The following is a 110,905-nucleotide window of genomic DNA, read 5'->3' as shown; positions in this document are numbered from 1 at the left end:
AACGCGTAGCTCTGGAACACCATGGCGATGTCGCGATCCTTCGGCGCCACGTCGTTGACCACGCGATCGCCGATGGTCAGCGTGCCGCCGCTGATCTCTTCCAGGCCCGCCACCATCCGCAACAGGGTCGACTTGCCACAGCCGGACGGACCGACCAGCACCATCAGCTCGCCATCGGCGACCTCGAAGCTGGCGTCCTTCACCGCGACCTGGCCGTTGTCGTAGACCTTGCGCACACCCTGCAACTGCACTTTTGCCATATCACCTATCCGGTCCGCCCGAAGCCGGGCTGTCTTTTGGGACTGCCTCGGCCCTCCCGATGGCAGTGATGATTGCGCGCCTGCCGCATGACGGCGAGCACTGCAATCGAATACAGTTGCCCATTCTGCCATGTAAACGTTTTCACGTGGCACTATCCGATGATCGGTGCGCACCGATCTGCGTCGGCGGTTGAACGAAGGTTCCGCCGAGGTAGTGGTTTCGAATGGAACGGTCTTCCGCAACCTTGGAGATCGCCCCTGACGATCCTCGGACAGGCAGTTGCGCGGATGTCCCCCGAACCCAGCCATGAAGCGATTGACAACGATGTCACCCGGATCTGAAACTCGAGCGATGCACGACACCCTCTTCCTGTTCGGTGCCACAGGTGATCTGGCCCAGCGCTACCTGTTCCCTTCGCTGCTTCGCCTGCTCGGCGACGGCCTGCTGCCGGAGGACTTCCGCGTCCGCGCACTGGCCCTGTCCGGGCATGACACCGAAGCCTTCCATGACATCCTGCGGCCGCGCCTGCAGCAGGCCATGCCGATGGCCACGCAGGACGACATCGCTGCCCTGCTGCGCCGCATCGACTACCGTTCGGTGGACCTGCGCGACGTCGACTCGGTTGCCGCTGCGGTCTCCGATCTGGTGCACCGCAAGTGCGTCAGCTACCTCGCCATTCCGCCGGGCCTGTACATTTCCACCTGCGAAGGCCTGGCCAGGGGCGGCGCCCTCGCCGCGCCGGCACGCCTGATGCTGGAGAAGCCGATCGGCAGCGACAGCGAGAGCGCCGAGGAAATCATCAGCACCATCGGCCAGTGGATCGACGAGGACCGCGTGTTCCGCCTCGACCATTACCTGGGCAAGGCGGCAGTGCAGAACCTGATCGCGCTGCGCTTCGGCAATACGCTGCTGGAAGCGGTGTGGAACCGCAACTACATCGAATCGGTGCATATCCTGGTGGCCGAGAGCGAAGGCGTGGATGGCCGTGATGCCTACTACGCCCGCTCCGGCGCGCTGCGCGACATGGTGCAGAGCCACATCCTGCAGCTGCTGTGCATGGTGGCGATGGAGCCGCCGGCGTCGCTGGAAGCCGACCGCATCCGCGACGAGAAGGTCAAGGTGCTGCGCGCCCTTCGCCCGCTCGACGCGAAGCACGCCGCGCGCGACAGCATCCGCGGCCGCTACACCGCCGGCACCATCAACGGCCAGCCGGCGCAGGCCTACCAGCCGCCGGAAGGCAGCGACGTGGAAACCTTCGCCGGTGTCACCGCGCATATCGACAACTGGCGCTGGAGCGGCGTGCCGTTCCACCTGGTCACCGGCAAGCGCCTGCCCGAGCGCACCACCCGCGTGGTGGTCACGCTGAAGCCGGTCACCCACTGGCTGTTCGAGCGCCCGCAGCGCGCGCAGGCCGCACCGAACCGCCTGGTGTTCCAGCTGCAGCCGCAGGAGAACATCGAACTGGGCCTGATGAGCAGCCTGGCCGGCCCGGAATGGGGCGCGCTGGAACTGCATCCGCTGGAACTGGAACTGTCGGTGCCAACCGGCCTGCATCGCCGCATCGCTTACGAACGCCTGTTCCTGGACGCCTTCAATGGCAACCACACGCTGTTCGTGCGCGACGACGAAGTGCGCGCCGCGTGGGCCTGGATCGACAGCGTCGCCGACGCGTGGAAGGACGCCAAGCTCCCGCTGGAGCCCTACCCCGCCGGCCAATGGGGCCCGAGCAATGCCGGCGAGTTCCTGCCGCAGGGCGTGGACGCACCGGACAGCGGAGCGTCGGCATGAGTGCCAGCTCGCAGCCGGTGCTGGTGGCCGACATCGGTGGCACCAATGCCCGCTTCGCCCTGGCAGACACCTCGCAGGACGCACCTCTGCAGAAGGACAGCATCCGCGAGTACGCGGTGGCGGAGTTCCCTTCGCTGGGTGATGCCGCGCGCCACCATCTGGAACAGATCGGCGCCACCGCAAGCCGCGGCGTGTTCGCAGTGGCCGGTCGCGTTGATGGTGACGAAGCACGCATCACCAACCATCCGTGGGTGATCTCGCGCAGCCGCACCGCGGCGATGCTCGGTTTCGACGAGCTGCACCTGATCAACGACTTCGCCGCACAGGCGATGGCGATCTCGCTGCTGCAGCCCGAGGACGTGGTCCAGGTCGGCGGTGCCGCCTGGGTACCGGGCAAGCCGGGCCAGCCGCGCAACTACGCAGTGATCGGGCCGGGTACCGGCCTCGGCGTGGGCGGCCTGATCATGCGCCACGGCCGCTGCTACCCGCTGGAAACCGAAGGCGGCCATGTCAGCTTCCCGCCGGGAACCCCGGAAGAGATCCGCATCCTGGAGATCCTGTCCGAACAGTTCGGCCGTGTCTCCAACGAGCGCCTGATCTGTGGCCCCGGCCTGGTCAACATCCACCGCGCCGTGTGCGAGATGGCCGGTATCGACCCGGGCCAGCTGCAGCCGGTGGACGTGACCGCCCGTGCCCTGCACGGTGATCCGCAGGCAATGCGCACCGTGGACGTGTTCTGCGCCGTGTTCGGCGCCATCGCCGGTGACCTGGTGCTCACCCAGGGCGCCTGGGATGGCGTGTTCCTGACCGGTGGCCTGACCCCGAAGATGCTCGATTCGCTGCAGCACTCCGGTTTCCGCCAGCGCTTCGAACACAAGGGCCGCTTCTCCTCGATCATGGCGCGCGTACCCTCATTGGCGGTGATGCATCCCCACGCCGGATTGCTGGGCGCCGCCGCCTATGCCACCGACGCCGAACGTGACGCACCAGGAGTTGCCGCATGAACCCCAGCTTCCACGACGATCGCATCGAGTTCATCCAGCACGGCGACGCCGACGGCTGGATCGAAGCGGTGGCCGCTGAGATGGCACGCACCCTCAACCACGACATCAATGAAGTGGGCCGCGCCCGCATCCTGTTGTCCGGCGGCACCACGCCGGCTCCGGTCTACCAGGCACTGGCCGAGCTGGACGTGCACTGGGACCGGGTTGAAGTGAGCCTGGCCGACGAGCGCTGGCTGTCGCCGCAGGATCGCGACAGCAACGCCTGGCTGGTGCGCGAGCACCTGCTCAAGCGTACCGAGGGCGCCCACTTCGATCCGCTGGTACGGATCGGCAAGCCACTGCCCGAATGCGTGTATACCGCCAACCTGCAGGCGCAGCACAGCCAGCCGCCGAGCCTGGTAGCGCTGGGCATGGGCAACGACGGGCACACCGCCTCGCTGTTCCCTGGCTCGAAAGACCTCGCACGCGCACTGGAAAGCACCCTGCCCTATGCCGCGCTGGATGCCACCGGCTGCCCAGGCGCGAACCAGTGGCCGCTGCGCATCACGCTGACCCCGCACGGCCTGCGCCAGTGCCGCCAGCGCCTGTTGCTGCTGCGCGGCAAGCAGAAGCTGCAGGTACTGCGCCAGGCGCTGGACAGCAACGATGCCCAGCAGTATCCGATCCTCAATGCGATCAACCTGGAAGGCGCGCGCCTGCGCGTCCACTGGGCTGATTGATGTCGGCGGCGGCGCCGTGCCGCCGCTTGCCTCTCGCCACCACGAATGCCGGTAGCCAATGAGCCTCCATCCTCAACTGCAAGCCATCACTGAGCGCGTCATCCGCCGCAGCGCCGCCTCGCGCGCCGCCTATCTGGCCGCGATCGATGCCTCCCTGCGCGAGGGCCCGTTCCGCAGCCGCCTGAGTTGCGGCAACCTCGCCCACGGGTTCGCCGCCTGCGGCGGCACCGACAAGAGCCGCCTGCGCGGCGGCGTGACGCCGAACCTGGGCATCATCACCGCCTACAACGACATGCTCTCGGCGCACCAGCCGTTCGAGACCTATCCCGAACAGATCCGCGGCATCGCCCGCGAGCTGGGCGCCACCGCACAGGTCGCCGGCGGCGTCCCTGCGATGTGCGACGGTGTCACCCAGGGCCGTGGTGGCATGGAGCTGTCGCTGTTCTCGCGCGATGTCATTGCCCAGGCCACGGCCATCGGCCTCAGCCATGACATGTTCGATACCACCGTCTACCTCGGCGTGTGCGACAAGATCGTGCCGGGCCTGCTGATCGGTGCGCTGGCCTTCGGCCATCTGCCGGCGGTGTTCGTACCGGCCGGCCCGATGACCCCGGGCATCCCGAACAAGCAAAAGGCCGAAGTGCGCGAGCGCTACGCCGCCGGTGAGGCCACCCGCGAAGAGCTGCTGGAAGCCGAGTCCGCGTCGTACCACGGTGCGGGCACCTGCACCTTCTACGGCACGGCCAACTCCAACCAGGTGCTGCTGGAAGCCATGGGCGTGCAGTTGCCGGGCGCCTCGTTCGTCAATCCGGGCACGCCGCTGCGCGACGCCCTGACCCGCGAGGCAACCGAACGAGCGCTGGACATCACCGCACTGGGCGACGACTTCCGCCCGCTGGGCCGGATCATTGACGAGCGCGCGATCATCAACGCGGTCATCGCGCTGATGGCCACTGGCGGTTCGACCAACCACACCATCCACTGGATCGCGGTGGCGCGTGCGGCCGGCATCGTGCTGACCTGGGACGACTTCGACGAACTGTCGCAGCTGATTCCGCTGCTGGCCCGTGTCTATCCGAACGGCGAGGCCGACGTGAACCGTTTCGCGGCCGCTGGCGGCCCGGCCTTCGTGTTCGGCGAGCTGATCAAGGCAGGCCTGATGCACGGCGACCTGGTCAGCGTGGCGCGTGGCGGCATGGCCGACTATGCGCGCGAGCCGCAGCTGCGTGACGGCCGGCTGGTCTACCTGCCGGGCCTGGAACACAGTGCCGATGACGAAGTGGTGCGTGGCGTCGACAATCCGTTTGAGCACCAGGGTGGCCTGCGCCTGCTGCGCGGCAACCTCGGCAAGTCGCTGATCAAGCTGTCGGCGGTGAAACCGCAGTACCGAACGATCGAAGCACCGGCGGTGGTGGTCGATGCACCGCAGGTATTGAACAAGCTGCACGCCGGTGGCCTGCTGCCGCAGGACTTCGTGGCGGTGGTGCGTTACCAGGGCCCGCGTGCCAACGGCATGCCCGAACTGCATTCGCTGGCACCGCTGCTGGGCCTGCTGCAGAACCAGGGCCGGCGCGTGGCGCTGGTCACCGACGGCCGCCTGTCCGGTGCCTCGGGCAAGATCCCGGCGGCCATCCATGTGACCCCGGAAGCGGCGCGCGGTGGCCCGCTGGCCAAGGTCCGCGAGGGCGACATGATCCGACTCGACGGCGAGGCCGGCACGCTGGAAGTGCTGGTGGACGCGGCGGAATGGGCAGCACGTCCGCTGGCACCGAACACCGCGCCGGCCGCGCATGACCTGGGCCGCAACCTGTTCGCGATCAACCGTCGCGTGGTGGGCCCGGCCGACCAGGGCGCGATTTCGATTTCGTGCGGGCCGGCGGCGGCCGATGGCGGGCCGTGGGACTACGACGCGGAGTATGAGCTGGGGCACGATGCCGCAGCGGCGGCGGCGCCGCATGAGGCAAAAGACGCCTGAAGCGAAAAGCCGCGGCAGGCTTCCCGACCTGGGCAGTAGAGCGCCCTGGCCGGGACACGCCGTAAACCCCCTACGGGGCCGGCCCAACCGCTGGCGGTTGGGCGTTCGGGCGCTTGCACAGCGGTGCTTCGCAAGCGAAGCGCCCTCACCCATGGGGGCTCGGTCGCGGCATCCATGCCGCTCACGGTCCCGGCTGGGGCTGACCGCGCCCTTCTGACACTCTCCGGCGCATCAATGCCGCGAAGTGATCACTGAAAATCAAATTCGACAGCAAAGGCAGAAGCAGAGCTATGGGTATCGAACAACATCAGGTGAAGGCGGCGGAGCTGTTGCATGCGGCGGGCATCCTGCCGGTGGTGACGATTCATACGCTGGACCAGGCCCGCGCGGTGAGTGCGGCGCTGCTGGAAGGTGGTCTGCCGGCGATCGAGCTGACGCTGCGCACGCCGGTGGCGATGGAAGCGCTGGCAACGCTCAAGCGTGAGCTGCCGGACGTGGTGGTGGGTGCCGGTACGGTGCTGACCGTGGAGCAGATGCAGCAGTCGATCGATGCGGGCGCGGACTTCCTGGTGACCCCGGGTACGCCACCGGCGCTGGCCGATGCGCTGGCGGCGGCACCGCTGCCGGTAGTGCCGGGTGCGGCCACGCCGACCGAACTGCTGTCGCTGTATGCGCGCGGCTTCCGCGTATGCAAGCTGTTCCCGGCCACAGCCGTGGGCGGGCTGGCGATGATCAAGGGACTGGCCGGCCCGGTGGCGGACCTGAAGCTGTGCCCGACCGGCGGCATCACCGAAAACACCGCCGCCGAGTACCTCGAGCAGAAGAACGTGGTCTGCATCGGCGGTTCGTGGATGGTGCCGGGCAACTGGATCGCCAACGGCGAATGGGACAAGGTGCGCACCAGCGCCGCTGACGCGGCGAAGATCATCAAGCGCGTGCGCGGCCACTGAGCCCGACGCAGCTGCAGAGCCGAGCCCATGCTCGGCTCCGCGCCCGCAGGCCGGAAAGCAGCCGAGCATGGGCTCGGCTCTACATTTCCTCTATCGGCAGTGACGGCGCACGGAACCTGTCGATGGCCCTGCGGAAGGCTCAACCGTTGGCCAAAACCCTTACAACGGCCGCGCCGGATCCACCAGCCCGTACTGGCTGGCCATGCGCGCCAGCGCGATGTTGTCGTGGATCCCCATCTTCTCGAACAACCGCGCCTTGTGCGTGTTCACCGTCTTCGCACTCAGGCTCAGGCGCCGCGCGATGTCTTCTTGGCGCAGGCCCTGGGTCAGCAGCAATGCCACTTCCAGTTCTCGCGGCGACAGGCTGTCGAACGGCGAACCATTGCCCTCCACCGTCGACAAGGCCAGGTTCTGCGCGATGCTGGTGCCCAGGTAGCGACGGCCCATGGCCACATCGCGCACCGCGCGCAGCAGCTCCTGTGCATCGCAGCCCTTGCCGATGTAGCCCGCGGCCCCCGCCTCCAGCAAGCGCTTCGGCAGCGGCCCGTCTTCCAGCACCGACACGATCACCACGCGGGTGTTGCGGTGGCTGCGGACGATGCGCTCGGTCACTTCCATGCCACTCACACCGGGCAGGTGCAGGTCGCACAGCACCACGTCCGGCAGCAGCTGGCGGACGTCGCGCAGTGCGTCTTCACCCGTCTCGGCTTCGCCCACCACCTCGATGTCGGTCTCCCCCGACAGGATCATCTTCATCCCGGTGCGGACCAGCGCATGGTCATCCACCAGGTAGACTCGAATCGTCATTCACGTACCTCTTCGAATGCGGCCATTGCAGGTCAAGCTAGGCAGGGCGCCGATATCCCTGCAAGCGCGTTCGGGACGCGGTCCAGGCGTTCTGCCTTGCGCATCACAGTAACGCGCGTTGTGCTTGCCCCCTGTCTTGCAGAACCTGCTGCAACGAAACAACTGATCTATTACGTAGACGCCCCGGGAGGGTCATCCACGTCACCCCCCTGTGATGATGCTTCGCTGGCCGTCGCTGGCGGCGAATCCCGACGTCGCCAAGGATGCCGGCGACTGAACATGACCAGATAGCACCCTACCACCCAAACCAGCGCGGCACACCATCCGGCCAGGATATCCGAGGGATAATGCACGCCCAGATAGACCCGTGAGACGCTCACCAGCAGGCTGAACGGGGGCGCCAGCAGCAGTACCGGCCAGCGCCAGCGGGTATTCCAGGCCAGCAGCACCAGGGTCGCGGCAAGGGTCATCGAGCCCATGGCGTGCCCGCTGGGGAAGCTGAACGTCGATTCCGGCGCAATCGACTCCCACAGGCTGGGGCGCTGGCGCTGGAAGAAGTGCTTGCTGCCCATGTTCAGCAACGCCGATCCCACGAAACTGACCGCGACGAAGGTCGCCTCGCGCCAGCGCCGGTAGCCCAGCAGCGCACCGATGATCAGCACGTCAGCAGGGATCAGGAACCACTCGTAGCCCAGTTTCGAGATGAGCACGAAGAAGCGGTCCAGCCATGGCGAATGCAGGCCATGCATCTGCCACAGCAGCGGCGCATCGAAATGGAACGATTCAAATTCGTGCACTTCGTCAGCCAGGGCGACGAAGCCCGCCAACGGCAGCAGGACGCCACCGAACAGCAGGACCAGGCGCCAGGCGTTGCGCGCCATCCAGTGGCGGAAACCGGAGGCCGACTCCGGAGCGGCGAGGATCGCAGGCTTATCCGGCGCTTCGGACATATTTGTGTTCGACGTAATCGTCGATCAGGGCGACGAACTCCTGGGCGATGTTGTCGCCACGCAGGGTCACCTTCTTCTCGCCATCGACGAATACCGGTGCTGCCGGCGTCTCGCCTGTGCCCGGCAGGGAGATGCCGATGTTGGCATGGCGCGACTCACCCGGCCCGTTGACGATGCAGCCCATCACCGCCAGGGTCATGTTCTCCGCACCCGGGTGGTGGATTTTCCACAGCGGCATCTTCTCGCGCACGTGGTTCTGCACCACTTTGGCCAGTTCCTGGAAGAACTCGGAGGTGGTGCGGCCGCAGCCCGGGCAGGCCGTGACCAGCGGCGTGAAGGCGCGCTGGCCGGTGGTCTGCAGCAGTTCCTGGGCGACGATCACTTCCTGCGTGCGCGACTGGCCCGGTTCCGGGGTCAGCGAGATGCGGATGGTGTCACCGATGCCTTCCTGCAGCAGCACGCTCAGCGCTGCCGACGAGGCGACGATGCCCTTGCTACCGATACCGGCTTCGGTCAGGCCCAGGTGCAGGGCGAAGTCCGAGCGCTGGGCCAGGTCGCGGTACACCGCGATCAGTTCCTGCACGCCACTGACCTTGGCCGACAGCACGATGCGATCGCGCGGCAGGCCGAGTTCCACCGCCTGCTCGGCCGAATCCAGCGCCGAACGGATCAGCGCCTCGCGCAGCACGCGGCCGGCGTCCCAGGGCTGCTCGCGCAGGCTGTTCTCGTCCATCAGCCTGGCCGCCAGTGCCTGGTCCAGCGAGCCCCAGTTGGCACCGATGCGCACCGGCTTGTTGTAGCGGATCGCGAACTCGATCAACTGGGCGAACTGCAGGTCCTTCTTCTTGCCGAAGCCGACATTGCCCGGGTTGATGCGGTACTTGGCCAACGCTTCCGCACACGCCGGCTCGGCGGTGAGCAGCTGGTGGCCGTTGTAGTGGAAGTCACCGATCAGCGGTACATCGATACCCATCATCGCCAGCTTGTCGACGATGCGCGGAATGGCCGCAGCGGCTTCCACGGTGTTGACGGTCAACCGCACCATCTCCGAACCCGCACGCCACAACTCGGCCACCTGCTTCACGCTGGAGGCCACGTCGGACGTATCGGTGTTGGTCATCGACTGCACCACCACCGGCTTGCCTCCGCCTACGGTGACCCCACCGATCTGGACGGCATGGGTCTGGCGACGGGGCCAGGCGGTGGCATCGGAGGGGGGAGTCGGGCGGGTGACGGCGTCGTGCATGGGCGCATTCTACCGCCCACTCCCGCATTCGGGGTGACTCGCATTCAGCCTGCGTCACGGCTGCGGCCGATTGTCGCAGGCATGTACACGCATGAACGCATACGATGAGCGTGAATGACCGGTCCCGACGCCCCGTTTCTCCGTACCCTGTGCAGCCTGCGCTGGCTTGCCGTAGGCGGCCAGGCCGCCACCATCCTGGTCGCGACCTGGGTGCTGGGCCTGCCGTTGCCGCAGCTGCCGCTGTGGGCCGGCGTGGCGGTGCTGGCCCTGTTCAACGTCTATACCCAGCTGCGCCCGGAGGCGGCCGACACTGCGCCGCTGACCGCATTCGGCCACATCCTGGTGGACGTGATCATCCTGACCTGGATGGTGGGCTGGAGCGGCGGCATGGCCAACCCGTTCAGTTCACTGTTCCTGATCCTGATCGCGCTGGCCGCGTTCGCCCTGCCCCTGCGCTGGGCACTGGCGGTCGCGCTGGCCTGCCTGCTCGGCTACGCCGCCAGCGGCATCTTCGGGCAGGCGCTGCCGGACGGCTACTTCCGCGCACAGGACCTCAATCGCTGGGGCGTGGTCGCCAACTTCCTGATTTCCGCCACCGTGGTGCTGGCCTTCTCCACCCGCCTGGCGCTGGCCCTGCGGGAGCGCGAACTGGAACTGTCGGCGCTGCGTGAACGCTTCGCCCGCAACGAGGGCATCGTCGCCCTGGCCACCCATGCCGCCTCGGTGGCACATGAACTGAACACACCACTGGCGACCATGACCCTGCTCGCCGATGACGTCGCCGAGCGCAGCGAAGAGCCGGAAGTGCGCGAGGACATGGAAACCCTGCGCGAGCTGCTGGTGCAGTGCCGCGAGCGCGTGCTGGCACTGGCCGCCCCGGCTTCGGCCGATGCACCGGGTCGCAGCCACTCCAGCGCCCAGCAGGTTCTGGAGCAATGGCGCCTGGTGCGACCGACCATCGACCTGCATCGCAACGACGATGCGCCGCTGCGGCTGCCACTCGACCCGGGCGTAGGCCATCTGCTGATGGTCCTGCTCAACAATGCCGCCGATGCCGGCGAGAAGGCCGGCCGGCCGCGCGTGGACCTGGACCTGCGCATCGAGGGCGACGACCTGATCGGCGAAGTACGCGACTACGGCCATGGTTTCGACGCCCGTGCCGCCGTGCTGCCGGGCAAGCTGTTCGGCAGCAGCAAGAGCGAGGGCATGGGCGTCGGCCTGGCCCTGTCCCATGCCACCATCGAACGCCTCGACGGCGAGATGTGGATGCGCCCGGCCCAGGGGGCCGGCAGCCGCGTCGGCTTCCGCCTGCCGCTGGCCCCACGCGAGGAAACCCCATGAGCGCCTCAACCCTTGGTCTACTTGTCGACGACGACGAGCTGTACCTGCGCACCCTGCAGCGCAGCCTGGTCCGCAAGGGCCTGGAAACACAGACCGCACAGGATGCCGCCAGTGCCTTGGCACTGGCCCGCCAGCATCCGCCGGCGTTCGCGCTGATCGACCTGAAGCTGGGCAGCGATTCCGGCCTGGCGCTGATCCAGCCGCTGCGCGCACTGCGCGCGGACATGCGCATCCTGCTGGTGACCGGCTATGCCAGCATCGCCACCGCAGTGGAGGCGATCAAGCTGGGCGCGGATGATTACCTGCCGAAGCCGGCCACGGTGCCGATGATCCTGCGCGCCCTCGGTGAGGAGGACGACGGCCCGGCCGACGACGGCGAAATGGAAGTGCCGGACGCGATGACGCCGATCAGCCGCCTGCAGTGGGAACATATCCAGCAGGCGATGCACGAGACCGGCGGCAACGTGTCCGCGGCCGCACGCCTGCTCGGCATGCACCGGCGCTCGCTGCAGCGCAAGCTGGCCAAGCGGCCGAGCCCGGAACGCGACCCGAGCCGCTGACGCGGTAGTGCCGGCCGCTGGCCGGCAACCCATCCGCTGCGGTAGTGCCGGCCGCTGGCCGGCAACCTCATGAACGATTGAAGCATCACCTGGATGCCGGCCAGCGGCCGGCACTACCCGGGCATCAGCCCTTCAACTGCGCCAGGATCTCGCGGGTCATCGGATCGGCAACCGCCACATCCTCGCCCTGCAGCGCCGGCAGCAGGCCACTGGCCAGCTGCTTGCCGAGCTCGACACCGAACTGGTCGAAGGCGTTGATGTTCCAGATCACCGACTGCACGTACACGGCGTGCTCGTACATGGCGATCAGTGCACCCAGCGCCTGCGGGGTCAGCGCGTCGAGCAGGATCAGCGTACTCGGCCGGCCTCCCGGGTAGTCGCGGTGCGGATCTTCGCTGCCCTGGCCATTGGCCAGCGCTTCGGTCTGCGCCAGCAGGTTGGCCAGCAGGGCCTGGTGATTGATCGTGTACGGATCATCGTTATGCACGCAGCCGATGAAGTCGGCCGGAACGACGCTGGTGCCCTGGTGCAGCGCCTGGAAGAAGCTGTGCTGCACGTCGGTACCTGCCCCACCCCACCACACCGGTACGGTGTCGACGGTGACCGGCTGGCCGTCGCGCTGCACGCGCTTGCCCAGGCTTTCCATCACCAGCTGCTGCAGGTAAGCCGGCAGCAGCGCCAGGCGCTGGTCGTAGGTCATCACCGCGTGCGTGGCATGGCCGAGCAGGTTGCGGTTCCAGATGTCGGTGAGGCCGTGCAGCACCGGCAGGTTGCGCTCCAGCGGTGCATCCAGCGCATGCGCATCCATCTGCGCCGCGCCTTCCAGCAACTGTTCAAAACGCTCGAAGCCGATTGCCAGCGCGATCGGGAAACCAACCGCCGACCACAGCGAATAGCGGCCACCGACCCAGTCCCACATCGGCAGCACGCGATCGGCGGCGATCGCGAAGGCCTTGGCGGCGCGCTCCGGATTGGCGCTGACCGCATACAGGCGCTCGCTGCCGCCCAGCCAGTCGTGCAGGATCTGGCCGTTGAGCAGGGTTTCCTGGGTACCGAAGGTCTTGGAGATCAGGATGCCGGCGGTCTTCGCCGGATCCAGCGCGGCCAGCGTGCGCTGCATGGCGGCGCCGTCCACGTTCGACACGAAATGCACGCGCAGGCGCGCACCGGTGACCGGGCGCAGCGCATCGGCGACGAGGCGCGGGCCGAGGTCGGAACCCCCGATGCCGACACTGACCACATCGGTCACGCCGCTGTCTTCCAGCGCGCGCACCAGCACGCCCATGCGCTGGCGGATGCCGCGCGCGGTGGCATAGGCCTCGGCCGCCACCGGCGCATCGACCACGTCGCCACGCAGCGCGGTATGCAGCGCGGCGCGGCCTTCGGTCAGATTGACCTGCTCGCCGCGGAACAGGCGGGTGATGGCGCCGCCGACATCACGGTCGGCAGCCAGCGCCAGCAACGCCTGCAGCGCCGCGGCATCGTACTTCTGACGGGCGAAGTTGACGTACAACGGACCGACCCGCAGCGCCAGGTCCTGCACCCGGCCGGGTTCGGCGGCGAGCAGGCCGGGAATGCTTGCGCCCTTCAGGCGCTGGGCGTGGGAATGCAGCGAGTCGAATCCGTTGTTCGTTGTCATGCGGCCTGGGTCGGGATCGTGTCGTTGGTGTGGGTGATCTGGTTGTTGCCATCAACGTACACCAGCTTCGGCTTGAAGCTGTCAGCTTCCTGCTCGGTCATGCTGGCGAACGCGGCGATGATGATGATGTCACCGACCTGCACGTGGCGCGCGGCGCCACCGTTGAGCGAGACAACGCCGCTGCCGGCTTCGGCGCGGATGGCATAGGTCGAGAAGCGCGCACCGTTGGTCACGTCCCAGATATGCACCTGTTCGAACTCGCGGATGCCAGTGGCAGCCAGCAGGTTGTCATCGATGGCAATCGAGCCTTCGTAGTTCAGCTCGGAATGGGTGACGGTGGCGCGGTGGATCTTGGTCTTGAGCAGGGACAGGTGCATGGGGGCGCTGCAACGGCAAAGGAAAGAGCGGATTCTAGCACCCGCCCGGCCATCGTCAGGGGGCTGCGGCAGGACGCTGAAGGCCGCCCTCGCCCGCCTGCCCCGCCGGGGACCGCGCAGGGACGGCCTTCCAGTGACAGCCGGAACACCGCATGGAAGGCCAATCCGGCGACCACGCCGAAGCCGCCGGCGGCCAGCACCTGCAGGGCATGGCTGATCACATCGAACGTATCGACGTAGCGCAGGCGCCGCAGCAACGGGCCGCTGTCCTCGCCCGGCCACGCGCAGGTGGCCATGGCCAGGGCGCCAAGCCCGAAGCCGACCAGCACGAAACCGATCCGGCGCAGACGTTGCTGAGACTGCAGGATCAGTGCCATCGGCAGCAGCACGGCAATGGCATTGCAGACCGCCAGTACGAACATCAGGCCGCCACCGGTCAGGGCCGGCACCGGCGTACGCCCCAGGTCCACTGCGAACAGCAGGCCGCCGAACAGCTGCGCGGGCAGCATGCCTGCGGCCAGTACTGCCAGGATCGAGGCCTGGGCAATACCGCGGGAATCAGTGGTGGCGCCGTTCATTTCCGGTCTCCCGTCCACGGGAAGGTCGGAGGCGCCCGTTGCGGGCGCCCCGGAGCCACATGCGGCTCAGAACTCCAGGTTGTCGATCAGCCGGGTGGTACCGAGCCGTGCGGCGATCAGCGCCACCCGGCCGCCGCCGTCGAACGTCGGCTCGGCCAGCTCCGGAGTGCGCAGCACCGCGTAGTCGACCTGGAAACCGGCCGCCTGCAATGCAGCAGTGGCCTCGGCCTCGATGCGATCACGTGCCTGCCCGGCCACGTAGCCTTCGCGCATGCCCAGCAGGGTCCGGTGGATGGTGGTCGCGACCGGACGCTGTGCGGCGCTCAGGTACTGGTTGCGCGAGCTCTTGGCCAGGCCGTCCTCGTCGCGCACGATCTCGGCGCCGACGATCTGGACCGGGAACGACAGCTCGGCCACCATCTGCTTGATCACGGCCAGCTGCTGGTAGTCCTTGCGACCGAACACGGCCACGTCCGGCTGCACCTGCAGGAACAGGCGCGCCACCACCGTGCAGACGCCATCGAAGTGCCCCGGACGGCTGGCACCTTCCAGCACTTCACTCACGCCCGGCGCGTGCATGCGCGTGGTCTTGTCCACGCCCAGCGGGTACATCGCCTCAACGCTGGGCAGCCACACCGCATCGCAGCCTGCCTGCTCCAGCCCGGCCACGTCGGCCTCGGGCGTGCGCGGGTAGCGGCTGAAGTCCTCGTTCGGCCCGAACTGGGTCGGGTTGACGAAGATGCTCGCCACCACCCTGTCGGCGTACTGGCGGGCCAGGGCCACCAGCGAATGGTGGCCCCCATGCAGGTTGCCCATGGTCGGCACCAGCGCCACGCGCAGGCCCTCGCGCTTCCACTGGGCGATCTGCCCGCGCAGCGCGCCGAGCTCGTTGAAGGTCTGGATCATTGGGCGTAGGCGTGCTGTTCGTCGGGGAAGCTGCCGTCGCGCACGGCGTCGGCAAACGCGCGGGTGGCACCGGCCACCGAGCCGCCTTCGGCAAGGAAATCCTTGACGAACTTGGGACGGCGATGGCCACTGTCCAGGCCGAGGAAATCGTGCAGCACCAGCACCTGGCCATCGCACTGCGGGCCAGCACCGATACCGATGGTCGGCACATCCACCGCAGCGGTCACTTCGGCGGCGACGGGGGTCGGCACGCATTCGAGCACCATGATGCTGGCGCCTGCGGCGGCCACGGCCTTGGCATCCTCCACCAGCTGGCGCGCAGCATCGCCGCGGCCCTGGATCTTGAAGCCGCCCAGGCGCAGCACCGATTGCGGGGTCAGGCCCAGGTGCGCGCAGACCGGAATCTCGCGCTCGACCAGGTAGCGGATGATGTCGACCTTGAAGCCGGCACCTTCGATCTTGACCATCTCGGCACCGGCCTGCAGCAGCTGCAGCGAGGCATCCAGCGCGCGTTCCGGGGTGGCGTCGGCGCCGAACGGCAGGTCGGCCACCAGCAGCGCACGCTGCAACACGCGGGCCACGGCGCGGGTGTGGTAGACCATGTCGGCCACGGTCACAGGCAAGGTCGAATCATGGCCCTGCACGACCATGCCCAGCGAATCGCCGATCAGGATCAGGTCGACGCCATTGGCATCGAAGGTGCGGGCAAAGCCAGCGTCGTAGGCGGTCAACATGACCAGCTTCTGGCCATTGCGCTTGGCCTCGGCCAGGGCGGGAACGGTCCAGGGCTTGCTGTCTGCGTGGGTGCTCATGTGCTGATAACCGGGGGAGATAACCCGGTCATTATCACCCTATCGGCGCAATCCCGCAGGCATCCACCCGCACCACTGCATCCCGCACGCTGCCATGACCGGGAATGGCCAGATCAGGCGCGATTTCGGCCAGCGGCACCAACACGAAGGCGCGCTCGTGCAGGTAGGGATGGGGTACCTGCAGACCGGGCTGATCGAGTACCTGCGCGCCATACAGCAGCAGGTCCAGGTCCAGCGCGCGCGGCCCCCAGTGCACTGCCGGATCGCGCACGCGGCCAAAGCCCCGCTCCAGCGCCAGCATCGCCTGCAGCAACTCATCGGCCGGCAAGGTGGTTTCGACCGCAGCCACGGCATTGACGAACGGCGGCTGGTCTTCATTGCCCCAGGCCGGCGTTGCATAGAGCCGCGAGGCCTGTCGCAGGCGCGTTCCCGGCAGGCCGTCCAGCGCGGCAATCGCCGCGCCCACGGTCGCGGCCGCGTCGCCAAGGTTGGCGCCGAGGCCGATCCAGGCGAGGGTCATCGCTTACTCGCCCGCCGCAGCAGCACCGGGACGTCGACGGCGACGGCGGCGCTTGCGCGGTGCCCCGCTCTCGTCATCGCCGTCTTCACTGTGCATCGCATCCAGCGACGACTCCAGCTCGCGACCGGACTGCGCCTGTGCTTCGCGCCAGAACTCGACATCCACTGCATGCTCGGACGAAGCGACCTGGCGCAGGCTGAGGAAATCGAATGCGGCACGGAAGCGCGGGTGGGTCAGGGTACGGAACACGCGCTTGCGCTGGCGCGAGCTGAAGCGCGACTGCAGCAGCCAGATCTCCTGCATCGGCAGCGAGAAGCGGCGCGGCAGTGCGATGGTGCTCAGCTGCTGCACGGTGACCCGGTCGGCGGCGCGGCGCTGCGCCTCTTCCGGTGCCACCCCCTGCTTGAGCAGGGTTGCCTGTGCACGGCAGAAGGCGGGCCACAGCAGCAGCGCGAACAGGAACGCCGGCGAAACCGGTTCGTCGTTGGCCACGCGGGCATCGGTGTTGGCCAGGCCCTCGACCAGCATGCGGCGCAGCGCACCGGTGCGGTTGGACTTCAGCGCCTTGGCGCTCTCCGGGAACAGCACGTCCAGCAGGCCGTAACGCTCAAGGCCTTCGAAGCTGGCCACGCCGTGCCCGGACAGGAACAGCTTGAGCACTTCCTCGAACAGCCGCGCGGGCGCGGCTTCGTTGAGCAGGCCGGCCAGATGCGGGATCGGTGCGGCGGTGCCCTCTTCGATCTGGAAGCCGAGCTTGGCCGCCAGGCGCACCGCACGCAGCATGCGCACCGGGTCTTCCCGATAACGCTGCTCGGGATCGCCGATCAGCTTCATCAGGCGCGCCTGGACGTCTTCGAAGCCGCCGGTGTAGTCGCGCACCGAGAAGTCCTCGATGGCGTAATACAGGGCGTTGCAGGTGAAGTCACGGCGGACGGCGTCGTCTTCGATGGTGCCGTACACGTTGTCGCGCACGAGCATGCCGTTTTCCATCTCGCGGTCGCCGCTGCCGTCATCGCTGTTGGCGCGGAAGGTGGCGACTTCGATGATTTCGCGGCCGAACACAACGTGGGCGAGGCGGAACCGACGACCGATCAGGCGGCAGTTGCGGAACAGCTGCTTGACCTGTTCGGGCGTGGCATCGGTGGCCACGTCGAAATCCTTGGGTTGGCCATTGACCAGCAGATCGCGCACCGCGCCGCCGACAAGGTAGGCGCCGAAGCCGGCATCGCGCAGGCGATAAAGCACGCGCAGGGCGTTCGGGCTGATGTCCTTGCGGGAGATCGTGTGCTGGTCGCGCGGGATGACGCGCAGGCTGAACGGTGATGTAGCAGGGGAAATGATGTTGGCGCTTCCGGTTGAAGTTTCGGGATTGCCCAATGGCATCGAGGTGCATATACTAGCGCTCCTGCCTCGGCAGCGACACAGTTACGCTCCCTTCGTCTAGTGGTTAGGACGTGGCCCTCTCAAGGCTAAAACAGGGGTTCGAGTCCCCTAGGGAGCGCCAGTCGCCGCAGCAGGAACCGAAAAAGCCCGCCATGTGCGGGCTTTTCTGTTTTCCGGGGTTGCAGTGATTGCGGTCGGATTGGCCGCTTGTGCGCCTCCCTGTTCCTGCGCAGGAGGGGGCGGGCCACCCTTTTCTGGACACGCAAAAGCCCATCCATGGTGCTCGATGGCGCCATGGATGGGTTTACGGCGTGTCCTGGATCGGCGGACCTGCCGTCTCCCCGCAGAACAGGGAGGCGCTGAAACACAGGCCGGCCGTCAGCCTTCCATCTGCTCCAGCTCCTTGCCCTTGGTCTCGCGCACGTAGCGGACCACGAAGACGATCGAGAGGATCGCCGCGACGGCGTACATGCCATAGGCGCCGGCCAGGCCGATGCCGGCCAGCAGCATCGGGAACGTCACGGTGATCGCGAAGTTCGAGGTCCATTGCGCCGCACCCGCCACCGCCAGCGCCGGGCCACGGATCTGGTTGGGGAACATCTCGCCCAGCATCACCCACATCACCGGGCCCCAGGACATGTTGAAGAACACCACGTAGACGTTGGCTGCCACCAGCGCCAGCCGCCCCATGCCATCGGACAGCTGCAGGCGCCCGCCGGCCAGGCTGCCGCTGGCGAACGCCACCACCATCAGCACCAGCGCCACCGACATGCCGACCGAGCCGACCCACAGCAGCGGCCTGCGCCCGATGCGGTCGATCAGCAGCACCGTCAGCAGGCAGGCACCGATGCTCAGCGCGCCGGACAACACATTGATCAGCAGCGCGTCGCTTTCCGAGAAGCCCACCGCCTGCCACAGCACCGCGCCGTAGTAGAACACCACATTGATGCCGACCAGCTGCTGGAACATGGCCAGGCCGATACCCACCCAGAGGATCGGCCGCAGCTTGCCGGTGGCCTTGTTGCGCAGGTCGCCGAAGCGCGGCTTGTGCAGATCCTCGGTCAGGCTGGCCTCGATCTCGGCCTGCTTTGCGGTGGCCGCAGCCTCGCCGTACAGCCGCGTCAACACCGCCCTCGCCTGCCCCTGCCGCCCCTTCAACGCCAGGAAACGCGGACTTTCCGGGATCACCAGCAACAACAGCAGGAACAGCCCCGATGGCAGCACCTGCATCCAGAACATCCAGCGCCAGGCCTCATGGCCCAGCCACAGGGGCTCGGTCGAGGCGCCGGCGGCACGCGCCAGCAGGTAATTGCTGAGGAAGGCCGCAAACAAGCCGCAGATGATCGCCATCTGCTGCACCGTGGCCAGCCGGCCGCGGTAACGCGCCGAGGCGACTTCGGCGATGTAGGCCGGTGACATCACGCTGGCCGCGCCCACCGCGAAACCGCCCAGCACGCGGGCGGCGATGAACAGCCAGGACGCGTGGGCCGCGCCGGCACCGAGCGCCGAGACAAGGAACATCAGCGCGGACACGATCAGGACACCGCGGCGCCCCAGGCGATCACCCAGCCACCCGGCCAGGAAGGCGCCGATCGCGCAGCCCAGCAGCATCGAGGCGACTTCGAAACCGAGCGCCGCCTCACTGGAGTTGAAGGCCTGGCGGAGGCCATCGACCGTGCCATTGATGACACCACTGTCGAAACCGAACAGGAATCCACCAAGGGTGGCCACGCAGCTGATCAGGACGATGAATGCAGTGTTCTCACCGCCATGGGGCGAGGTGCTGGGCTGGGTTTGGGACATGGACGATCCTGCTGGGAAGGGAGTCCGGCCACGGTGGGCGACCGAGTGCCCCGCAGCGTCGCACAGGCCCCACCGTGCCGCCAATGACTCCCACGGTCGCGCCTGCCAGACGCCCGTTTTGCGCCCCGCGCCGACACCGGGGGCCAACCTGTTCTAGAATTGGCGGGTTCAGGAATCGATCCACCCCCAAGCCCATGCCCTTTGTCGTCACCGAAAACTGCATCAAGTGCAAACACACCGATTGCGTGGAAGTGTGCCCCGTGGATTGCTTCCACGAAGGCCCGAACTTCCTGGTGATCGACCCGGATGAGTGCATCGACTGCACCCTCTGCGAGCCGGAGTGCCCGGTCAATGCGATCTTCCCGGAGGACGATGTTCCTGCCGGACAGGAAGGCTTCGTTGCCCTCAACGCCGAGCTGGCGAAGGCGTGGCCGGTGCTGACCGTGCGCAAGGACCCGCCCGCCGACGCCGGCGAATGGGATGGCAAGCCGGACAAGCTGAAGCTGCTGGAGCGCTGAAAAGCGCCCACGGCGGTAACGAAAAGGGCGCCCATGGGCGCCCTTTTCTGTTCTTCGGCAGGTGCCAACCGCAGGATCCGGCATCTGCCAACCGCGCTATCCGGTAGGTGCCAACCCTGGTTGGCACAAAAGCGCCGACCAAGGCTGGCCGCTACCAGAGCGGGTGCGGACCAAGGCCCGCAGCCACCCGACCGGCACTTACTGGGCCAGCTTCGCCTTCAGCGCGGCGATCAGCTTCACCGGCGCTTCGGCGGTGGCCGGCAGGCCACGCGGGTCAACCGCGGAGATGTAGGCGCCGGCATCGACGGCGACCACGCGGACCAGGAAGTTGCTGCCTTCATAGGCCACGTCGTACGAACCCAGCAGCTGCGCGCGGCTGGCGATGGTCACGCCCTCCACGCCTTCCAGTGCGGTACCGACCTTGGCGAAGGCTTCATCCTTGCCACCGGCAATGGTGAAACCGGTGCTGCCCGCTGCCGGAGCTGCAGCGACCGGCGCCGCCGGCTTGGTGGCCGAGGCCAGCGTCGGCACCTTGTTGTCGGCGGTGGCATTGGGCAGGTTCAGGTCCGGCGGCACTTCCAGCGGACGCATTTCCGGGGCCAGGGCGTAGTCGCCCTTGGCGCCGCGCTTGAAGCAGCCGGTGGTGCCGGCAGCGACCGCCACAGCAAGCAGGGCATAGGACAGCACGCGGACGGTGGAAACGGATTGACGCATGTGAATCTCCTGGGTCAGACCAAGACGGAAGGTCAGTGGCTGGAAAGGGCTTCGAGGGCGGCGATGTCGCCGGCAAGATGGTCGGCAGCCGGATGATGCGCTGCCGACAACGGCAGCAGTGGCAGGCGCAGGTCGTGACCGATGCCGATGCGGCGCAGCAGCGCCTTGACCGGGATCGGGTTCGGTTCGACGCCGCAGAAATCATGGAAGGGATGCAGGCGCGCATCCCACGACGCGGTGGCTTCGTGGTCGTGTGCGGCGGCCAGCTCGCACATCCGGCGGTAGGCGCCGGGAAGCACGTTGGAACCCACTGAGATCAGGCCGTCGATACCGGCCTGGATCGAACGCGCGGCCGTACCGTCGTCACCGCTGAGCACGCAGAACTGTGGGCTGCGCAGAGCGAGCAGCGCCTGCACCCGGCCGGTGTCGCCCACCGCCTCCTTGATGCCGACGATGTTGGGGTGGCTGGCCAGCTCGGCCACGGTCTCAGGCTGCATGTCGCAACCGGTACGGCCGGGCACGTTGTACAGCACGACCGGCAGCCCGCCCTGGTCGGCCACCGCACGGTAGTGCGCGATCAGGCCTGCCTGGGTAGGCCGCACGTACGGCGGCGTGACCACCAGCGCGTGGCTGGCGCCGAGGGCGGCGGCACGACGGGTCTGTTCGATGGTCTTGGCAGTGCCCGAAAGGCCGGTACCGGCCATGACCGGAATGCGACCGCCGATGCGCTCGACCGCGCTGGCCAGCAGCAGGTCGTACTCGGCGTCGGTGAGGGTTGCCGCTTCGCCGGTAGAGCCGGCTACGACAACGCCATGGACGCCACCTTCCAGTTGCAGGTGCAGCAGGCGCTGCCAACCGTCGGGATCGAGGGCGCCGTCGGCCCGGAACGGGGTCGCCAGCGCGGTGATGAGGCCGGAAAGGGACAAGGACGTGCTGCTCTTGGCTGGGAAGGGAAAACGCCCGCCACGAAAGGCCGGGGGCGACTTGAATGTTACTTGCGGCGCGAAAGCACGGGCAAGTATGCTGGACACCGGTGGATCCCCGCCTCTGGCGGGCATTCAGACTAACGCATGCATTACCCGGAATCGCCTTGACCGACACCACCCCGCGCCCCGCGCCGAGCGAAAACCACCTCCTGATCAACGCCTATACGACGCATCCGGAGTCCCCCCTGCTGTCCGTCACCCGCCGCATCGCCGACAGCGGCTGCAATCTGGTGGATGCACGCCTGGCCACGGTCGGCCGCGATGTCTCGGTTACCGCCCTGGCCACCGGCTCGTGGGACTCGGTGGCCAAGCTCGAGGCGATGCTGACCCGGCTGGAGCGCGAGGAGGGCCTGAAGCTGGTCTGGTACCGCACCGCCGCCAAGCAGGCGCAGTCCAACCTGCTGCCGTACATCGTCGAAGTGATCGCCGCCGACAAGCCGGGCATCCTGTTCCAGCTGGCCGATTTCTTCGATCGCCAGGGCATCACCATCGAGAACCTGCAGAGCACCCGTTACCGCGCCATGCAGACCGGCGCGGAAATGTTCAGCGCACAGGTCACCATCGGCGTGCCGGCCAACATGCATATCGCCGCGCTGCGCGACGATTTCCTCGAGTTCTGCGACCACCTGAACCTGGACGCGATCATGGATCCGATGAAGTTCTGATTCTTCGCGCGTCTCTCACGGGCGCGTGGCGTTTCATGTAGCTGTAATGGCAAGAACCCAGGCTCGACAGAAGGACCTCATGAACAACGGCGACACCCTGGACAGCACCACCCTCTCCCTGCCGCTGGCACTGTCCGGCGGCGACCAGGCCACCCTCGGCGACTATGCCGGCCAATGGCTGGTGCTGTACTTCTATCCCAAGGACAGCACCCCGGGCTGCACCACCGAAGGCATCGACTTCAACGCCCTGCTGCCGAAGTTCAGGAAGGCAGGCGCGGTGGTACTGGGCGTCTCGCGCGACTCGGTGAAGTCGCACGACAACTTCTGTGCCAAGCAGGGCTTCAACTTCCCGCTGGTCAGCGATGGCGACGAAGCGCTGTGCAGCGCCTTCGACGTGATCAGGATGAAGAACATGTACGGCAAGCAGGTACGTGGCATCGAACGCAGCACCTTCCTGATTTCCCCCGACAGCCGCATCGTGCAGTCCTGGCGCAAGGTCAAGGTTGCCGGCCACGCCGATGCCGTTCTCGCCGAACTGAAGGCCTCCCAGTCCAAGTGAGTCCCACTGCCTACTGTGTCTGCCATCACCCTGCCCCGCAGCAGGCCGTGGTGGTTTTTCCCTGTCCGTAACCAGGAATCGACGATGACCCGAGGCAAGCGCATCTACGTGCTGGATACCAACGTGCTGATGCACGATCCGACCGCGCTGTTCAAATTCGAGGAGCACGACATCTACCTGCCCATGCAGGTGATCGAGGAGCTGGACAACGGCAAGAAGGGCACCTCCGAAGCGAGCCGCAACGCCCGCCAGGTGAGCCGCTTCCTCAACGAGCTGGTGCAGGAATCCGGCCTGGACAACCTGGCCGACGGCATTCCGCTTCAGCGCCCCAACGGCCTGCAGCTGCGCGGCAAGCAGAGCGCCGGCAAGCTGCGCTTCCAGACCAGTCATTTCGATGCTGGCAAGAGCTTCGGCAAGGTGATCCCGGACAACGCCATCCTCGGCGCGATCCTGGCCCTGAAGGAAGAAACCCCCGACCTGCCGGTGGTGTTCGTTTCCAAGGACATCAACCTGCGGATCAAGGCCGCGATCGCCGGCATCGTGTCCGAGGACTACGAGAACGACCGCGCGCTGGACGATTTCAGCCTGCTCTACACCGGCGCTACCGAGCTGCCGGAAGACTTCTGGAAACGCCACGGCGACGACCTGCGCAGCTGGAGCGACAAGGGCCGCTCGCATTACGAAATCCAGGCGCAGGACGGCGAGGAGTGGTATCCGAACCAGTACGTCTACCTGCCGGGCGAGGATGAAGTCGAGCTGCGCGTCAGCCGCGTGGTCGGCGATGGCAAGGTGGTGCTGTCGCTGGTCGATGATTTCCGCCACGGCAGCCACGCCGTGTGGGGCATCAGCGCACGCAACCGCGAGCAGAATTTCGCCCTCAACGCACTGATGGACCCGGAGATCGACTTCGTCACCCTGCTGGGCACCGCCGGCACCGGCAAGACCCTGCTGGCACTGGCTGCCGGCCTGGCGCAGACGATGGACCAGCAGCGCTACCGCGAGATCATCATGACCCGCGCCACGGTCAGCGTCGGCGAAGACATCGGCTTCCTGCCGGGCACCGAGGAAGAGAAGATGACGCCGTGGATGGGCGCGTTGACCGACAACCTGGAAGTGCTCACGCACAACCAGGAAGGCGGCACCTGGGGCCGCCAGGCCACCAACGACCTGCTGGCCAGCCGCATCAAGATCCGCTCGATGAACTTCATGCGCGGCCGCACCTTCCTGTCACGCTACCTGATCCTGGACGAAGCACAGAACCTCACCCCCAAGCAGATGAAGACGCTGATCACCCGCGCCGGCCCCGGCACCAAGATCGTCTGCCTGGGCAATGTCGAGCAGATCGACACCCCGTACCTGACCGAGACCACCTCGGGCCTGACCTACGCGGTGGACCGCTTCAAGAACTGGCCGCACAGCGCGCACATCACCCTGCGCCGTGGCGAGCGTTCGCGCCTGGCCGATTACGCTTCGGAGGTGTTGTGAACCGCTGCACCCGCCTGCTGCTGCCCACGGCGGCGATCGCCCTCGCCGCCGTCCTGGGCGCCTGCACCACCACGCGCGGCCCGGCCAGCGTGCCGACGGCCGAACGTACCGGACAGTCCTGGGTGGTCACCCGCCCGATCATCGCCGCACAGGTGCTCGACACCTGCTCGCGGCCCAGCCCCGGCCGCGAGGCCGGGCGGGTGTCGGGTTACTGGGCGCCCAGCCGGCAGCAGGTCGACCAGCTGGAGGCGAAGCTGTCGTCGCTGGAAGCGCAGGTCCCGAAGGTGCTGGACTTCGACCGCCAGTACGTCGGCATCGAAAGCGCCGGCAAGCGGCTGATCTACATCAACGCCTTCCACCTGCCCGATGACAGCGGCATCAATCCGGCACGGGAAGCGATCCGCGTCTGCGACGGCGGCACGCAGTTCTGGGGCGCTGTGTTCGACCCCGCCAGCAACACCTTCAGCGAGCTGCAGTTCAACGGCGGCTTCGGCGGGCCCTGAGGGGCCCCGCCGATGGGAATACGCCTGCCCACCTGGGTCTGGATCGGCGCGGTCGCGCTGTCGTGCGTGGCCGGCATGGTCAACGTGGTCGGCTTCCTCGGCTTCGAGCATCAGGCAGTCAGCCACATGACCGGCAGCACCAGCCAGCTCGGCATGGCGCTGGCGCAGGGTGACTGGCGCGCGGTCGGCCACCTGTGGGGGCTGCTGATCGCGTTCTCGCTGGGCGCGATGCTCAGCGGCCTGCTGATCCAGGACAGTACCCTGCAACTGGGCCGACGCTACGGCGTGGCGCTGGCCCTGGAGTCCGCGCTGCTGCTGGTGGCCATTCCGCTGTTCGAGCGCCACCAGATCTGGGGCGCACTGGCCGCCGCCATGGCCTGCGGCCTGCAGAACGCGATGGCCACCACCTTCAGCGGCGCGGTGGTACGCACCACCCATCTCAGCGGCATGTTCACCGACCTCGGCATCGGCCTGGGCCACCTGCTGCGCGGGTTGCCGTTGCAGGTGCGACGACTGACCCTCAGCGGCCTGATCATCAGTGGCTTCCTGGCCGGCGGCATCCTCGGCGCCTGGCTGTTCATGCGTTGGCAATATGACGCGCTGCTCGCCCCTGCCCTGCTGACCGGCCTGACCGGCCTGGGCTATGTGCTGTACCAGCAGTGGGCGCGCTGGCGGCATTGAGGGCCGCGCTCTGGGGGTCAGATCCCTTTTCCTGCGGAAAAGGGATCTGACCCCATCTACCGGCAGCGACGCTACCGCCTTTGCGGTGACCACGGCACAATCGCCTGATGAGCCCGACCACTCCCGTATCCGCCCTCACCATCGCCGGCTCCGACTCCGGCGGTGGCGCAGGCATCCAGGCCGACCTGAAGGCCTTTGCAGCACATCGCGTGCACGGACTCTCCGCGATCGCCGCACTGACCGCACAGAACACCCGTGGCGTCATCGCCGTGCATGTGCCGCCGATCGATTTCCTGCGTGCACAACTGGATGCCTGCTTCGATGACTTCGATATCCATGCGGTGAAGCTCGGCATGCTGGCCAACACCGAGGTGATCAATGCCGTCGCAGATGCGTTGGAGCGCCATCGTCCACCACACGTGGTGCTGGACCCAGTGATGGTCGCGACCAGCGGCGCGCGCCTGCTGGAAGACAACGCTCTGCAGGCAATGCGTGAGCGGCTGATCCCGCTGGCCACGCTGATCACCCCGAACACGCCGGAAGCGGAGCTGCTGGCCGGACGGAAGATCGGGAACGGCGATGACGCCGAACAGGTGGCCTCCGCCCTGCTCGACCTGGGTGCCGGTGCGGTGCTGCTGAAAGGTGGCCACCTGCAGGAAGGCAACCGCGTAATCGACCGCTACTTCGACGGCGTCAGCAGCGAAGAATTCATCCACGCCCGCCTGCCGCTGGATGCGCACGGCACTGGCTGCACGCTGGCCTCGGCCATCGCCGCGCAGCTGTGCAACGGCCTGAGCCTTGCCAACGCCTGCGAAGCCGGCATCGACTACGTTGCGCGCGGCCTGCAGCAGGGCTATGCCCCCGGCCGCAGCGAGGTGCTGGTGCTCGACCACTTCGGCGCGGCACCGCACGCATGAACCTGACGCCGGCCCTCCTTCCTGTGCAGTGCAACGACGGGCATCGCTACGAAGTGATTGCCTGCATGCCCGCGCAGCCCATCGCCCGCCTGTTGTGGCTGCCAGCGCTGGGTGTGGCCGCGCGCCACTACCTGCCGCTGGCACAGGCGCTGGCAGCGAAGGGTGTGGCGGTCTACCTGCATGAGTGGCGCGGCAACGGCAGCAGCTCACTACGCCCGTCGCGCGCGCAGGACTGGGGCTATCGCGAGGTACTCGAGCAGGATCTGCCGGGCAGCCAGGCGATCCTGGCCGCCGCCGATCACGAAGGCGGCGCCCTGCCATGGATCATCGGCGGCCACAGCCTCGGCGGTCAGCTGGCCTGCGTGCACGCCGGGCGCAATCCGAAGCACTTCAACCGGCTGTGGCTGGCGGCCAGCGGCTCGCCGTTCTGGCGCGGTTTTCCGCCACCACGCGGCTGGCTGCTGCCGCTGGTCTACCGCTTCCTGCCGTGGATCGCACAGCGCCAGGGCGTGCTGCACGGGCGCCGACTTGGCTTTGGTGGCACCGAAGCACGCGGACTGATCGCCGACTGGGCGCGCGTGGGCCTTAACAACCACTACGCCGCGGTCGGCATGGATGAGGATCTCGATGCGCAGATGGCGCGCGTGCACGGCAGCGCGCAGGCGGTGTTGATGGAACACGACTGGCTGGCGCCGACCGGATCGATGCAGGCGTTGCTGGCGAAGCTGCCGAACGTGGACGCACAGCTGTGCGTGCTGTCGGCGCAGGAGCTGGGCACGCGCGCCGATCATTTCGCCTGGCTGAAGGCCCCGGACGCTGTGGCTGACCGATTTTTCATTCAGTTGGATGAAAATTTTCACAAAACTGTTGACGGTCCGCGCCGACATCCGCATAATTCCGCTCCTGTCGCAGGGCGCCCGTAGCTCAGTTGGATAGAGTACCTGGCTACGAACCAGGCGGTCGGGAGTTCGAATCTCTCCGGGCGCACCACTCGACAGGTTTTCAGCATCCGCCGCTGGAAATGCTTTAAAATTTGATTGTGTACCGCGCGCCCGTAGCTCAGTTGGATAGAGTACCTGGCTACGAACCAGGCGGTCGGGAGTTCGAATCTCTCCGGGCGCACCATACACAGTCAACACAACAAGTTTATGTAATTGGCGCCCGTAGCTCAGTTGGATAGAGTACCTGGCTACGAACCAGGCGGTCGGGAGTTCGAATCTCTCCGGGCGCACCATTACACTGAAACAGCAGGCCTCGGCCTGCTGTTTTTTTATGTGTGTTTTTCGGCAGGGCTGCGCCCTGCACCTGCAGAGGCCACAGCCAGAGCCGGAGCAACAGCGCGCATTCCGTGGGATGGCGGGGCGGTGTCGGAGTGCGGGGACGCCGCAAGTACGTCCATGTAGCAACTGTGTTGATGGAGGGGCTTGGCCCCTCCAGGAGACGGGCACGGTAGTGCCGGCCGCTGGCCGGCAGCCTTTGGTCTGCGCCCTGGCTGGCCTTAGGCAGGGACCAGCCCGTTTTCAGCGTCGCGCACCCGGGCGTTGAGAATCACCAGCATTTTCCGCATCACCGCCACGATGGCTACTTTTCCTTCTTTGCCCCGGGCTCGCAGCGACTGGTAGAAATCGCGCAGTCGAGGTTCATGCCGCATGGCCGACATGCTGGCCATGTAAAGCACCTGGCGGATCTCGGCCCTGCCGCCATGGATGCTTCGTTTGCCGCGCATGGTTCCGCTGTCGTGGGACATGGGGGCCACACCGACCAGGCTGGCGATGGCCTTACCACTGATCCTCCCCAGTTCGGGAAGATAGCTTGCCAATACCGCCTGCAGGCCAGGGCCAACGCCCTTCATCGACTTCAGGACAGCCAGTTGAGGCTGCTGGGCAACCTGCTCGGCAATTTGCTTTCCCAGACGTTCAACCAGCGTCTGCAAGCGGGTGATGTTGGCCTGCAGTAGCCGGCGCAATTCACGATCACCGACCATTTCCTGCTGCTGCCGCGCGATGGTCAGCGCGTGCATCGCCTGTCGACGTGCCCGCACGAATTCCCGCATTTTCTGCTGCCAAGGCTCCAGCGGCTGGTAGGCGGGAAGTTTCACCAAGGCCGCCATCTGCGCCAATGCATAGGCATCCAACCGGTCGGTCTTGGCCATCTGGCCCATCCCCTGGGCCAGCCTGCGGGCCCGCAGGGCATTGGCGCGGACCACCGGATGGCCCGCTGCGTGCAGAAAATCCAGCACCGGCCGCTCGTAACCGCCGGTGGCTTCCAGCACGATCTGGCTGACCGGACGCTTCTTCAGCCAAACATCCAATTCAGAAAAGCCGGAGCGGTTGTTCCAGACCTGCAGGGTCTCTCCATCCGTCGTACCGACATCCAGTTGGCGCTTGCTGACATCAATCCCGATCCCGTTCATCACCGGACTCCGTATAGTCTGGAAGGGTCGAGAGCTCCCCCGCTTGCCCAGTCTTATCACTGCGAGTGTCAGCTCCAGCAACTGTTCGGGCGGATCAAGGGAGATTCCGGCGTGGGCGCCAAGCTACATGGCGATCGTCGAGATCCAGGCTTACACGGCGGCCCACGCCGGCTCTCGACACCTACGCTGCCAGATTCCGATCAGATAAGGCTTGGCAGCCGCATCCATGCGGCTGACACCCCGCACTCCGACACCGCCCCACCTCTGACAGATTTCCGCGATCTGATGGATCCACGCCATGCGTGGATGAATCTCCATCGAGTTCGAACATTTCGACAATTGATCGAAGAGCATCCACGCATGGCGTGGATCTACCGTGTCGACCAAGGTCGACACCCACCGACCGCACCAGCACCGACAGATCGCCGGAAACTGTCGAAGGCGGGGTGGGTCCGGTTGCGGGGGCGTGAGCCGCATGGATGCGGCGACCGAGACTCCATGGGCGGATTCACGGCGTCCCCCGCAACCGGACCCACCCCGCCATCCCTCAGGAAACCAGCTTCTGCTGTTGCTGTTGCTGTTGCTGTTGCTGTTGCTCTGGATCGTAGCGGGTGCAGGGCGCAGCCCTGCCAAACCCCTACCCCCTGGCCATCGCCTGCCACCACTCCGACAGCAGCTCCGGCCTGCGCAGGCGCTCCCGCCACCAGCGCAGGGCAGCGCCCTCCTCACCGGTGCGCCAGGCCAACCAGAACGTCTCCTCCGGCTTGTGTTCCTCCACCTCGCGGATCACCAGCTGGCCACGCGCCACCGCGGCGCGTGCACAGGGCTCGGGCAGGAAACCGAAGCCCACGCCTTCGCACTGCAGCTTCAACTTGCTGGCCATGTCCGGCACCGTCAGCATCTCCTGCCCCATCAACAGTCCAACGGTGCGCGGCAGCAACCTGCGCGCGGAATCGGAAACGGCGATCGCACAGTGCTCGGCCAGCTGTTCGCGACCGAGCACGCCGGGCACCGCGGCCAATGGATGCTCGGGTGCCACCGCGAACACGAACGCCACCGTGCCCAGCGGCTCCACCACGTAACCGCCGCCACTGGGTCCCTCGCCCGGCGCACCGACCAGCAGGTCGGCACGCCGGTCCAGCAGGGCCTCCCAAGTGCCGGACAGCGCCTCGCCGATCAGTCGCAACCGGGTCGGCGCCTCGGCCTCACGGAATGCGGCGATATCCGGCCCAAGCAGCCAGGTCGGGAACACCGAATCCACCGCCAGGGTCAGTTCGGTCTCCCAACCCGACGCCACCCGGCGCACCCGCAGCTCCAGCTCGCGGGCCGCGCGCAGCAGGTGCCGGCCTTCGTCCAGCAGCGCGCGGCCGGCCTCGGTCGGCTCGGCGCGCGGGCCAACGCGGTCGAACAGCTGGACGCCCAGATCCTCCTCCAGCTTGGCCACGGTATAGGAAATCGTCGAGGGCACCTTGTGCAGGGCCTTGCCGGCGCCGGCAAAGGAGCCACGGCGGTCGATGGCATCCAGGATCTGCAGGGCATCGAGGCTGAGCTTTAGCATTCGAATTTTTCGATGATGACTGTCAAAACTATCCGTTTTTCAAACCCCGGGCGCAAGCGGATACTTCTCTCCAACGGGGAAACACAGCGGTAACCGACCACCCCGCCCCATCGAAACCATCGAACAAGGAGATTCCATCATGCTGCAGATCCGCAAGAGCGCTACCCGTGGCCTGGCCGAGCATGGCTGGCTGTCCTCGCGCCATACCTTCTCCTTCGCCAACTACTACGACCCCCGTTACGTCAGCTTCGGCCCGTTGCGGGTGATCAACGAAGACAAGGTGATCGGCGGCCAGGGCTTCGGCACCCACGGCCACAGCAACATGGAAATCATCTCCTACGTGCTGGGCGGTGCACTGGAACACAAGGACTCGATGGGCACCGGTTCGGTGCTGCGCTACGGCGACGTGCAGCGCATGAGCGCCGGCAGCGGCGTCACCCACAGCGAGTTCAACCACTCCGCCGACGAGACCGTGCATTTCCTGCAGATCTGGATCTTCCCGGACAGCGAGAACATCACCCCGTCGTACGAGGAGACCCACTTCTCGCCGGACAGCAAGCGTGGACAACTGCGCCTGATCGCTTCGCCTGACGGTGCCGACGGTTCGCTGCGCATCCACCAGGATGCGCGCATCTTCGCCACCATTCTTGATGGCGGCCAAAAGCTGCATCACGCCCTCGGCAACGGGCGTGGCGCCTATGTGCAGGTGGCGCGTGGCCAGCTGCAGGTCAACGGCATCACCCTGGAAGCCGGTGATGCGCTGCAGGTCAGCGACGAAGCCCAGCTGACCCTGGAAAACGGCAACGACGCTGAAGTGCTGGTGTTCGACCTGCCGCTGTAAACACGCCCTGTCCTGAAGACGTGGCCCGGCGATGCGGAAAGGCATCGCCGGGCCCGCTGCGCATGGGCCGCAATCGTATTCGGCCTTCGGTGACCCGAATGCCCCTTGCCCGACACGACTGGAAACGCTTTCATGGCAGCGTTTATCCGGACCCGCCCTCGCATGACGCCTTCATCCCCGCGTGCCCAGCAGCACGCCACCCGTGCCGCCTTCTTCATTCCTGGATTCGCTACCGCCGCGTGGGCGCCGATGGTGCCTTACGCCAAGGCCAAGGCCGGGCTGTCCGACGCCAGCCTCGGCGCCGTGCTGCTGTGCCTCGGGCTCGGCTCGCTGCTGGCGATGCCGCTGGCAGGTGCACTGACGGGGCGGCTGGGTTGCCGCCGGGTGATGGTGATCACCTGCGCGATGATGCTGTGCGCCCTGCCCTTGCTGGTGCTTGCACCCTCGCCGGTGTCGCTGGGCGCGGCGCTGTTCGTGTTCGGTGCCGGCGTCGGTGCACTGGATTGTGCGATGAACATGCAGGCGGTGGCGGTCGAGCGCGATGCCGGGCGCGCGATGATGTCCGGCTTCCACGCCTTCTACAGCATCGGTGGATTCGTCGGTGCTGGCTGCATGACCGGGCTGCTGATCCTCGGCACGCCGCTGTGGCTGGCCGCGCTGCTTTCGGTGGCGGCGCTGTTGCTGGTCGCGGTGCTGTCGGCGCCGCACTGGCGTCCGCAACGGATCCTGCACGAAGGCCCCCTGCTGGCACTGCCGCATGGCGTGGTGCTGTTCATCGGCGTACTGGCCTTCGTGGTGTTCCTCGCCGAGGGCTCGATGCTGGACTGGAGCGCCGTGTTCCTGGCCGAAGTGCGGCAGGTGCCGCGTGACCAGGCCGGGGCCGGCTTCGCGTTGTTCACCCTGGCGATGACGGCAATGCGCCTGTTCGGTGACGGCATCGTCGAGCACCTCGGCCGCACCCGCACCTTGGTCTTCGGCGGTATCACGGCCGCGGCGGGCTTCACCCTGGCCACGCTGGTGCCCTCGTTTCCGGTGGCGCTGGCCGGCTACGTACTGGTCGGGCTGGGCTGCGCCAACATCGTGCCGGCGCTGTTCTCGATGGCAGGCCAGCAGCGGGTGATGCCGGAAAGCATCGCCATCACTGCAGTGACCACACTGGGTTACGCCGGCATCCTCGCTGGCCCGGCGGCGATCGGCGCAGTGGCACATGCCACCAGCCTCGGCTTTGCCTTCCTGTGCGTCGCCATACTGCTGCTGGGGGTAGCCGCCTCCGCCCGCTCACTGGCACGACGCGTGACCTGACAGAAAAAGGGGACGGAGGGGATTAAGTCGCATCTGCCCCGAGTGTGCTGCAAACGACTTAATCCCCTCCGTCCCCTTTTTTCAGCCGTGTGCCAGCCATTCGGCCTGGGCCGGCAGCTGTGGGGCTGGGCACGCGCTCTGCGGGTGGTGCTCGTCGCGCGCCATCCAGTCATCGACCACGCCGGCCAGCAGGTCCAGCCGCAGCGGCAGGGTAATGTGGTCTTCGCCGCGCATCTCGATGTAGTGCGCGCGCGGGTTGGCCAGGGCGAGCTGCCGGCCCTGGCTGACCGGAATATGCTGGTCACCCTGCCCGTGCAGCAGCAGCACGCAGGCGCGGGTATCGGCCAGCGCACGCGCGACGTCGACGCGGTCCAGATCGACATCGATACGGCGGCTGGCGGCGGCGATCACCTGGTTGATGTCCTGGCCCCCATAGCGCCAGCGTGCGTACGACGCCATCGCCTGCGCTTTCAGGCCCTCCGGCTGCAGTCCCATCAGGTGCGGGATCATCGTGCGGATCGCCGCACCGGCATTGGCGAACGATTCCATCGCCACCACGCCGGCCACCTGGTCACCCAGCTTGTCGGCGGTGAACACCGCCGTGGCCGCACCATAGGACACACCGAACAGGTACAGCGGGCCGGTCACTTCGCCGCGCGCGCGCAGCTCGCCGATGACATCGACGACGTCATCCGATTCATAGGTGCCATAGCCGGACGGACCTGCACCGGACTGGCCATGGTTGCGCAGGTCGAGCGTGACCACGCGGTAGCCGGACTCGGCCAGCTGCAGCGACCATGGCAGCATCGAATCACCGTTCATCATCCACCCATGTAGCAGCACCACGGTGCCGCGTGGCGCCTGCGCGCGGAACGGCTGCGGCACGGCCAGACTCAGGCCGGTATCAAGAGGAAGGCCGTTCTCATGACGCTGCGGAAGGTAGTGGTACCGCGCGCCGTAGTCGCCGGGGTCGAACACGCGCCAGAAGATCGGCACGCCATCGCGACCCGCTGCGAAGCCATGGCGGTTGGGCAGCCCGGCAATGGCCGCGGCGATGCGCGGGCGATCGAGCAGGGTCGACACGCCGCCCGGTGCGATCAGCCGGTCGGCAAGCGAGGTGGACGAGGCGTTGATCGAGGATGAGCATGCAGCCAGCCACAGGCCGGCGCACGCCAGCAACAACAGCAGCAGGCGCTTCATGGGCAATCGGGAAAGGATGCGACAGCGTGGCAGGTTAACGACGCGGGCGTGGGCCATCTATCGCGCGTGGATGACGGCTTGATGACAATGCGGGATCGATTCAGGTTGTCACAATGGCGCGATCGACCTCGGCATTGATCCGGATCAATGAATACGCCGGCATGCTTGCCCACAGTGCCCCCATGCGCACCTCGTTCAAGCTCGCCATTGCCCTGGCCGCCACGCTGGCCGCCGCCTATGGCATCGCCCGCAGCACGCCCTACTGGTTCGCACCTCGGCAGGCCGCGCAGGTCGACATCCACGACCCGGCGCTGATCGCACAGGGGCAGTACCTGTCGCGCGCCGCCGACTGTGCGGCCTGCCACACTGCGCCGGGCGGCAAGCCGTTCGCCGGTGGCCTCGGCATGCAGACGCCGATGGGAACGATCTACTCGACCAACATCACCCCCGATCCGGAAACCGGCATCGGCGCCTACGACTACGCCGACTTTGAACGCGCGGTACGTCGCGGCATCCGTCACGATGGCCAGCCGTTGTATCCGGCAATGCCGTACGCCTCCTATGTGATTGCCCGCGACGCCGAGATCAAGGCGCTGTACGCCTATTTCATGGGCTCGGTGCAGCCGGTGAAGCAGGACAACGCCGACAGCACGATTCCATGGCCAGCCAACATGCGCTGGCCTCTGGCATGGTGGCAACTGCTGTTCGCACGCCCACGCAGCTTCAGCCCTGATCCGTCGCTGGACGCCGGCCAGCAGCGTGGTGCCGAACTGGTGGAAGGCCTGGCGCATTGCGGTGCCTGCCACACGCCACGCGGGCTGGCGTTCCAGGAAAAGGCGATGGCCGATGATGGCAGCCGCCAGTTCCTGTCCGGTTCGGTGCTGGAAGGCTGGTACGCGAAGAACCTGCGCAGCGAATCGACCGGCCTGGCCAGCTGGCGCGAGGGTGAGATCGTGGACTTCCTGCGCACCGGGCGCACCGATCGATCGGCGGCCTTCGGTGGCATGGCCGACGTGGTCGAGCACAGCACGCAGTACCTGTCAGACGCGGACCTGCTGGCGATGGCCCGCTACCTGAAGCAGCTGCCCGCCCGCGAAGGACGCAGCGCACAGTGGTCGCCCGGTACCGACACCACCACCGCCGCACTGCGCAGCGGCGACTACCGCGTGGCCGGTTCGCTGGCCTATGCCGAGCACTGCCAGGCCTGCCACCGCGCCGACGGCCGCGGCATGCCGCGCGTCTATCCGGCCCTGGCCGGCAACTCGATCGTGTTCGCCGACGATCCCAGCTCGCTGGTGCAGGTAACCCTGATCGGCGGCCGCACACCCCATACCCCGCACGACCGCATGGCCTTCACCATGCCAGGCTTCGAGCAGCTGCCGAACGCGCAGCTGGCACAGATCCTGACCTTCATCCGCAGCAGCTGGGGCAATCAGGCCAGCGCAGTGAGCGAGGTCGACGTGGCGCGCATGCGCCGGGTGGTGCGCGACAAGCCGGTGCACTACGTTCCGCAGGAGGCCGCACAATGAAGCGTTCGCGCACGCGTTCCCGCCTGCTGGTCGGCAGTGCGATCACCCTGGTGCTGCTGGCCGGCGCCGGTACCCTCGCTTACCGTCATCTGTACCCGGATCTGGATGCCGCCGTGACCGGCACGATCGATATCCTCGATGCACAGGGCAAGGTGGTCGGCGCCTACCAAGCGCCGAGCGCCGAAGAAATCGCCGGGCTCGGCAATGCCGAGTCGGTGATGCTCGGCCGCCGCCTCCTCAACGAAACCGCACGACTGCTGCCGGACAACGTCGGCAACGATCTGAACTGCAATTCGTGCCACATGGCCGAGGGCAAGCGTCCCTTCGGCAACCACTACTTCAACACCGGTGGCGGCGCCTATCCGCGTTACATGCCGCGGCCTGGCAAGGTGATCGGCCTGACCGAACGCATCAATGGCTGCCTGCAGCGTTCGATGAACGGCAGGCCGCTGCCGAAAGATTCACCGCAGATGCGCGCGATGCTCGACTACATGGCATGGCTGAGCATCCCTGTGCCAGCGGGTGCAAAGGTGGCTGCCCCCAGTGAGGGGCCCATCGACAGCACGCTGACCCCGGATCCGAACCGCGGCCAGGCACTGTACGCCGTACAGTGTGCCGCCTGCCACGGCGACAACGGCGAAGGCCGGCGCGACGCCAGTGGTGACATCGCCTTCCCGCCGCTGTGGGGCGACCACAGTTTCAACATCGGCGCCGGCATGGCGCGCCTGTACAAGGCGGCCGGTTTCGTCAAGCACAACATGCCACCGGCAGTGACCCGTGAACCGCCGCTGGGGCAGCAGGTGATGCCCGACCAGGATGCGGTGGACATCGCCAGCTATTTCATCAACCAGCCACGGCCGGACTTCGCCAACAAGGGCAAGGACTGGCCGCGCGATCCGAAACCCAAGGACGCGCGGTACTGATGCAGGCGGCAGCTGCCGGCCGTCGCACAACACGATTCCTGCATCGCCGCGTCATGCCGATGTCATTGGCGCTACCGACACTCCGGGACTTCCCTCTTCTGAAGGTCCGGTCTCGATGCGAACGTCTGCGCGCTTTCCCCGTATCTCGCTGCTTGCCCTGCTGATCGCTCCCGCACTGGACGCCCTGGCCGAAGCACCGCAGGGCGGGACGGCCGAAGCGCGCAGCAGCGATGCCCGCACCCTCGACCAGGTGCAGGTGATCGGCCAGGCCACCAGCTACGCCAAGACGTCGGTGCGCGCGGAAACGCTGAACCGGCAGACCGTGATGAGCAGCGTCAACGATGCACTCAACGAGGTGCCCGGCGTGGTGGTCAGCGAAGCCGATGCCACCGGCTCGTCGGTGTGGGGCACGCAGATCAGCATGCGTGGCTTCGTCACCAACCGCGACACACAGCAGATCGGCACTACCATCGACGGCCTGCCCAACGGCGGTTCGGGTTACGGCGGCGGCTCGCTGGCCAACCGCTACATCGACACCCTCGACCTGGAAACGGTGGAAGTCAGCCAGGGCACCGCCGATATCTCCTCGCGCTCGAACGAGGCCCTGGGCGGCACCCTCAACTTCCTCACCAGCGATCCGCTGCAGGACAGCCGCCTGCGCTTCGTGGTCGGCGCCGGTGACAACGAGGCGCGCAAGTACTACGTGCGCTATGACACCGGCCTGCTCGGCGGCCACACCCGCGCCTGGGTCAGTGCCTCGTCGGCGCGCGTGCATGACTGGATCGATGGCAGCGGCAGGACCAGCAATGACCACATCGCCGGCAAGTTCATCACCGAACTGGATCGCTGGACCCTGACCGGCTACCTGTCCTACAACGATGCGGACGAGCCGGAATACACCAGCGTCTCACCGAAGGGCTTCGCGACCAATCCGGATCGCGACAACCTGGTCGGTACCCTCACCGGCATTCCCTACCTGGACCAGAACTACCGTTCCGGCTCGCGTGCGCTGCGCGAGAACACCTTCGGCTACCTGCGCGCCGCCTTCGATGGCGGCAACGGTTTCAAGGCCTCGATGGCCGCCTACGGGCACCGCATGCAGGGCCGCGGTGACTGGCTGCCGCCGTACCTGGCGCAGGTCAGCGATGACGGAGCCGGTCGCCCGGAGTCGGAATACACCGGCGGCAAGACGGTGTACGGCGGCAGCAACCGCGGCCAGATCTTCTTCGTCAATCCCGATGGCAGTGCCGCCCAGCGCCTGGCCAGCTGCACTCCGCGTCTGGGCTTCACCGCCGAGTACGATCCAAACTGCTACGCCGGCAACGTGCTGGGCGCGCAGTCGTATCGCCACACCCACTACGACAACGACCGCATGGGCGTGACGGCCGACGTCGAGTGGCGCCGGACCTTCGGCGCAGTCGACAACACCATCCGTGGCGGCCTGTGGGTGGAGAAGCTGGACCGTTCGGCACGCCGCGACTGGCATCGCCTGCTCAACGTCGGCCAGGACATCGCCTTCGATCACCAGCCGTACTGGGTGCAGTTCGAGGACAAGTACAAGGTCGACGAGCAGATGTACTACGTCGAGGACGTGGCCCGGTTCGGCCCGTTCAGCGCCCGCCTCGGCGTGAAGCAGTTCTTCGTGGACCAGTCGCGCCGCCGCGTGATCGGTGCCAGCGAGCACGTCACATCCGATTCCAGGTCCGATCCGCTGCTGTCCACCGGCTTCACCTGGGCGCCCGGCGTGGAAGGCATGGAGCTGTTCGCCGGCTTCTCGCAGAACTTCGCCGCGATTCCTTCCGGCGTGCTCGGCGAGACCGACCCGCAGCGCTTCCGCAACGTCGAGCCGGAGACCGCCGACAACATTGAAGTGGGCATGCGCATCAGCCGCTGGCCGTTGACCGCCTCGGTCACGCTGTACAACATCAAGTTCGACAACCGCATCGTCTACCTGCCGGCCGGATTCGTCAGCGGCATTGACTACCTGGGCGAGACCGACGGTGTGTACGAGAACTTCGGCGGCGTGGAAAGCAACGGCCTGGAAGCGGCGTTCGGCTATGGCTGGGACAACGGCTGGCGCCTCAACGCCGCCTATACCTACAACCGCTCCAAGTACCTGGGCAGTGGCGATGCCGCGCGTGATACCCAGCTGGGCATCGTCGACGGCGCCAAGGTGATCGGCCAACCCGAACAGACCCTCGTCCTGTCGGCGGACTGGCAGGGCGAGAACTGGAACTTCGGCCTGTCGGGCCGTTACCTGGGCACGCGCTATCTCGACGCCGCCAACGTCAACAAGCTGCCGTCGGCCACCGTGTTCAACGCCAACATCGGCTTCGACCTGCAGGGGCTGTCGCCGCGCCTGAAGGGCATGGGTGCCAACCTGGTGGTGAGCAACCTCACCGATAAGCGGTATCTTGCAGGGGTGGACGGGCGCGACAACGCCTTCATCGGCGCTCCGCGCACCGTCGGCATCTCTTTCCGCGTGGACCTGTGAGTGAGCCCGTGACCGATATCGGCCGACGCCGGTTGTTGCAGGCCGGCGTTGCCGGCGGCCTTTCTCCGCTGCTGCCCAGCATCGCCCGGGCCGCAGCGATCGCCCCCGCCGCGCAGGCGCGCAGCCTGGAAGACCTGCAGCACATCGTGGTGTTCATGCAGGAGAACCGTTCGTTCGACCACTACTTCGGCACGCTGCCGGGCGTACGTGGCTTCGGTGATCGGTTCGTCGCCCCGGCCGCCGCGCTGCAAGCAGGTGGCCGCGTCCGCAGCCTGTGGCTGCAGCCCGATGCCAGCGGCAAGCGCGTGATCGCGCCGTTCCCGCTGGATACCGCCGCGCACTTCGGCTACATGCGCGTGGAAGGCACGCCGCATACCTGGCCCGATGCGCAGCGCGCCTGGGACCAAGGTCGCATGGGGCAATGGCCGAAGGCCAAGCAGAACCACTCGATGGGCTACTTCCAGCGCAGCGACCTGCCGTTCCAGTTCGCGCTGGCCGATGCCTTCACGATCTGCGATGCCTACCACTGCGCAATGCAGGCCGGGACCAACCCGAACCGGGTGTTCCTGTGGACCGGCCACAATGATGCGCATGCGCGCGCCGGCGGCCCGGTGATCGCCAACTCGCACGACAATTTTCCTGAACAGGGTGGGCACCCGGTGTCGTACCGCTGGACCAGCTATGTCGAGCGTCTGCACAGGGCCGGTGTTTCCTGGCAGATCTACCAGGACATGGCCGACAACTTCACCGACAACCCGCTGGCGGGTTTCGAGGCCTTCCGCCAGGCCCACCGCGCGGCGCCAGGGCATGACCCGCAGCTGCGCGCGCGCGGCGTCAGCACGCGGGGCCTGACGCAGCTGCGCCGGGACGTCATTGACGGGCGCCTGCCGCAGGTCAGCTTCATCATCGCCGACGCGGCCGGCAGCGAACATCCTGGTCCTTCCAGCCCGGCACAGGGCGCGGCCTATACCGCACGCGTGCTGGATGCGCTGACCGCCGATCCGGAAGTGTGGAGCCGCACCGCCCTGCTGCTGATGTTCGATGAGAACGATGGCTTCTTCGACCACATGCCGCCACCTGCCCCGCCTTCGCCGGTGGACGGTGGCTGGGCAGGTGCGTCCTCGGTCAGCACCGAAGGCGAGTACCACCGGCACCCGGCACCGGGTGACGAGAAGTACGATCTCGCCGAACTGCGTGGTCGCCCGTACGGTCTGGGACCGCGCGTGCCCCTGTACGTGATCTCGCCGTGGAGTCGCGGTGGCTGGGTCGATTCGCAGGTGTACGACCACACCTCGGTCATTCGGCTGATCGAACGCCGCTTTGGTGTGCCCGCACCGGACATCTCGCCGTGGCGCCGCGCAGTCTGCGGCGACCTCAGCAATGCGTTCGACTTTGCCCAGCGCGATACCCGCCCGTTCGTCCGTGGCCTGCCCGACGTGAGCGCGGTTGCCGCACGCGCCGCTGCCTTGCCGGGGCGCACCGTGCCCACGCTGCCAGAGGGGCTGAAGCCAGCGAAACAGGAAAGCGGTGTACGCCCGGCGCGCGCCCTACCCTATCGACCGCACGCATCGATTGCCGCAGTCGATGCCACGGGTGTGGATCTCACGCTGTCCTGCGAAGGCGCGGCGGCAGTGCTGCATGTCTACGATCGGCTGCGGCTGGATGCGGTACCACGCCGCTACACGCTGCTGCCAGGTGCGCCGCTGCGCGCGCGCTGGCCGCGGGACGCCCAGGGCCGCTATGACCTGTGGCTGCTTGGGCCGAACGGCTTCCACCGCCACTTCCAGGGTGCGGCCAGGGCTCCCGCCGTGCAGGCTTCGATCGAGCGCGCGGACGGCCAGCTGCGGCTGCACCTGCGCAATCTGGGTGACAGTGCACAGCAGGTGCGCGTGCATGGCGGCGCCTATGCAGGACACATGCCCGAACAGACATTGGCGCTGCCCGCACATGCGCAGACTTCATTGGCGTGGGACGCAACGCCTACCGCCGGCTGGTATGACCTGCGCGCCAGCGCGGGTGGGAGTGTGCTGCGTTTGGCCGGCCGCGCCGAGGATGGTCGCCCCGGCACCAGTGACCCGGCGATGGGCACCGAGCCGCTTCGGTTCGAGCACGATTGAAGAATCCCTGTAGAGCCGAGCCCATGCTCGGCTGCTTTCGCCCCGGTCGCATTGCCCCGAGAAAAGCAGCCGAGCGTGGGCTCGGCTCTACAGCGCAGACCGGTAGACTCAGGCCTCCTGCAGCCCCGGCCGGCCATGCTCCACCGCAAAGCGCTTCCAGCTCTGCAGCGCGCCATTGGGCTGCATCACGGTGTCCAGCGTCTTCATGTCGCCGATCCACGCATCGCGGGTGACATCACACAGCACGTAGCCACGCTTGTCGGTAGTCGCCTTCAGATAGGGGCTGTGCGCAAGCTGGTTCCTGGCATACGCGTCCACGCCCTGGCCGTCAGCACCGGAAGTGATCGAGGTGGCGAGGAACTCGCTGGAGACCACGCCCGAGTCACGGTGGTCCTGCACCAGATCGCTGGCGTAGTGGCGATGCGCGTCGCCGCAAGCGGTCACCACGTTGCCGAAGCCCATCTTCTGGATGTGATCGAGCAGGCGCCGGCGGCTGTCCAGATAGCCCGACCACTGGTCGTCGGACGACTGCACTACCCCGTCCTTCTCGCGCATGTAATTGCCCAGCGCCACCTGGTGGGCGATGGTATGCCAGCGCGGCGCCGCATCGGCCAGGCCGTCGAACAGCCAGCGCTCCTGCTTCGCCCCCACAATGCTGCGCTCCGGCGATTCCACCTCCTCGCGCAGCGCCATGTTCACCTGCTTGCTGCGGTACTGGCGGGTGTCGAGCAGGTGCAGGTCCATCAGCGTGCCGTAGCGTGCGCGCCGGTACATCTGCATGCGGCCGTCGCGCGGGAACGCCGAACGGCGCAGCGGCATGTTCTCGTAGTAGGCCTGGAACGCCTGCGCGCGGCGCAGCAGGAACACTTCGCTGGGCGTATCGTCCTGGTCTTCGGCGCCGGCCCAGTTGTTGTCCACTTCGTGGTCATCAAAGGTGACGAACCACGGTGCCGACGCATGGGCGGCCTGCAGGTCGGCATCGCTCTTGTACTGGGCGTATCGGCGGCGGTAATCGTCCAGCGTATAGATCTGCGGGCCGACGTGGTTGCGCAGGTTGGTGAACGGCTGGCCGTTCATCTTCCGCAGGCCCGGCTGGCTTTCGCCTTCGTAGATGTAGTCACCGTAGTGGAAGACGAAATCGAGCGGTTCCTCGGCGATGCGTCGCCACGCGGTGTAGTGGCCTTCTTCGTAGTGCTGGCAACCGGCCACCACGAAGCGCACGCGATCCACCGCTGCCGTGGCTGCCGGCAGCGTGCGCGTACAACCCACTGCGCTGGCGTGGCCGCCTACGGTGAAGCGGTACCAGTAGGGCCGTCCGGGCGCCAGCCCGTCCAGCTCCACGTGCACCGCGTGGCCGAGTTCGGGATGTGCCATTGCCGAACCCTGGCGTACCACCCTGCGCATGCCTTCGTCTGCTGCCAGCTGCCACTCGACCACCATCGGCCGGGCCGGCATGCCACCGCCGAACACCAGCGGCTCGGTCGCCAGCCGTGTCCACAGCACCATGCCATCGGCCGAGGGATCACCCGAGGCCACGCCCAGGGTGAAGGGCGTGCTGGCAAAGCGCGGCGAGGCCAGCAGGTTGCGTGGGTTCAGTGCAGTGGCGTCGGACTGCGCGGCCAGTGCGCACGCCGTGCCCATCCAGGCGCCGGCAGCAGACAGGCCGGCCAAGGCCAGGAATCGCCTGCGATTGATCGTATCCACGGCGCTGCCCTCAGTTGTAGATGATGTGGAAGTAGAAGAAGCGGCCGTAGTCGTCGATCTCGGTTCGGAAACGCCCGTTCGGACCGGTGCTGTAGGTTGGCTGGGTGTTGAACAGGTTCTTGGCCTCGTACTTCAGCGTCACGTGCTTGCCGACCTTGTGGCTGAATGCCATGTTGAACGTCATGTATGGGTCGTAGTACGAATCCAGCCATTCGGTGTCACCGAAGTCGACCAGCATCCGGCTGCGGTAGGTTCCGGACAGGCGCAGCTGCGCGCTCCTCCACGGCATGCGCCAGATCACCGAACCATTGAGCGACCAGTCCGGCTGGTACAGCAGGCGATCCAGGCGGCGCGCGGTGCCATCGCTGATGCGGTAGTGGGTCTGGCCTTCCAGACGCGTCGCGTTGAAGTACATGTCGAAGCGCTGGCGGCCCCACTGCAGATTGCGATTGGCGACCGCGAACTCGATGCCACGCAGCGTGGACTCATCGGTGTTCATCGGCTGGGTGACCCGGTAGCGGGTGTCCCCCACGTTCTCGAACGTGGTCAGGGTGTAGATATCGTCCTTGATCACCTTGTCGAACAGCGCCACCGAGATCAGGCCGTTGTTGCCGTTGAAGTACAGGTCCCACGCCAGGTCGATGTTGGTGGAACGGCGCGGCTGCAGGTTGGCGTTGCCCTGCTTGATGGTGCAGAAGCCCCTGCCCTCCTCGTCATCGCCACAGCTGGTGCTGGTGGCCTGGGCGATGTTGCTCGGCGTCGGCCGGCCCAGCGTACGGCTGGCGGAGAAGCGCAGGCGCTGGTCCTCGCTCAGCTTGAACGTCGCATTCAACGAAGGCAGCAGGTTGTTGTAGCCGCCGCTCGTGTTGCGGAAGGCGGAGGTATACGTAGTGCCCCCATCATCGCTGAACGGGCTGTAGGCATCGAAGCGGGTGTGGTCGTAGCGCAGGCCGCCGATCAGCAGCAGCCGGTCCCAGGCGTAGTGCGCGGATACATAGGCATTGGCGATGTCCTCCACGTACTTGTAGTCGCTGGTGAAGTTGGCATTCGGATACGCCGCATTGTTGTTGCCCAGCTTCGGCAGCAGTTCCTCGTTCCACTTGCGGTTGTCGATCAGCGGGAAGCCCGGCACGCTGCCCAGCAGCGTCGAACCCGGATACAGGTAATCGTTGAGCGTGGCACTGCTCTTGAAGTAGTCGAAGTCGATGTCCTGCCAGATCTTCAGGTGTCGGTACTCGGCGCCGGTGGCCAGGCCGAAGCCACGCGCATCGGCGTCGATGTTGTAGCTGAAGTCCGCGCGCAGGTTGTCGATGCTCTCCTTGGCATCGCGCGGGGAGACATAGGCCTGCGCCGGATTGAGCTTGAACGCGGAGCTGGTCAGCAGGCTGGAATCAGAAACCGCTACCGCGTTTGGGAACCCGTGGCTGTCATTCTCGTAGTCGACGAACAGATTGCTTGGGTAGGCGCGCACTCCCCAGTAGACCTGGTTGTTGTGGAAGGTCTCTTCGGTGTGGCCACCACGCAGGGTCAGGCGCGAGCGGTCGCCGATGTCCCAGTTGAAGCTGGCGATGGCGCCACGGTTGCTGCGGTCCCAGCGGTCGTGGCGGTTCTTGATGTAGATGCTGTTGATCTGGGTGGTACCGCTGTCCTCGGTCTGGTTGCGGATCGGAAACCTGGCGTTGCCATACAGATCCGTCTTGTTCATCGTCGAGTTCTCGTAGAACCGGTACGAGTACAGCAGCAGCGATGCGTAGAACGGATCATCCGAGGGCTTCCACTCAAGCTTGGCGGAGCCACCGAAGTTGGTGATGAAGTTGGTATAGGTGCCGGTACTGAAGTTGCCAGGCGCACGCAGGCCGTTCCAGCCCTTGGCCTCGTCCGGACCCGTGGTGCCGTCGGTGAGGTATTTTCCAGCGTCGTTGTAGTAGTAGTTCGACTCCACCCAGCGCTTGACGCTGTTGCGTGAACGCTGCTCATAGCGTGCCACCGCAACGATGCCGAATTCCTGGTCGGCGCCGAACTGGTTGGAGAACACCATCTTGGCGCTCTTGCCGAAATGGCCCAGGGTCTCGTGGTTGCCGCCAGCGCTGCGCTCGACGTTGGTTTCGGCCGTGGAATAGATGCCTGCCACATCGGCAAAAACGTACTTGCCCGACCGGTCGAAGGCACTGCGGCTGATGATGTCGATCACACCGCCGATCGCATCCGGTGCCTGCTCCGCGCTGAAGCTCTTGTAGATGTCGGTACGGGTGCCGATGTCGCTGGGAATCAGCTGCAGGTTGTTCATGCGCTCTCCGGAGCCACTGCCACCCACGCTGGCAATCGCGATGCCATCGATGGTGGTGTAGTTGAGGTTGGCCTGCACGCCGCGTACCGTCACGTAACGTGGCTCACCGGCATCCTCCACCGCACTCAGGCCTGGAGCGGCCATCAGGCTCTCGGCCAGGGTCTCGTCGCCGTAGCTGTCCATCTCGTCGTAGACCACCGAATCCTTGATCACCGGCGACAACTTCTTCTGGTCGATGACCTCATGTGCGGCAATCACCTTCACCGTGCCCAGGGTCGGCGCCAGCACCGCCCCGGCCTCGCGCGGCATCGGCGCGGCTGGCTTCGGCGCATTGCGTGCGGGTGCCGGATCGATGGCGATGACATTGCCATCCACCACGGTGTAGCCCAGACCGGTACCCGCCAGCAGTGCGTCCAACGCCTGCCTGACGGTGGCGCCACGCGGCACAGCCCCGGCCATGTGCGCTTCACCGCTGCCCGAGTACAGGAACTGCACGCCGGAACCGCGCGACAACTGCTCAAGTGCACGTGCCAGCGGTTGCGCCGGGATCGCCGCCGACACGCGGGCTTCAAGGCCATCGGCAGCGGTCGCGGCCGCCGTTGGCACGCTGCAGGGAGACAGGGCGAGGATGATCGACAGGTAGAGCGTGTTGCGCATCACGGGTCCTTGGAAGAGAAAAGGCAGCAGGCGCCGCTGCGCGGATCGGCAGCGGCTTCTCCCAAGTAAGAGCCCGCATCCACCGAAGTGGAGAACACGGATTCGATGAATTTTTTCTGACAGCCCACGACCACGCAGGCCTCAGCGACTGCCAACCCGCACTGTGTCGCCTTCGCGCCTCACCACGAAGCGTGGGTCGCGTTCGAGGAAGGCCTGCAGCGCACCGATGCGATGCGCATCCAGGCTGCCGGACAACCGTGCCGATGCCGCGCCTTCGTCCAGCACGCGCACCTGCACCAGGTTGTGCCGGTTGAACGCAGCTGCTACCTCGTCCAGCCGCTCATCGAGGAAGGACACCTTGCGCTGCTGCCAATCCAGCAGCATCGACAGCGGCATGTCCACTGCCTCGACGGCATGGCTTCGCGCATCGACCTGCACCACCCGGCCCTGCTCCAGCTGGGCCAGGCGGCGGGCACCCGCGCCCTGGCTCCAGACCTCGACCTCGCCGGAGACCACGCCGATGCGCGTGCTCTGCAGCCGTCGCGATACATCGAACACCGTGCCGATATCCCGGATCTCCAGGCCGTTCACTTCCACCTCGAACGGACGGCGGTCGCGGGCGATGTCGAACGTGGCCTCCCCCTGCAGCAGTTCCACCCTCCGGCTGAACCAGCCCATGCGTACCCGCAGTCGGCTGTCCGCGTTGAGCCGCACCTGGGTCTGGTCGGGCAGCACCAGGTCGCGAAGTTCACCCTGTCCGGCACTGTAAAGCTGCTCGGTGGGCATCACCTGCGGAACCAGGCCCACGCCGAGCAGGGTGATACAGGCTGCGGCAGCCGCCACCCACCAGCGCGCACGACCGCGACGCGACACAGCGCGCGGCGGCGCGTGCACGCTACCGAACAGCGGCACCACCTTGGCGGCAACCTGCCGCGGTGGCACCAGCGCCTCGTCAGCCAACGGCGATTGCAGCGCTTCGCCCACCTGCCGGTGCAACGCGAGCGCGCGCATGTAGGCGCGAACATGCTCGGGCGAGCGCTTCATCCAGTCCAGGAACGCGACACGCCCGGCCTTGTCCAACACCCCCTCGCGATTGCACAGGAACCAGTGCTCCGCCTCACGTGCGACCTCGTCGTCAGGCCTGCGTGATGGATACCGGTTCATGTGAGCTCCCTGGCGCCCAGCGCCTTCCTGCAGGCGTCCAGCCCCTTGCCGATATGCTTGCGCACCATGTGCACCGACACCTGCAGCTGCTGGCTGATTCCCGGGCAGTCCAGCCCGTCGCGGTAGTGCAGCTCCATCACCCGGCGCGTGGTCGCCGGCAGTCGTGCGATGGTGCTGCGGATATCGTTCCAGCGCTGCGCACGCTCGAATTCACCTTCGATGTCTTCTTCGCTTTTCAGCACTTCGGCCAGCAGGTCGACGTCTTCCAGAGGCGGCAGCGACGACCGCGCGCGCGCATGCTCGCGCGCCAGGTTGGCCGCCACGGTGAACAGGTAGGCTTCGGGATTGTCGACCGCGTCGGCATCCTCGCCGGTGCTGCGCAGCAGCCGCAGGTAGACCTCCTGCGCCAGGTCTTCGGCATCTTCGCTGGCCGAACCGCGGCGCAGGAAGAAGCCACGCAGCAGCCGGCGCCGCAGTTCGTAGCTCTTCTCCCAGATCCTCACGCTGTTCACGGCCGGCCAACCACCCCGAGGCTGGAAAGCCCAGCAGGGTGACGGCCATTGATGACAGGGGCGTTGCAGCAGACGAACGTACCAGGCATTCCCCGCCCGGCACATCGGCGCATGATACGGCGTGCCACGCCAAGCCTTGCTTGCCAGAGACCCAAGCCGGGCCCGCCTATCGAAGGCGCGAGGCCGGACCTACGCTTGCCTCCTCGGTGGCCGCCACGGCCGCCCTTCGCGTCACGGCTTTGCCGTTGCGACCCCGCTCCAGTGCTGTGCGCCCTGCCGGTGTTGTCGCCCAGGCAGAGCCGGCGCCCTCTGGAGACAGTCATGAACCAATCCCTGATCCCCTTCGATACCGACCCGCTGGAAACGTGGGAGTGGCGTGAATCGCTGCAGGCGGTGATGCAGGCCGGCGGCCGGCCGCGCGCGCACTACCTGATCGACCAACTCAGCGATCTGGACGCCCGGCAGCACGGCGACCTGCATACCCGCGCATGGACGGCCTACGTCAATACCATCCCGCCCGAACGCCAGCCGGCCTATCCGGGCGACCTGGCCATCGAGCGCCGCCTGAACGCGATGATCCGCTGGAACGCGATGGTGATGGTGCTGCGTGCCGGCAAGCATTCCAACGTCGGCGGCCACATCGCCACCTACCAGTCGGCGGCAGTGCTGTACGACGTGGGCTTCGATCATTTCTTCCGCGGCCGCACCGACACCTTCGACGGCGACATGATCTACATCCAGGGCCATTCCGCGCCCGGCATCTATGGCCGCGCCTACGTGGAGGGCCGCATCGATCAGGAACGGATGGACAACTTCCGCCGCGAAGCCGGTCGCGAAGGCCTGTCCTCGTATCCACACCCACGCCTGATGCCGGAGTTCTGGCAGTTCCCGACCGTGTCGATGGGGTTGGGCCCGCTCACCGCGGCCTACCAGGCGCGCTACATGCGTTACCTGGAATACCGCGGCCTGAAAGAACACCAGGGCCGCAAGGTCTGGGCCTTCCTCGGCGACGGCGAGATGGACCAGCCCGAATCGCTGGCGGCGATTTCGCTGGCCGGCCGCGAACGGCTGGACAACATCGTGTTCGTGGTCAACTGCAACCTGCAGCGCCTGGACGGTCCGGTGCGCGGCAACGCCAAGGTCATCCAGGAACTGGAAGGCACCTTCCGCGCAGCCGGCTGGAACGTGATCAAGCTGATCTGGGGCAGTGGCTGGGACGACCTGCTGGCCCGCGACCACAGCGGTCTGCTGCGCCAGCGCATGATGGAATGCGTGGACGGCGACTACCAGACCTTCAAGTCGCAGAGCGGCACCTACGTGCGCGAGCATTTCTTCGGCCGTTACCCCGAGCTGCTGGAGCTGGTCGCGCACATGAGCGACGACGACATCTGGGCCCTGGCACGTGGTGGGCACGATCCGCAGAAGGTATACGCCGCCTACCAGCAGGCGGTGAACACCCGCGGCCGGCCGACGGTGATCCTGGCCAAGACGGTCAAGGGCTTCGGCATGGGCGAAGCCGGTGAAGGCCAGAACATCAACCACCAGCTGAAGAAGATGAGCGCCGATGCGGTGCGTGCCTTCCGCGACCGCTTCAACCTGCCGGTCAGCGACGGGCAGCTGGAGGAGATGCCCTATCTGCGCCCGGAACCGGGCAGCGCCGAAGCGGCCTACTTCGCCGAGCGCCGCCGCATCCAGGGTGGGCAGCTGCCGGCGCGCCTGGCCAAGGTCGGTCCGCTGCCGCTGCCGCCGCTGTCGATCTTCAACACCCAGCTGCAGGGCAGCGGCGATCGCGGCCAGTCCACCACCATGGGCTTCGTACGCATCCTCACCAGCCTGCTGAAGGACCCGGAGCTGGGCAGGCTGGTGATTCCGATCGTGCCAGATGAATCGCGCACCTTCGGCATGGAAGGCCTGTTCCGCCAGATCGGCATCCACTCCTACCTGGGCCAGCTGTACACCCCGCAGGACGCCGGCCAGCTGAGCTATTACAAGGAAGCCAAGGACGGCCAGATCCTGCAGGAAGGCATCAATGAATCCGGTGCGATCTGTTCGTGGATCGCCGCCGGCACCGCCTACAGCAACCACGGCCTGGCGACGATTCCGTTCTACATCTTCTATTCGATGTTCGGCCTGCAGCGCGTCGGTGACCTGGCCTGGGCCGCTGCCGATGCGCGGACCCGCGGCTTCCTGCTCGGTGCCACCTCCGGCCGCACCACGCTGATGGGCGAAGGCCTTCAGCACGATGACGGCCACAGCCACGTGCTGTCGTCGGTGATTCCCAGCTGCGTGTCCTACGATCCGACCTACAACTACGAGCTGGCGGTGATCATCCACGACGGCCTGCGCCGCATGTATGTCGACCAGGAAGACATCTACTACTACATCACCGTACTCAACGAGAACTACCCGCAGCCGGCACTGCCCGAAGGCACCGAAGCCGGCATCCTGAAGGGCCTCTACCTGCTGCATCCGGCAGCCGCCGACAACGCCTTGCAGCCACGCGTGCAGCTGATGGGCAGCGGCTCGATCCTGCGCGAAGTGGAAGCCGCGGCAGAACTGCTGCAGCAGGACTTCGGCATCGCCAGCGATGTGTGGAGCGCGACCAGCCTGACCGAACTGCGCCGCGATGGCCTGGCTGCCGAACGCTGGAACCTGCTGCACCCGGCCGAGCAGCCGCGCGTACCCTACGTGCAGCAGTGCCTGCAGGGCCATGATGGCCCGGTGGTGGTGACCACCGACTACATGAAGATCGTCGCCGACCAGATCCGTCCCTTCATCAACGACCGCCGTTTCATCGCGCTGGGCACCGATGGCTTCGGCCGTTCCGACACGCGTGAATCGCTGCGCACGTTCTTCGAAGTGGATCGCCACTTCATCGTACTGGCGGCCCTGAAGTCGCTGGCCGACGAACGCCGCATCGAACGCTCGCGGATGCAGGACGCGATCGACAAGTACGGCATCGACACCGGCAAGCGCGATCCGGCCGCCGCCGTGTAAGGCCGTTGCATTCACCACGCCTGCCCTGCGGGCGTGGTGAATGCAGCATCGCTACGGCATGCGCTTGAACAGGTTGGTCTGCAGGATCGGCGTACCGTCACGACCGTAGAACGCCTTGGTCTCGGTCATCGTTGCCTGGTCATCGGCGACGGTGTAGATACGGGTGGAGGCCGGCGTGCCGTGGTCCACCAGCTGCATCACCAGCGTGTTCGGCGCCGGCAGTTTCAGGTTGGCCTTGTCCGCGCCATAGGTGCCGGACAAAGGGCCCGGCGTACCGTCCAGCGCCAGCGTGCCGTCGGATTTCATGGTCTTGCCGTCGTGCAGGACGATGTCCACGTGCGAGCTCCAGCGGCCACCACCGGCATCCTTGAACTCGAGCACCACGTGCTTCGGGCGCTGCGCTTCGGGTAGCGCAGACGTGGCGATATCCAGCGACCAGCGCCCCAGCAGTGGGGAAGGCGAAGTCTCCACTGCCAGCGCCGGAACGGCGGGGAGTGAAAGCGCAGACAACAACACAGCGGACAACAGCTTCATACGTTGCTCCGTTCCAGTGAAGAAGATTCTGCGTGACGCGTTGTGGGGCGCAGCGCCTCGGATCGTGCCCGGCATCGTCGCCCGGCACAAGCAGGGCGCTGAACACGCGGCAACCTCATTCGCGCCCCCCGCGATTTCGGTCTGGCGGCAAGGTCTCATCCGTCCTTGCCGATACAAATAGTTACGTTATAACATTTCACTTCGCCTTCACGAGTCCTGCCATGCGTCGCCACCTGCTTGCTGCTGCCATCCTGCTCGCCGTCCACACCGCCCAGGCCGCGGACGAGCCCACCCTCCCCACCCTCCAGGTCCAGGCCTCGCAACCCTCGCGCATCGACAGCCGGGTCACCGTCGACAATCCGCAGGCGCAGAACCGCACCCTCGGCGGCCTGCTCGAGCGCGTCTCCGGTGTGCAGAGCACCGCCTTCGGGCCGAACGCGGGCGCCCCGGTCATCCGCAGCCTCACCGGCAACCGCGTGCAGATCCTGCAGGACGGCCAGTCGATTCTGGGCATGAACGCGATCAGCGGCGACATCAACATCCCGTTCGATCCGCTGTTCGTGCGCAGCGTCACCGTCAACAAGTCCTCGGACACGGTGCGCTATGGCGGCAATGCGATCGGCGGCAGTGTTGAGATCGATTCGGGCCTGATCCCGCGCAGCATGGAAGACAAGGACCAGTCGATGGAACTGGTCCTGCGCAAGGGCTTCAATGCCGCCGACGCGCAGGGCTTCCGCATGAACTTCAACAACCAGCGCAACCTCTCGACCAACCTGCAGGTTTCGCGCCAGCGCATCTCGCACTACGACATCCCCGGCAACAGCAAGGCCGCCGTCTGCAACACCCGCCTGTTCCCGCCGAGCGGCGGCGTCAACTCGGCGCTGGCCGACAGCTGCCAGAAGGAAGCACGCGTACAGCAGATCTACAACAAGGCCTCGCAGCCGTACATCGACCAGTTCATGACCGAAAATCCGGACTGGGCCGATGGTGACTTCTCGTTCTACACCAACCATCCGACCTCGGTCTGGCAGCGCCGCACCTACATCAATCCGGCCAACCCAGCCTACGTGCCCGGCACGCCGTCGTACGTGCAGAAGCAGATCAACAACGATGTCACGCCCGACTACCATCACCGGCTGGGCAACAGCTACGCACGCAACTCGCAGGTGGCCTTCGGGTCGACGCTGTTCTTCGACCGCGGCTACGTGGGTGTCAGTATCGATGCCAAGGACAGCGAATACGGCGTACCGGGCTTCTCGATGCAGAACCTGTCGTTCGGTTCCAACCATGCCGATGGCCTGCCGGTGGGCGTGGTGATCAAACAGGAACGCTACGCACTGGAAGCCCTGCTGCGCGATCCGCTGCCGTGGTTCGAGCGCGCGGAGCTGCGTGCTTCGATGCTGGGCAACACTTCGGGCGAGCGCCTGGGCAGCACCCGGGCCAATGACTACGACTTCGAGAGCAGCCAGGCCGAGCTCCTGCTCAGTCACCTGCAGCTCGGGCCGCTCAGCGGCCTGCTCGGCTTCAGCCACCAGTCGCGGGAGGTCACCGGCAGCGGTTCACTGCGCTACCTGCCCGACGTTGACACTCGCAGCAACGCGGTGTTCCTGAAAGAGACACTGGACGTCGGCTGGGCCACCTTCGATGCGGGTGTGCGCCACGAGCGCGTCGACCACGAGCTGCAGCCCAGCCGCTTCAGGACCGCACGCAATGCCGCCAATACGAAACTGGAGGATCGCGACTACCGGCTCAACAGCTACAGCCTCGGATCGTATGTCGAGCTCGGTCCGTTGTTCGCCGCCAAGGTGCGCTACTCGTCCTCGCAGCGCGCACCGGAGATCAACGAGCTGTATGCCAGCAACGCACACTATTCGGTGATGACCCAGGAAGAAGGCAACCAGAACCTCAAGCCTGAGCGCGCGAAGAACCTGGAGCTGACCGGCCTGTTCCACCTCGGTGGTTTCGAACTGTCGGCCACCGCCTACCGGATGAAGTACGAGAACTATCTCTACCTCGGCTACTCCGGCCTGCAGACCGCCAACCGTCTGCCACTCAAGTACTGGAAGCAGACCGACACCACGGTGAAGGGTTTCGAGATCGACGCATCGCAGGCACTTGACCTGGGCCGCTATGGCACGTTGAACGTGTCCGCCTTCGCCGACCTGGTGAAGAACAAGGCCGATAACCCCGATTCATTGCGCGCCCACAACGATGGCGAGTACCTGCCGAACATGCCGACCAACCGCTACGGTGCCAACCTGCAATGGCAGCGCGAATGCTGGAAGGCGCAGCTGTCGAGCACCTACTACGGCACGCAGAAGTACCTCGGCCGCAACGTCAGCGAGGAAATCCCGCTGGATGCGTTCAACCTGGTCGACCTGCAGGTCAGCCGCAAGCTGCCGGTGCGCAACAGCTACATCGCCGGCATGGAAGTGTTCGTCAACGGCAGCAACCTGCTGAATCAAGAAGCGCGTCCACACAACTCGCCGCTGAAATACATCGCGCCACTGCCGGGGCGTGGTTTCCAGGTGGGTGTGACGCTAAAGCTCTGAGGAGAGCCTGATTCGGTCGCCATCCAGCGATCAATGATCGCTGGATGGCACGCCGGGAGCCTGCGTCCGCGCAAAGAAAAACGCCTGCAGATCGAGGATCTGCAGGCGCTTCTTTGTATCTGGCGGAGTGAGAGGGATTCGAACCCTCGATAGAGCTTTTGACCCTATACTCCCTTAGCAGGGGAGCCCCTTCGGCCACTCGGGCATCACTCCGGGGTGTTCGCCGCGTCTGGTGCGTTGCACCTCAGCGGGGCGTGAATCATAACGTTAATCGAGTGCGAAGGTAAAGCGTTATTCGGCAGAATTTTCGCTACCGGTGCCACCGGCTTCATCACCACGCTGGATGCGCTGATAGATCTCTTCGCGATGCACAGCAACGTCCTTCGGCGCGGTGATGCCGATACGCACCTGGTTACCCTTGACGCCAAGCACGGTGACGCTCACCGAGTCACCGATCATCAGGGTTTCGCCGACGCGGCGAGTCAGGATCAACATTTTTGTAAGTCTCCATGGAACCGTGTGGAAGGGTATCCCCCACCGGCTTGACGCTCCGTCAAGAAGCGCTACCACGACAAAGGGAAAAGATTCGCAATGGTACCGTCAGCCGTCCCGCTCCTACAAGGAGGGGGACGGCCAGGTTCATCACAGGCGGGGGCTGACCCATTCGACGACTGCAGCCAGCGCAGTGGCAAGGGCGGGCCCGTCCTCGCCACCACCCTGGGCGAGGTCCGGGCGTCCGCCGCCCTTGCCCCCGATCTGACCGGCGATATGAGACAACAGTTCCCCGGCCTTGACCTTGCCCATTGCGCTGCCGTTCACACCCGCGACCAGGGCCGCCTTGCCGTCCTGGGCGCCGGCCAGCACGATGACCGCGTCGCCCAGCTGCTGCTTCAGGCGGTCCATGGCGTCACGCAGGGCCTTGGCGTCGAAGCCCTCCAGGCGGGCAGCCAGTACCTTCACGCCAGCAACCTCGACCGCCTGGCCGGACAGGTCGGCCGTGGCACCGGCGGCGACCTTGGCCTTCACGGCCTCCAGTTCGCGCTCCAGCTGCTTCTGGCGCTGGCCGAGGGCACGGATCTTCTCGACCACGTCGGCAGCGCTGCCACCGAGCAGTTCAGCGGCCTCGGCCAGGCGGGCCTCTTCGGCGTCCACGTAATCCAGCGCACCCTGGCCGGTAACAGCCTCGATGCGGCGCACGCCCGCGGAGACGCCGCCCTCGGAGGTGATCTTGAACAGGCCGATGTCACCGGTACGGTTGACGTGGGTACCACCGCACAGCTCGGTGGAGTAGTCCCCCATCTTCAGCACGCGCACGTGCTCGCCGTACTTCTCGCCGAACAGGGCCATCGCGCCGAAGTCCAGCGCCTCCTGCATGCCCATGGTGTGCACTTCGGCGGCGTTGTTGGCCCGCACCTGCTGGTTGACCTTGCGCTCGATCACCGCCAGTTCGTCGGCACTGATCGGCTGGAAGTGCGAGAAGTCGAAACGCAGGCGGTCCGGAGCGACCAGCGAGCCCTTCTGCTGCACGTGGGTGCCCAGCACTTCGCGCAGGGCGGCGTGCAGCAGGTGGGTGGCCGAGTGGTTGAGGATGGTGGCGCCACGGCGCTCGCCATCGACCTGGCCGGAGAGCACGTCGCCGACCTTCAGGCCGCCTTCGGACAGGGTGCCGACATGGCCATGGAACTGGCCGGCGAACTTCTGGGTGTCGTCCACCGCCAGGCGCACGCCGTTGCCGGTCAGCACGCCGGTATCACCGACCTGGCCGCCGGACTCGGCGTAGAACGGGGTCTGGTTGGTGATGACGATGACTGCGTCACCGGCATCGGCCGACTGCACCGGACGGCCGTCCTTGAGCAGGGCCAGCACGGTCAGGCCGTCAGCCTGCAGGCGGTCGTAGCCCAGGAACAGGGTCGGGCTCAGCGTTGCCACCAGCTCGGCAGGCAGGGTCACGCCGCCGCCGAACTTGCCGGCTGCCCGTGCGGTTTCGCGCTGCTGTTCCATCGCGGCATCGAAGCCGGCGATGTCGACGGTCAGGTCGCGCTCGCGGGCAATGTCCTGGGTCAGGTCGAGCGGGAAGCCATAAGTGTCGTACAGGCGGAACGCGTCAACGCCCGGGATCACGCCATTGCTGGCCTTGCCGGCCACGTCCTCGAAGATCTTCATGCCGGCGTCGAGGGTTTCGGCGAAACGCTCTTCCTCGGCCTGCAGCGCACGGGTGACGGTGTCCACCGCCGCCGGCAGTTCCGGATAGGCCTCGCCCATCTGCTCGATCAGCGTCGGCACCAGCTTGCTGAAGAACGGCTGGCGCACGCCCAGCATCCAGCCATGGCGCAGGGCGCGGCGGATGATACGGCGCAGCACGTAACCCCGGCCTTCGTTGGAGGGCAGCACGCCGTCGACGATCAGGAACGAGCAGGCGCGGATGTGGTCGGCAATCACGCGCAGTGACTTGTTCTCCAGGTCGGCGGTGCCGGTCAGCTCGGAGGCCTTGCGGATCAGCGCCTGGAACAGGTCAATCTCGTAGTTGGTGTGCACGTGCTGCAGGATCGCAGCCAGGCGCTCCAGGCCCATGCCGGTATCCACGCAAGGCGCCGGCAGCGGCACCAGGGTGCCGTCGGGCTGGCGGTCGAACTGCATGAACACCAGGTTCCAGATTTCGATGAAACGGTCGCCGTCTTCATCCGGCGAACCCGGGGGGCCACCGGCGATATGGTCACCGTGGTCGTAGAAGATCTCGGTGCACGGGCCGCACGGGCCGGTGTCGGCCATCTGCCAGAAGTTGTCCGAGGCGAACGGTGCGCCCTTGTTGTCGCCGATGCGCACGATGCGCTCTTCCGGCACGCCGACCATGTCGCGCCACAGCTCGTAGGCTTCGTCATCGGTCTGGTAGACGGTGACCAGCAGGCGTTCGGCCGGCAGCTTCCATACCTGGGTCAGCAGCTCCCAGGCCCAGGCAATCGCGTCCTTCTTGAAGTAGTCGCCGAACGACCAGTTGCCGAGCATTTCGAAGAAGGTGTGGTGGCGTGCGGTGTAGCCGACCTGGTCGAGATCGTTGTGCTTGCCGCCCGCGCGCAGGCAGCGCTGCACGTCGGCCGCGCGCACGTAGCTACGCTTCTCCGCGCCGAGGAACACGTCCTTGAACTGCACCATGCCGGAGTTGGTAAACAGCAGGGTCGGATCATTGCCCGGCACCAGCGGCGCCGAGGGCACGATGGTGTGGCCTTTGCCCTTGAAGAATTCAAGGAAGTCGCTGCGGATCTGGGATGTCGTGAATTTGGCGGATGCGTTCATTGGGGGCTGGCAGTCTGCGGGCCGGCGGACCCGGACCACCGGCCGTGTTGGCCAGGGTCGCGAGGGACCGCCGAAAACCTAAAGGGTATCAGGCCCGGCGCCGCCAGTCTCAGTCATCCGGGTCGTAGCGGGTCGCACGGCGGATGCTGTCGCCGTCGAAGCCCCGTCGGGCCAGCAGATCGGCGGCCTTGCGCCGCTGCGTCAGATCCTGCGGACCGGCCTCGCCAAAGCGCCGGCGGACCAGATCACGGGCATTTTCCTGCCAGTCGCCATCGTAACTGTCCATCGCCGCGGCAATCGCGGCACTGTCTAGGCCATGGGTGCCCAGCTCGGCACGGACATGGATCGGGCCATAACCCGTATTGGCGCGCATCCGCACCAGGTTCTCGGCAAAACGGGTGTCGTCCTGCCAGCCCGCCTCGGTCAGCTTGGCGACAGCGGCCTGCGCGGCTTCGTCTTCGATGCCACGGGCGGTCAGCTTGCGGGTGAGTTCCTTGCGCGAGTGTTCGCGGCGGACCAACAGGCCCAGCGCCCGTTGCACGGGGGTCTGCTCACGCGGCCGGCGCTTGCGGCCGGTCGGAATGTCTTCGGCGTCGGACATCGGTGCTCCAAGGGTGGCGCCGTCCTTGGCGCCCTGCCCATCCCTGGGCGATTCGAACCTGCGGGACAGGGCGACGTCACTGACGGCGCCGCCCTGCCCCACAGCAAGCCTTACTCGTCGTCGCCTTCGTCGTCGCCTTCCTCGCGGGCCGCTTCGGCCGGCTGGAATTTCTCACGCAGCTCGGCCTCGAGCTTGGCGGCGACGGTCGGGTTGTCACGCAGGTAGCCACGGGCATTGTCCTTGCCCTGGCCAATGCGCTCATCACCGTAGCTGTACCAGGCGCCGGCCTTCTCGACCAGCTTGGCATCCACGCCCATGTCGATCAGTTCGCCCTCGCGGCTGATGCCTTCGCCGTACAGGATCTCGGTGATGACCTGCTTGAACGGAGGCGCCAGCTTGTTCTTGACGACCTTGATCTTGGTCTGGTTGCCGATGATCTCATCGCCCTTCTTGATCGCACCGATACGGCGGATGTCCAGCCGGACCGAGGCATAGAACTTGAGCGCGTTGCCGCCGGTGGTGGTTTCCGGGCTCTGGCCCGGCATCATCACGCCGATCTTCATGCGCAGCTGGTTGATGAAGATCACCAGGGTGTTGGAACGCTTGATGTTGCCGGTCAACTTGCGCAGCGCCTGGCTCATCAGGCGGGCCTGCAGACCCGGCAGCTGGTCACCCATTTCGCCTTCGATTTCGGCCTTCGGGGTCAGCGCGGCGACCGAGTCGACCACCAGGATGTCGACCGAGCCCGAACGGACCAGCATGTCGGCGATTTCCAGCGCCTGCTCACCGGTATCCGGCTGCGACAGCAGCAGGTCGTCCACGTTCACGCCCAGCTTCGCGGCGTAGATCGGGTCCAGCGCGTGCTCGGCATCGATGAAGGCCGCAGTGCCGCCCATCTTCTGGCATTCGGCGATGGCCTGCAGGGTCAGGGTGGTCTTGCCCGAGGATTCCGGCCCGTAGATCTCAACGACACGGCCCTTCGGCAGACCGCCAATGCCCAGTGCGATGTCGAGCATCAGCGAACCGGTCGGGATGGCCTCGACGGGCTCGACCACGCGGTCGCCCATGCGCATCACCGAGCCCTTGCCGAACTGCTTCTCGATCTGGCCCAGAGCAGCAGCCAAGGCGCGCTTCTTGTTCTCGTCCATCGTATTGGTCCTTGCAGAGGTCATGTCGTTGGGGGTGCTGTCTTTGGGGGTCTTCTTTGCCATGGGTTCACTTTAAGTCGGACGTATCGCACAGGCTGAGATTCTGCCTGGCGCTCTGAAAAGAATTATCGGACATCCGTACCAACCTCAGTGGAACCAGAGAATCGCCACAAAAGACCGCGGGGTAATGCGCTATGGAGCGGGTCAACGATTGGGCCGAAGCAGGCCGCAATAGAGGCCTTCGATCGCAAAATCCTGGTCCGGCAGCACCTCGATCGGCTTGTAATCGGGATTGCGCGGCAGCAGGCGGATACGATCCTTGGCGATCTTCAGCAGCTTGACCGTGATCTCGTCATCGATGCGCGCCACCACGATCTGCCCGGAATGGGCGTCGCGGGTGCGGTGCACGCCGATCAGGTCGCCGTCGAAGATGCCCTCGTCGATCATCGAATCGCCCTGCACCTTCAGCAGGTAGTCCGGCGCCGGCGAGAAGAACACCCGGTCCAGCACCACGAAATCGTCCGAGCCGATGTCGGCGCCGATCGGCAGGCCGGCCGCAACCCGGCCCAGCACCGGCAGGCGCAGCACACTGTCGGGCAGGCCCGGCTCGGCCAGCTTTTCGACCGGCGGCGCCTGCACCAGGCGGATGCCGCGAGCCTGGCCCGGAATGCGACGGATCGCACCGGCCTGCTCCAGGGCTTCCAGGTGGTACTGGGCCGCGCGCACGCCCTTGAAGCCGAACGCACGTGCGATTTCAGTCTGCGACGGCGGTGCGCCTTCGCTCTCGATACGCTCGGCGATCAACTGCAGGATCGCCTGCTGGGTGTCGGTCAGGTCCATGGTTAGTAGTATTACTACTAACGCACACAACTGCAAGTGCCGGGTACGACAAACAGGTGATGGGGATCTGCAGTGCCGAGCCATGCTCGGCAGTTGGGCGAATGGCCGGGCGGCAACGGCAGAAGCAGCCGACCAGCGGTCGGCCCTACAGGAATCGCGCAGCGATTCCGCGGTTCCCGCGGGGAACCGCTGCTGCAAGCACGCTATGTGTGCTTGCCGCTCCTCCAGATCGAGAACAGGATCCACACGCCACAGAAGCCGGCGCCGATGAAACCGCACACCCCCAGCGCCAGCAGCCAGCGACTGGAGACCCCGCCAACGCTGTGCATGACGATCGAGGACCCGATGATCAGCGCGGCAGTGACGATACCCATCACCAGCCGGTTCGCTGCCCGATTCACCTGTTCGCCGAAGCCCTGCAGCGCAGTGGTTTCCACCTTCAGCTGGAGGCGGCCGCGGCGTGCGGCCTGGACCAGCTTGCGCAGGTCGCGCGGCAATTCCCCGGCGAAGTCGACCAGGCCCAGCAGGCTGCGCCGGCCACGCTTGAGCAGCGCCCCGGGCGCATAGCGCTGCAGCACCACGCGCTCCAGGAACGGGCGTGCGGCACTGGCCATGTCGAAATCCGGGTCGAGCTGGCGGCCCATGCCTTCCAGGGTCAGGAAAGCCTTGATCATCAGCGCCAGATCGGCCGGCAGGGTCAGGCTGTAGCTGCGCAGCAGCTGGGTAATGTCACCCAGCATCAGGCCGATGCGCAGGTCCTTCAGCGGCACGCCGCGATACTGGTCGACGAACTGGCTGATGTCGTGCTGCAGGCGGTTCTCGTCCACTTCCACGCCGCCGGCCCAGTCCAGCAGCACATCGGCCACGCCCTGCGGGTCCTGCTCGACCAGCCCGTGCAGCAGCTGCGCGACCTGGAAGCGGCGCACTTCGGACAACGCGCCGACCATGCCGAAGTCAATCACGCCGATGCGGCCGTCACGCAGGTAGAGGATGTTGCCGGGGTGCGGGTCGGCGTGGAAGCAGCCGTCCTCCAGCACCATCTTGAGCACGATGTCGGCACCGCGCCGGGCCAGTTCGCGCCGGTCCAGGCCCGCCGCATCGACGCCGGCCAGGTCACGCCCGGGAATGCCGTCGACGAAGTCCTGGACATTCAGGCTTTCGCAGGTCCACTGCCAGTGCACGCTGGGGATCAGGATGTCGTCACGACCACTGAAGTTGCGCGCGATGCGCTCGGCGTTGCGGCATTCGGCGGCGAAATCCAGCTCGCGGCGCAGCGACACGGTGAACTGCTGCACGACCTCGGCTGGACGATAGCGGCGCAGGTCCGGCAGCCGCGCCTCGACGATTTCGGCCAGGCGCGCCAGCAACCGCAGGTCGGCCTCGACCACGTCGCGGATACCGGGGCGCCGCACCTTCAGCACCACCTCGCGGCCGTCATGCAGGCGCGCGCGATGGGCCTGCGCCAGCGAGGCGGCGGCCATCGGGATTTCATCGAGGAAGGCGAACACGTCTGCAGGCGAGGCGCCCAGGTCGGCCTCCAGCTGCCCGCGGATCTCGGCGTACGGCAGGGCCGGCACCGCGTTCTGCAGTTCGGACAGCTCGGCAATCCACTCCGGCGGCAACAGGTCGACGCGCGTTGCCAGCACCTGGCCAAGCTTGACGAAGGTCGGGCCGAGATCCTGCATCGCGCTGCGCACGCGCACCGGCGCGGTCATCCGCAGCAGTTCCTGGCGATCCTCATTCCAGTGCAGAAGGCGCCCAGCGCGCTCCAGCGTGGTGGCCAGGCCGATGCGCCGCACCACGTCACCGAAACCATAGCGGATCAGGACAACCGCAATTTCCTGCAGTCGGCCCAGGTCACGGACCGTGCCCAGCGTTTCCCACATCATGCGTGCTCCGGACGATTACCGGAGCAGCATGTCACAGCTGGGCGTCGATGCCGCGCAATGCCGCCGCCACGGTTTGCCGGCGGATGGCTTCGCGGTCGCCCTCGAACTGGAACAGCTCGGCGCGGGCGTAGCCGCCACGCCGCTTCCACCCGATCCAGACGCTGCCGACCGGCTTGCCGGGGCTGCCACCGCCCGGACCGGCGATGCCGGTCACTGCCACCGCGATGCCGGCACCCGAGTTGACCAGCGCGCCGGAAACCATTTCCAGCACGGTTTCGCGGCTGACTGCGCCAAACTGCTCCAGCGTCTGTGCGCGCACGCCGAGCAGGCGCTGCTTGGCTTCGTAGCTGTAGACCACCATGCCGCAGTCGAAGAATGCCGACGAACCTGCGATGTCGGTCATGCACTTTGCAATCCAGCCGCCACTGCAGCTTTCAGCGGTCACCAGCTGCAGCGAGGCCTGCTGCAGGCGCTGCCCGAGCGCGGCGGACTGGGCATTGAGATCGGCGTCGGTGGGGATGGACATCGGCATGACGGTGGGGTGAAGAACCCCGTTGTACCGCAGATGACAGGCGGATGTCGCGCCCCTCCGGCACGGTTGCGTTGCCGGCCAGCGACCGGCACTACCCGGCATCGGCCGCTACCTCACCACTCCGGCAGTTTTTCCGGCAGCAGCGCGCGGATCGGGGCGCCATCGGCACTGGCGGCCAGCTTTTCGGCTTCGGCGATCGGCAGGTCGACCTGCAGCAGCCAACCGTCCTCATCGGCCTGCTCGCTACGGATCACTTCCAGCTGGTGCAGGCGCGCGCGCAGGCGGCCCGCATCCGGCGGCAGGCGCAGTTCGCCGGTGACGTGCTGCAGTCCCAGGCGCTTGCCCAGCACCGCCTGCAGCAGGTCCAGGCCCTGCCCGTCACGCGCGGAAATCCACACCCGCTCGCGGCGCGACTCGTCCGGGATACCGTCCTGGCCGTCGTGACGGACGTCGGCGCCTTCAATGCGGTCGATCTTGTTGAACACCAGCAACTGCGGCAGATCACCGGCACCGACTGCGGTCAGCACCTCGTCGACCTGGGCGATGCGCTCCTCGCGGTGCGGATCGGCGGCGTCGACCACATGCAGCAGGAAGTCGGCCTCGCGCGCCTCGGACAGGGTCGAGCGGAACGCCGCGACCAGATCATGCGGCAGATCGCGGACGAAGCCGACGGTATCGGCCAGCACTACGTTGCCGCCCGGAACCGCGATGCGGCGCACGGTCGGATCCAGCGTTGCGAACAGCTGGTCGGCGGCATAGGCCTCAGCGCCGGTCATGGCGTTGAACAGGGTCGACTTGCCGGCGTTGGTGTAGCCCACCAGGGCCACGCGCGGCAGCTCACTGCGCACACGCGCACGGCGCATCTGGGTGCGCTGCACTTCGACCTTTTCCAGGCGCTTCTGCAGCTGCTCCACCCGCTTCTGCAGCAGGCGGCGGTCGGTTTCCAGCTGGGTTTCACCCGGGCCGCGCAGGCCGATCGAACCACCGCGCTGGCGCTCCAGATGGGTCCACCCGCGCACCAGCCGCGTGGCCAGGTGACGCAGCTGCGCCAGCTCGACCTGCAGCTTGCCCTCGTGGCTGTGCGCACGCTGGGCGAAGATGTCCAGGATCAGGCCGGTACGGTCGATCACCCGGCGCTCGAGGAAACGTTCCAGGTTGCGCTCCTGGCCCGGGCTCAACGCATGGTTGACCAGGATCAGGTCGGCCCCGCTGGCGTCGGCCGCAGCCTTGATCTCGTCCAGCTTGCCGCTGCCGATCAGGGTCGACGGATTCGGACGGTCCAGGCGCGCAGTGATCGTCGCGGCGATGCTGGCCCCGGCCGAGCGGGCCAGATCACCGAATTCTTCCAGCACATCGTCTTCCAGCTTGCCGAAATGGGGCTGGATCAACAGGGCGTGTTCGCCCTTTTTCGAGCGGTCAAACATTCACCGCTCCGGTATTACTCGTCTGCTTCATCACCTGCCTGACCACCTTCACCCGACTGCACGTACCCACCGCCCGGACCCACCTTCACGTTGCGTGCCGGAACGACGGTGGAAATGGCGTGCTTGTAGACCATCTGACTGACCGTGTTGCGCAGCAGGACCACGAACTGGTCGAACGACTCGATCGTGCCCTGCAGCTTGATGCCGTTCACCAGGTACACCGAAACCGGCACGCGTTCGCGCCGCAGTGCGTTCAAGAAAGGATCCTGCAGCGATTGCCCCTTGGACATTGCACACTCCTGATTATTGTTCTTATTGGGTTGCCGACGGTTGCCGCGGCCCCCGAGCCGCCCGCCGACCGATGGATGTTACACGGCTGGCGGGGATTCAGCGTGCGACGAAGGTCGACACCGCGCCGGCCAGGCGCTCGTGGTCGATATGGGGGTCGAACCAGCGCGCATCAAGCTCGCCGCGCAGCCAGGTCAGTTGGCGCTTGGCCAGCTGCCGGGTGGCGAAGATCGCCCTGTCACGGAAACGTACGGCATCCCCCTCCCCGTCCAGATACTCCCAGGCCTGGCGATAGCCGACCGCGCGCACGGCCGGCAGGTCCAGGGGCGCCGCCACGGCGGCCATTTCCGGCATCGCGCGCAATGCTCGCACCTCGTCGAGAAAGCCCTGCCCCAGCATGGCATCGAAGCGCGCCTCGATGCGCTGGTGCAGAACCGCCCGGTCGCGTGGGGCCAGGATCAGCTTGAGGGTGCGCACCGGCAATGGCGCCACACCCGGCCGGCGCTGCCATTCAGTAATGGGAATACCGGTCAGGCGATAGACCTCCAGCGCCCGCTGGATGCGTTGCGGGTCGGTGGCATGGATGCGTGCGGCGGCGGCCGGGTCGACCTTGGCCAGCTCGGCGTGCAGTGCCGCCCAGCCACGCTCGGCCGCCTCGGCGCTGAGCGCTTCGCGCATTGCCGGGTCGGCCTCCGGCATCGGCGACAGGCCCTGCAGCAGCGCCCGAAAATACAGGCCAGTGCCACCGGCGAGGATCGGCGTCCTGCCACGCGCCACGATGTCGGCCACGACCCGCCCGGCATCGGCGGCGAACTCGGCCGCCGAGTAGGTCTGCCAGGGATCGCGCAGGTCCAGCAGATGGTGCGGCGCCTGCGCGCGCTCCGTCGTATCGGGCTTGGCCGAACCGATGTCCAGGTGGCGGTACACCAGTGCCGAGTCGACGCTGACGATTTCCCCACCCAGCTGCCGTGCCAGGGCGATCGCAGTGGCGGTCTTGCCACTGGCGGTCGGCCCCATCACGGCGATCGCCAGTGGCCGCCGATCGATAGCCATCAGTCTTCGTCCGGCCAGCGGATCGTCGGCGCAGCGTCGGCGCGCGGCGTCGGTACGGCTTCCACCGCCTGCCAGATCTTCAGCGCATCAACGGTGGCCGCCACGTCATGCACGCGCACGATGCGCGCGCCACGCTGGACTGCGATCAGGTGCGCGGCCACCGAGGCCGCTACCCGCTCGGACGGCGTATCGCGACCGGTCAGTTCACCGAGACTGCGCTTGCGCGAGAGGCCGGCCAGCATCGGCACGCCCAGTTCCAGGAAGCGCTCCGAACGCGCCAGCAGGGTCATGTTGTGGCCGGTGGTCTTGCCGAAGCCGAAACCGAGGTCGATCAGCAGGTTCTTCTTCGCGATGCCTGCCATCTCGGCAGCGAACAGGCGCTGCACCAGGAAGCCGTGCACCTCGGCGACCACATCGTCGTAGTGCGGATCGGCCTGCATGTGGCCCGGTTCGCCCTGCATGTGCATCAGCACTACCGGCACGCCGGTTTCCGCGGCGGCGTCCAGCGCCCCCTCCTGGCGCAGGCCGAAGATGTCGTTGATCATGCCGGCGCCAGCGGCCACGGCCGCACGCATCACTTCCGGCTTGAAGGTGTCGATACTGATCGGCACGTGGGTCCGGACCGCCAGCTGCTCGATCACCGGAATCACCCGGCCCAGCTCCTCCTCGACCGATACCGGCGTGGCGCCCGGGCGGGTCGATTCGCCGCCGATATCGAGAAGGTCCGCGCCCTCCTCGACCAGCTTCAGCCCATGAGCGACTGCGGCCTCGGTGGTGTCGTGCGCGCCACCATCGGAAAACGAGTCCGGGGTGACGTTGACGATGCCCATGACCCGGGCACGGTCGAGGCGCAGGATGCGGCCGGCGCAATCGAGCTGGGGCGAGGTATCGAACATGGGCAATCCTGCAGGGACAACGGCGGGTAGTTTAGTTCGGCAGGGCGGCGCCCTGCACCCGCAGAGGCCAGAGCTACAGCAACAGCCGGAGCAACAGCGGGTTCACTGAAGAATGGCGGGATGGGTCCGGTTGCGGGGGCCGCTGCAAGTACGTCCATGTAAGCTCGGTCGCCGCTTGCTCGTGTGCGCTGTCCTGCGCACACGGCAAGACCGGGGTTGGGAGTCCTGCCCAACCCGCCCGAGGCATGCCTCGGGCCCATGCGGCTCACGCCCCCGCAACCGGACCCACCCCGCCTTCGACAGATTTCCGCGATCTGTTGGAACGAATATCGGGGTCAGATCCGTTTTCCGGAGGAAAACGGATCTGACCCCATATTGATTTCGATATCTGACAGAGATTCATCCACGCATGGCGTGAATCCACCGTGCCGACCAAGGTCGACACCTACCGACAGCGGCCGGAATCTGTCAGAGGTGGGGCGGTGTCGGACTGCGGGGTGTCAGCCGCATGGATGCGGCTGCCAAGCCTACAGGGACGTACTTGCGGCGTCCCCGCACTCCGACACCGCCCCGCCATGCTACGGAAAGCCCGCTGTTGCTGTTGCTGTTGCTGCTGAGGTTGCCGGCCAGCGGCCGGCACTGCCACGGGTGCAGGGCACAGCCCTGTCGATACCCCTCAACGGCGCCGGCGCCTGCGGTCCACGTACAGGGTCCTGGCGATGCTCAGCACGATGCCGACACCAATACCCACCACGCAGCCCAGCAGCAGATTGTCGGCTCCCAGGCCCACACCCACGCCGACCACGGTGGCGATGACCATTTCGGCGGTGTGGGAAATCGGTTCGGGCTTCGGGGCGGACATGCGGGCTCCAGCGTCAGATCGGTTCTTCGGAATGGGCCGGTAGCCCGGAAACGACGAAGCCGGGTTGCCCCGGCCTCGTCTGGTGTCACGCGCAGCGGGCCGTCAGTGCGATTCGGCCGGGCCTGCGATCGGCGGCAGCGGGCGGGCGTCGCCGCCCTTGTCGTTGCCACCATCCTTGTTCGACTTGCTCCAGCCGGCCGGCGGCGGCGGATCGCGGCCTTCCATGATGGCGTCGATCTGCGGCGCGTCGATCGTCTCGTACTGCAGCAGCAACTGGGACATCGCGTGCAGCTTGTCCAGGTTGGCCGTCATCAGCTCGGTGGTGCGCGCGTAGGCTTCGTCGAGGATCTTGCGCACTTCCTCATCGATGCGACGCGCGGTGTCGTTGGACACGCTCTTGTGCTGGGTGACCGAACGGCCCAGGAACACCTCGTCATCCTCTTCGCCATAGGCGATCGGGCCGAGCTGGTCGGACAGGCCCCACTTGGTGACCATGTTGCGGGCCATCTTGGTGGCGCGTTCGATGTCGTTGGAAGCGCCCGTGGTGACCTTGTCGGCACCGAAGATCAGCTCCTCGGCCACACGGCCACCGTACAGCGAGCACAGCTGCGACTTGATCGCCACGCGGTTCATCGAGTACTTGTCGCCTTCCGGCAGGTACATCGTCACGCCCAGCGCACGGCCGCGCGGGATGATCGTGACCTTGTAGACCGGGTCGTGCTCGGGCACCAGGCGGCCGACGATGGCGTGGCCGGCTTCGTGGTAGGCGGTCAGGGTCTTCTCTTCTTCGCTCATGGCCATCGAGCGGCGCTCGGCACCCATCAGGATCTTGTCGCGGGCACGGTCGAAGTGGTCCATGCGGACTTCCTTCTCGTTGCCACGCGCGGCGAACAGGGCCGCCTCGTTGCAGAGGTTGGCCAGGTCCGCACCGGAGAAGCCCGGGGTACCACGCGCGATCACCATCGGCTCGACATCGTCGGCGAGCGGCAGCTTGCGCATGTGGACCTTCAGGATGTGCTCGCGGCCCTTCACGTCCGGCAGGCCGACCACGACCTGGCGGTCGAAACGGCCCGGACGCAGCAGCGCAGGGTCCAGCACGTCAGGGCGGTTGGTCGCGGCGATCACGATCACGCCTTCGCCACCTTCGAAGCCATCCATTTCGACCAGCAGCTGGTTCAGGGTCTGCTCGCGCTCGTCATGACCGCCGCCCAGGCCGGCGCCACGGTGGCGACCGACGGCGTCGATTTCGTCGATGAAGATGATGCACGGGGCGTGCTTCTTGGCCTGCTCGAACATGTCACGCACGCGACTGGCGCCGACGCCGACGAACATTTCCACGAAGTCCGAACCGGAGATCGAGAAGAACGGCACCTTGGCTTCGCCGGCGATGGCCTTCGCCAGCAGCGTCTTGCCGGTACCCGGCGGGCCCACCATCAGCACACCGCGCGGAATCTTGCCACCGAGCTTGGTGAACTTGGACGGGTCGCGCAGGAAGTCGACCAGCTCGCCCACTTCTTCCTTGGCCTCGTCGCAGCCGGCGACGTCGGCGAAGGTGACCTTGATCTGGTCTTCGCCCTGCAGCTTGGCGCGCGACTTGCCGAAGGACATCGCGCCCTTGGCACCGCCGCCACCGCCCTGCATCTGGCGCATGATGAACAACCAGAAGCCGATGATCAGGATGACCGGCAGGAAATTCATCAGGATCGCGCCCAGGGAGATGCCGCTGGACGGCTCCTCCTGCACGATCTCCACGTTCTTGGTGCGCAGCACGTTGATCAGGTCGCGATCGAACGGTGCGGTGATGGTGGATGTCTGCCCGCCGCGGGTGGTGTAGGTCAGCTGGCTGGTGCCGCCGCGCATGTCGCCGCCGAAGGCGACCTTCTGCACGTTGCCGCTGTCCACCTGGTCCAGGAACTGCGAGTACGACGCACCCTGCGCGCCGGCTCCGGAGGACTTCGGCGAGAAGCTCTGGAAGACCACCATCAGCACGACGGCGACGACCACCCATAGCAGGAGGTTCTTGGTCAAGTCGTTCATCCTCATTGGCTCCGGTGTTCCTCTCAGTGCTGGCGTTGCGTGGGGGTCGAACTCGCGTACATTGCGAGCTTACTTCATGTGGGCGCGTTTTCCCTGACCCAAGGCATATACCTCGGGAGAGCGCTTTCGCGAGGCTTCCGGCTTGCGGATGGAGACCTTGTCGTACCGGCGGCGCATGTCGCGCACGTAGTCGTCAAAGCCCTCGCCCTGGAACAGCTTGATCAGGAACGCCCCACCGGTCTTCAGGTGGTTGTCGGCAAAATCCAGGGCCAGCTCCGCCAGGTGCATCATCCGCGGCTGGTCGACCGCGCCCACACCACTCTTATTGGGGGCCATGTCCGACAGCACAAGGTCTACCGGCTGATCCCCGAGCATGGCTTCAAACTGCGATAGGACGGCTTCTTCCCTGAAGTCACCATGAAGGAACTCCACGCCGGCCAGTGGCGGCATGTCCAGGATGTCCAGGGCCAGCACGCGGCCGGTGTCGCCGATCTGTCTCCGAACCTGCTGAGACCAGCCACCCGGCGCCGCGCCGAGGTCGACCACTACCATGTGGGGTTTCAGCAACCGGTCACGTTCCAGCAGCTCTTCGAGCTTGTAGGCGGCGCGCGAGCGCATGCCTTCGGCCTGCGCCTTCTTCACGAAGGGGTCGGAGAAGTGTTCCTTGAGCCAGCGCTGGCTGCTTTTGCTGCGGGTAGCCATTGAAAATAGGGGCTGATGGGGTCCTCATGATACCCTGATCGCCCCATTCAACCGTGTTTTCCTGCATGTCCATCGCCCTGACCGCTTCCCAGACCCGTTTCCTGCGCGGCCAAGCCCACGACCTGAAGGCCCTGCTGCAGACCGGCGGCAAGGGGGTGACCCCGGCCTTCATCGCTGAGCTGAACGAAGTGCTGGAGCGCCACGAACTGGTCAAGGTGAAGGTCGCTGCCGAGGATCGCGACGCCCGTGACGTGATGATCGGCGAGATCGTCGAAGCCACCGAAAGCGCGCTGGTGCAGCGTATCGGCCACGTCGCCGTGCTGTACCGCCCGAGCAAGGAACAGCGCCAGATCGTGCTGCCGCGCGGTTGATCGCCCCACCGTCATGCAGCTGAACCACGAACCGCCCGACTACGCCTACAGCCTGCGCGCCGCCGATGGCCGCTCGGCCAAGGTCAATGACCAGGTGCTGGAAGGAAGCTTCTTCCTGACCCCGGACCAGTTGGTCGCGCATTGGCCGGTGGCGAACGCCGCTGCGTTGCAGTTGGCGGACCTGGAGCCGATCCTGGCGCTGAACCCGGCGCTGATCGTGCTGGGCACGGGTGACCGTCAGGTGTTCCCGCCCGCGGCGGTGATGGCCGCCTGCCTGTCGCGTGGCATCGGCCTGGAAGTGATGAACAATCCGGCCGCCGCACGCACCTTCAACATCCTGGCCGGCGAAGGCCGCAAGGTCGCGGCTGCTTTCATTCTGGAAGGCTGAGGTGGCGCCGCCGGGCATGGCCCGGGGCTCCCCTGGATCACACAGATTCTGCAGCGCCCGAGCCCATGCTCGGGCGTCGTCGTTTGCCAGCGAAAAGCAGCCGAGCATGGCCCGGCTCTACAGGTCAGGAACGCCAGGCATGGCCCGGCGCTCCCTGTTCCAACCGCGTCAACGTGCCGGCAGGTACTGCTGCGGATCGACCGGCTTGCCGTTGTAGCGAATCTCGAAGTGGACCATGTCGCGGTTCGCACCGGTGCGGCCCATTTCGGCGATCTGCTCGCCAGCCTTCACGCTCTGCCCTTCATTGACCAGGCGCTTGCGGTTGTGGCCATAGGCGGACAGCCACTGGTCGCTGTGCTTGATGATGATCAGTTCGCCGTAGCCGACCAGGCCGGCACCGGAGTACACCACCACACCGTTGGCGGTTGCCTTGACCGGCTGGCCGCTGGTGCCGGCGATGTCCACGCCCTGCTTGGTCGCGTCACCGGCCACGTAGCGGCCGACGATCGCGCCATCGGCCGGCCAGCGCCAGGCGATGTTGCTCTTCACCGGCCCGACCGGCGCCGGGGCCGGCGCGGTGCTGCCGCCACTGCTGCCAGCCGAACGCGGCGGGGTGACCACCGTGGTCGGCGCACGGCCGCTGGTGGGCCCCTGCGGATACAGGCGGATCACCTGGCCGGGATAGATGGTCGACGGGTTGTCCAGACGATTCCAGGCAATCAGGTCGGCCGGGGTGATGTCATGGATGCGGGCCAGCGCATAGATGGTGTCGCCCTTGCGCACCACCACGGTCTGCCCGGGCTTGGGTACCGAGGTCTTCGGCGTGGCCACGCCGCCGGCGTTGCCGCCGCCCGGGCGGACCACGGTGGCGGTACCGCAGGCGGCCAGTGTGGAAACCAGCAACGCCAGCGCGCCGATGCGCACTCCCTTGCTCAGACGATCAGGATTCATGCGAACTTCGACCTCCATACAAGCCAGGCGATCAGCACCACCACCAGCACGGTGGCGATCCAGCCCAGCGGTTCAATCCAGCGACGCAGCGCCGCTTCGGCACGCGCACCACCGATACGGATGACCGCGGCCAGCACGAACACGCGCTTGCCACGACCGATCAACATGCTCAACAGGTACTGCGGCATCGGTACGCCGACGATACCCGATGCCCACGTGAAGACCTTCATCGGGATCGGCATGAAGCCGCCCAGCACCAGGAAGGTGAACACCGCCCACGGCGATTCAGCCATCTTCGCCTGCACGGTGGTGATGCCCTGCTCGATCGCCGGAAGCATGCCCAGCGCCTCGAACACCGGCTTGATCGCCTCGAAAGCGTAATGACCCAGCGCGTAACCAACCAGCGCGCCGACCATCGAGCCAGCCAGGCTGAGGGTGGCGAACCACCAGCCACGCTTGGGCTGGGCCACGCACATCGGTGCCAGCATCACTTCCGGCATCACCGGGAAGATGATCGCTTCAAAGAAACTCAATACCGTCAGGTAGGTCGGCGCGCGTTCGTGCGCTGCCCACTTCATCGCCCGCTCGTACAGCGGCCCGAAAATCTTCATGCAACCCTGCTCCGTGGATTAGTCGAGCATGCCAGACAGCAGCGGCACGAACGTGACCGGCGCCAGCACGCGCTGTTCGATGCCGCCATCGGGCTTGCGGTCCAGCTGCACCAGCGACTGTCCGCCCGGGCCACCCACCGGCGCCACCAGGCGCCCTCCTTCAGCCAGCTGCCCGACCAGTTCATCGACCAGTGCAGGCGCGGCAGCGGTGACCACGATGGCATCGAACGGACCGTGCTCGGCCCATCCGGCGCGACCGTCGTCATGCTTGGTGCGGATGTTCATGCCCAGTGCGCGGAAGCGCTTGCGTGCCTGCCGCAACAGGTCACCGATACGCTCCACGGTGTAGACCTCCAGGCCCAGCGCGCCCAGGATGGCGGCCTGGTAGCCCGAGCCGGTGCCGACTTCCAGCACGCGCTTCGGCGCGACCTGGAGCACTGCCTCGGTCATCCGGGCGACCACCCAGGGCTGCGAGATGGTCTGGCCATGGCCGATCGGCAACGCGGTGTCCTCATAGGCACGCGAGGCCAGTGCTTCATCGATGAACAGATGCCGCGGCACTACCCGGATTGCGTTCAAGGTGGACTCGTCGACGATGCCCGCTTCGCGCAGGCGATCGACCAGACGGTCACGCACGCGCTGCGAGGTCATGCCGATGCCGACAGCTTCCGGCTGCAGTCGCAGGCGTGGACTCATGCCGGCCGGTCCAGCGCGGCGCTGAGGCCGCCCACCCAGCTGGCCACTTTCTCCAGCGCCTGGTAGCGGGTCAGGTCCACCTGGATCGGCGTGATCGAGATGTGGCCGGTGCGCACCGCGTGGAAGTCGGTGCCCGGGCCGGAGTCCTGCTCACGGCCGGCCGGGCCGATCCAGTACACGTCGTTGCCGCGCGGATCCTTCTGCGCGATGCAGCCTTCGGCACGATGGCGGTTGCCGAGGCGGGTGACCTCGAAGCCCTTGACCTCGCTCCACGGCAGATCCGGCACGTTGACGTTGAGGATGGTGTCGGCAGGCAGCGGATCGGCCTTGAGCCGGGCGACGATCTCCACCGCGGCCCGCGCGGCAGTGTCGAAGTGCTTCGGATCGTGGTTGCGGGTAACCAGCGAGACCGCCACGGCCGGCAGGCCGAGGAAGCGACCTTCCATTGCCGCCGAGACAGTGCCGGAATAGATCACGTCGTCACCGAGGTTGGCGGCGTTGTTGATGCCTGACACGACGATGTCCGGCTCGAATTCAAGCAGGCCGGTCAGCGCCAGGTGCACGCAGTCGGTCGGCGTGCCAGCCACCGAGACGGTGTAATGGTCGATGCGCTTGAGCCGGATCGGCAGGTCCAGGGTCAGCGAGTTGCTGGCACCGGAGCGATCGCGGTCAGGCGCGACCACCGTGACTTCGTGTCCGGCCTCGCGCAGGACCGAAGCAAGCATCCGGATGCCTGCGGCGTCGACACCATCGTCATTACTGACCAGGATTCGCATCTTCGATTTAACCGCTTGATTTTCCAAGAATTCGATTCCGTCACCGTGCAGTGTGGGCGGGACCGTCGTACTCCCCTGCGGAAGCCGTCGACCCTGCAAGGGCATCGTCTATTGTGCCGCATGCGAGCCGCCGGTCCTACCCTGCCGGCGGTCACGACCGACATCGAACCGTCATAGGCAGACCCGCGCCGGCGGTTTACCCTGTGCGCATGTCGCCCCCTGAAGACGAAGATCCCGCCGCACTGTTCCGTGCGGCCATCGGTGAAGTGACGCCGCTGCGCAAGGATGCCGAACCGGCGCCTGCTGCGCCCCGGCCGAAGCCGCGCGCACGCATGGCCGAACGCGACGAGGCCGACGCCGCGGGCGAGTTTGCGCGGCTGCTGCGCGACAGTACGCCGCTGGAAGCGGGCGACGTGGCCAGCTATCGCCGCGACAACCTGCCACCGCGCCTGTTCCAGCGCCTCAAGCGCGGCCAGTATTCGGTGCAGGATGAGCTGGACCTGCACGGCGCCACCGCCGCGCAGGCGGAGACGCTGCTGCGCCAGTTCCTGCTGGAAGCCCATGCACACGAGTATGGCTGCGTGCGCATCATCCACGGCAAGGGATTGCAGTCCGATGGCGGCGCACCGGTGCTGAAGAACCTGGTCGACCGCCTGCTGCGGCTGCGCAACGACGTACTGGCATTCCATTCGGCGCCGACCGGACAAGGCGGCACCGGCGCGGTGCTGGTGTTGCTGGCGCGGCGTTGAAAAAAGGGGACGGAGGGAATTAAGTCGTTTGTGGCACAAACGACTTAATTCCCTCCGTCCCCTTTTTCTGTCAGGCCTGCGAGGCGTCTTCGACGGGGCCGAGTTCGTGCAGCACGGCGGTGGCGTAGCAGCCTGGCGGCAACGCGAACGACAGTTCCAGCACGTCGTCGGCCAGCCACTGGTGCTGCAGCAGCGCGGGACGCAGGCGCAACGCGCGGCGCTCCTGCTTCAGGCGCGCGTCTTCCAGGCCAGCGCGCAGCGCCTTCGACTCCTCGTCGTCCAGCGCGGCCAGCTCCAGCTCGCGTGCCGCATCGGCGCTGCGCAACTCGCCTTCGCCCCACAGCGGCGCACTGGGATGGATGTCGAAATGCGCCAGGCGCTCGGCCAGCACGTCGGTGTAGGGCTCGGGGCCGAACACGCTGCGGCTGCCATCGAGCATCCACACTTCACCGTCCAGCGGTTGATCCCAGTTGCCCTGCTCCACGCGCGCGGCGAGCACACGATTGAACAGCGCCGAGCGGGCCGCCGACAGCAGCAGCGAACGCTGGTCCTTGCGCATGCGGCGGCCACCGAACATCGCCAATGCCGCAGGCACATTGCCGCCGTCGCGGCCGAAGCGCTGCTCGCCAAACCAGTTCGGCAGGCCGCGCCCGGCGATCTGCTGCAGGCGCTCGCTGATCGCCGCAGCGTCGCCCTGCACGTCGCGCAGCACCAGCCTGAAGCGGTTGCCGGCCAGTGCACCACGCTGCAGCTTGCGGTTGTGCCAGGTCGCTTCGAGCACTTCGATCTCGTCGCTGGTCAGCTCGGCCAGGTCCGGCGCAATGCGCTTGGGCAGGTGCACGCTGAAACGCTGGGTGGTGACCGCGTGGCGGTCTTTCATGCCGGCGTAACTCACCGCCATTTCCGGCAGGCCCGCCCACTTGGCCAGCAGCTTGGCCACATGCACGGTGTTGGCGCCACGCTTGCGGATGTGCAGCAACAGGTGCTCGCCTTCACCGGTGGCCTCGAAGGCCGGCAGTTCATCCACCTGGAAATCGTCTGGCGTGGTGCGGATGCGCGCCGTCAACAGCGGCGCACCAAATGCCAACGGCAGCGGGATCATGCCGCCACCAGCAACACGACCGCCTGCGCGGCGATGCCTTCACCGCGGCCGGTGAAGCCCAGCTTCTCCGAGGTGGTGGCCTTGACGCTGACCGCGTCCAGCGGCAGCTGCAGCAACCCACCAATGCGCTCACGCATCGCCAGCGCATGCGGGCCAACCTTCGGCCGCTCGCAGATCACGGTGATGTCGGTGTTGCCAACGCGCCAGCCACGCTCGCGCAGCAGGCTGTCGCAATGGCGCACGAAATCGCTGCTGTCGGCGCCCTTCCAGCGATCATCGTTCGGCGGGAAATGCTGGCCGATATCGCCCAGCGCCAGCGCCCCGAGCATCGCATCGCACAAGGCGTGCAGGATCACGTCGCCGTCGCTGTGCGCCAGCACGCCGCAGCTGTGCGGCACGTTCACCCCGCCAAGCATGATGTGATCGCCTTCGCCGAAGGCATGGACGTCGTAGCCCTGGCCGATGCGGACGGGCGGGAACGGTGCGGTGCTCATGGATGCAACCCTTGCAACAGGGCCACGCGGACGGTCAGCCGGCGCGGCGGGAAAGTACGAATTCGAACCGGTCCAGATCGGCCGGGGTGGTGACCTTGAAGTTGTCCTCGCTGCCTTCCACCAGCAGCGGGCGCTGGCCCTGGCGCTCCATGGCCATGGCCTCGTCGGTGACTTCGACCCCGGCGGCAGCGGCGTCGGACAGCGCGCGGCTGAGCTGGTGGCGGCGGAACAGCTGCGGTGTCAGTGCACGCCACAGCCGCTCGCGCGGTTCAGTGCCATCGATGCCACCGTCGTCGCCCGCGCGCTTGAGGGTGTCGCGCACCGGTGCGGCCAGGATCGCCCCGACCGGATCGGCACGCCCGACTTCAAGCAGGCGGCCAAGATCGGCCAGCGACAGGTTGGGGCGCGCGGCGTCGTGGACCAGCACGAACTCATCGGCGCGCACCGAGTCCGGCAGTGCCTGCAGCCCGGCCAGCACCGAGGCGGCACGGGTCGCGCCCCCCATGCAGGTCAGTACCGGTTTGCCGGCCCATTCGCTCCAGCCCGGCCAGTCGGCGTCGTCCTGGCCGATCACCACCATTGCGCCGGCCACGGCCGGATGCGCCAGCAGCGCGTCCAGGGTATGGGCGAGCAGGATCTGCCCGCCCGCCTGCAGGTACTGCTTGGGCAGCGGCGCACCAAAGCGGGCGCCACGGCCGGCGGCCGGAACCACCACCCAGATCGCCGCGCTCATGGCACGTCCGCCGGGTGATCGCCGGCCTGGACAGTGACGCCTGCAGCGGGCTGCGCCGGACGGACCGGCGCATCCTCGACCACGCGGTAGAACTTCTCGCCGGGCTTGATCATGCCCAGCTCGCTGCGTGCGCGTTCCTCGATGGCGGACTGGCCTTCCTTGAGGTCCTTCACTTCGGCGGCCAGCGCGTCGTTGCGCTGCTGCAGACCCTCATTGTCCCGCTCCTGGTTGGCGACCTGGGCTTCGAGCATCATCACTTCACCCGAATTGCCCGGACCGAACCAGAAGCGGTACTGCAGCCAGCCCAGCAACAGCGCCAGCACCAGCAGCATCCAGCGCCAGTCGCGCATCGGCTCAGCGCTTCAGCGAAACGAACGCGTCACGACCGGCGTAACGCGCGCCGGCGCCGAGGGCTTCCTCGATGCGCAGCAGCTGGTTGTACTTGGCCACGCGATCGCTGCGGCACAGCGAGCCGGTCTTGATCTGGGTGGCGGTGGTGGCCACTGCGATATCGGCGATGGTGGTGTCTTCGGTTTCGCCCGAGCGGTGCGAGACCACGGCGGCATAACCGGCGCGGTCGGCCATGGCGATCGCTTCCAGGGTTTCGCTGAGGGTGCCGATCTGGTTGACCTTGATCAGGATCGCGTTGGCGGTGCCCGAGTCGATGCCTTCCTGGAAGATCTTCGGGTTGGTCACGAACAGGTCGTCGCCGACCAGCTGCACCTTCTTGCCGATGCGGTCGGTCAGCAGCTTCCAGCCCGCCCAGTCGTTCTCGGCCAGGCCGTCTTCAATCGTGATGATCGGGTACTGCGCGGCCCAGTCGGCGAGGAAGTCGACGAACTGCTCGGAGGTCAGGCGCTTGTTCTCGCCGACCAGGTTGTACTTGCCGTTCTCGAAGAACTCACTGGAGGCCACGTCCAGGCCCAGCAGCACGTCCTCACCGGCGGTGTAGCCAGCCTTGCCGATCGCTTCGAGGATGGTATCCAGCGCTTCGACGTTGCTGCGGAAGTCCGGCGCGAAGCCGCCTTCGTCGCCCACCGCCGTGCTCAGGCCATGGCCCTTCAGTACCGACTTCAGCGAATGGAAGATTTCGGTACCAGCGCGCAGTGCTTCGGAGAACGAGGTGAAGCCCACCGGCAGCACCATGAACTCCTGGAAGTCGACGTTGTTGTCGGCGTGCGCGCCGCCGTTGATGATGTTCATCATCGGCACCGGCAGCGACGGGGTCACGCCGGTCCTGGCGGCCAGGTACTGCCACAGCGCCTGCTTGTTCGATGCGGCGGCGGCGTGCGCGGCGGCCATCGAAACACCCAGCAGCGCGTTGGCACCCAGGCGGCCCTTGTTCTCGGTGCCGTCAAGGTCGATCAGGCGACGGTCGAGGCCGGCCTGGTCGGTGGCCTCGAAGCCCTTCAGCGCGGCGGCAATCGTGGTGTTGACGTTGTCGACGGCCTTGCGCACGCCCTTGCCCAGGTAACGGGTCTTGTCGCCGTCACGCAGCTCGACCGCTTCCTTGGTGCCGGTCGAGGCACCGGAGGGAACCGCGGCGCGACCGAACGAACCGTCCTCCAGGATGACTTCGGCTTCCAGCGTGGGGTTGCCACGGCTGTCGAGGATTTCACGGGCGTGGATGCTGCGGATCGTACTCATGGTCGGGCCGGTTACCTGTCTGGAGAGGGGGCGACAAAACGAATGCCGCGTGATTATCCCCGGCTGCCCGCCACTTGCCAAATGGCGTGGCCAGCATCAGCCCCAGCTGGACCCGATCACGATAAGGACCAGCGAGACCAGCATCACCAGCAATGCACCGGCAATCGCCGCAAGGATGGGGCCACGTCGCCGTCGCCAGGCCAACACCATCGCCACCGGGCTGCCGAGAAAGCACAGCACCATCGTGACCAGCGCGCCCAGCAGCCACCACTGGGTGGCCTGTACGCCGTTGTTTCCGTCCCCGGGCGGCCGGAAGCCGGCGGTGAAGGCCAGCACGCCCACCACCAGGGCCATCCAGGTCAACGCGGACAGCGCCAGCGCGATCAGGCCCCAGGGCCAGCCGCGCGCCGATGGGGTCGCATTCATCAAAGCCATCCGTAGAACAGGGTGCCGATCCACAGAGAAAGCAGGATGATCGCCAGCCCTGCCGGCACCTTGCCACGGTTCAATCGCCAGGCCAGCACAGCCGAAGCGACGCATCCTGCACTGGCCAGCAGCTCTCCGACCACAAGCGCAATGAAATACGCCCGAAGATCGAGCGCGCTGCTGCCATCACCCGGTGGCCGCACCGACGCAGCACCGATCAGTACCAGGCAGAACATGCCCACGGTGAACACCACGGACAGCCCCAGCGCGATCAGGCCCCACGGCCATTGTCTCCAGTGCCGGCGGTGACGCTGGGTTTCCAGCGCCACCCACGGGTCACGACTCACGCGAAGCGCGAAAAGCCGTGCTTCTTGGTCACCGCGTCGAGTTCCATCAGAGTCTCGAGCAGGGCCTCCATCTGGTCCAGCGGCCACGCATTGGGACCATCGGACAGGGCCTTTGACGGATCCGGATGGGTCTCGGCGAACAGGCCGGAGATGCCCACCGCCACCGCGGCACGGGCCAGCACCGGCACGTGCTCGCGCTGGCCGCCGGAGCTGGTGCCCTGCCCGCCCGGCAACTGCACCGAGTGGGTGGCGTCGAACACCACCGGGCAACCGGTCTCGCGCATCACCGCCAGCGAGCGCATGTCGCTGACCAGGTTGTTGTAGCCGAAGCTGGCACCGCGCTCGCAGACCATGATCTGCTCGTTGCCGGTGGCCTTGGCCTTCTCCACGACCGGCTTCATGTCCCACGGCGCCAGGAACTGGCCCTTCTTGATGTTGACCGGCTTGCCGGCCGAGCACACCTTGCGGATGAAGTCGGTCTGGCGGACCAGGAACGCCGGGGTCTGCAGCACGTCCACCACCGAGGCCACCTCATCCATCGGGGTGTACTCGTGGACGTCGGTCAGCACCGGCACGCCGATCTGCTTCTTCACTTCGGCCAGGACCTTCAGGCCCTCTTCCATGCCCGGGCCGCGGAATGCGGTACCCGAAGTGCGGTTGGCCTTGTCGAAGCTGGACTTGAAGATGAAGTTGACGCCGAGCTTGTCGGTGATCTCCTTCAGCTTGCCGGCGGTATCGAGCTGCAGCTGCATCGACTCGATCACGCAGGGGCCGGCGATCAGGAACAGGGGCTGGTCCAGCCCGACCTCGAATCCACACAGTTTCATGGCGTTTCCTTGTTGTCCGCAGCACCGGACGGGCCGGTGCGCTGGGGGTTGAAGCATGCAGGATGGGGGCCGAAGCCCCCATTCACAAGTCAGGCGCGCGCTTCGGAAAGCAGCTTGCCACCGGCCTTGCGCTCGCGCGCGGCACGGATGAAACCGATGAACAGCGGATGGCCGTCGCGCGGGGTGGACAGGAATTCCGGGTGCGCCTGGCAGGCCAGGAACCACGGGTGGGCATCGCGCGGCAGCTCGACCACTTCCACCAGGGTGTCGTCCATCGACTTGCCGGCGATCACCAGGCCCGCATCTTCCAGCTGGGTGCGGTAGCGGTTGTTGAACTCGTAGCGGTGGCGGTGGCGCTCGGCGACCACGTCCTTGCCGTACAGCTCGCGGGCCAGCGTGCCCGGCTTCAGGCGCTGCTCCTGCAGGCCCAGGCGCATGGTGCCGCCGAGGTCGCTCTTGTCGTCACGCTTCTCGACATCGCCGCTGGCGGTGCGCCATTCGGTGATCAGGCCGATCACCGGGTTCGGCGACTGGCGATCGTTCTCGGTGCTGTTGGCACCTTCCAGGCCGACCACGTTGCGCGCGTAATCGACCACTGCCGCCTGCATGCCGTAGCAGATGCCGAAGTACGGCACCTGCTGCTCGCGGGCGAACTTCGAGGTCAGCACCTTGCCTTCAAAGCCGCGGTCACCGAAGCCACCCGGTACCAGGATGCCGTCGACATCGGCCAGTGCAGCCATGTCGGTGCCTTCCAGGTCCTGTGCTTCCAGCCACTTCAGGTTGACCTTGGTGCGCTGGCGCAGGCCGCCGTGCTTCAGTGCTTCGCCGACCGACTTGTAGGCATCCTGGTGATCGACGTACTTGCCGACCACGGCGATGGTCACTTCATCCAGCGGGTGCAGGGTCGCGTCGACCGCGTCTTCCCACATCGAAAGATCGACCGGACCAGCCTTGTCGGCCAGCTTCAGCTGGTTGACCACGATTTCGTCCAGGCCCTGTGCATGCAGGCCCGACGGAATGCGGTACAGCACGTCGACGTCCGGCACGCTGATCACCGCGCGCTCGGAGACGTTGGTGAACTGGGCGATCTTGCGGCGCTCCGAATCCGGCACCGCCTGCTCGGAGCGGCACAGCAGCACGTCCGGCTGGATGCCGATCGAGCGCAGCTCCTTCACCGAGTGCTGGGTCGGCTTGGTCTTCAGCTCACCGGCGGCGCCGATGTACGGCACCAGGGTGAGGTGCATGAACAGCGCCTTCTCCGGGCCACGTTCGGTGCGCACCTGGCGGATCGCCTCCAGGAACGGCAGCGACTCGATGTCGCCCACGGTGCCGCCGATCTCGACCAGTGCCACGTCGTAGCCTTCGGTGGCTTCGTCGATGCAGCGACGGATCTCGTCGGTGATGTGCGGAATGACCTGCACGGTCGCGCCCAGGTAGTCGCCGCGGCGCTCCCTGCGGATCACGTTCTCGTAGATGCGGCCGGTGGTGACCGAGTTCTTGCGGCTGAGGCGGGTGCGCACGAAGCGCTCGTAGTGGCCCAGATCGAGGTCGGTCTCCGCGCCGTCGTCGGTGACATAGACCTCACCGTGCTGGAACGGGCTCATGGTGCCCGGGTCGACGTTGATGTACGGATCGAGCTTCATCATCGTGACCTTCAGGCCACGGGCTTCGAGAATGGCGGCCAACGACGCGGCGGCAATGCCTTTGCCGAGCGAGGACACCACGCCGCCGGTTACGAAAATCAAGGGAGTCATGGCTGCAAGCATCCTGTCTGGAAATGGAAAACGGCAGCACCTCGCGCACCCGGAGGGCGGGCATGGTGCTCAGAGGGGGTTTTCCGGTTCGCTGTGGCAGCGAGGGAGGTGCGGATCCGTGCGGCAGCAGGCGCCGGACGGGAACCATCGTGCGAGGTCGGGGCGACCGTGCCGGTCAAATCGACCGTCACCTGCGACCCGCCATGCTGGAAGCCACGCTTGGCCGCTCCAGCCCATTCGCAAAGGGTGGACACGCACTTACTCCCGGAAAGCCATAGTTTACAGATTGATGGCCGCCAACCCAAGGGGCAGACGCCACGTTCCTAAAAAGAAACGCCCCGCTGAGCGGGGCGTTCCGGAGCGCAACCCTTGTCGCAAGGGCGCCTGGCAGGCTGCGGGATCAGCGCTTCTTGCGCGCTTCCTCTTCCTCTTCCTGCTGCGGGGCCGGCTGGCCCTGCGCCTTCATCTGGGCATTGGCCTGGGCCCGACGCTTGGCCTTGGCATCGGCCTCGGCCTGCGCCTTGTCGGCCTGGTCACCCTGCTGCGGGGCCGGCTGGCCGGCGTTCTGCGCCACCACCAGCGGCACTGCAACGGCGGCAGCGGCCAGGATCGCAATGGTCAGCAACTTCTTCATGAGGTCCTCCTCGCGGTATGGCTTGGACGTTCAGACCCAACGGGGCCGCCGGCGTTCAGATTCCAGCGGCTGCCATTTTACCGCCTCTGCGTCGCCGAGACTGAACCGCAGGCGTGCAAAATCCCGTGCCAGACCCCACACTTGCCCGTCGCTCCAAGCTTTCGAAGACAGATGAACGCCCGCTATAACGCCGCCGATATTGAAGTCCTGTCCGGCCTTGACCCGGTCAAGCGCCGTCCCGGCATGTATACCGACACCGCGCGCCCGAACCACCTGGCGCAGGAAGTGATCGACAACTCGGTGGACGAGGCCCTCGCCGGCCACGCCCGTTCGATCGAGATCACCCTGTACAAGGACGGCAGCGTGGAGGTCAGCGATGACGGCCGCGGCATGCCAGTGGACATTCATCCGGAGGAGAAGATCCCGGGCGTCGAGCTGATCCTCACGCGGCTGCACGCAGGCGGCAAGTTCAGCAACAACAACTACACCTTCTCCGGCGGCCTGCACGGCGTCGGCGTCAGCGTGGTCAATGCGCTGTCGACCCTGGTGGAGGTGCACATCAAGCGCGACGGTGCCGAACACCGGATCACCTTCCGCAACGGCGACCGTGCCACGCCGCTGGAAGTGGTCGGCAGCGTCGGCAAGAAGAACACCGGTACCCGCGTGCGCTTCTGGCCGGACCCGAAGTACTTCGATACGCCGAAATTCGCGGTGCGCGCGCTGAAGCACCTGCTGCGCGCCAAGGCCGTGCTGTGCCCGGGCCTGACCGTGAAGCTGACCGATGAAGCCACCGGTGAAGTCGATACCTGGTACTACGAGGACGGCCTGCGCGATTACCTGAAGCTGGAGCTGGGCGATCGCGAGATGCTGCCGGCCGAGCTGTTCGTCGGCAGCCTGAAGAAAGATACCGAGATCGTGGACTGGGCCGTGGCCTGGCTGCCGGAAGGCGAGCTGGTACAGGAAAGCTATGTCAACCTGATCCCCACCGCCCAGCACGGCACCCACGTCAACGGCCTGCGTACCGGCCTGACCGAGGCGCTGCGCGAGTTCTGCGACTTCCGCAACCTGCTGCCGCGTGGCGTCAAGCTGGCCCCGGAAGACGTGTGGGACCGCGTGTCGTTCGTGCTGTCGCTGAAGATGACCGACCCGCAGTTCAGCGGCCAGACCAAGGAACGCCTGTCCTCCCGCCAGGCCGCCGGCTTCATCGAAGGCGCCGCCCATGATGCCTTCAGCCTGCTGCTCAACCAGAACGTGGAGCTGGGCGAGAAGATCGCGCAGATCGCCATCGAGCGCGCCAGCGCGCGCCTGAAGACCGAAAAGCTGGTCGTCCGCAAGAAGGTCACCCAGGGCCCGGCCCTGCCCGGCAAGCTGGCCGACTGCATCAGCCAGGACCTGTCGCGTACCGAGCTGTTCCTGGTGGAAGGTGATTCGGCAGGCGGCAGCGCCAAGCAGGCCCGCGACAAGGATTTCCAGGCGATCATGCCGCTGCGCGGCAAGATCCTGAACACCTGGGAAGTCTCGTCCAACAGCGTGCTGGCGTCGGAGGAAGTACACAACCTGGCCATCGCCATCGGCTGCGACCCCGGCAAGGACGACATCAGCGGCCTGCGCTACGGCAAGGTGATCATCCTGGCCGACGCGGACTCCGACGGCCTGCACATCGCAACGCTGCTGACCGCGTTGTTCCTGAAGCACTTCCCGGCACTGGTCGATGCCGGCCATGTGTTCGTGGCGATGCCGCCGCTGTTCCGCATCGACGTCGGCAAGCAGGTGTTCTATGCCCTGGACGAGGAAGAAAAGCGCTCGATGCTGGACAAGATCGAGCGCGAGAAGATCAAGGGCGCCATCAACGTCACCCGCTTCAAGGGCCTGGGCGAGATGAACCCGCCGCAGCTGCGCGAGTCGACCATCCACCCGGATACGCGCCGCCTGGTCCAGCTGACCGTGGACGACGGCGAGCAGACCCGCTCGCTGATGGACATGCTGCTGGCCAAGAAGCGCGCGTCCGACCGCAAGGGCTGGCTGGAGTCGAAGGGCGACCTGGCTTCGCTGGAAGTCTGATCCCTCGCGGGGTCGGATCCGTTTCCCGCCGGGAAAGGGATCCGACCCATCCGCCCCGGGCATTCCGCCCCCATCGGCAAACCCGGCGGCGCCATAATGCGCGTCCATCCGCGTGGACCACCGTATTGGCCAGCCACTCGCTGCTGTTCCCCGACCTGCCGCTGCACAGTGCACGGCTGGTCCTGAGCCCGATCCGCCGTGACGACGCCGCCGCGCTGTTCACGCTGCAGTCCAATCCCGATGTGATGCGCTGGTGGAATCATCCGGCCTGGACGCGACAGGCCGAGGCGCGCGAGCAGATCGACGATGATCTCGCAGCCCATGCCATCGGTACCCAGCTGAAGCTGGCCGTGCGCGAATCACTGGAAGGTCCACTGCTGGGCATCTGCGTGGTGTTTGCAGTGGACCGCACTGCAGCCCGCGCCGAGATCGGCTACCTGCTGGCACCGGACCGCCAGGGCCAGGGCTACATGCACGAGGCCCTGCAGCAGGTACTGGCCTACCTGTTCGGCACCCTCCACCTGCATCGCGTGGAAGCCGAGATCGACCCGCGCAACGCACCCTCCGCGCATGTGCTCGAACGCCTGGGCTTCCGCCGCGAGGGAGTGCTGCGCCAGCGCTGGCGCATCCAGGGGGAACTGGCCGACTCGGCCGTCTACGGCCTGCTTGCCGATGACAAAGCGGCAACCGCCCTGTCCGCTTGACCCAAGCTGGCCAATAGCGGCCGCAACGCCCGGCCATGCCTTTGGACACATACGGCTTGGGCCGCCACCGGCCTAGCATCGGAATCCCCTTCCGCTGCCCACCCGGTGCCATGAAGTCCCTGTTGCACACTGCCGCGCTCTGCGTCGGCCTGCTCATCGCCCCAGCCAGCGTGCTGGCCGCGCCTGATGCCGACGCCAAGCCCGATCCGAAAGACGACAAGACCGAGGCACCTGCGTTGCCCGCAGACGCCTCGGCCCGCCAGAGCATGCGCCTGGCCGGCCGCACCCTGGACTACACCGCCACCGTCGGCACCCTGCCGGTACGCGATGCCAGGGGCAAGGTCATCGCCGACGTGGTGTTCACCGCCTACACGATGCCGGGCAAGGACCGGCCGGTGACCTTCGCGCTCAATGGCGGCCCCGGGGCATCGTCGGTCTACCTCAACATGGGCGCGATCGGGCCCAAGGTGGTGACCTTCGGCTCCGAGGGTGACAGCGCGTCGGCGCCGGCCACGCTGCACGACAACCCCGGCACCTGGCTGGACTTCACCGATCTGGTGTTCATCGATCCGGTCGGCACCGGCTTCAGCCGCGCTCGCATCGGCGACGATGAAGCGAAGAAGGCGCTGTACAACCCCAGCGCCGACATCGAATACCTGTCACGCTCGATCTACGACTGGCTGCTGCGCAACCAGCGCATGGCGTCGCGCAAGTACCTGACCGGCGAGAGCTACGGCGGCTACCGCGGCCCGCGCATCACCCACTACCTGCAGACCCGGCTGGGTGTTGCGATGAACGGCCTGGTGCTGGTCTCGCCGTACCTGAGCCCGACCCTGGAAGACAACGCCGATGTTTCGCCGATGGCGTGGATGCAGACCCTGCCGTCGATCGCCGCCGCGCACCTGGAGCGCCAGGGCAAGCTGACCGATGCAGCCATGCGCGAAGTAGTGGAATACACCCGTGGCGACTACGGCACCGCATTGATGAAGGGCCGCAGCGATCCGCAGGCGACCGAGGCGATGCTGCGCCGGGTGACCGAACTGACCGGACTGGACCCGCAGTTCGTGCGCCGTGCCGGTGGCCGGCTGGAAACCCAGGCCTACCTGCGGGAAGTGTTCCGCGACAAGGGCACGCTGGGCAGCCGTTACGATTCCAACGTGACCGCGTTCGATCCATTCCCGAACGATCCGGAGCAGCGCGCCAACGATCCGCTGCTGGACAGCATCATCGCGCCGACGACCACGGCGATGGTCGACTTCGTGACGCGCGTGGTCGGCTGGAAGGTGGACGCGCGGTACCAGGCGCTGAACTACGACGTGAACCGGCTGTGGGACCGCAATGGCGAGCTGCGCGATGGCGCGGTGACCCAGCTGCGCCAGGCCGTGGCGATCGACCCGCACCTGCAGGTGCTGATCGTGCATGGCTGGAACGACCTGTCGTGCCCGTTCATGGGTTCGATCCTGACCGTGGACCAGATGCCGACGATGGGCAGCAATCCGGACCGGGTGCAGGTGCGCAGTTATCCGGGCGGGCACATGTTCTACAGCCGGGCCGACAGCCAGGCGGCGTTCCGCAGGGATGTGCAGGCGCTGTTCCAACGGAATTGAGGGGTTCGGCCGGGCCTGCGGCCCGGCACCCGCTGACTGCAACGGCAAGATCAACGGCAAAAGCGGGCTTCCTGAGGGCTGGCGAGGTGGGGTGGATAGGCAGGACGCGCCGTAAACCCGTCCATGGGGGCTCGATGGCGCCATCCATGGCGCCAACGGTCCTGCCTATCCACCCCACCCCGCCTTCGACAGGTTCCTGCTGCTGTTGGTGGGTGTCGACCTTGGTCGACACACTGGATACAGAAGAATGATCTGCCATGGAAAAAAGCCCGCCGGAATCCGGCGGGCTTTTTCGATTGTCGGGGTCAGATCCCTTCCTCAGGGGAAGGGCTCTGACCCCAGGGCTGCGGGCATCAGGTCCAGCCGAACAGCTCGAACAGCTTCAGGATCAGGTACGCACAGCCGCCTGCGGCCGGAATGGTCAGGATCCAGGCCCAGACGATGCGCTCGATCACGCCGAACTTCAGCGAACGCGGGTTCTTGGCGAAGCCGACGCCCATGATCGCGGTGGAGATGCTGTGCGTGGTCGAGACCGGCATGCCGAAGTGGGCCGCCAGGGTCAGGATGGTGGCCGAGCTGGTCTCCGCAGCGAAGCCGTGGATCGGGTGCAACTTGACCATCTTGTGGCCCAGGGTCTTGATGATCTTCCAGCCACCCGAAGCGGTACCGGCCGCCATCACCACCGCGCAGGTCAGCACGATCCACATGGCGATGCCGTCACCGGCGTGCGCGTCCGGGTGCATGAAGGCCAGCCAGGACGGCAGATCGTTCAGTGCGCCGGTGGCTTCGGCACCAATCAGGGTCATCGCGATGATGCCCATGGTCTTCTGCGCGTCGTTGTGGCCGTGGGCGAAGCCCATGTAGGCCGCCGAGGCGATCTGCGCCTTGCCGAAGAAGGCATTGACGATGCGCGGACGGGCCAGGCGGCCGATGGCGCCACCGACCTTGGCCAGGCCGGCGATCAGCGCCCACAGCAGCACCATCACCACGATGCCGAGCAGGAAGCCGGCGATCGGCGAGGTGATCATCGGCACGAACACCTTCCACAGCAGGCCCTTGTTCTGCGCCCAGCTGCCCAGGCGCTCCGACCAGATCAGCGCGTCCCAGTTGTTGTGGGCCGCGGCCAGGCCGGCACCGCAGAGACCACCGATCAGGGCGTGCGAGGACGAGGACGGCAGGCCCTTCCACCAGGTGATCAGGTTCCAGATGATGCCGCCCAGCAGGGCGCACAGGATCACCTGCGGAGTGACCTCGACCACGTTGGTGTTGAGCAGGCCCGAGGCGATGGTCAGCGCCACCGCAGTGCCGGTCAGCGCACCGATGAGGTTCATGAAGGCGGCCAGCATCACCGCCCAGCCGGGCGAGAGCACCTTGGTCGCCACTACGGTGGCAATGGAGTTGGCAGTGTCGTGGAAGCCGTTGATGAACTCGAAGACGAGCGCGGCCAGGATCACCACCAGGACAAGGGTCAACATGCGGCGGCGTCCGTCAGCTGTTCTTCAACACGATCTGGTACGCCACCACGCCGGCCTCGCGGCAACGGTCGATGGCCTTTTCCAGGATCTCGAAGAATTCCTTCAGCAGGAACATCTGCAGGTTGTCCAGGCGACCGGAGTAGATGTCGCGGTACAACTCGAGCATCAGGCGGTCGGCCTCGTTCTCCAGCGAACGCAGCTTCTCGTTCAGCGCGGTCATCCGGTCCAGGTTCATGTGGCGCAGGTCGGCCACCATCTCCACCACTACGCCGGCGGCCTGTTCCAGCATCGCCGCGCGCGGCGCGAAGTCGATGTGCTCCAGGTGGGTCGTGGCCAGCGAATAGCGATCGGCGAACTTCTCGATCTGCTTCGGAATCTTGTACAGGGCCGAACCCAGCGCTTCGATGTCTTCGCGCTCGATCGGGGTCATGAAGCTGTCCACCAGCGCCTGGCTGATCTTGTCCGAGGCCGCGCGTTCGCGCAGGCGGGCCAGCTTGAAGGCGTCCAGCGCGGGCTGGCGGTCGGCCTCGCGCAGCATGGAATGCAGCGCCCTGGCGGCATCGGAAGCCGCGACGGCAGCCTCATCGAGCAGGGTGTAGAACTGTTTGCCGGAACCGAAAATGGTCTGCAGAGAGAACATTGAGAAACCTGTCAGCCGTCGCGGGAAGGACGGCACCAGAGCGAATTATGACGGCTAGATGACCATCACGGGTATCCCCGCGCCCTTTCCGGGCTCTTGGAGCCCCAACCTGAACAGGCGGTTGCCACCCTGCCACACCCCTTTGCTAAGATGCCAGCGCGCCTTCGGGCGCACCTTATGGACGACGACCCTAATCCCCCTGCGCCGCGCCGGACCCCGTTCCTGAGCGCCAGCCGCCATCGCAAGCACCCGCCCTCCCTGCCACCAACCGGGGACGACGCCCGTGTTTGAAATGATCCTGATTGTCTTCGCGCTTGTTCTGCTGAACGGCTTCTTCGCCATGTCCGAGATGTCGGTCATGACCTCGCGCAAGAGCCGCCTGAAGCAGATGGCCGCCACCTCCAAGCGCGCCGCCAAGGCGCTGGAGCTTTCGGAGAAGCCGGAGAGCTTCCTGTCCACCGTGCAGATCGGCATCACCGTGATCGGCGTGCTGACCGGCTACCTCGGTGGTGATGCGATCGGCGACGCGATCGCCGGCTGGCTGCAGGGCCTGATGCCCGGCTTTGCGTACGCGCGCGAGGTGGGCACCGCCCTGGCGGTCTCGCTGATCACCTTCATCACGCTGATCTTCGGCGAACTGGTGCCCAAGCGTCTGGCCCTGACCCGCTCCGAGGCCATTGCCGGCCTGGTCGCGATGCCGATGAGCTGGCTGGCCAGGCTGGCCCTGCCCTTCGTCTGGCTCCTGTCCAAGACCACCCAGCTGGTACTGAAGGTGCTGGGCCTGGGCAAGGACGAGGCCGCGCAGGTGACTGAAGAAGAGATCCGGATGCTGGTGGCCGAGAGCCACGAAGCTGGCGTGATCGACGCCCACGAGCGCGACATGATGAACCGCGTCATGCGCCTGGGCGACCGCACCGCCGACAGCCTGATGACCCCGCGCAACCGGATTGCCTGGCTCGACACCCAGGCCGGGCTGGAGCGCAATCTGGACATCATGGCCGAGCACGAGTTCTCGCGGTACCCGGTGTACCGCGACAACGACATGGACGTGGTCGGCGTGCTGGAGCTGAAATCGCTGGCCACGCGCATGGCGCGCGGCGACAACGCGCTGTTCCAGACCCTGCGCGAACCGCTGTACGTCTCCGAATCGACCCACGCGATGAAGCTGCTGGAGATCTTCCGCGAGGAACAGCAGTCGATGGCGCTGGTGGTGGACGAGTACGGCGAGATCCAGGGCCTGGTGACCATCAGCGACCTGATGGGCGCGGTGGTCGGCCGCCTGCAGGCAGTGGAGAATGCCGACGAGGATGCGCTGGTGGTGACCCGCGAGGACGGCTCGCTGCTGGTGGACGGCTCGCTGCCGATCGAAGACCTGCGCGAGCTGATCGGCAGCAACGAGCTGCCCGATGCCGAAGATGGCGACTACTACACGCTGGCCGGCATGTGTATCCACTACTTCGGCCGCATCCCGCACGCAGGCGAGTACTTCGACTGGGCCGGCTGGCGCTTCGAGGTGGTCGACCTGGACGGTGCGCGGGTGGACAAGCTGCTGCTGCGCACGTTGTCCGACGAGCAGGCCGATGAGCTCACCGCCTGAGGCCGGCCAGGGCCAGGGTGCGGAGCGCCCGACCTACCGCAACGAGGGCATCCGCACCCTGCTGGAGATGTTCGCCTCGGGCGATCCCGCCGAGCACATGCCACTCGGCCAGATCCTCAGCAACCTGCAGCAGAGCGCGTTCGGCGTGTTCCTGTTCGTGGCGATCCTGCCCTCGTTCATCCCGATCCCGGGCATGGGGGGGGCGGTCAGCGGCCCACTGGTGGTCCTGATCGGCCTGCAGATGCTGTGTTGCCTGCGCCGGCCCTGGCTACCCGGTTTCATTGCCCGACGCGGGCCGAAGCGCGGCACCATGCACCGCTTCCTGGACCGTATCGATCGCCCGTTGCGGCGGCTGGACAGGATGCTGAAGCCTCGCCTGCCGCAGTTGCTGACACCGCTGCCCGCGCACGCCTTCAGCGGCCTGCTGCTGGTGCTGCTGGGCATCCTGCTGTCGTTGCCGATTCCGTTCACCAACTTCCTGTTCGGCTTCCAGCTGCTGCTGTTCTCGCTGGCGCTGCTGGAGCGCGATGGTGCATTGATGCTGTTCAACTGGATCGCAGCACTGGTGGCGATCGCGTTCTTCGGCTTCAGTTCTGGGCAGCTGGTGGGCTATACAGTGGAGCTGTTCCAGCGCTGGTTCTGAAGCGGCATCCGGTAGAGCCGGCCGCTGGCCGGCTGCCACGCTTCCAGGGTTGCCGGCCAGCGGCCGGCACTACCCGCATCCGCTAGATCCACGCCACGCGTGGATGCGGCAATCACCGAAGGTCGACGAATCCGTTGTCCGCCAGCGGTGCCGGATCATCCTGCACCGCCGACAGCACGAAGCTCAACGCCTTGCCCAGCAAGGTGCCCGGGCCGTCCCAGTATTCGGCGCTATCGGCGCGCACATGGATCAGGCGAAGGTTGGGGTCCTCCTTGCCGGCGGGGAAGAACAGCTTCATCGCCGGCGACCACAGCTCTTCGATCTTCGCGCGATCATCGACAACCCGTGCCCGCCCCGCCACAGACACATAGGTGTTCTTCGATGGCGAGGCATAGGCCACATTGACGCGCGGGTCGAGCGCGATCTCGGCCACCTTCGGGCTGTCGGCGGTGATCACGAACCACAGGTCACCGTCGAAGGCGACCTGCTGGGTGGCCAACGGCCGGCTGTAGAGTCGCCCGTCGACGCCGGTAGTGGTGAACATCGCCACCTCCACGTCCTTGATCAGTTCAGCCAGCTGGGCAATGTGTTCGGCGCGGGTCTCGGCCATGGTGGAACTCCAGAAGTGGGAGCTCCCATCAGACGCGGATCGGCCGCAACGGGCCGTGACGCGATTGTTCAGCCCGCGTGGCGGCCATGCCAGGCGTTCATCGCCAGCTCGAAGGAACGCAGGCGCGCACGGTGGTCATACAGGTTGGCAGTGAGCATCAGCTCGTCAGGCTTGTGCCGCTCAACGAAAGCGGCGATGCCCTCGGCCACCTGCTGCGGATCGCCCAGTACGGTGCAGGCCAGGGCCCGTTCCACGCCGAGCTTTTCGTGCGGCTCCCAGAAGGACTCGATGTCGTCGATCGGCGGCGGGATCTTGCCCGGCCGGCCGCGGCGCAGGTTGACGAAACTCTGCTGTTGGCTGGTGAACAGGCGACGCGACTCGGCTTCGCTGTCGCTGGCAACAACGTTCAGGGCCAGCATCGCGTGCGGCTGCTTCAACGTGGCCGAGGGGCGGAATTCGCGACGGTACACCGCCAGCGCTTCGTCCATCACGTCCGGCGCGAAGTGCGAGGCGAATGCATACGGCAGGCCCATCGACGCAGCCATGCGTGCGCCGAACAGGCTCGAACCGAGGATCCAGGTCGGCACCCGCAGGCCCCCTCCCGGAACGGCCTGCACCGCCTGTCCAGGCTGGACCGGCTCGAAGTAGTGCAGCAGCTCGCGCACGTCCTGCGGGAACTGGTCGGCACTGTCGAAATAGCGGCGCAGTGCACGTGCGGTCGGCTGATCGGTACCCGGCGCACGGCCCAGGCCAAGGTCGATGCGGTCCGGATACAGCGAGGCCAGCGTTCCGAACTGCTCGGCCACCTGCAGCGGGGCATGATTGGGCAGCATGATGCCGCCCGCGCCGACACGGATGCGCCGGGTGCCACCGGCAACATGGCCGATCAGCACGGCGGTGGCGGCACTGGCGATGCCGGGCATGTTGTGGTGTTCGGCCAGCCAGTAGCGGCGGTAGCCCAGCGCATCGGCGTGCTGGGCCAGTTCCAGCATGTTGGCGAAGGCGGCGGTGGTGTCACTGCCCTCGCAGACCGGGGCCAGGTCAAGGATCGACAACGGGATCATCAGGCGCTTTTCCGTCACAGGATCACCTCTGCATGGGGGCGGCCAGGCGCAGCGGCCAGTGACGGTGGCGGGACGCTGATTCCCGTAGGGCGGCTTCAGGACCCGCTGCGCTTGGTCCGGTAGAGCCGGCCGCTGGCCGGCGGGCAACGTGCCCTGGCAGCCGGCCAGCGGCCGGCTCTACCGGGCAAGCGTCAGAACGCGCTGGGGCGCGGTTCGGGCAGCGGCTGGTCGACCATCGGCTTCAGCTCGGCATCCAGCGCCACGCGCTCATCGAACACGAAGCAGCGGCCTTCGTAGCCTTCGCCGCCCACCTCCTCGAAGTAGCCGAGGATGCCGCCATCGAGCTGCAGGACATTGTCCATGCCGTCATTGACCATCCACAGCGCGGCCTTCTCGCAGCGGATGCCGCCGGTGCAGAAACTGACCACGGTGCTGTCCCGCAGCGCATCGCGATACGGCGCCAGCGCCTCGGGCAGGTCGGTGAACTTGCGGATGGGCAACACCAGCGCATCCTTGAAGGTGCCGTACTCCACTTCCTGCAGATTTCGCGTATCGAGCATCACCACCGGCTTGCCGGCATCGTCATGCCCCTGCCGAAGCCAGCGCTGCACGGTGGCAGGATCGACCGACGGTGCACGCGGATAGCCCAGCGGCTGGCCGTCATCGCGGCGGAAGCTGATGATCTCGTCCTTGACCTTGGCCTTCAGCCGCGCGAACGGCTGGTGCTCGCTCAGGCTGGTCTTGACCCGCATGTCGGCGAAACGCGCATCGGCATGCAGCGCTGCATAGAAGCCCTCGACGGCCTCCGGCGCACCCGCCAGGAACAGGTTCAGCCCCTCGCCCGCCACCAGGATCGTGCCCCGCAGCTCCGCCGCCTCGGCGCGCGCCAGCAACTGGTCGCACAGGGCCTGGGGGGCGTCGATGACGGCGAAATGGTAGGCAGCGGTATTGGCGATCATGCTGCCATTTTAGCGCCTCCCGCCCGCACAGACAGATTCAGGGTTCAGAGCCCTCTGCGCAGCAGAGGGATCCGACCCCAAGCCCGGCAGACACCCGGAATCTGTCAGGGGTGGGGCGGTGTGGGCAGGCGGGGGCGCAGAGCGCCATGGATGGCGCTCTACGAGGCACGCAGGAGCAGCTTTTGCCGTCCCCCGCCTGCCCACACCGCCCCACCCTCCCACTGAAGCCCGGCTTTTGACGTTGCCGTTGCGTCTGCGGGTGCCGGGTGCAACCCGGCCAGAAGCCCCCTTTACCCCCGCAACAACACGAACGGCAGCAGCACCAGTGCCGCCGCACCGGCCATCGCCAGCAGCACCAGCACCACATAGGCCGGCCGGCGCCGGAACAGGCTGCCAAATGTCTCCGCCGTGCCCTCGCGCAGTGCCTGCTCGCGTTCGGCCCGCACGCGCACGCCGCGCGCCGCCTGGTACTCCGCCATCAGCGCCTTCGCACGCGGATGATCAGCGTCGTCGCGCAGCCACAGGCCACCATTGGAAATGCCCCACGGGCTGGGTTCGGTGCGATACCAGGCGATGCCGTGCTGGTCGAGCAGCGTGCAGACATCGGCATATTCGTCGTCGCCGACATTGCGCAGATTGAGCAGGAGTTTTGCCATGGCGCCATGATACCCGGCGCCGATGCGCTACCCTTGCCGCCCTCGCCCCGCGCCCTTCTGGAGACGCCCGATGCGCCGCCTGCTGCTTCCCCTGCTGCTGTCCCTCGCCGCCGCTGGCTGCTCGACCGAGCCATCCGGCCCGCCGCCCGGCGGCACGCTGACCACCTTCGAGCGGATTGATACCGTGCCCGGCACCGGCGCCGAAGCCATCGCCGGCAGCAAGGTCACGGTGCACTACACCGGCTGGATCTACGACAACCGTACCGAGACCAGGCACGGCAAGACCTTTGACAGCTCCTTCAAGCACGGCGAGCCGTTCACCTTCGCGCTCGGCGCCGGCCAGGTCATCCGCGGCTGGGATGAGGGCGTGGCCGGCATGAAGGTCGGCGGCAAGCGCACGCTGATGATTCCGCCGGACTACGGCTACGGGGACCGCAAGGTCGGCCCGATTCCAGCGGGCTCGTCGCTGGTGTTCGACGTCGAGCTGCTCGATGTCAAACCGTAATGCCGACATGCCCCGTCGGGTCGTCGTCATTGGCGGCGGCCCGGCCGGCCTGTTCGCCGCCGAACGCCTGCGTGCCGCTGGGCTGGAGGTCGACCTGTACGAGGCCAAGGGGTCGCCTGGCCGCAAGTTCCTGATCGCCGGCAAGGGCGGCCTCAACCTCACCCATTCCGATCCGCGGCCGTTGTTCGACAGCCGCTACCGCGAGCAGGCCGCTGTGGTCGGCAGCTGGCTGGACGGCTTCGACGCACAGGCACTGCGTGACTGGGCCGCTGGCCTGGGCGTGGAAACCTATGTGGGCAGCTCCGGCCGCGTGTTCCCGGTCGACCGCAAGGCGGCGCCGCTGCTGCGCGGCTGGGTGCGCCGATTGAAGGAACAGGGCGTGCGCCTGCACGCCAACCACCGTTGGATCGGCTGGAGCGACGACGGCGCCCTGCACTTTGCCACCGATGCGGGCGAAGTCGATGTCCGCGCCAATGCCACCGTGCTGGCGATGGGCGGCGGCAGCTGGCCGCAGCTGGGCAGTGATGGCGCCTGGGTCGTGCCACTGCAGGCGCGTGGCGTGGACATCGCGCCGCTGCAGTCGGCCAACTGTGGCTTCGACGTGGACTGGACGCCGTTCTTTGCCCAGCGCAATGCCGGCGCACCATTGAAGCCGGTGGTCGCGCACTGGATCGACCTGGCGGGACAACCGCGGTCACTGCAGGGCGAGTGCGTGGCCAGCGAATATGGCATTGAAGGCAGTCTGGTCTACGCGTTGGCCGCCGACCTGCGCGAGACCATCAACCGCGATGGCCACGCAATGCTGTGGCTGGACCTGGTGCCCGGTCGCGACGAGGCACGCCTGCTGGCCGACCTGTCACGTCCCCGCAAGGGCCGAAGCTTCGGCGAGCACCTGCGCCGCCAGGCGGGTCTGGATGCGGTGAAGGCCGCACTCGTGTTCGAGATTCTTGGCAGGGAGGCCGGCAACGACCTGCCGGCTGTGGCCGCCACGCTCAAGCGCCTGCCGCTGCGCCTGCTGCGCCCAAGGCCGATGGCCGAGGTGATCAGCACCGCCGGTGGCGTGCGCCTGGATGCGCTGGATGACGGCCTGATGCTGCGGGCCGTTGCTGGCGTATTCTGCGCCGGTGAAATGCTGGACTGGGAAGCCCCCACCGGCGGCTACCTGCTGACGGCGTGCTATGCCAGTGGCCTGCGCGCCGCCGAGGGCGTGATCGGGTGGCTGGCCGGGCGGTGACGCCTGCCGTGTAGCGTCGAGCCCATGCTCGACGGCACATCACCACGGCCTGCGCATGCTCACCGAGGCCAACGCCACACCGCTGGGATGCGCATAGGCTTCCTCACGCACGCTGACAAAGCCCTGCCGTTGATAGAACGGCACGGCATTGAGCGATGCCGACAGCACCACCTCGCGCTCACGATCGGCCATCGCCAACAGGCGCTGCATCAGCGCCTGGCCAATGCCCTGGCCGGCATGATCCGGATCGACGAACAACGCATCGACTTCATTGGCATCGGCATCAAACACGCCGAAGCCAAGCAGACCACCCTGCCCGTCCTCGGCCACCACGCAACCGCCCTGCCCCAGCAACCGCGCATACTGCGACGGTGGCGGCGAGGCCGACCACGGTGCAATGACCTCGGGAGGGTAATGGCTGCTGCAGGTTTCGCGCACACAGCGCGTGCGCAACGCCCACAGCGTGGCGACATCGTCGATGGTACCGGTCCTGAACTGCATGGCGTCTCCTTGTAGCGCCGAGCCCATGCTCGGCTCGGCTGTTCTTTGTTCCGACCTCGCAATGAGAGAAGCAGCCGAGCATGGGCTCGGCTCTACAAGGTCACGCTACCGCGACTTGCTGGCGCGCAGAGCCTGGATCTTCGGCGGCGGCTGGAACGAGTCGCTGCGCGCATCGGCCCAGAATGCATGGAACACCGCATGGTCGGGCACCGTGTGCAGCAGCTCGCCCGGCTCCAGGTAGCGGTAAAGCGACGCCAGCGAACGGATTTCCACCGGCGACACGCGACGCAGGATGTGCTCCGGCCCCAGCTCGGCAGGATCGTTCAGGCCCGCCGCGCACAACAGTTCCTTCAAGGCATGCAGCGTGTGCTCGTGATAGCTGTACACACGGGTGGCCTTGTCCGGTGCATCCAGATGCTTCCAGCGCGCCGGGTCCTGGGTCGCGATGCCGGTCGGGCACTTGTCGGTGTGGCAGCTCAACGACTGGATGCAGCCCAGCGCGAACATGAAGCCTCGGCCGGCATTGCACCAGTCGGCGCCCAGCGCGATGGTGCGCGCGATGTCGAACGCACTGGTGATCTTGCCAGCGGCACCGATGCGGATGCGCTCGCGCAGATCCAGGCCGACCAGGGTGTTGTGCACCAGCAGCAGTGCTTCATGCATCGGTACGCCGACATGATCGACGAATTCAGCCGGTGCCGCGCCGGTGCCTCCCTCGGCACCATCGACCACGATGAAGTCCGGCAGCAGCCCGGTTTCCTGCATCGCCTTGGCGATGCCGAACCATTCCCAGGGGTGGCCGATGGCCAGCTTGAAACCGACCGGCTTGCCACCGGACAGCTCGCGCAGCCGGGCCACGAACTGCAACAGTTCGACCGGCGTCGAGAATGCCGAGTGACGCGACGGCGATACGCAGTCCACGCCCATCGGAACACCACGGGTCACCGATATTTCGGCGGTCACCTTTGGTGCCGGCAGCACGCCGCCGTGGCCCGGCTTGGCACCCTGCGACAGCTTGATCTCGATCATCTTGACCTGGTCGTGGGTAGCGTTGGCGACGAAGCGCTCTTCGCTGAAACCACCCTTCTCGTCACGGCAGCCGAAGTAGCCCGATCCGATTTCCCAGACCAGATCGCCGCCCATCTCGCGGTGGTAGGGCGAAATCGAACCTTCGCCGGTGTCGTGGTAGAAGCCACCGCGCCGCGCACCTTCGTTCAATGCGCGGATCGCGTTGGCCGAGAGCGAACCGAAGCTCATCGCCGAGATGTTGAACACGCTGGCCGAATAAGGCTTGGCGCAGTTCGGGCCAATCAGGACGCGGAAATCATGCTTGGCAATGGAGGTGGGAGCGAGCGAATGGTTGATCCACTCGTAATCCACCGCATAGGTACTGCGCAGGGTACCGAACGGCACCGTGTCCATTTCGTTCTTTGCGCGCTGGTAGATCAGCGCACGCTGCTGGCGCGAGAACGGCACGTCCTCCAGGTCGCTCTGCACGAAGTACTGGCGGATTTCCGGGCCGATGGATTCCAGGCCATAGCGGAAATGCGCCATCACCGGATAGTTGCGGCGCAGCGTGCTGCGCTTCTGCAGCAGATCCCAGGTCCCCAGCGCCACCATCGCGGCAGTCAGGCCGACGCCCCAGTACCAGGCCGGCCAGATCGTGGCCAACCACAGGCAGATGGGAAACATCAGGATGGCGAGCAGGTAGACGATATACCGGTGCATGGCGTTCCTTGGTTGCAACTGCCTGCGAGTCTACCGCGCCGGCCATCACCGGCGTTTACAGGCGACCGTCAACCACGTTGCGCGGCCAGGCCGATTTCACGTCGTAGACGATGCCGCCGGGCGCCAGCAGCGCCTGGATTGCGGCGTCATCCATGGCTTTGAATCGGGCATGGGCCACCGCCAGAACTACGGCGTCGTAACTCCCCGCCACCGGCTCGGCCAGCCAGTGCACGCCCGCGTCGGCCAAGGCCGCCGGGCCGACCCACGGGTCGCTGACCTCCACCTGTGCGCCGCCATCACGCAGGCGCTGCGCCAGTTCCAGCGCACGGCTGTTGCGCAGGTCCGGACAATCCTCCTTGAAGGTCACGCCCAGCACCAGGATACGCGACTGCGCAGGTGCGCGGCCGCGTTCGGCCAGCATTGCCAGCACACGCGACGCCACATGCTCACCGACGCGGTTGTTGACCTGCCGCGCGGTGTGGATCAGGTCCGGGTGGTAACCCACGCTCTCTGACTTGTGCAGCAGGTAGTACGGGTCCACGCCGATGCAGTGGCCGCCGACCAGGCCCGGCCGGAATGGCAGGAAGTTCCATTTGCTGCCGGCCGCGTCGAGCACATCCTGGGTGTCGATGCCGAGCCGGTCGAAGATCAGCGCCAGCTCATTGACCAGCGCGATGTTGACGTCACGCTGGATGTTCTCCACCACCTTGGCCGCTTCGGCCACACGCATCGACGGCGCCGGGAAGGTACCGGCGGCGATGATGCGCTGGTACAGGCCATCAATCACCGCAGCCACTTCCGGTGTCGACCCCGAGGTGATCTTGCGGATATCGGCCAGGCGCCGCTGGCGGTCGCCGGGGCTGACCCGCTCCGGGCTGTAACCACAGTAGAAGTCTTCGTTGAAGCGCAGCCCGGAAAGCTGCTCCAGCAGCGGCACGCAGACCTCTTCGGTGGTGCCGGGGTACACCGTGGATTCGTAGATCACCAGGTCACCCGCACGCAGGTGGCTGGCGATCAGTCGCGTCGCCGAACGCAGCGGCTCCAGATCAGGCTGCTCATAGGCGTCGATCGGGGTCGGCACGGTAACGATGTAGACATTGCAGGCATCGAGCAATGCCGGATCGCTGCCGTACTGCAACTGCTGTGCACTGGCCAGCTCATCGGCCTCCATTTCCAGCGTATGGTCCTGGCCGTCGCGGAGCTCGGCGATGCGATCAGCATCGATGTCGAAGCCCAGCGTCGGCCAGTGCCGGCCGAAGGCCACCGCCAGCGGCAGGCCCACGTAGCCCAGCCCGATCACCGCGAAGCGCGGCGAAGCTGCTGCCGCAAGCGGCGCGCTCAACGCCGCATCCCATGCAACGGCTGAAATCGCATGCGTACTGCCATGAGCATGGCCGACCTACTCATTCGCTTTGCCACTCCGGGAAGATCCATGCCAGAAAGGCTACAGCCTAACGGCCCGGGTGCCCGGCCGCCAAGGAGGGTCAGGAGCCCAGTGCGACCGCGGCCGGCTCCAATTCACCATCGGCGCCGGTCCAGGCCTGCAGCAGCCGCTCGAAGCCACCGCTGCCCAGCACGAAGCCCGGCCATGAGGCGTCGACGATCTGTACCAGCAGGTCCGCATCAATGCGCCGGGTCCCCATCGACCAGCGCGGGAATGCCCGCTGCGCCACCGGCGCGCGGCACAGCACCTTCAGTTGTCCATGGCTGCGCGCATTGGCGATGCGCTGGTACACCGAATCGATGCCATCCTCCGGGCCTTCCAGGTACTGCAGGAAACGGCTGCCATCGAACATCAGCACACCCGTGACACCGGCTACTCGGTTGAATGCCGTGGCATCGGCCAGCAGGCGGTCAAGATCGGTTGTCTGCAGGTCGGCGCGGGCCTCGCTGGCATAGGCAATCGCGTGCAGCGACATCGGGTGGCTCCCCCCCTGGGAACGATGCTCTGGACTATGACATGAATGGGAGCGACAGTTAAGCACACCGCCGCTCCACTGCAATCCGGTCGGGATGCTGCAGCTGGGCTACAATCGGCGCCGCGCTGCAGGCCCGGATGGCGAAACTGGTAGACGCATCGGACTTAAAATCCGCCGGGGGCAACCCCATGCCGGTTCGATTCCGGCTCCGGGCACCATCGCACTTTTCACGACGAACGTCAGATCGCACGCGAGTAGCGCGGCTGCTCGCAGGCGGCACGCAGGTACGGGTCGAAGCACATCGCCAGCAGCCGCAGCAACGGCCGTCCAGGCTCGCTGGCGCGCACTACACCGTCACGGTACTCGGCCAGGCCATCTTCCTGCAGCCGCTGCACCGAACGCAGGTCTTCGGCGAAGTACTGCTCGAAATCCACGCCATGGCGCTGGCCCAGCACCGCACCATCCACTTCGCCCTGGCACATCAGCTGCTGGATCAGTTCTGCGCGCAGCTGGTCGTCGGCGCTGAGCGCCACGCCGCGCCACACCGGCAACTGCCCCTGGTCCACGGCATCCTCCCACGAAGGCAGGTCGCGCGGATTCTGGCTGTAGGTGGCACCGATGTGGCTGATCGCACTCACGCCCAGGCCAAGCAGATCGGTATCGGCGTGGGTGGTATAGCCCATGAAATTGCGATGCAGCTGCCCGGCGCGCTGCGCACGTGACAGATCTTCTTCCGGCAATGCGAAGTGATCCATGCCGATGTACTGGTAGCCGGCCGCAGAGAGCTTCTCCACCGCCAGGCCCAGCAGCGCCAGCTTGTCTTCCGGCGAAGGCAAGCGGCGTTCGTCGATCTGCTTCTGTGCGCGGAACAGATGCGGCAGGTGTGCGTAGCCGTACACCGCCAGGCGATCCGGGCGCAATGCCAGCACCCGTTCCAGGGTGCGGCCAAACCCTTCCAGGCTCTGTCCCGGCAGCCCATAGATCAGGTCGACGTTGACCGAACGCATGCCGCTGTCGCGGCAGGCCTGCAGGATGTCCAGCGTCTGCTGCACGCCCTGCACGCGGTTGATCGCTTCCTGTACCTGTGGGTCGAAATCCTGCACGCCCAGGCTGGCGCGGTTGAAGCCCAGCCGTGCCAGCATGGCGACATCGCGGGTATCGATGAAGCGCGGGTCGAGTTCGATCGAGAAATCACGCTGCGGCGAATCGCTGAAATCAAAGCGCCGGCGCAGTCCTTCCACCAGCGTGGTCATCGCCTCGGCCTCGAGGAAGTTCGGCGTGCCCCCGCCCAGGTGCAGCTGGATGACCTCACGGCCGTCCTCGAACTGCGGCGCCAGCAGGTCGGCCTCGGCCAGCACGCGCGCGACGTAGCTGTGGCCACGGCCGCGGTCGCGGGTGATCACCCGGTTGCAGCCGCAGTAGAAGCAGGGGCTGGAGCAGAACGGCACATGCACGTACAGCGACAGCGCGCGGGCCAGCTGGTTGCTGTCGGCGATTGCCTGGCGCAGTGCCGGCGCATCGAAGCCATCGTGGAAATGAGGCGCGGTCGGATACGAGGTGTAGCGCGGCCCCGGCCGGTCATGCCGGCGCAGCAGGTCGGGGTCGAAGGTCCAGGCAAGACCGCCGGCGGCGGGAGAGAACGTGTCCATGCCGCCAGCATCGCGCCGGGCGGACCCGACCGCCTTGACCCAGATCAATCGCGGGTGGGGATTCCCAGCACCGGCAGGCCGACCTGCGGCCAGCGCAGCATCTGGTAGCGCTTCCAGAAGGTGTCACCGATGCGCGCGGCGACGTCGTTGGCCAGCGCCTGCATGGGCGGGTTGCCGCACTCGGCGGTGGTGATCCGGAACAGCACCAGCCAGCGGTCGAACAGGTCCTTGTCCAACTCGATGGCCATGTGCTTGGACATAGGCGAGCCCTTGAAGCGGCGCGTGCCGCGCAGCATTGCCGACCAGAAATCGACCAGCTGCGCCAGGTGTTCCGGCCAGTCGTGGACGTGTGCCTCGAACACAGGCCCCAACCGCTCTTCCTCGCGCACGCGCGCATAGAAGTCGTGGACCAGGCGGGCTACTTCCTGCTCAGTACACAACCCGGGCGAGGCGACGGGCAGGACAGGCGGGGCTATTGCGTTCATCGGGGCACCCAAAGCTTGCCGGCAGTGTGCCGTAGCCGGCCGGCACCGCCGTTGATCCAGATCAATGTCGGCGCAGTCCGCTGCACCTAGTCTGGCATTCCTGCAGGAAGCATGCCCTGCGGATGCTGCGCCAGCCTCGGCGGAGTATACGCGCCGCCCTCATTCCGATCCGGGACAGCATGAACAGACCCTCTCCCAGCCACCGCCAGCAGCTGATCCACCACTGGGGCGCCATCCTCTGGCCCAGCTTCATCGCTGCAGGCCTGGCCAGCGTGGTGTTCTTCGCCTTTGTCGACCCGCTGCGTCTGCAGGCGATCAGCTTTCCGGGTACGGCGATCAGCCGCGAACTGGGCTATACGGCAGGATTCTTCATGTTCTGGTCGGTGACCGCACTGTCCAGCGCGGTCACCTGGTACCTGCAGCGACCGATGCCAAGCGACGACGACGACGAGCTGCCGCTGGGATGAGTACGCCCTGCACCGGAATCCCACGCCACTGGCATTGGCGCGGCACGCTCAGCATGCTCTTGCTGGCCCTGTTCTATGCCCTGCCATGGCTGCGCTGGAATGGGCGGCAGGCCCTGCTGCTGGACATCAACGCGCGGCGCTTTGACCTGTTTGGCTGGACATTGTGGCCCGGCGATGTAGGCGTGCTGATCGGGTTGCTGGCGGTGCTGGCGGTGGGCCTGGCGCTGCTCACCCACCTCGCCGGCCGCATCTGGTGCGGCCACGCCTGCCCGCAGACGCTATGGCGCCGCGCCTTCGACTGGATTGCGCGCGCCATGGCCCGGGCCTTGCCAGCACCCGCCGTGCGCCCTGCCACCCAGGTGGCATGGGGGCTGCTGTCGCTGTGGACCGGCATGACGTTCGTCGGCCTGTTCAGCCCGATCGAAGAATTGGTGGCCGCCGCGCCGCATGCCGGCTGGAGCGGCTGGGAAACGTTCTGGGTGCTGTTCTATGCCGCCGCCACCTGGGGCAATGCTGGTTTCCTGCGTGAGCAGGTGTGCCGTTCGCTGTGCCCGTTCGCGCGCCTGCAGCCGCTGCTGACCGATCCGCATACACCACGCATGTTGTACGACGCGCGCCGCGGCGAACCGCGCGGCATGCGTCCGCCGGGGCTGGGGGGCGTGCTCGGACGCGGCCGTGGCCTGCTCGATCCGACCACCGCACAGGACTACGTGTTCCGCGCTGCACATCCGATGCTGGCCGGACCGATGCCCACCTTCAGCGCCGACCGCCTGGGCGACTGCACCGATTGCGCTGCCTGTGTCAGCGCCTGCCCGATGCAACTGGATATCCGCCAGGGACCTCAGGCCGATTGCCTGGCCTGCGGCGCCTGCCTGGAAGCCTGCTCGCGGCAGCAGCACCAGGCCGGTTTCGGCCCGGGGCTGGTGCGCTACTGCAGTCCGCAGGCCATGGCCGGGCAACCGCGGCAATGGTGGCGACCACGGACCCTGGCACTGCTGTCGATGCTGCTGGCGCTGTTGGCCTGCGGCGCCTGGCGCCTGCTTTGAATCAACGGATCAACGCGGCCCGTTGGCGTGCGGCGGCACCAGCTGCGCACGTCGGACGATGCCCAGCTGCTCGATGATCAGCGCCATTTCATTGGTGACTTCGGTACGCTCGGTCCCCTGCGGGACCAGGCGGTCCAGCACCTGCTGGTAGGTATCCCAGAACGCCGGACCGCATCCGTGTTTGTGATAACTGGCTTCCAGTTCGCGGCGTACCCGTTCAGCCAAGCCATGCATGCCGTATTCCATACGACCTCCGTTGGACTTGTTCTGCATCGTTGACGGTCTACCGACTCACTTGCGAGCTACTGAAAGACTCCCGGGCTTCACGTCCGGTTGATCCCAATTAGTCATAGATTTCACGACAGGTCAATTACATGCCGCGACTTTCGTGATTGAAATTATTAATCGTTCACGAAACCACATACGGGGAGACGGGGTACCCGGATGGGTCGGACCCGACACACTGCCCCGATTTCCCCGGCTCCGCTTTGGTAGGCGCCATCGATGGGCCAGCCCCGTTCCATCGAAGTTTCCAATATTGCTAAGCATACTTAGCAAATGCTGTTTAGAGTGCTATATGCGACAAACGGCGGCGCAGTTGAGGCTTATTCGCCCTGCGTAGCCTCAGTTGCCGGGAACAGGTTGGGATAGCGCTGATGCAGGATGTATTGGCGTAACGCAGGAATCGGGAAATCCTTGGGCCATTGCGACACTGCAGATCGGCTTATGCCAAAGAAGCGCGCCAGTTCGGCATCGGTCCGGAAACCCAGCCGGGTGCGCACCTGCCCCTTGCTCCAGAATTCGGTCACGGTCGGTCCTTCTGTTAACCAGACTTATTCTTGGAACAAGGGATCTTTGCGATCCACGCGTTAAGCTGGCTTGCATAGATGAATACTCTCGGCCAACGACTCGCCATTGCCATGAAGAAAGCCGGGCACCCTCGCCCGGCCGATCTGGCCCGCGCCGCCGATTCGACGACGGCAACCATCAGCAACTGGCTCAACGACCATGTCAGCCCCGCCCATGTGAAGGCCGAACAGCTGTTCCGCATCGCCGATGCGGCCAAGCTGGACGCGCGTGAACTGCTGTATGGCGTGAGCGGGCTTGGCGTCGGTGAGCGGGGCAATACCTATATCCCCAGCCAGGCCCATCTGGATGTCTGGCAGGACGCCTACGAACTGGTCAGCCATCTGGTGGAAGAGAAGGGCCTGGAGATCGACCATCGCCGCCACGCGGCCTTGGACCTGCTGGCCTTCGAACTGCTGATGGACGGCTTCAGCCGCAGCAAGGTCATCCGGGTGCTGACGACCTCGATGACGTGAATGCACTACCACTGGTAGCATGGTCGCCGATGGGGATGGGGCTCCCCCGATAACCGCCTGAAAGGGCTGATGGCTCCTGCCAGGACGAACCGGCGTTCGTCGATGGCAGGCCGTGCCTGCCCTCGGCGTTCGCCATCGAATCAGCGAACCCGTACCCGAGGCACGTGATGCACGCATTGAACAACTACTTGCTGGTCTTCATCGGCGGCGGGCTCGGCGCCTGCCTTCGCCATGCCTGCAACCTGATCGGTGCGCGGGTATCAGTCGGCAGCCCGTGGCCATGGTCGACCTTCCTGATCAACATCAGCGGCGCACTGCTGATGGGCGTGCTGGTCGAAGCCTTCGCCCTGCGCAATGGCGCCTCGCCGCAGCTGCGCCTGCTGCTGGCCACCGGCGTTCTCGGTGGCTACACCACGTTCTCCACCTATGCGCTGGAAATCGGTGTGCTGCTGCAGCGCGGCCAGCACGGCCTGGCAGCGTTGTACGCCGGCGGTTCGGTGGCACTGGGCCTGGTCGGCCTGTTCGGCGGCATGAAACTGGCCCGGCTGCTGCTGGGCTGAGGCTCAGGCCGCGCCGGCGCGGGCCTGCCCACGCCACTCGCGCGGCGACTGCCCGGTGTGCGCCTTAAATGCACGCGACAGCGCGGCTTCGCTGCCGTACCCCACATCGTCGGCAATCCGCTTGAGCGGTCTGCCCTGGCGCAGTGCCTGCTGCGCCAGGCCCACCCGCCAACCCTGCAGGTATTGACCGGGCGTGGTCCCCATCGCCTCACGGAAACTGGCAGCAAACACGCTGCGTGACATGCCGGCCACCTCGGCCAGGTCTTCCAGAGTCCAGGACTGTGCGGGCGCTTCATGCATCGCCACCAGCGCCAGCCGCAGCCGCGGATGGCCCAGCCCGGCAAACAGGCCACCACGCATTTCACCCCCTTCCATCAGCTGGCGCAGCACCTGGATCATCACCACCTCGAACAGCCGGTTGACCATCGCCGCACGCCCGCAGCGCTGCTCGAAGGCTTCCTCGAACAGCAGCTCCAGCGCTGCGTTGCCGCCGTACAGATCGGCCAGCGGCAGGCAGATGAAATCGGGCAACGCCGCGCTGATCGGGTTGAGCCGCCCGCCCTCGAAATGCAGGTTGGCGCAGGCCATGTCGGCGCCGTGCTGCGGATCGGTGCTGAACCGATGCGGCATCGGGCGCGGGTACAGCAGCAGGCTCGGCACCTCGACCTGGACGGTCTGCTGGCCATGGCTGACCTGCAGCGGGCCACGTCGCACCAGGTGCAGCTGCCCGGCGTCATCCTCGCCCGCCAGCGAGTTGATGCCGCACAGCGCGCCGGCATGGAACACCGAGGCGGTGACCGCAAAGCGTTCAAGCAGAATGGCGAGCCGGTCGACCATGACGGGACCCTGGGTAAAGTAGAAAGAGATCAAGGCGACACATCGTATCGGAATCCTCACGTATCGGACGTGATCGACTCGGGCAGCGGCCCCCCTCCCCCCAGCCCGTCCTTCCTGCGGCAGTGCAGCGCGCGCAGGCTGCTGGCGGGGCCTAAGCTGACGCCATTCCCGGATGGAATGCCCGTGATGTGTCGCTTGCTACGATGTGCCCTCACCCTCACCCTGCTATTCCCAGCGACACAGGTGATGGCCGCACCCGCTGCATCACCGCGCACGTTCAGTGGCGAACTGCAGAGGGCCCCGTGGCGCCTGGACGTTCCGGCTGACTGGAACGGTGACCTGGTGATGCTGGCGCACGGCTACGAGCCGGTAGGCGTGCCACGTGCTACGCCGATGGCCGCCAATGACGGCACCGCGCCACTGCTGGCTGCAGGCTACGCCGTCGCGCAGAGCGCCTATGGCAGCCAGGGCTGGGCGGTGGCCGATGCGATCACCGACATGGAACGCCTGCGCCGGCATGCAGTGGCTGAACTCAAGCATGTGCGCCATGTCTGGATGCTGGGATTTTCGATGGGCGGCGCCGTGACCCTCGCCAGCCTCGAGCGGTTCCCGCAACACTACGCCGGCGGTGTGTCGCTATGCGGCGCCAATCTCAGTGGCGAACAGATCGCGAGTGATCTGCTGACCACGCTGGTCGCTTTCGATTACTTCTTTGCCGGGGCCGAAGGCCTGCCGGGTGCGGGACTGCTCTCACGCGAAGCGGCGGCGCTGCCACAGGGCGAACTGTACCAAGGCATCTCCAATGCGCTGCAACGCAGCCCGTCACATGCCGCGTTGCTGGCACAGCGGCTGCAGGTGTCCGCTGATGCACTGGCCGGCACGATCAGCCTGCATGCACTGGTCCTGCACGAGCTGGCCACGCGCAGTGGCGGCATGCCGGTGGGCAACAGAGGTGTGGCTTACAGCGGCTTCGGTGACGACATGGTGTTCAATGCCGGCGTGCAACGTGTCGATGCCGTGCCTGCCGCGCAGGCCGCTGTCCGCAGGGAGCTGGCATTGAGCGGTGCGTTGAGGCGACCGCTGGTGATCCAGTTCAACAACAACGACCCGACGATCGTGCCGCGCATGCAGACGGTGTATCCGCGGACGGCCGCACGGGCGGGCGCCCGTCCGCTGCCACAGGTGCTGCCGCCCGTTGGCGAAGGCCATTGTGGCTTCTCCGGCGCGCAGATCATCGAGGCGTTGAAGGCCGCGCAGCGTTGAGCAATCGCGGCCCGCGCGCAGCTCAGCCGCCCAGCGTGCCCATCGTGAAGGTATAGCCCGAGCTCATCAGGAACTCGCGCATGCGCATTTCCGCGCGCCGTGGTGAGGCCAGGTTGGCCGGCGCATACAGGGCATACACCAGGCCCGACCCTTCGATATGCTCGCGGCGCACCCCGCAGCGGGCGGTTTCCGAGGCGATGACCCATCCGTCCTTCAGCCGATCCGGGCCAATGGATTGCCCGTTCTTCAAGCGGAAGGTCAACCAGCGCACATCTGCCGTGACTTTGCTCATTTCCGTATCGCTCCGTGGCTGGAGCGAAGCGTGATGTCCTTGCTCGCCATTGCGGCTCCCTGAGACGTGGAACTCGACCATAGCGCCTTTCCATGTCGTGGCCGGCTGAGACTGGCGACCGGGGCGTGGCGAACTGCTGCAGGTGATGCAGCGCGGCCTCGGAACTGGCGACGGCAGAGAGCGCCCTGCCGGCGCAGTTCACAGGAACTGAATCCGCCTTATGCGGTGTGGGCGATGCTTTGGTTCAGGGCGTGCAGCGCATCGGCCAGCGCCTGGATTTCGGCACGCAGGGCCAGCCGCTGCAACCACCGCCCGGGGATTCCGCGCGCACCATGGAATGCGCCCGCCAGCTGCCCCGCGATGGCGGCCGTGGTGTCGGCGTCCTCGCCAAGATTGGCCGCCTCGAGTACGACGGCTTCAAAGGTGTCGTGGCGATCAAAGCACCAGAGTGCAGCTTCCAGACTGTCGACAACATAGCCATTGCCACGGATCTGCTCACGCGCGGCACCGCGGTAGCCGCCCGCCGCGATCTGCTGCAGCCGCGCGCTCTCGACGGGGACATTGCTGAGATCCAGCACCGCGTCACGGGTGCCACCTGCCAACGCCCGCTCCAGCGCGACCGCCAGCAAGCGGCACGCCTCCAGGCACTCCTGCGCAGCGTGCGTCGTTCGCGAACTCAGCGCGGCCATGGCCTGCAGGTCGGGGGTCCCGGCGTAGCGCAATGCCACCGGCGCCAAACGCATGATCGAGCCATTGCCAGCGCTGCGCGGGTCGTCACTACCCGCCAGCGGATGGCCATCCTGCAGGAACCGGTCGATCGCAGCTCGCGTTGCCATCCCGATATCGAAGCACTCGCCGGTCGCACTCCAGTACCCATGCCGGTACCAGTTGGCGTAGCGGTTCATCTGATCGTGCACATCGAAGGTGTCACAACGCACCAGGCTCTCGGCCAGGCACATCGCCATGGAGGTATCGTCGGTCCATTGCCCAGGCTGCAGCTGGAACGGCCCACCACCGACCATGTCGGTGATCGGGGTGAAGCTGCCACGAGGCTTGAACTCCAGCGTGGTACCAACGGCATCGCCGCACGCGAGGCCGAGCAAGGCGCCGCGGAAGTGATCAATCTGGTTCATCGGACCAGTGTAGCGCCACCGCATCCACCATGACTGACTGCCAGGCCGCGCAATGATCGCGCGAGCGGGAAAGCGATCGCAGCCAACAAAAAAGCCCTGACCGGAGTCAGGGCTTTTCAATTGGAGGCCTCAAGCGGAATCGAACCGCTGTAAACGGATTTGCAATCCGGTGCATAGCCACTCTGCCATGAGGCCAACGTACTGCGCGCCAGGAACGTAGCCCTGACAAGACAAAACCCCAAGATGGGGCCTGTCGGAACATGGAGCGGGAAACGAGACTCGAACTCGCGACCTCAACCTTGGCAAGGTTGCGCTCTACCAACTGAGCTATTCCCGCGTAAGCCGACATGCTACCAGAAATCCGGAAAACACACCAGCGATTTCACCTTTCTGACTGCGCGTAAAGGCTTGTGGCCCAACGTGCCCCGCCTTGCAGGGCGGGAGAAAAACAAGGCCCCTACCGGGGCCCTGTAGAATCTGGAGCGGGAAACGAGACTCGAACTCGCGACCTCAACCTTGGCAAGGTTGCGCTCTACCAACTGAGCTATTCCCGCAGATTCCGTTCGACCTGCGTCGAAGGAGCGCTATTGTGTCCAAATTCCTTCACGCCGTCAACAGTCTTCACATCATGCGGTCACCGGCGTCCGCACTGGGTTACGCTGCCCTGCCCAAGCACGGACACCGCCGATGCCGAGACGCTACGTCCGCCTGTTCTGGTTGCTGGTCGCGCTGACCTGGTTGGCGCTGATCACCGCACTGGTCAATGCTGGCTTCACTCCGGACTACTGGCTGCTGCATCGCCTGGAGGGCGCCCAGCTGCCCTATCCGACCAGCACCGTCATCGTGTTCGCATTGCTGGGCACGGTTGAACTGGTGGTGGCGGCGCTGATCGTGCGCCCGTGGAAACTCAAACGCCTGTGGCTGCGCCTGCTGATCGCCTTCGCCCTGCTGCTGGTGTGGTCGATACCGTGGATGCTGTCGGCGATGCACCAGCCGCCGGTACAAGGCATGCACCTGCTGTGGTTGCTGCTGCTGGACGTGGGCCTGCTGCTGGCGCTGTGCGGGGTGTCGGCGGTGAGCGCATGGCGGGCGCTCTGGCGGCGTGGGTCACCACAGACTCCCCCGCCGCAGCGCTAGAGGCTTACTTCCGGAACTCCACCCGCACATGCTGGCCGAAGCGTGCCTTGGCCTCGCCGTCAAACTCCAGCACGCACTCCACCACCTTGGCCACGCCGCGCCCTGCGTCTTCAGGCAGGCGTGCCTGCGCGAACACCGGGCTGATGCGTACCACGCGTGCGGGCGGCAGCGTGCCCGTGTTCTCCGCACCATCACTGTCCGGCACGACAGCAGCCTTCATGCCCACCTGCACGGCATCGGCGTAGGCGGCGCTGAGTTCGGCGCGCACCTGCAGCGGGCGCGCCGGCAACAACGAGATCGCCGGCTTGCCGGCCTGCACGAAGGCGCCGACGCCCGGCACCTGGCCGACCACGGTGCCGGCTTCCGGCGCGCTCAACGACATCTGCTGCAGTCTCAGCTTCGCGTGCTCCAGCTTGTGCTGCGCCATGTCGACCTGCGCACCGGCCACGTCGACATCGGCACGCACAGCAGCCAACTGCTGTTTTGCCGCATCGGCCTGCTGGTTCGAGGACACGCCTTCGCTGGCGCCCGTGGACAGACGGGTGGCGTTGCGCTCCAGTTCGCGCAGCTGCGCCTGGCTGCCCTTCAGGCGGTCATTGGCCAAGGCCAGATCGGCGGTGGCCATCGCCACCTCCTGCTGCAGCAGGGCACCATCCAGCGACAGCAGCAGCTGCCCCTTCTTCACCGTGGCGCCTTCCTTCACCGGCGCTGCAGTGATCGAGCCATCCACTGGCGGTGCCAGTGCGATCAAGCCACCTTCGATGTCAATGATGCCCCGTGCCACGGCGACCTTGCCGGCGGCGGCAGTACCCGCCTTGCCTGAGGGTGCCGATGCGACGGTGGGCGCTTCCCTGGAACAGGCGCCGAGCAGCAGTGCCGCGGACAGGGCCAGGCTGAGGGGAAGCAGATGCGACGTCTTGGTCATGGGGCGGACTCTACGGTTTCGTTCTGGCGGCGGTCATCACGGACCATGCCGTCTTCCATGGCGATCACCCGATCGGCATGCCGGATCAGGCGCGGATCGTGGCTCACGCACAGCACAGTCGCGCCATGCGCCCGCGCATAGCGATGCAGGATGTCGATCACGCGCTGACCGTTCTCGGCGTCCAGCGCGCTGGTGGGTTCGTCGGCGAAGATCAGCGTTGGCGACTTGGCGAAGGCACGCGCCACCGCCACGCGCTGTTTCTCGCCACCGGACAGCTGCGCCGGGCGCATGTGGCTGCGGTGGCTGAGGCCGACTTCTTCCAGCGCCCTGCGGGCCAGCGGCTCGCTTTCGCGATTGCGCATGCCGCGGTAGCCCAGTGGCAGCTG

108 protein-coding genes, 9 tRNA genes and 1 riboswitch (2 of these 118 only partly in view) are annotated in these 110,905 nt (G+C 66.5%); of the genes, 44 read left to right on the top strand and 73 right to left on the bottom strand.

Annotation, left to right across the window (positions count from 1 at the left end):
• On the bottom strand, positions 1 to 260 hold the 5' end (the start) of the coding sequence (locus ACMGRF_RS06010) for an ABC transporter ATP-binding protein (protein ID WP_049413484.1). It extends 823 nt beyond the left edge of the window; only the first 260 of its 1,083 coding nucleotides appear in the window; the start codon lies at positions 258 to 260; its stop codon lies off the left edge, out of view.
• 352 nt (positions 261 to 612) lie between these two features.
• Here ACMGRF_RS06010 and zwf point away from each other — a divergent pair, with 352 nt between their 5' ends.
• From zwf to eda, 5 genes are all read left to right on the top strand, one after another.
• On the top strand, positions 613 to 2,049 hold the full coding sequence (zwf, locus tag ACMGRF_RS06005; protein WP_049413486.1) for a glucose-6-phosphate dehydrogenase: 1,437 nt from the start codon (positions 613 to 615) through the stop codon (positions 2,047 to 2,049).
• Positions 2,046 to 3,053 (top strand): glucokinase, encoded by a 1,008-nt coding sequence (gene glk, locus ACMGRF_RS06000; RefSeq protein ID WP_049413489.1) that lies wholly within the window; start codon positions 2,046 to 2,048, stop codon positions 3,051 to 3,053. The genes zwf and glk overlap by 4 nt, the downstream gene beginning before the upstream one ends.
• Positions 3,050 to 3,772: a 6-phosphogluconolactonase gene (gene pgl / locus ACMGRF_RS05995; protein WP_049413491.1), complete on the top strand. Its 723-nt coding sequence runs from the start codon at positions 3,050 to 3,052 to the stop codon at positions 3,770 to 3,772. The genes glk and pgl overlap by 4 nt, the downstream gene beginning before the upstream one ends.
• A gap of 58 nt (positions 3,773 to 3,830) precedes the next feature.
• Positions 3,831 to 5,747, top strand: coding sequence for a phosphogluconate dehydratase (edd, locus tag ACMGRF_RS05990; RefSeq protein WP_049413492.1), 1,917 nt, complete (start codon positions 3,831 to 3,833; stop codon positions 5,745 to 5,747).
• 290 nt (positions 5,748 to 6,037) lie between these two features.
• Complete coding sequence (gene eda, locus ACMGRF_RS05985) at positions 6,038 to 6,697, top strand: bifunctional 4-hydroxy-2-oxoglutarate aldolase/2-dehydro-3-deoxy-phosphogluconate aldolase (RefSeq protein ID WP_100477920.1); 660 nt, start codon at positions 6,038 to 6,040, stop codon at positions 6,695 to 6,697.
• Positions 6,698 to 6,856: 159 nt separating this feature from the next.
• Here the strand turns inward: eda and ACMGRF_RS05980 are convergent, their stop codons facing one another.
• The 3 genes from ACMGRF_RS05980 to ispG form a co-directional block, all read right to left on the bottom strand.
• Entirely contained in the window at positions 6,857 to 7,504 is a 648-nt protein-coding gene (locus ACMGRF_RS05980) for a response regulator (protein WP_005416124.1), read from the bottom strand.
• 170 nt (positions 7,505 to 7,674) lie between these two features.
• Positions 7,675 to 8,454 carry a phosphatase PAP2 family protein gene (locus tag ACMGRF_RS05975; RefSeq protein WP_100477919.1) on the bottom strand — a complete coding sequence of 260 codons (780 nt, stop codon included), beginning with the start codon at positions 8,452 to 8,454 and terminating at the stop codon, positions 7,675 to 7,677.
• Positions 8,435 to 9,700, bottom strand: coding sequence for a flavodoxin-dependent (E)-4-hydroxy-3-methylbut-2-enyl-diphosphate synthase (ispG, locus tag ACMGRF_RS05970; RefSeq protein ID WP_049414673.1), 1,266 nt, complete (start codon positions 9,698 to 9,700; stop codon positions 8,435 to 8,437). Before ispG ends, ACMGRF_RS05975 begins: the two co-directional genes overlap by 20 nt.
• A 114-nt stretch (positions 9,701 to 9,814) precedes the next feature.
• On the opposite strand from ispG, the gene ACMGRF_RS05965 reads away from it, so the two are divergent.
• A complete protein-coding gene (locus ACMGRF_RS05965) occupies positions 9,815 to 11,041 on the top strand; it encodes an ATP-binding protein (protein WP_049414674.1) in 1,227 nt (408 codons plus the stop codon).
• On the top strand, positions 11,038 to 11,601 hold the full coding sequence (locus ACMGRF_RS05960) for a response regulator transcription factor (RefSeq protein WP_414485704.1): 564 nt from the start codon (positions 11,038 to 11,040) through the stop codon (positions 11,599 to 11,601). The genes ACMGRF_RS05965 and ACMGRF_RS05960 overlap by 4 nt, the downstream gene beginning before the upstream one ends.
• Before the next feature lie 124 nt (positions 11,602 to 11,725).
• On the opposite strand, the gene pgi is transcribed toward ACMGRF_RS05960, so the two are convergent.
• The 7 genes from pgi to pcnB form a co-directional block, all read right to left on the bottom strand.
• Complete coding sequence (pgi, locus tag ACMGRF_RS05955; RefSeq protein ID WP_049411332.1) at positions 11,726 to 13,240, bottom strand: glucose-6-phosphate isomerase; 1,515 nt, start codon at positions 13,238 to 13,240, stop codon at positions 11,726 to 11,728.
• Entirely contained in the window at positions 13,237 to 13,617 is a 381-nt protein-coding gene (gene panD / locus ACMGRF_RS05950) for an aspartate 1-decarboxylase (RefSeq protein WP_006432456.1), read from the bottom strand. The genes pgi and panD overlap by 4 nt, the downstream gene beginning before the upstream one ends.
• Positions 13,557 to 14,195, bottom strand: coding sequence for a hypothetical protein (locus tag ACMGRF_RS05945; protein ID WP_258014993.1), 639 nt, complete (start codon positions 14,193 to 14,195; stop codon positions 13,557 to 13,559). Before ACMGRF_RS05945 ends, panD begins: the two co-directional genes overlap by 61 nt.
• Positions 14,196 to 14,261: 66 nt before the next feature.
• Entirely contained in the window at positions 14,262 to 15,101 is an 840-nt protein-coding gene (gene panC, locus ACMGRF_RS05940; RefSeq protein ID WP_414485703.1) for a pantoate--beta-alanine ligase, read from the bottom strand.
• Positions 15,098 to 15,913, bottom strand: coding sequence for a 3-methyl-2-oxobutanoate hydroxymethyltransferase (gene panB, locus ACMGRF_RS05935; RefSeq protein ID WP_049439732.1), 816 nt, complete (start codon positions 15,911 to 15,913; stop codon positions 15,098 to 15,100). The genes panC and panB overlap by 4 nt, the downstream gene beginning before the upstream one ends.
• Before the next feature lie 34 nt (positions 15,914 to 15,947).
• Positions 15,948 to 16,433: a 2-amino-4-hydroxy-6-hydroxymethyldihydropteridine diphosphokinase gene (gene folK / locus ACMGRF_RS05930; protein WP_049411324.1), complete on the bottom strand. Its 486-nt coding sequence runs from the start codon at positions 16,431 to 16,433 to the stop codon at positions 15,948 to 15,950.
• Between the two features lie 3 nt (positions 16,434 to 16,436).
• On the bottom strand, positions 16,437 to 17,810 hold the full coding sequence (gene pcnB, locus ACMGRF_RS05925; protein WP_049411322.1) for a polynucleotide adenylyltransferase PcnB: 1,374 nt from the start codon (positions 17,808 to 17,810) through the stop codon (positions 16,437 to 16,439).
• Positions 17,811 to 17,862: 52 nt separating this feature from the next.
• Here pcnB and ACMGRF_RS05920 point away from each other — a divergent pair.
• Positions 17,863 to 17,937, top strand: a tRNA-Glu gene (locus tag ACMGRF_RS05920).
• A gap of 257 nt (positions 17,938 to 18,194) precedes the next feature.
• Here the strand turns inward: ACMGRF_RS05920 and ACMGRF_RS05915 are convergent.
• Positions 18,195 to 19,619 carry a sugar porter family MFS transporter gene (locus ACMGRF_RS05915; protein ID WP_414485702.1) on the bottom strand — a complete coding sequence of 475 codons (1,425 nt, stop codon included), beginning with the start codon at positions 19,617 to 19,619 and terminating at the stop codon, positions 18,195 to 18,197.
• Positions 19,620 to 19,813: 194 nt separating this feature from the next.
• Here ACMGRF_RS05915 and fdxA point away from each other — a divergent pair, with 194 nt between their 5' ends.
• Positions 19,814 to 20,137: a ferredoxin FdxA gene (gene fdxA, locus ACMGRF_RS05910; RefSeq protein ID WP_049411316.1), complete on the top strand. Its 324-nt coding sequence runs from the start codon at positions 19,814 to 19,816 to the stop codon at positions 20,135 to 20,137.
• Between the two features lie 198 nt (positions 20,138 to 20,335).
• Here fdxA and ACMGRF_RS05905 read toward each other — a convergent pair whose 3' ends face one another.
• Both ACMGRF_RS05905 and dapA read right to left on the bottom strand, forming a co-directional pair.
• Positions 20,336 to 20,851, bottom strand: coding sequence for a hypothetical protein (locus ACMGRF_RS05905; RefSeq protein WP_049411312.1), 516 nt, complete (start codon positions 20,849 to 20,851; stop codon positions 20,336 to 20,338).
• A gap of 32 nt (positions 20,852 to 20,883) precedes the next feature.
• Entirely contained in the window at positions 20,884 to 21,777 is an 894-nt protein-coding gene (gene dapA / locus ACMGRF_RS05900; protein WP_049411309.1) for a 4-hydroxy-tetrahydrodipicolinate synthase, read from the bottom strand.
• A gap of 164 nt (positions 21,778 to 21,941) precedes the next feature.
• Between dapA and ACMGRF_RS05895 the strand changes: the two genes are divergently transcribed.
• The 10 genes from ACMGRF_RS05895 (at position 21,942) to ACMGRF_RS05850 (ending at position 27,881) form a co-directional block, all read left to right on the top strand.
• Positions 21,942 to 22,502, top strand: coding sequence for a glycine cleavage system protein R (locus tag ACMGRF_RS05895; RefSeq protein ID WP_005409051.1), 561 nt, complete (start codon positions 21,942 to 21,944; stop codon positions 22,500 to 22,502).
• A gap of 79 nt (positions 22,503 to 22,581) precedes the next feature.
• Positions 22,582 to 23,061 carry a peroxiredoxin gene (locus ACMGRF_RS05890; protein WP_049411307.1) on the top strand — a complete coding sequence of 160 codons (480 nt, stop codon included), beginning with the start codon at positions 22,582 to 22,584 and terminating at the stop codon, positions 23,059 to 23,061.
• An 84-nt stretch (positions 23,062 to 23,145) separates the two neighbouring features.
• Complete coding sequence (locus ACMGRF_RS05885) at positions 23,146 to 24,546, top strand: PhoH family protein (RefSeq protein WP_005409049.1); 1,401 nt, start codon at positions 23,146 to 23,148, stop codon at positions 24,544 to 24,546.
• Complete coding sequence (locus ACMGRF_RS05880; protein ID WP_099486910.1) at positions 24,543 to 25,049, top strand: hypothetical protein; 507 nt, start codon at positions 24,543 to 24,545, stop codon at positions 25,047 to 25,049. Before ACMGRF_RS05885 ends, ACMGRF_RS05880 begins: the two co-directional genes overlap by 4 nt.
• Before the next feature lie 12 nt (positions 25,050 to 25,061).
• On the top strand, positions 25,062 to 25,730 hold the full coding sequence (locus ACMGRF_RS05875; protein ID WP_019661173.1) for a YoaK family protein: 669 nt from the start codon (positions 25,062 to 25,064) through the stop codon (positions 25,728 to 25,730).
• 107 nt (positions 25,731 to 25,837) lie between these two features.
• The gene (thiD, locus tag ACMGRF_RS05870; RefSeq protein ID WP_049412883.1) at positions 25,838 to 26,647 is read left to right on the top strand and encodes a bifunctional hydroxymethylpyrimidine kinase/phosphomethylpyrimidine kinase; all 810 of its coding nucleotides are present in this window, start codon (positions 25,838 to 25,840) and stop codon (positions 26,645 to 26,647) included.
• Complete coding sequence (locus ACMGRF_RS05865; RefSeq protein ID WP_180880760.1) at positions 26,644 to 27,570, top strand: alpha/beta fold hydrolase; 927 nt, start codon at positions 26,644 to 26,646, stop codon at positions 27,568 to 27,570. The genes thiD and ACMGRF_RS05865 overlap by 4 nt, the downstream gene beginning before the upstream one ends.
• Positions 27,561 to 27,637 (top strand) — tRNA-Arg (locus tag ACMGRF_RS05860). Before ACMGRF_RS05865 ends, ACMGRF_RS05860 begins: the two co-directional genes overlap by 10 nt.
• A 58-nt stretch (positions 27,638 to 27,695) precedes the next feature.
• Positions 27,696 to 27,772: transfer RNA gene (locus tag ACMGRF_RS05855), tRNA-Arg, on the top strand.
• Positions 27,773 to 27,804: 32 nt separating this feature from the next.
• Positions 27,805 to 27,881: transfer RNA gene (locus ACMGRF_RS05850), tRNA-Arg, on the top strand.
• 264 nt (positions 27,882 to 28,145) lie between these two features.
• Here ACMGRF_RS05850 and ACMGRF_RS05845 read toward each other — a convergent pair.
• Positions 28,146 to 29,060 (bottom strand): IS110 family transposase, encoded by a 915-nt coding sequence (locus ACMGRF_RS05845; RefSeq protein WP_049417105.1) that lies wholly within the window; start codon positions 29,058 to 29,060, stop codon positions 28,146 to 28,148.
• A 637-nt stretch (positions 29,061 to 29,697) separates the two neighbouring features.
• Entirely contained in the window at positions 29,698 to 30,618 is a 921-nt protein-coding gene (locus tag ACMGRF_RS05840; protein WP_049414022.1) for a LysR family transcriptional regulator, read from the bottom strand.
• Between the two features lie 139 nt (positions 30,619 to 30,757).
• Here ACMGRF_RS05840 and ACMGRF_RS05835 point away from each other — a divergent pair, with 139 nt between their 5' ends.
• The gene (locus tag ACMGRF_RS05835) at positions 30,758 to 31,459 is read left to right on the top strand and encodes a pirin family protein (RefSeq protein WP_049414023.1); all 702 of its coding nucleotides are present in this window, start codon (positions 30,758 to 30,760) and stop codon (positions 31,457 to 31,459) included.
• Positions 31,460 to 31,621: 162 nt separating this feature from the next.
• A complete protein-coding gene (locus tag ACMGRF_RS05830; protein WP_049414024.1) occupies positions 31,622 to 32,761 on the top strand; it encodes an MFS transporter in 1,140 nt (379 codons plus the stop codon).
• Positions 32,762 to 32,842: 81 nt separating this feature from the next.
• Here ACMGRF_RS05830 and ACMGRF_RS05825 read toward each other — a convergent pair whose 3' ends face one another.
• Positions 32,843 to 33,961, bottom strand: coding sequence for an alpha/beta hydrolase (locus tag ACMGRF_RS05825; protein ID WP_099495519.1), 1,119 nt, complete (start codon positions 33,959 to 33,961; stop codon positions 32,843 to 32,845).
• Between the two features lie 182 nt (positions 33,962 to 34,143).
• On the opposite strand from ACMGRF_RS05825, the gene ACMGRF_RS05820 reads away from it, so the two are divergent.
• The 4 genes from ACMGRF_RS05820 (at position 34,144) to ACMGRF_RS05805 (ending at position 41,024) form a co-directional block, all read left to right on the top strand.
• A complete protein-coding gene (locus ACMGRF_RS05820) occupies positions 34,144 to 35,490 on the top strand; it encodes a c-type cytochrome (RefSeq protein WP_049439055.1) in 1,347 nt (448 codons plus the stop codon).
• Positions 35,487 to 36,413 carry a c-type cytochrome gene (locus ACMGRF_RS05815; RefSeq protein ID WP_099486211.1) on the top strand — a complete coding sequence of 309 codons (927 nt, stop codon included), beginning with the start codon at positions 35,487 to 35,489 and terminating at the stop codon, positions 36,411 to 36,413. Before ACMGRF_RS05820 ends, ACMGRF_RS05815 begins: the two co-directional genes overlap by 4 nt.
• 115 nt (positions 36,414 to 36,528) lie before the next feature.
• A complete protein-coding gene (locus ACMGRF_RS05810; protein ID WP_414485701.1) occupies positions 36,529 to 38,907 on the top strand; it encodes a TonB-dependent receptor domain-containing protein in 2,379 nt (792 codons plus the stop codon).
• Positions 38,908 to 38,915: 8 nt separating this feature from the next.
• Positions 38,916 to 41,024 (top strand): phosphocholine-specific phospholipase C, encoded by a 2,109-nt coding sequence (locus ACMGRF_RS05805; RefSeq protein ID WP_414485700.1) that lies wholly within the window; start codon positions 38,916 to 38,918, stop codon positions 41,022 to 41,024.
• 108 nt (positions 41,025 to 41,132) lie between these two features.
• Here ACMGRF_RS05805 and ACMGRF_RS05800 read toward each other — a convergent pair whose 3' ends face one another.
• The 4 genes from ACMGRF_RS05800 to ACMGRF_RS05785 all read right to left on the bottom strand — a co-directional run bounded on the left by ACMGRF_RS05800 (position 41,133) and on the right by ACMGRF_RS05785 (position 47,348).
• Positions 41,133 to 42,728, bottom strand: a complete 1,596-nt coding sequence (locus tag ACMGRF_RS05800) for an alkaline phosphatase D family protein (protein WP_099486202.1) — start codon at positions 42,726 to 42,728, stop codon at positions 41,133 to 41,135.
• 10 nt (positions 42,729 to 42,738) lie between these two features.
• Positions 42,739 to 45,672 carry a TonB-dependent receptor gene (locus ACMGRF_RS05795; RefSeq protein ID WP_049412855.1) on the bottom strand — a complete coding sequence of 978 codons (2,934 nt, stop codon included), beginning with the start codon at positions 45,670 to 45,672 and terminating at the stop codon, positions 42,739 to 42,741.
• A 141-nt stretch (positions 45,673 to 45,813) separates the two neighbouring features.
• Positions 45,814 to 46,836: a FecR family protein gene (locus ACMGRF_RS05790; protein WP_049412857.1), complete on the bottom strand. Its 1,023-nt coding sequence runs from the start codon at positions 46,834 to 46,836 to the stop codon at positions 45,814 to 45,816.
• Positions 46,833 to 47,348: an RNA polymerase sigma factor gene (locus tag ACMGRF_RS05785; RefSeq protein WP_049412859.1), complete on the bottom strand. Its 516-nt coding sequence runs from the start codon at positions 47,346 to 47,348 to the stop codon at positions 46,833 to 46,835. The genes ACMGRF_RS05790 and ACMGRF_RS05785 overlap by 4 nt, the downstream gene beginning before the upstream one ends.
• Before the next feature lie 321 nt (positions 47,349 to 47,669).
• On the opposite strand from ACMGRF_RS05785, the gene aceE reads away from it, so the two are divergent.
• Positions 47,670 to 50,345 (top strand): pyruvate dehydrogenase (acetyl-transferring), homodimeric type, encoded by a 2,676-nt coding sequence (aceE, locus tag ACMGRF_RS05780; RefSeq protein ID WP_414485699.1) that lies wholly within the window; start codon positions 47,670 to 47,672, stop codon positions 50,343 to 50,345.
• A 51-nt stretch (positions 50,346 to 50,396) separates the two neighbouring features.
• On the opposite strand, the gene ACMGRF_RS05775 is transcribed toward aceE, so the two are convergent.
• A complete protein-coding gene (locus tag ACMGRF_RS05775; protein ID WP_099486194.1) occupies positions 50,397 to 50,879 on the bottom strand; it encodes a LuxR family transcriptional regulator in 483 nt (160 codons plus the stop codon).
• A 221-nt stretch (positions 50,880 to 51,100) separates the two neighbouring features.
• Here ACMGRF_RS05775 and ACMGRF_RS05770 point away from each other — a divergent pair, with 221 nt between their 5' ends.
• Positions 51,101 to 53,431 carry a TonB-dependent receptor gene (locus ACMGRF_RS05770; RefSeq protein ID WP_049439892.1) on the top strand — a complete coding sequence of 777 codons (2,331 nt, stop codon included), beginning with the start codon at positions 51,101 to 51,103 and terminating at the stop codon, positions 53,429 to 53,431.
• Positions 53,432 to 53,551: 120 nt separating this feature from the next.
• On the opposite strand, the gene ACMGRF_RS05765 is transcribed toward ACMGRF_RS05770, so the two are convergent.
• The 15 genes from ACMGRF_RS05765 to rlmE all read right to left on the bottom strand — a co-directional run bounded on the left by ACMGRF_RS05765 (position 53,552) and on the right by rlmE (position 68,994).
• Positions 53,552 to 53,644: transfer RNA gene (locus tag ACMGRF_RS05765), tRNA-Ser, on the bottom strand.
• Positions 53,645 to 53,722: 78 nt separating this feature from the next.
• A complete protein-coding gene (gene csrA / locus ACMGRF_RS05760) occupies positions 53,723 to 53,926 on the bottom strand; it encodes a carbon storage regulator CsrA (protein ID WP_004152909.1) in 204 nt (67 codons plus the stop codon).
• A 147-nt stretch (positions 53,927 to 54,073) separates the two neighbouring features.
• A complete protein-coding gene (alaS, locus tag ACMGRF_RS05755) occupies positions 54,074 to 56,722 on the bottom strand; it encodes an alanine--tRNA ligase (RefSeq protein ID WP_049439894.1) in 2,649 nt (882 codons plus the stop codon).
• 109 nt (positions 56,723 to 56,831) lie between these two features.
• Positions 56,832 to 57,323, bottom strand: coding sequence for a recombination regulator RecX (gene recX / locus ACMGRF_RS05750; protein ID WP_049439895.1), 492 nt, complete (start codon positions 57,321 to 57,323; stop codon positions 56,832 to 56,834).
• A 110-nt stretch (positions 57,324 to 57,433) separates the two neighbouring features.
• A complete protein-coding gene (gene recA, locus ACMGRF_RS05745; RefSeq protein ID WP_049412870.1) occupies positions 57,434 to 58,471 on the bottom strand; it encodes a recombinase RecA in 1,038 nt (345 codons plus the stop codon).
• A gap of 204 nt (positions 58,472 to 58,675) precedes the next feature.
• Entirely contained in the window at positions 58,676 to 59,311 is a 636-nt protein-coding gene (lexA, locus tag ACMGRF_RS05740) for a transcriptional repressor LexA (RefSeq protein ID WP_005412936.1), read from the bottom strand.
• A 203-nt stretch (positions 59,312 to 59,514) separates the two neighbouring features.
• Positions 59,515 to 61,197, bottom strand: a complete 1,683-nt coding sequence (ubiB, locus tag ACMGRF_RS05735; protein WP_111191467.1) for a 2-polyprenylphenol 6-hydroxylase — start codon at positions 61,195 to 61,197, stop codon at positions 59,515 to 59,517.
• A 34-nt stretch (positions 61,198 to 61,231) separates the two neighbouring features.
• Positions 61,232 to 61,726, bottom strand: a complete 495-nt coding sequence (locus ACMGRF_RS05730) for a CinA family protein (RefSeq protein ID WP_049412881.1) — start codon at positions 61,724 to 61,726, stop codon at positions 61,232 to 61,234.
• A 119-nt stretch (positions 61,727 to 61,845) separates the two neighbouring features.
• Positions 61,846 to 63,156, bottom strand: a complete 1,311-nt coding sequence (hflX, locus tag ACMGRF_RS05725) for a ribosome rescue GTPase HflX (protein WP_049439898.1) — start codon at positions 63,154 to 63,156, stop codon at positions 61,846 to 61,848.
• A 14-nt stretch (positions 63,157 to 63,170) separates the two neighbouring features.
• Positions 63,171 to 63,446, bottom strand: a complete 276-nt coding sequence (gene hfq, locus ACMGRF_RS05720; RefSeq protein ID WP_004152891.1) for an RNA chaperone Hfq — start codon at positions 63,444 to 63,446, stop codon at positions 63,171 to 63,173.
• A gap of 97 nt (positions 63,447 to 63,543) precedes the next feature.
• Positions 63,544 to 64,497, bottom strand: a complete 954-nt coding sequence (miaA, locus tag ACMGRF_RS05715) for a tRNA (adenosine(37)-N6)-dimethylallyltransferase MiaA (protein ID WP_414485698.1) — start codon at positions 64,495 to 64,497, stop codon at positions 63,544 to 63,546.
• Positions 64,497 to 65,393 carry a dihydropteroate synthase gene (gene folP, locus ACMGRF_RS05710; RefSeq protein ID WP_049412877.1) on the bottom strand — a complete coding sequence of 299 codons (897 nt, stop codon included), beginning with the start codon at positions 65,391 to 65,393 and terminating at the stop codon, positions 64,497 to 64,499. The genes miaA and folP overlap by 1 nt, the downstream gene beginning before the upstream one ends.
• Positions 65,394 to 66,069: 676 nt before the next feature.
• On the bottom strand, positions 66,070 to 66,255 hold the full coding sequence (locus ACMGRF_RS05705; RefSeq protein WP_049412782.1) for a hypothetical protein: 186 nt from the start codon (positions 66,253 to 66,255) through the stop codon (positions 66,070 to 66,072).
• A 102-nt stretch (positions 66,256 to 66,357) separates the two neighbouring features.
• Complete coding sequence (ftsH, locus tag ACMGRF_RS05700) at positions 66,358 to 68,292, bottom strand: ATP-dependent zinc metalloprotease FtsH (protein WP_005416038.1); 1,935 nt, start codon at positions 68,290 to 68,292, stop codon at positions 66,358 to 66,360.
• Between the two features lie 69 nt (positions 68,293 to 68,361).
• Positions 68,362 to 68,994 (bottom strand): 23S rRNA (uridine(2552)-2'-O)-methyltransferase RlmE, encoded by a 633-nt coding sequence (gene rlmE, locus ACMGRF_RS05695; RefSeq protein ID WP_005409014.1) that lies wholly within the window; start codon positions 68,992 to 68,994, stop codon positions 68,362 to 68,364.
• A gap of 65 nt (positions 68,995 to 69,059) precedes the next feature.
• On the opposite strand from rlmE, the gene yhbY reads away from it, so the two are divergent.
• Positions 69,060 to 69,365, top strand: coding sequence for a ribosome assembly RNA-binding protein YhbY (yhbY, locus tag ACMGRF_RS05690; protein ID WP_004152868.1), 306 nt, complete (start codon positions 69,060 to 69,062; stop codon positions 69,363 to 69,365).
• Between the two features lie 13 nt (positions 69,366 to 69,378).
• The gene (locus ACMGRF_RS05685; RefSeq protein ID WP_180880486.1) at positions 69,379 to 69,753 is read left to right on the top strand and encodes an Mth938-like domain-containing protein; all 375 of its coding nucleotides are present in this window, start codon (positions 69,379 to 69,381) and stop codon (positions 69,751 to 69,753) included.
• Positions 69,754 to 69,921: 168 nt separating this feature from the next.
• Here the strand turns inward: ACMGRF_RS05685 and ACMGRF_RS05680 are convergent, their stop codons facing one another.
• Genes ACMGRF_RS05680 through surE form a run of 4 tightly spaced genes read right to left on the bottom strand, consistent with a single transcriptional unit; the run spans position 69,922 to position 72,787 of the window.
• Positions 69,922 to 70,704 carry a peptidoglycan DD-metalloendopeptidase family protein gene (locus ACMGRF_RS05680; protein ID WP_180880484.1) on the bottom strand — a complete coding sequence of 261 codons (783 nt, stop codon included), beginning with the start codon at positions 70,702 to 70,704 and terminating at the stop codon, positions 69,922 to 69,924.
• On the bottom strand, positions 70,701 to 71,315 hold the full coding sequence (locus tag ACMGRF_RS05675) for a YqaA family protein (RefSeq protein ID WP_005416033.1): 615 nt from the start codon (positions 71,313 to 71,315) through the stop codon (positions 70,701 to 70,703). The genes ACMGRF_RS05680 and ACMGRF_RS05675 overlap by 4 nt, the downstream gene beginning before the upstream one ends.
• A gap of 18 nt (positions 71,316 to 71,333) precedes the next feature.
• Positions 71,334 to 72,011 carry a protein-L-isoaspartate(D-aspartate) O-methyltransferase gene (locus ACMGRF_RS05670; RefSeq protein WP_049412789.1) on the bottom strand — a complete coding sequence of 226 codons (678 nt, stop codon included), beginning with the start codon at positions 72,009 to 72,011 and terminating at the stop codon, positions 71,334 to 71,336.
• On the bottom strand, positions 72,008 to 72,787 hold the full coding sequence (gene surE, locus ACMGRF_RS05665) for a 5'/3'-nucleotidase SurE (RefSeq protein WP_049412791.1): 780 nt from the start codon (positions 72,785 to 72,787) through the stop codon (positions 72,008 to 72,010). Before surE ends, ACMGRF_RS05670 begins: the two co-directional genes overlap by 4 nt.
• 209 nt (positions 72,788 to 72,996) lie before the next feature.
• On the opposite strand from surE, the gene ACMGRF_RS05660 reads away from it, so the two are divergent.
• On the top strand, positions 72,997 to 73,536 hold the full coding sequence (locus ACMGRF_RS05660) for a Smr/MutS family protein (RefSeq protein WP_049412793.1): 540 nt from the start codon (positions 72,997 to 72,999) through the stop codon (positions 73,534 to 73,536).
• A 70-nt stretch (positions 73,537 to 73,606) separates the two neighbouring features.
• On the opposite strand, the gene truD is transcribed toward ACMGRF_RS05660, so the two are convergent.
• The 10 genes from truD to ACMGRF_RS05610 all read right to left on the bottom strand — a co-directional run bounded on the left by truD (position 73,607) and on the right by ACMGRF_RS05610 (position 81,500).
• Positions 73,607 to 74,638: a tRNA pseudouridine(13) synthase TruD gene (gene truD / locus ACMGRF_RS05655; protein WP_049412795.1), complete on the bottom strand. Its 1,032-nt coding sequence runs from the start codon at positions 74,636 to 74,638 to the stop codon at positions 73,607 to 73,609.
• Positions 74,635 to 75,132: a 2-C-methyl-D-erythritol 2,4-cyclodiphosphate synthase gene (ispF, locus tag ACMGRF_RS05650; protein WP_180880481.1), complete on the bottom strand. Its 498-nt coding sequence runs from the start codon at positions 75,130 to 75,132 to the stop codon at positions 74,635 to 74,637. Before ispF ends, truD begins: the two co-directional genes overlap by 4 nt.
• A gap of 34 nt (positions 75,133 to 75,166) precedes the next feature.
• Entirely contained in the window at positions 75,167 to 75,865 is a 699-nt protein-coding gene (ispD, locus tag ACMGRF_RS05645; RefSeq protein WP_414485697.1) for a 2-C-methyl-D-erythritol 4-phosphate cytidylyltransferase, read from the bottom strand.
• Positions 75,862 to 76,215 carry a cell division protein FtsB gene (gene ftsB, locus ACMGRF_RS05640; RefSeq protein ID WP_005416028.1) on the bottom strand — a complete coding sequence of 118 codons (354 nt, stop codon included), beginning with the start codon at positions 76,213 to 76,215 and terminating at the stop codon, positions 75,862 to 75,864. The genes ispD and ftsB overlap by 4 nt, the downstream gene beginning before the upstream one ends.
• A gap of 4 nt (positions 76,216 to 76,219) precedes the next feature.
• A complete protein-coding gene (eno, locus tag ACMGRF_RS05635) occupies positions 76,220 to 77,512 on the bottom strand; it encodes a phosphopyruvate hydratase (protein ID WP_005409002.1) in 1,293 nt (430 codons plus the stop codon).
• A gap of 96 nt (positions 77,513 to 77,608) precedes the next feature.
• Positions 77,609 to 77,938 carry a hypothetical protein gene (locus ACMGRF_RS05630; RefSeq protein ID WP_111191464.1) on the bottom strand — a complete coding sequence of 110 codons (330 nt, stop codon included), beginning with the start codon at positions 77,936 to 77,938 and terminating at the stop codon, positions 77,609 to 77,611.
• On the bottom strand, positions 77,938 to 78,285 hold the full coding sequence (locus tag ACMGRF_RS05625; protein WP_049412798.1) for a hypothetical protein: 348 nt from the start codon (positions 78,283 to 78,285) through the stop codon (positions 77,938 to 77,940). The genes ACMGRF_RS05630 and ACMGRF_RS05625 overlap by 1 nt, the downstream gene beginning before the upstream one ends.
• Complete coding sequence (gene kdsA / locus ACMGRF_RS05620) at positions 78,282 to 79,112, bottom strand: 3-deoxy-8-phosphooctulonate synthase (RefSeq protein WP_010485995.1); 831 nt, start codon at positions 79,110 to 79,112, stop codon at positions 78,282 to 78,284. Before kdsA ends, ACMGRF_RS05625 begins: the two co-directional genes overlap by 4 nt.
• A gap of 89 nt (positions 79,113 to 79,201) precedes the next feature.
• Positions 79,202 to 80,866, bottom strand: coding sequence for a CTP synthase (locus ACMGRF_RS05615; RefSeq protein WP_180880476.1), 1,665 nt, complete (start codon positions 80,864 to 80,866; stop codon positions 79,202 to 79,204).
• A 400-nt stretch (positions 80,867 to 81,266) separates the two neighbouring features.
• Entirely contained in the window at positions 81,267 to 81,500 is a 234-nt protein-coding gene (locus tag ACMGRF_RS05610; RefSeq protein ID WP_049435736.1) for a hypothetical protein, read from the bottom strand.
• Positions 81,501 to 81,671: 171 nt separating this feature from the next.
• Here ACMGRF_RS05610 and parE point away from each other — a divergent pair, with 171 nt between their 5' ends.
• From parE to ACMGRF_RS05595, 3 genes are all read left to right on the top strand, one after another.
• On the top strand, positions 81,672 to 83,561 hold the full coding sequence (gene parE / locus ACMGRF_RS05605; protein ID WP_049416636.1) for a DNA topoisomerase IV subunit B: 1,890 nt from the start codon (positions 81,672 to 81,674) through the stop codon (positions 83,559 to 83,561).
• A gap of 125 nt (positions 83,562 to 83,686) precedes the next feature.
• Positions 83,687 to 84,265: a GNAT family N-acetyltransferase gene (locus tag ACMGRF_RS05600; protein WP_049439842.1), complete on the top strand. Its 579-nt coding sequence runs from the start codon at positions 83,687 to 83,689 to the stop codon at positions 84,263 to 84,265.
• A gap of 110 nt (positions 84,266 to 84,375) precedes the next feature.
• The gene (locus ACMGRF_RS05595; RefSeq protein ID WP_180880472.1) at positions 84,376 to 85,872 is read left to right on the top strand and encodes a S10 family peptidase; all 1,497 of its coding nucleotides are present in this window, start codon (positions 84,376 to 84,378) and stop codon (positions 85,870 to 85,872) included.
• 353 nt (positions 85,873 to 86,225) lie between these two features.
• Here the strand turns inward: ACMGRF_RS05595 and ACMGRF_RS05590 are convergent, their stop codons facing one another.
• Positions 86,226 to 87,347 (bottom strand): inorganic phosphate transporter, encoded by a 1,122-nt coding sequence (locus ACMGRF_RS05590; protein WP_019658889.1) that lies wholly within the window; start codon positions 87,345 to 87,347, stop codon positions 86,226 to 86,228.
• 13 nt (positions 87,348 to 87,360) lie between these two features.
• On the bottom strand, positions 87,361 to 87,987 hold the full coding sequence (locus ACMGRF_RS05585; RefSeq protein ID WP_049439206.1) for a DUF47 domain-containing protein: 627 nt from the start codon (positions 87,985 to 87,987) through the stop codon (positions 87,361 to 87,363).
• A 292-nt stretch (positions 87,988 to 88,279) separates the two neighbouring features.
• Between ACMGRF_RS05585 and ACMGRF_RS05580 the strand changes: the two genes are divergently transcribed.
• Both ACMGRF_RS05580 and ACMGRF_RS05575 read left to right on the top strand, forming a co-directional pair.
• Positions 88,280 to 89,584, top strand: coding sequence for a hemolysin family protein (locus ACMGRF_RS05580; RefSeq protein ID WP_049410714.1), 1,305 nt, complete (start codon positions 88,280 to 88,282; stop codon positions 89,582 to 89,584).
• Positions 89,568 to 90,227 carry an exopolysaccharide biosynthesis protein gene (locus ACMGRF_RS05575; RefSeq protein ID WP_099495006.1) on the top strand — a complete coding sequence of 220 codons (660 nt, stop codon included), beginning with the start codon at positions 89,568 to 89,570 and terminating at the stop codon, positions 90,225 to 90,227. The genes ACMGRF_RS05580 and ACMGRF_RS05575 overlap by 17 nt, the downstream gene beginning before the upstream one ends.
• Positions 90,228 to 90,339: 112 nt before the next feature.
• On the opposite strand, the gene ACMGRF_RS05570 is transcribed toward ACMGRF_RS05575, so the two are convergent.
• The 4 genes from ACMGRF_RS05570 to ACMGRF_RS05555 all read right to left on the bottom strand — a co-directional run bounded on the left by ACMGRF_RS05570 (position 90,340) and on the right by ACMGRF_RS05555 (position 93,516).
• Complete coding sequence (locus ACMGRF_RS05570) at positions 90,340 to 90,837, bottom strand: pyridoxamine 5'-phosphate oxidase family protein (RefSeq protein ID WP_005416015.1); 498 nt, start codon at positions 90,835 to 90,837, stop codon at positions 90,340 to 90,342.
• A gap of 68 nt (positions 90,838 to 90,905) precedes the next feature.
• Positions 90,906 to 91,901 carry an LLM class flavin-dependent oxidoreductase gene (locus ACMGRF_RS05565; protein ID WP_180880469.1) on the bottom strand — a complete coding sequence of 332 codons (996 nt, stop codon included), beginning with the start codon at positions 91,899 to 91,901 and terminating at the stop codon, positions 90,906 to 90,908.
• Positions 91,902 to 92,092: 191 nt separating this feature from the next.
• Positions 92,093 to 92,860, bottom strand: a complete 768-nt coding sequence (locus tag ACMGRF_RS05560; RefSeq protein WP_180880466.1) for a sulfurtransferase — start codon at positions 92,858 to 92,860, stop codon at positions 92,093 to 92,095.
• A gap of 290 nt (positions 92,861 to 93,150) precedes the next feature.
• Positions 93,151 to 93,516: a DUF6164 family protein gene (locus ACMGRF_RS05555; RefSeq protein ID WP_065179309.1), complete on the bottom strand. Its 366-nt coding sequence runs from the start codon at positions 93,514 to 93,516 to the stop codon at positions 93,151 to 93,153.
• A 70-nt stretch (positions 93,517 to 93,586) separates the two neighbouring features.
• On the opposite strand from ACMGRF_RS05555, the gene ACMGRF_RS05550 reads away from it, so the two are divergent.
• Both ACMGRF_RS05550 and ACMGRF_RS05545 read left to right on the top strand, forming a co-directional pair.
• Positions 93,587 to 94,021 carry an FKBP-type peptidyl-prolyl cis-trans isomerase gene (locus ACMGRF_RS05550; protein ID WP_049414258.1) on the top strand — a complete coding sequence of 145 codons (435 nt, stop codon included), beginning with the start codon at positions 93,587 to 93,589 and terminating at the stop codon, positions 94,019 to 94,021.
• Positions 94,008 to 95,255, top strand: a complete 1,248-nt coding sequence (locus ACMGRF_RS05545; RefSeq protein WP_414485696.1) for a TIGR03862 family flavoprotein — start codon at positions 94,008 to 94,010, stop codon at positions 95,253 to 95,255. Before ACMGRF_RS05550 ends, ACMGRF_RS05545 begins: the two co-directional genes overlap by 14 nt.
• A gap of 39 nt (positions 95,256 to 95,294) precedes the next feature.
• Here the strand turns inward: ACMGRF_RS05545 and ACMGRF_RS05540 are convergent, their stop codons facing one another.
• The 4 genes from ACMGRF_RS05540 to ACMGRF_RS05525 form a co-directional block, all read right to left on the bottom strand.
• Positions 95,295 to 95,756 (bottom strand): GNAT family N-acetyltransferase, encoded by a 462-nt coding sequence (locus ACMGRF_RS05540; RefSeq protein ID WP_049438822.1) that lies wholly within the window; start codon positions 95,754 to 95,756, stop codon positions 95,295 to 95,297.
• A gap of 105 nt (positions 95,757 to 95,861) precedes the next feature.
• Positions 95,862 to 97,484, bottom strand: a complete 1,623-nt coding sequence (locus ACMGRF_RS05535; RefSeq protein ID WP_049414263.1) for an FMN-binding glutamate synthase family protein — start codon at positions 97,482 to 97,484, stop codon at positions 95,862 to 95,864.
• Positions 97,485 to 97,539: 55 nt separating this feature from the next.
• Positions 97,540 to 98,826 carry a nucleotide sugar dehydrogenase gene (locus tag ACMGRF_RS05530; protein ID WP_049438824.1) on the bottom strand — a complete coding sequence of 429 codons (1,287 nt, stop codon included), beginning with the start codon at positions 98,824 to 98,826 and terminating at the stop codon, positions 97,540 to 97,542.
• A gap of 142 nt (positions 98,827 to 98,968) precedes the next feature.
• Complete coding sequence (locus ACMGRF_RS05525) at positions 98,969 to 99,403, bottom strand: BLUF domain-containing protein (protein ID WP_049414266.1); 435 nt, start codon at positions 99,401 to 99,403, stop codon at positions 98,969 to 98,971.
• Positions 99,404 to 99,534: 131 nt separating this feature from the next.
• Here ACMGRF_RS05525 and ACMGRF_RS05520 point away from each other — a divergent pair.
• Positions 99,535 to 99,621, top strand: a tRNA-Leu gene (locus ACMGRF_RS05520).
• A gap of 21 nt (positions 99,622 to 99,642) precedes the next feature.
• On the opposite strand, the gene hemN is transcribed toward ACMGRF_RS05520, so the two are convergent.
• Entirely contained in the window at positions 99,643 to 101,052 is a 1,410-nt protein-coding gene (hemN, locus tag ACMGRF_RS05515) for an oxygen-independent coproporphyrinogen III oxidase (protein ID WP_100477872.1), read from the bottom strand.
• Between the two features lie 44 nt (positions 101,053 to 101,096).
• Positions 101,097 to 101,537 carry a group III truncated hemoglobin gene (locus tag ACMGRF_RS05510; RefSeq protein WP_262224124.1) on the bottom strand — a complete coding sequence of 147 codons (441 nt, stop codon included), beginning with the start codon at positions 101,535 to 101,537 and terminating at the stop codon, positions 101,097 to 101,099.
• Positions 101,538 to 101,716: 179 nt separating this feature from the next.
• Between ACMGRF_RS05510 and ACMGRF_RS05505 the strand changes: the two genes are divergently transcribed.
• Both ACMGRF_RS05505 and ACMGRF_RS05500 read left to right on the top strand, forming a co-directional pair.
• A complete protein-coding gene (locus tag ACMGRF_RS05505; protein WP_099488513.1) occupies positions 101,717 to 102,004 on the top strand; it encodes a hypothetical protein in 288 nt (95 codons plus the stop codon).
• Positions 102,001 to 103,050 (top strand): 4Fe-4S dicluster domain-containing protein, encoded by a 1,050-nt coding sequence (locus ACMGRF_RS05500; protein ID WP_134708893.1) that lies wholly within the window; start codon positions 102,001 to 102,003, stop codon positions 103,048 to 103,050. Before ACMGRF_RS05505 ends, ACMGRF_RS05500 begins: the two co-directional genes overlap by 4 nt.
• Positions 103,051 to 103,059: 9 nt before the next feature.
• On the opposite strand, the gene ACMGRF_RS05495 is transcribed toward ACMGRF_RS05500, so the two are convergent.
• Together ACMGRF_RS05495 and ACMGRF_RS05490 are read right to left on the bottom strand one after the other, a co-directional pair.
• Positions 103,060 to 103,296: a hypothetical protein gene (locus ACMGRF_RS05495; protein WP_005416001.1), complete on the bottom strand. Its 237-nt coding sequence runs from the start codon at positions 103,294 to 103,296 to the stop codon at positions 103,060 to 103,062.
• 359 nt (positions 103,297 to 103,655) lie between these two features.
• Entirely contained in the window at positions 103,656 to 103,859 is a 204-nt protein-coding gene (locus ACMGRF_RS05490; RefSeq protein ID WP_014646673.1) for a hypothetical protein, read from the bottom strand.
• 111 nt (positions 103,860 to 103,970) lie between these two features.
• Here ACMGRF_RS05490 and ACMGRF_RS05485 point away from each other — a divergent pair, with 111 nt between their 5' ends.
• Positions 103,971 to 104,372, top strand: coding sequence for a helix-turn-helix domain-containing protein (locus ACMGRF_RS05485; protein ID WP_005415999.1), 402 nt, complete (start codon positions 103,971 to 103,973; stop codon positions 104,370 to 104,372).
• 22 nt (positions 104,373 to 104,394) lie between these two features.
• Positions 104,395 to 104,458: riboswitch (Fluoride riboswitch) on the top strand.
• A gap of 81 nt (positions 104,459 to 104,539) precedes the next feature.
• Positions 104,540 to 104,932, top strand: coding sequence for a fluoride efflux transporter CrcB (gene crcB, locus ACMGRF_RS05480; RefSeq protein WP_049414276.1), 393 nt, complete (start codon positions 104,540 to 104,542; stop codon positions 104,930 to 104,932).
• A 3-nt stretch (positions 104,933 to 104,935) separates the two neighbouring features.
• On the opposite strand, the gene ACMGRF_RS05475 is transcribed toward crcB, so the two are convergent.
• On the bottom strand, positions 104,936 to 105,769 hold the full coding sequence (locus ACMGRF_RS05475; protein ID WP_049414277.1) for an AraC family transcriptional regulator: 834 nt from the start codon (positions 105,767 to 105,769) through the stop codon (positions 104,936 to 104,938).
• A 186-nt stretch (positions 105,770 to 105,955) separates the two neighbouring features.
• Here ACMGRF_RS05475 and ACMGRF_RS05470 point away from each other — a divergent pair, with 186 nt between their 5' ends.
• Positions 105,956 to 107,032 carry an alpha/beta hydrolase family protein gene (locus tag ACMGRF_RS05470; RefSeq protein WP_134708894.1) on the top strand — a complete coding sequence of 359 codons (1,077 nt, stop codon included), beginning with the start codon at positions 105,956 to 105,958 and terminating at the stop codon, positions 107,030 to 107,032.
• A 22-nt stretch (positions 107,033 to 107,054) separates the two neighbouring features.
• Here ACMGRF_RS05470 and ACMGRF_RS05465 read toward each other — a convergent pair whose 3' ends face one another.
• The 5 genes from ACMGRF_RS05465 to ACMGRF_RS05445 form a co-directional block, all read right to left on the bottom strand.
• Positions 107,055 to 107,324 carry a hypothetical protein gene (locus ACMGRF_RS05465; RefSeq protein WP_005415995.1) on the bottom strand — a complete coding sequence of 90 codons (270 nt, stop codon included), beginning with the start codon at positions 107,322 to 107,324 and terminating at the stop codon, positions 107,055 to 107,057.
• Between the two features lie 218 nt (positions 107,325 to 107,542).
• Entirely contained in the window at positions 107,543 to 108,457 is a 915-nt protein-coding gene (locus ACMGRF_RS05460; protein WP_111191262.1) for an ADP-ribosylglycohydrolase family protein, read from the bottom strand.
• A 121-nt stretch (positions 108,458 to 108,578) separates the two neighbouring features.
• A tRNA-Cys gene (locus tag ACMGRF_RS05455) sits at positions 108,579 to 108,652 on the bottom strand.
• Between the two features lie 66 nt (positions 108,653 to 108,718).
• Positions 108,719 to 108,794 (bottom strand) — tRNA-Gly (locus ACMGRF_RS05450).
• Positions 108,795 to 108,935: 141 nt separating this feature from the next.
• Positions 108,936 to 109,011, bottom strand: a tRNA-Gly gene (locus tag ACMGRF_RS05445).
• 133 nt (positions 109,012 to 109,144) lie between these two features.
• On the opposite strand from ACMGRF_RS05445, the gene ACMGRF_RS05440 reads away from it, so the two are divergent.
• Positions 109,145 to 109,594: a hypothetical protein gene (locus tag ACMGRF_RS05440; protein ID WP_049414481.1), complete on the top strand. Its 450-nt coding sequence runs from the start codon at positions 109,145 to 109,147 to the stop codon at positions 109,592 to 109,594.
• 4 nt (positions 109,595 to 109,598) lie between these two features.
• On the opposite strand, the gene ACMGRF_RS05435 is transcribed toward ACMGRF_RS05440, so the two are convergent.
• Complete coding sequence (locus ACMGRF_RS05435; RefSeq protein ID WP_180880455.1) at positions 109,599 to 110,519, bottom strand: HlyD family secretion protein; 921 nt, start codon at positions 110,517 to 110,519, stop codon at positions 109,599 to 109,601.
• Positions 110,516 to 110,905, bottom strand: partial view of an ABC transporter ATP-binding protein gene (locus ACMGRF_RS05430; protein WP_049414479.1) — the 3' portion only. It continues 339 nt past the right edge of the window; the window shows 390 of its 729 coding nt (coding positions 340–729); the start codon falls outside the window, past its right edge — the gene reads right to left on this strand; it ends in the stop codon at positions 110,516 to 110,518. The genes ACMGRF_RS05435 and ACMGRF_RS05430 overlap by 4 nt, the downstream gene beginning before the upstream one ends.

Source organism: Stenotrophomonas sp. EMP41 (assembly GCF_047495535.1).
In the GTDB taxonomy this organism is placed as follows: Bacteria; Pseudomonadota; Gammaproteobacteria; order Xanthomonadales; family Xanthomonadaceae; genus Stenotrophomonas; species Stenotrophomonas sepilia.
This window is presented reverse-complemented; position numbering and strand designations above follow the sequence as displayed.

Coding starts and splice junctions, on each gene's coding strand:
- lexA (WP_005412936.1), bottom strand. CDS start 59,311: ATGGACCTGACCGACACCCAGCAGGCGATCCTGCAGTTGATCGCCGAG.
- ACMGRF_RS05570 (WP_005416015.1), bottom strand. CDS start 90,837: ATGGCCGAGACCCGCGCCGAACACATTGCCCAGCTGGCTGAACTGATC.
- ACMGRF_RS05540 (WP_049438822.1), bottom strand. CDS start 95,756: ATGCAGTTCAGGACCGGTACCATCGACGATGTCGCCACGCTGTGGGCG.
- yhbY (WP_004152868.1), top strand. CDS start 69,060: ATGTCCATCGCCCTGACCGCTTCCCAGACCCGTTTCCTGCGCGGCCAA.
- recA (WP_049412870.1), bottom strand. CDS start 58,471: ATGGACGAGAACAAGAAGCGCGCCTTGGCTGCTGCTCTGGGCCAGATC.
- kdsA (WP_010485995.1), bottom strand. CDS start 79,112: ATGAAACTGTGTGGATTCGAGGTCGGGCTGGACCAGCCCCTGTTCCTG.
- ACMGRF_RS05580 (WP_049410714.1), top strand. CDS start 88,280: ATGATCCTGATTGTCTTCGCGCTTGTTCTGCTGAACGGCTTCTTCGCC.
- fdxA (WP_049411316.1), top strand. CDS start 19,814: ATGCCCTTTGTCGTCACCGAAAACTGCATCAAGTGCAAACACACCGAT.
- ACMGRF_RS05775 (WP_099486194.1), bottom strand. CDS start 50,879: ATGAAGCTGTTGTCCGCTGTGTTGTTGTCTGCGCTTTCACTCCCCGCC.
- ACMGRF_RS05565 (WP_180880469.1), bottom strand. CDS start 91,901: ATGATCCCGTTGTCGATCCTTGACCTGGCCCCGGTCTGCGAGGGCAGT.
- ACMGRF_RS05660 (WP_049412793.1), top strand. CDS start 72,997: ATGTCGCCCCCTGAAGACGAAGATCCCGCCGCACTGTTCCGTGCGGCC.
- ACMGRF_RS05500 (WP_134708893.1), top strand. CDS start 102,001: ATGAGTACGCCCTGCACCGGAATCCCACGCCACTGGCATTGGCGCGGC.
- ACMGRF_RS05670 (WP_049412789.1), bottom strand. CDS start 72,011: ATGAGTCCACGCCTGCGACTGCAGCCGGAAGCTGTCGGCATCGGCATG.
- panB (WP_049439732.1), bottom strand. CDS start 15,913: ATGAGCACCCACGCAGACAGCAAGCCCTGGACCGTTCCCGCCCTGGCC.
- ACMGRF_RS05840 (WP_049414022.1), bottom strand. CDS start 30,618: ATGCTAAAGCTCAGCCTCGATGCCCTGCAGATCCTGGATGCCATCGAC.
- glk (WP_049413489.1), top strand. CDS start 2,046: ATGAGTGCCAGCTCGCAGCCGGTGCTGGTGGCCGACATCGGTGGCACC.
- ispG (WP_049414673.1), bottom strand. CDS start 9,700: ATGCACGACGCCGTCACCCGCCCGACTCCCCCCTCCGATGCCACCGCC.
- ispD (WP_414485697.1), bottom strand. CDS start 75,865: ATGAGCGCGGCGATCTGGGTGGTGGTTCCGGCCGCCGGCCGTGGCGCC.
- eno (WP_005409002.1), bottom strand. CDS start 77,512: ATGAGTACGATCCGCAGCATCCACGCCCGTGAAATCCTCGACAGCCGT.
- ispF (WP_180880481.1), bottom strand. CDS start 75,132: ATGAGCACCGCACCGTTCCCGCCCGTCCGCATCGGCCAGGGCTACGAC.
- ACMGRF_RS05885 (WP_005409049.1), top strand. CDS start 23,146: ATGACCCGAGGCAAGCGCATCTACGTGCTGGATACCAACGTGCTGATG.
- ACMGRF_RS05820 (WP_049439055.1), top strand. CDS start 34,144: ATGCGCACCTCGTTCAAGCTCGCCATTGCCCTGGCCGCCACGCTGGCC.
- ACMGRF_RS05575 (WP_099495006.1), top strand. CDS start 89,568: ATGAGCTCACCGCCTGAGGCCGGCCAGGGCCAGGGTGCGGAGCGCCCG.
- ACMGRF_RS05550 (WP_049414258.1), top strand. CDS start 93,587: ATGCGCCGCCTGCTGCTTCCCCTGCTGCTGTCCCTCGCCGCCGCTGGC.
- rlmE (WP_005409014.1), bottom strand. CDS start 68,994: ATGGCTACCCGCAGCAAAAGCAGCCAGCGCTGGCTCAAGGAACACTTC.
- ACMGRF_RS05440 (WP_049414481.1), top strand. CDS start 109,145: ATGCCGAGACGCTACGTCCGCCTGTTCTGGTTGCTGGTCGCGCTGACC.
- surE (WP_049412791.1), bottom strand. CDS start 72,787: ATGCGAATCCTGGTCAGTAATGACGATGGTGTCGACGCCGCAGGCATC.
- folP (WP_049412877.1), bottom strand. CDS start 65,393: ATGTTCGATACCTCGCCCCAGCTCGATTGCGCCGGCCGCATCCTGCGC.
- ACMGRF_RS05705 (WP_049412782.1), bottom strand. CDS start 66,255: ATGTCCGCCCCGAAGCCCGAACCGATTTCCCACACCGCCGAAATGGTC.
- ACMGRF_RS05825 (WP_099495519.1), bottom strand. CDS start 33,961: ATGAAGCGCCTGCTGCTGTTGTTGCTGGCGTGCGCCGGCCTGTGGCTG.
- ACMGRF_RS05790 (WP_049412857.1), bottom strand. CDS start 46,836: ATGAACCGGTATCCATCACGCAGGCCTGACGACGAGGTCGCACGTGAG.
- ACMGRF_RS05545 (WP_414485696.1), top strand. CDS start 94,008: ATGTCAAACCGTAATGCCGACATGCCCCGTCGGGTCGTCGTCATTGGC.
- parE (WP_049416636.1), top strand. CDS start 81,672: ATGAACGCCCGCTATAACGCCGCCGATATTGAAGTCCTGTCCGGCCTT.
- ACMGRF_RS05485 (WP_005415999.1), top strand. CDS start 103,971: ATGAAGAAAGCCGGGCACCCTCGCCCGGCCGATCTGGCCCGCGCCGCC.
- ACMGRF_RS05830 (WP_049414024.1), top strand. CDS start 31,622: ATGACGCCTTCATCCCCGCGTGCCCAGCAGCACGCCACCCGTGCCGCC.
- ACMGRF_RS05615 (WP_180880476.1), bottom strand. CDS start 80,866: ATGACTCCCTTGATTTTCGTAACCGGCGGCGTGGTGTCCTCGCTCGGC.
- panC (WP_414485703.1), bottom strand. CDS start 15,101: ATGATCCAGACCTTCAACGAGCTCGGCGCGCTGCGCGGGCAGATCGCC.
- ACMGRF_RS05975 (WP_100477919.1), bottom strand. CDS start 8,454: ATGTCCGAAGCGCCGGATAAGCCTGCGATCCTCGCCGCTCCGGAGTCG.
- ACMGRF_RS05810 (WP_414485701.1), top strand. CDS start 36,529: ATGCGAACGTCTGCGCGCTTTCCCCGTATCTCGCTGCTTGCCCTGCTG.
- ACMGRF_RS05875 (WP_019661173.1), top strand. CDS start 25,062: ATGGGAATACGCCTGCCCACCTGGGTCTGGATCGGCGCGGTCGCGCTG.
- folK (WP_049411324.1), bottom strand. CDS start 16,433: ATGACCCTCGCCTGGATCGGCCTCGGCGCCAACCTTGGCGACGCGGCC.
- ACMGRF_RS05505 (WP_099488513.1), top strand. CDS start 101,717: ATGAACAGACCCTCTCCCAGCCACCGCCAGCAGCTGATCCACCACTGG.
- ACMGRF_RS05560 (WP_180880466.1), bottom strand. CDS start 92,860: ATGATCGCCAATACCGCTGCCTACCATTTCGCCGTCATCGACGCCCCC.
- ACMGRF_RS05630 (WP_111191464.1), bottom strand. CDS start 77,938: ATGAATGCGACCCCATCGGCGCGCGGCTGGCCCTGGGGCCTGATCGCG.
- ACMGRF_RS05510 (WP_262224124.1), bottom strand. CDS start 101,537: ATGAACGCAATAGCCCCGCCTGTCCTGCCCGTCGCCTCGCCCGGGTTG.
- ACMGRF_RS05980 (WP_005416124.1), bottom strand. CDS start 7,504: ATGACGATTCGAGTCTACCTGGTGGATGACCATGCGCTGGTCCGCACC.
- ACMGRF_RS05815 (WP_099486211.1), top strand. CDS start 35,487: ATGAAGCGTTCGCGCACGCGTTCCCGCCTGCTGGTCGGCAGTGCGATC.
- ACMGRF_RS05960 (WP_414485704.1), top strand. CDS start 11,038: ATGAGCGCCTCAACCCTTGGTCTACTTGTCGACGACGACGAGCTGTAC.
- csrA (WP_004152909.1), bottom strand. CDS start 53,926: ATGTTGATCCTGACTCGCCGCGTCGGCGAAACCCTGATGATCGGTGAC.
- aceE (WP_414485699.1), top strand. CDS start 47,670: ATGAACCAATCCCTGATCCCCTTCGATACCGACCCGCTGGAAACGTGG.
- ACMGRF_RS05945 (WP_258014993.1), bottom strand. CDS start 14,195: ATGAACGGCGCCACCACTGATTCCCGCGGTATTGCCCAGGCCTCGATC.
- ftsB (WP_005416028.1), bottom strand. CDS start 76,215: ATGCGCGACTGGCGCTGGATGCTGCTGGTGCTGGCGCTGTTGCTGGGC.
- zwf (WP_049413486.1), top strand. CDS start 613: ATGCACGACACCCTCTTCCTGTTCGGTGCCACAGGTGATCTGGCCCAG.
- ACMGRF_RS05460 (WP_111191262.1), bottom strand. CDS start 108,457: ATGAACCAGATTGATCACTTCCGCGGCGCCTTGCTCGGCCTCGCGTGC.
- ACMGRF_RS05865 (WP_180880760.1), top strand. CDS start 26,644: ATGAACCTGACGCCGGCCCTCCTTCCTGTGCAGTGCAACGACGGGCAT.
- ubiB (WP_111191467.1), bottom strand. CDS start 61,197: ATGTGGGAAACGCTGGGCACGGTCCGTGACCTGGGCCGACTGCAGGAA.
- ACMGRF_RS05685 (WP_180880486.1), top strand. CDS start 69,379: ATGCAGCTGAACCACGAACCGCCCGACTACGCCTACAGCCTGCGCGCC.
- panD (WP_006432456.1), bottom strand. CDS start 13,617: ATGCACCTGTCCCTGCTCAAGACCAAGATCCACCGCGCCACCGTCACC.
- ACMGRF_RS05890 (WP_049411307.1), top strand. CDS start 22,582: ATGAACAACGGCGACACCCTGGACAGCACCACCCTCTCCCTGCCGCTG.
- ACMGRF_RS05590 (WP_019658889.1), bottom strand. CDS start 87,347: ATGTTGACCCTTGTCCTGGTGGTGATCCTGGCCGCGCTCGTCTTCGAG.
- thiD (WP_049412883.1), top strand. CDS start 25,838: ATGAGCCCGACCACTCCCGTATCCGCCCTCACCATCGCCGGCTCCGAC.
- miaA (WP_414485698.1), bottom strand. CDS start 64,497: ATGGCTATCGATCGGCGGCCACTGGCGATCGCCGTGATGGGGCCGACC.
- hemN (WP_100477872.1), bottom strand. CDS start 101,052: ATGGACACGTTCTCTCCCGCCGCCGGCGGTCTTGCCTGGACCTTCGAC.
- ACMGRF_RS05795 (WP_049412855.1), bottom strand. CDS start 45,672: ATGCGCAACACGCTCTACCTGTCGATCATCCTCGCCCTGTCTCCCTGC.
- hfq (WP_004152891.1), bottom strand. CDS start 63,446: ATGTCCAAGGGGCAATCGCTGCAGGATCCTTTCTTGAACGCACTGCGG.
- ACMGRF_RS05435 (WP_180880455.1), bottom strand. CDS start 110,519: ATGACCAAGACGTCGCATCTGCTTCCCCTCAGCCTGGCCCTGTCCGCG.
- ACMGRF_RS05965 (WP_049414674.1), top strand. CDS start 9,815: ATGACCGGTCCCGACGCCCCGTTTCTCCGTACCCTGTGCAGCCTGCGC.
- recX (WP_049439895.1), bottom strand. CDS start 57,323: ATGTCCGACGCCGAAGACATTCCGACCGGCCGCAAGCGCCGGCCGCGT.
- ACMGRF_RS05680 (WP_180880484.1), bottom strand. CDS start 70,704: ATGAATCCTGATCGTCTGAGCAAGGGAGTGCGCATCGGCGCGCTGGCG.
- ACMGRF_RS05595 (WP_180880472.1), top strand. CDS start 84,376: ATGAAGTCCCTGTTGCACACTGCCGCGCTCTGCGTCGGCCTGCTCATC.
- ACMGRF_RS05915 (WP_414485702.1), bottom strand. CDS start 19,619: ATGTCCCAAACCCAGCCCAGCACCTCGCCCCATGGCGGTGAGAACACT.
- ACMGRF_RS05610 (WP_049435736.1), bottom strand. CDS start 81,500: ATGAAGAAGTTGCTGACCATTGCGATCCTGGCCGCTGCCGCCGTTGCA.
- truD (WP_049412795.1), bottom strand. CDS start 74,638: ATGATCCCGCTGCCGTTGGCATTTGGTGCGCCGCTGTTGACGGCGCGC.
- ACMGRF_RS05835 (WP_049414023.1), top strand. CDS start 30,758: ATGCTGCAGATCCGCAAGAGCGCTACCCGTGGCCTGGCCGAGCATGGC.
- pgi (WP_049411332.1), bottom strand. CDS start 13,240: ATGACAACGAACAACGGATTCGACTCGCTGCATTCCCACGCCCAGCGC.
- ACMGRF_RS05535 (WP_049414263.1), bottom strand. CDS start 97,484: ATGCACCGGTATATCGTCTACCTGCTCGCCATCCTGATGTTTCCCATC.
- ACMGRF_RS05845 (WP_049417105.1), bottom strand. CDS start 29,060: ATGAACGGGATCGGGATTGATGTCAGCAAGCGCCAACTGGATGTCGGT.
- pgl (WP_049413491.1), top strand. CDS start 3,050: ATGAACCCCAGCTTCCACGACGATCGCATCGAGTTCATCCAGCACGGC.
- edd (WP_049413492.1), top strand. CDS start 3,831: ATGAGCCTCCATCCTCAACTGCAAGCCATCACTGAGCGCGTCATCCGC.
- ACMGRF_RS05555 (WP_065179309.1), bottom strand. CDS start 93,516: ATGGCAAAACTCCTGCTCAATCTGCGCAATGTCGGCGACGACGAATAT.
- ACMGRF_RS05730 (WP_049412881.1), bottom strand. CDS start 61,726: ATGTCCATCCCCACCGACGCCGATCTCAATGCCCAGTCCGCCGCGCTC.
- ACMGRF_RS05770 (WP_049439892.1), top strand. CDS start 51,101: ATGCGTCGCCACCTGCTTGCTGCTGCCATCCTGCTCGCCGTCCACACC.
- alaS (WP_049439894.1), bottom strand. CDS start 56,722: ATGAACGCATCCGCCAAATTCACGACATCCCAGATCCGCAGCGACTTC.
- ACMGRF_RS05585 (WP_049439206.1), bottom strand. CDS start 87,987: ATGTTCTCTCTGCAGACCATTTTCGGTTCCGGCAAACAGTTCTACACC.
- ACMGRF_RS05465 (WP_005415995.1), bottom strand. CDS start 107,324: ATGAGCAAAGTCACGGCAGATGTGCGCTGGTTGACCTTCCGCTTGAAG.
- eda (WP_100477920.1), top strand. CDS start 6,038: ATGGGTATCGAACAACATCAGGTGAAGGCGGCGGAGCTGTTGCATGCG.
- crcB (WP_049414276.1), top strand. CDS start 104,540: ATGCACGCATTGAACAACTACTTGCTGGTCTTCATCGGCGGCGGGCTC.
- ACMGRF_RS05675 (WP_005416033.1), bottom strand. CDS start 71,315: ATGAAGATTTTCGGGCCGCTGTACGAGCGGGCGATGAAGTGGGCAGCG.
- ACMGRF_RS05470 (WP_134708894.1), top strand. CDS start 105,956: ATGTGTCGCTTGCTACGATGTGCCCTCACCCTCACCCTGCTATTCCCA.
- ftsH (WP_005416038.1), bottom strand. CDS start 68,292: ATGAACGACTTGACCAAGAACCTCCTGCTATGGGTGGTCGTCGCCGTC.
- ACMGRF_RS05905 (WP_049411312.1), bottom strand. CDS start 20,851: ATGCGTCAATCCGTTTCCACCGTCCGCGTGCTGTCCTATGCCCTGCTT.
- ACMGRF_RS05475 (WP_049414277.1), bottom strand. CDS start 105,769: ATGGTCGACCGGCTCGCCATTCTGCTTGAACGCTTTGCGGTCACCGCC.
- hflX (WP_049439898.1), bottom strand. CDS start 63,156: ATGTTTGACCGCTCGAAAAAGGGCGAACACGCCCTGTTGATCCAGCCC.
- ACMGRF_RS05495 (WP_005416001.1), bottom strand. CDS start 103,296: ATGGAATACGGCATGCATGGCTTGGCTGAACGGGTACGCCGCGAACTG.
- ACMGRF_RS05525 (WP_049414266.1), bottom strand. CDS start 99,403: ATGTCGCTGCACGCGATTGCCTATGCCAGCGAGGCCCGCGCCGACCTG.